113 protein-coding genes and 1 riboswitch (2 of these 114 cut by a window edge) are annotated in these 110537 nt (G+C 72.3%); of the genes, 58 read left to right on the top strand and 55 right to left on the bottom strand.

Annotated elements, in window-relative coordinates:
* Positions 1-740 carry the 5' portion of an alpha/beta hydrolase gene (locus tag AB0J76_RS26785; RefSeq protein WP_352329481.1) on the bottom strand. Its footprint begins 109 nt before the window's first position, so 740 of the gene's 849 nt are visible here — the first part of the coding sequence; its start codon is at positions 738-740; its stop codon lies off the left edge, out of view.
* Positions 741-854: 114 nt separating this feature from the next.
* Between AB0J76_RS26785 and AB0J76_RS26780 the strand changes: the two genes are divergently transcribed.
* A complete protein-coding gene (locus tag AB0J76_RS26780; protein ID WP_352329483.1) occupies positions 855-1541 on the top strand; it encodes a type 1 glutamine amidotransferase in 687 nt (228 codons plus the stop codon).
* 34 nt (positions 1542-1575) lie between these two features.
* Here AB0J76_RS26780 and AB0J76_RS26775 read toward each other — a convergent pair whose 3' ends face one another.
* Positions 1576-2154, bottom strand: coding sequence for an HXXEE domain-containing protein (locus AB0J76_RS26775; RefSeq protein ID WP_352329484.1), 579 nt, complete (start codon positions 2152-2154; stop codon positions 1576-1578).
* Positions 2155-2237: 83 nt separating this feature from the next.
* Between AB0J76_RS26775 and AB0J76_RS26770 the strand changes: the two genes are divergently transcribed.
* Together AB0J76_RS26770 and AB0J76_RS26765 are read left to right on the top strand one after the other, a co-directional pair.
* Positions 2238-5159 carry a bifunctional [glutamine synthetase] adenylyltransferase/[glutamine synthetase]-adenylyl-L-tyrosine phosphorylase gene (locus tag AB0J76_RS26770; protein ID WP_352329486.1) on the top strand — a complete coding sequence of 974 codons (2922 nt, stop codon included), beginning with the start codon at positions 2238-2240 and terminating at the stop codon, positions 5157-5159.
* A 33-nt stretch (positions 5160-5192) separates the two neighbouring features.
* Positions 5193-6236, top strand: coding sequence for a hypothetical protein (locus tag AB0J76_RS26765; RefSeq protein WP_352329488.1), 1044 nt, complete (start codon positions 5193-5195; stop codon positions 6234-6236).
* 13 nt (positions 6237-6249) lie between these two features.
* On the opposite strand, the gene AB0J76_RS26760 is transcribed toward AB0J76_RS26765, so the two are convergent.
* Positions 6250-7077, bottom strand: coding sequence for a LysR family transcriptional regulator (locus AB0J76_RS26760; RefSeq protein ID WP_364390742.1), 828 nt, complete (start codon positions 7075-7077; stop codon positions 6250-6252).
* 83 nt (positions 7078-7160) lie between these two features.
* On the opposite strand from AB0J76_RS26760, the gene AB0J76_RS26755 reads away from it, so the two are divergent.
* Both AB0J76_RS26755 and AB0J76_RS26750 read left to right on the top strand, forming a co-directional pair.
* Positions 7161-8435, top strand: coding sequence for an MFS transporter (locus AB0J76_RS26755; protein ID WP_352330721.1), 1275 nt, complete (start codon positions 7161-7163; stop codon positions 8433-8435).
* Positions 8432-9154, top strand: a complete 723-nt coding sequence (locus tag AB0J76_RS26750) for a phenylalanine--tRNA ligase beta subunit-related protein (protein ID WP_364390740.1) — start codon at positions 8432-8434, stop codon at positions 9152-9154. The genes AB0J76_RS26755 and AB0J76_RS26750 overlap by 4 nt, the downstream gene beginning before the upstream one ends.
* Positions 9155-9179: 25 nt before the next feature.
* On the opposite strand, the gene AB0J76_RS26745 is transcribed toward AB0J76_RS26750, so the two are convergent.
* The 6 genes from AB0J76_RS26745 to AB0J76_RS26720 all read right to left on the bottom strand — a co-directional run bounded on the left by AB0J76_RS26745 (position 9180) and on the right by AB0J76_RS26720 (position 11907).
* On the bottom strand, positions 9180-9413 hold the full coding sequence (locus tag AB0J76_RS26745) for a hypothetical protein (protein ID WP_352330718.1): 234 nt from the start codon (positions 9411-9413) through the stop codon (positions 9180-9182).
* Between the two features lie 160 nt (positions 9414-9573).
* Positions 9574-10350: a hypothetical protein gene (locus AB0J76_RS26740; RefSeq protein WP_364390738.1), complete on the bottom strand. Its 777-nt coding sequence runs from the start codon at positions 10348-10350 to the stop codon at positions 9574-9576.
* A 43-nt stretch (positions 10351-10393) separates the two neighbouring features.
* Positions 10394-10732: a hypothetical protein gene (locus tag AB0J76_RS26735; RefSeq protein ID WP_364390736.1), complete on the bottom strand. Its 339-nt coding sequence runs from the start codon at positions 10730-10732 to the stop codon at positions 10394-10396.
* Positions 10733-10948: 216 nt separating this feature from the next.
* Positions 10949-11347, bottom strand: coding sequence for a hypothetical protein (locus AB0J76_RS26730; protein WP_352331370.1), 399 nt, complete (start codon positions 11345-11347; stop codon positions 10949-10951).
* Positions 11348-11426: 79 nt separating this feature from the next.
* Entirely contained in the window at positions 11427-11639 is a 213-nt protein-coding gene (locus tag AB0J76_RS26725) for a DUF397 domain-containing protein (protein ID WP_352331368.1), read from the bottom strand.
* 70 nt (positions 11640-11709) lie between these two features.
* Positions 11710-11907, bottom strand: a complete 198-nt coding sequence (locus AB0J76_RS26720; protein ID WP_352331366.1) for a hypothetical protein — start codon at positions 11905-11907, stop codon at positions 11710-11712.
* A 749-nt stretch (positions 11908-12656) separates the two neighbouring features.
* Here AB0J76_RS26720 and AB0J76_RS26715 point away from each other — a divergent pair.
* Entirely contained in the window at positions 12657-13841 is a 1185-nt protein-coding gene (locus tag AB0J76_RS26715; RefSeq protein ID WP_352323042.1) for a helix-turn-helix transcriptional regulator, read from the top strand.
* 7 nt (positions 13842-13848) lie between these two features.
* Positions 13849-14574, top strand: coding sequence for a 5-formyltetrahydrofolate cyclo-ligase (locus tag AB0J76_RS26710; RefSeq protein WP_352323043.1), 726 nt, complete (start codon positions 13849-13851; stop codon positions 14572-14574).
* Between the two features lie 206 nt (positions 14575-14780).
* On the opposite strand, the gene glnA is transcribed toward AB0J76_RS26710, so the two are convergent.
* Positions 14781-16205 carry a type I glutamate--ammonia ligase gene (glnA, locus tag AB0J76_RS26705; RefSeq protein ID WP_352323044.1) on the bottom strand — a complete coding sequence of 475 codons (1425 nt, stop codon included), beginning with the start codon at positions 16203-16205 and terminating at the stop codon, positions 14781-14783.
* A gap of 95 nt (positions 16206-16300) precedes the next feature.
* Positions 16301-17323 (bottom strand): hypothetical protein, encoded by a 1023-nt coding sequence (locus tag AB0J76_RS26700; protein WP_352323045.1) that lies wholly within the window; start codon positions 17321-17323, stop codon positions 16301-16303.
* A 77-nt stretch (positions 17324-17400) separates the two neighbouring features.
* Between AB0J76_RS26700 and AB0J76_RS26695 the strand changes: the two genes are divergently transcribed.
* The 4 genes from AB0J76_RS26695 to AB0J76_RS26680 are packed head-to-tail and all read left to right on the top strand — an operon-like array spanning position 17401 to position 20669.
* On the top strand, positions 17401-17862 hold the full coding sequence (locus tag AB0J76_RS26695; RefSeq protein ID WP_352323046.1) for an RDD family protein: 462 nt from the start codon (positions 17401-17403) through the stop codon (positions 17860-17862).
* The gene (locus tag AB0J76_RS26690) at positions 17859-19055 is read left to right on the top strand and encodes an MFS transporter (protein WP_352323047.1); all 1197 of its coding nucleotides are present in this window, start codon (positions 17859-17861) and stop codon (positions 19053-19055) included. The genes AB0J76_RS26695 and AB0J76_RS26690 overlap by 4 nt, the downstream gene beginning before the upstream one ends.
* Before the next feature lie 50 nt (positions 19056-19105).
* Positions 19106-19744 (top strand): TetR family transcriptional regulator, encoded by a 639-nt coding sequence (locus tag AB0J76_RS26685; RefSeq protein WP_352323048.1) that lies wholly within the window; start codon positions 19106-19108, stop codon positions 19742-19744.
* On the top strand, positions 19728-20669 hold the full coding sequence (locus AB0J76_RS26680; RefSeq protein WP_352323049.1) for a hypothetical protein: 942 nt from the start codon (positions 19728-19730) through the stop codon (positions 20667-20669). Before AB0J76_RS26685 ends, AB0J76_RS26680 begins: the two co-directional genes overlap by 17 nt.
* Here AB0J76_RS26680 and AB0J76_RS26675 read toward each other — a convergent pair.
* From AB0J76_RS26675 to AB0J76_RS26610, 14 genes are all read right to left on the bottom strand, one after another.
* On the bottom strand, positions 20650-21414 hold the full coding sequence (locus AB0J76_RS26675) for a methyltransferase domain-containing protein (protein ID WP_352323050.1): 765 nt from the start codon (positions 21412-21414) through the stop codon (positions 20650-20652). The genes AB0J76_RS26680 and AB0J76_RS26675 overlap by 20 nt on opposite strands.
* A complete protein-coding gene (locus AB0J76_RS26670; protein WP_352323051.1) occupies positions 21414-22094 on the bottom strand; it encodes a DUF4191 domain-containing protein in 681 nt (226 codons plus the stop codon). Before AB0J76_RS26670 ends, AB0J76_RS26675 begins: the two co-directional genes overlap by 1 nt.
* Positions 22095-22151: 57 nt before the next feature.
* Positions 22152-24506 carry a glycoside hydrolase family 3 C-terminal domain-containing protein gene (locus tag AB0J76_RS26665; protein WP_352323052.1) on the bottom strand — a complete coding sequence of 785 codons (2355 nt, stop codon included), beginning with the start codon at positions 24504-24506 and terminating at the stop codon, positions 22152-22154.
* Positions 24507-24573: 67 nt separating this feature from the next.
* Entirely contained in the window at positions 24574-25386 is an 813-nt protein-coding gene (locus AB0J76_RS26660; RefSeq protein ID WP_352323053.1) for an alpha/beta hydrolase, read from the bottom strand.
* The gene (locus AB0J76_RS26655) at positions 25383-25766 is read right to left on the bottom strand and encodes a VOC family protein (protein WP_352323054.1); all 384 of its coding nucleotides are present in this window, start codon (positions 25764-25766) and stop codon (positions 25383-25385) included. The genes AB0J76_RS26660 and AB0J76_RS26655 overlap by 4 nt, the downstream gene beginning before the upstream one ends.
* Before the next feature lie 96 nt (positions 25767-25862).
* Positions 25863-26819, bottom strand: a complete 957-nt coding sequence (locus AB0J76_RS26650) for a helix-turn-helix domain-containing protein (RefSeq protein ID WP_352323055.1) — start codon at positions 26817-26819, stop codon at positions 25863-25865.
* 122 nt (positions 26820-26941) lie between these two features.
* Positions 26942-27871, bottom strand: a complete 930-nt coding sequence (gene lipA, locus AB0J76_RS26645; RefSeq protein WP_352323056.1) for a lipoyl synthase — start codon at positions 27869-27871, stop codon at positions 26942-26944.
* A gap of 42 nt (positions 27872-27913) precedes the next feature.
* Entirely contained in the window at positions 27914-28897 is a 984-nt protein-coding gene (locus AB0J76_RS26640) for a M48 family metallopeptidase (RefSeq protein ID WP_352323057.1), read from the bottom strand.
* 56 nt (positions 28898-28953) lie between these two features.
* Positions 28954-29646, bottom strand: coding sequence for a lipoyl(octanoyl) transferase LipB (gene lipB, locus AB0J76_RS26635; RefSeq protein ID WP_352323058.1), 693 nt, complete (start codon positions 29644-29646; stop codon positions 28954-28956).
* Between the two features lie 37 nt (positions 29647-29683).
* Positions 29684-30421 (bottom strand): peptidase E, encoded by a 738-nt coding sequence (locus AB0J76_RS26630; RefSeq protein WP_352323059.1) that lies wholly within the window; start codon positions 30419-30421, stop codon positions 29684-29686.
* Between the two features lie 36 nt (positions 30422-30457).
* Positions 30458-31351, bottom strand: coding sequence for a TIGR01777 family oxidoreductase (locus AB0J76_RS26625; protein ID WP_352323060.1), 894 nt, complete (start codon positions 31349-31351; stop codon positions 30458-30460).
* A 66-nt stretch (positions 31352-31417) separates the two neighbouring features.
* On the bottom strand, positions 31418-32890 hold the full coding sequence (sucB, locus tag AB0J76_RS26620; RefSeq protein WP_352323061.1) for a 2-oxoglutarate dehydrogenase, E2 component, dihydrolipoamide succinyltransferase: 1473 nt from the start codon (positions 32888-32890) through the stop codon (positions 31418-31420).
* Positions 32891-32928: 38 nt separating this feature from the next.
* Complete coding sequence (gene lpdA / locus AB0J76_RS26615; protein WP_352323062.1) at positions 32929-34293, bottom strand: dihydrolipoyl dehydrogenase; 1365 nt, start codon at positions 34291-34293, stop codon at positions 32929-32931.
* 51 nt (positions 34294-34344) lie between these two features.
* Entirely contained in the window at positions 34345-35814 is a 1470-nt protein-coding gene (locus AB0J76_RS26610; RefSeq protein WP_352323063.1) for a leucyl aminopeptidase, read from the bottom strand.
* A gap of 105 nt (positions 35815-35919) precedes the next feature.
* Between AB0J76_RS26610 and AB0J76_RS26605 the strand changes: the two genes are divergently transcribed.
* The 3 genes from AB0J76_RS26605 to AB0J76_RS26595 are packed head-to-tail and all read left to right on the top strand — an operon-like array spanning position 35920 to position 38113.
* A complete protein-coding gene (locus AB0J76_RS26605) occupies positions 35920-36267 on the top strand; it encodes a GntR family transcriptional regulator (protein WP_352323064.1) in 348 nt (115 codons plus the stop codon).
* Positions 36264-37229, top strand: coding sequence for a hypothetical protein (locus tag AB0J76_RS26600; protein ID WP_352323065.1), 966 nt, complete (start codon positions 36264-36266; stop codon positions 37227-37229). Before AB0J76_RS26605 ends, AB0J76_RS26600 begins: the two co-directional genes overlap by 4 nt.
* Positions 37226-38113, top strand: a complete 888-nt coding sequence (locus tag AB0J76_RS26595) for a CPBP family intramembrane glutamic endopeptidase (protein ID WP_352323066.1) — start codon at positions 37226-37228, stop codon at positions 38111-38113. Before AB0J76_RS26600 ends, AB0J76_RS26595 begins: the two co-directional genes overlap by 4 nt.
* A 63-nt stretch (positions 38114-38176) precedes the next feature.
* On the opposite strand, the gene AB0J76_RS26590 is transcribed toward AB0J76_RS26595, so the two are convergent.
* Entirely contained in the window at positions 38177-38920 is a 744-nt protein-coding gene (locus AB0J76_RS26590; RefSeq protein WP_352323067.1) for an adenosylcobinamide-GDP ribazoletransferase, read from the bottom strand.
* Between the two features lie 35 nt (positions 38921-38955).
* On the opposite strand from AB0J76_RS26590, the gene AB0J76_RS26585 reads away from it, so the two are divergent.
* Positions 38956-39756, top strand: coding sequence for an ATP-binding cassette domain-containing protein (locus AB0J76_RS26585; protein ID WP_352323068.1), 801 nt, complete (start codon positions 38956-38958; stop codon positions 39754-39756).
* 22 nt (positions 39757-39778) lie between these two features.
* Here the strand turns inward: AB0J76_RS26585 and AB0J76_RS26580 are convergent, their stop codons facing one another.
* Both AB0J76_RS26580 and AB0J76_RS26575 read right to left on the bottom strand, forming a co-directional pair.
* Entirely contained in the window at positions 39779-40762 is a 984-nt protein-coding gene (locus AB0J76_RS26580) for a bifunctional adenosylcobinamide kinase/adenosylcobinamide-phosphate guanylyltransferase (protein ID WP_352323069.1), read from the bottom strand.
* A gap of 10 nt (positions 40763-40772) precedes the next feature.
* On the bottom strand, positions 40773-41495 hold the full coding sequence (locus tag AB0J76_RS26575; RefSeq protein ID WP_352323070.1) for an SCO2322 family protein: 723 nt from the start codon (positions 41493-41495) through the stop codon (positions 40773-40775).
* An 84-nt stretch (positions 41496-41579) separates the two neighbouring features.
* Here AB0J76_RS26575 and AB0J76_RS26570 point away from each other — a divergent pair, with 84 nt between their 5' ends.
* Entirely contained in the window at positions 41580-41786 is a 207-nt protein-coding gene (locus AB0J76_RS26570; RefSeq protein WP_352323071.1) for a hypothetical protein, read from the top strand.
* A 62-nt stretch (positions 41787-41848) separates the two neighbouring features.
* Here the strand turns inward: AB0J76_RS26570 and AB0J76_RS26565 are convergent, their stop codons facing one another.
* The gene (locus AB0J76_RS26565; protein WP_352323072.1) at positions 41849-42847 is read right to left on the bottom strand and encodes an aldo/keto reductase family protein; all 999 of its coding nucleotides are present in this window, start codon (positions 42845-42847) and stop codon (positions 41849-41851) included.
* A 56-nt stretch (positions 42848-42903) separates the two neighbouring features.
* On the opposite strand from AB0J76_RS26565, the gene AB0J76_RS26560 reads away from it, so the two are divergent.
* Positions 42904-43860, top strand: coding sequence for a hypothetical protein (locus AB0J76_RS26560; RefSeq protein ID WP_352323073.1), 957 nt, complete (start codon positions 42904-42906; stop codon positions 43858-43860).
* A gap of 108 nt (positions 43861-43968) precedes the next feature.
* Here the strand turns inward: AB0J76_RS26560 and AB0J76_RS26555 are convergent, their stop codons facing one another.
* Complete coding sequence (locus tag AB0J76_RS26555; protein ID WP_352323074.1) at positions 43969-44553, bottom strand: DUF3043 domain-containing protein; 585 nt, start codon at positions 44551-44553, stop codon at positions 43969-43971.
* 151 nt (positions 44554-44704) lie between these two features.
* Between AB0J76_RS26555 and AB0J76_RS26550 the strand changes: the two genes are divergently transcribed.
* The 6 genes from AB0J76_RS26550 (at position 44705) to AB0J76_RS26525 (ending at position 49282) form a co-directional block, all read left to right on the top strand.
* A complete protein-coding gene (locus tag AB0J76_RS26550; RefSeq protein ID WP_352323075.1) occupies positions 44705-45508 on the top strand; it encodes a PspA/IM30 family protein in 804 nt (267 codons plus the stop codon).
* Positions 45505-45783, top strand: a complete 279-nt coding sequence (locus AB0J76_RS26545; protein ID WP_352323076.1) for a hypothetical protein — start codon at positions 45505-45507, stop codon at positions 45781-45783. Before AB0J76_RS26550 ends, AB0J76_RS26545 begins: the two co-directional genes overlap by 4 nt.
* 5 nt (positions 45784-45788) lie before the next feature.
* A complete protein-coding gene (gene htpX, locus AB0J76_RS26540) occupies positions 45789-46688 on the top strand; it encodes a zinc metalloprotease HtpX (RefSeq protein WP_352323077.1) in 900 nt (299 codons plus the stop codon).
* Positions 46689-46694: 6 nt separating this feature from the next.
* Positions 46695-47252 (top strand): hypothetical protein, encoded by a 558-nt coding sequence (locus AB0J76_RS26535; RefSeq protein WP_352323078.1) that lies wholly within the window; start codon positions 46695-46697, stop codon positions 47250-47252.
* A gap of 25 nt (positions 47253-47277) precedes the next feature.
* Positions 47278-48621, top strand: a complete 1344-nt coding sequence (locus AB0J76_RS26530) for an alpha/beta fold hydrolase (RefSeq protein WP_352323079.1) — start codon at positions 47278-47280, stop codon at positions 48619-48621.
* Positions 48622-48682: 61 nt separating this feature from the next.
* Positions 48683-49282 (top strand): SIMPL domain-containing protein, encoded by a 600-nt coding sequence (locus tag AB0J76_RS26525; protein ID WP_364390723.1) that lies wholly within the window; start codon positions 48683-48685, stop codon positions 49280-49282.
* A gap of 118 nt (positions 49283-49400) precedes the next feature.
* On the opposite strand, the gene nadA is transcribed toward AB0J76_RS26525, so the two are convergent.
* Positions 49401-50558 carry a quinolinate synthase NadA gene (gene nadA / locus AB0J76_RS26520; RefSeq protein WP_352326609.1) on the bottom strand — a complete coding sequence of 386 codons (1158 nt, stop codon included), beginning with the start codon at positions 50556-50558 and terminating at the stop codon, positions 49401-49403.
* Between the two features lie 157 nt (positions 50559-50715).
* Between nadA and erpA the strand changes: the two genes are divergently transcribed.
* Both erpA and AB0J76_RS26510 read left to right on the top strand, forming a co-directional pair.
* Positions 50716-51069 (top strand): iron-sulfur cluster insertion protein ErpA, encoded by a 354-nt coding sequence (gene erpA / locus AB0J76_RS26515; protein ID WP_049566397.1) that lies wholly within the window; start codon positions 50716-50718, stop codon positions 51067-51069.
* A 108-nt stretch (positions 51070-51177) separates the two neighbouring features.
* Positions 51178-52164: a carbohydrate kinase family protein gene (locus tag AB0J76_RS26510; RefSeq protein ID WP_352326608.1), complete on the top strand. Its 987-nt coding sequence runs from the start codon at positions 51178-51180 to the stop codon at positions 52162-52164.
* A 53-nt stretch (positions 52165-52217) separates the two neighbouring features.
* Here AB0J76_RS26510 and AB0J76_RS26505 read toward each other — a convergent pair whose 3' ends face one another.
* From AB0J76_RS26505 to AB0J76_RS26495, 3 genes are read right to left on the bottom strand one after another with little or no spacing between them, the layout of a single operon-like run.
* The gene (locus AB0J76_RS26505; protein WP_352326606.1) at positions 52218-52646 is read right to left on the bottom strand and encodes a CBS domain-containing protein; all 429 of its coding nucleotides are present in this window, start codon (positions 52644-52646) and stop codon (positions 52218-52220) included.
* A gap of 54 nt (positions 52647-52700) precedes the next feature.
* Positions 52701-52946 (bottom strand): sulfurtransferase TusA family protein, encoded by a 246-nt coding sequence (locus AB0J76_RS26500; RefSeq protein WP_352326605.1) that lies wholly within the window; start codon positions 52944-52946, stop codon positions 52701-52703.
* Positions 52943-54085: an aminotransferase class V-fold PLP-dependent enzyme gene (locus AB0J76_RS26495; protein ID WP_352326603.1), complete on the bottom strand. Its 1143-nt coding sequence runs from the start codon at positions 54083-54085 to the stop codon at positions 52943-52945. The genes AB0J76_RS26500 and AB0J76_RS26495 overlap by 4 nt, the downstream gene beginning before the upstream one ends.
* Before the next feature lie 142 nt (positions 54086-54227).
* Here AB0J76_RS26495 and AB0J76_RS26490 point away from each other — a divergent pair, with 142 nt between their 5' ends.
* The 4 genes from AB0J76_RS26490 to AB0J76_RS26475 all read left to right on the top strand — a co-directional run bounded on the left by AB0J76_RS26490 (position 54228) and on the right by AB0J76_RS26475 (position 58473).
* Positions 54228-55061, top strand: a complete 834-nt coding sequence (locus AB0J76_RS26490; protein ID WP_352326601.1) for a cytochrome c oxidase subunit II — start codon at positions 54228-54230, stop codon at positions 55059-55061.
* Positions 55058-56719 carry a cytochrome c oxidase subunit I gene (ctaD, locus tag AB0J76_RS26485; protein ID WP_352326600.1) on the top strand — a complete coding sequence of 554 codons (1662 nt, stop codon included), beginning with the start codon at positions 55058-55060 and terminating at the stop codon, positions 56717-56719. The genes AB0J76_RS26490 and ctaD overlap by 4 nt, the downstream gene beginning before the upstream one ends.
* Entirely contained in the window at positions 56719-57132 is a 414-nt protein-coding gene (locus AB0J76_RS26480) for a cytochrome c oxidase subunit 4 (RefSeq protein ID WP_352326599.1), read from the top strand. Before ctaD ends, AB0J76_RS26480 begins: the two co-directional genes overlap by 1 nt.
* A gap of 141 nt (positions 57133-57273) precedes the next feature.
* Entirely contained in the window at positions 57274-58473 is a 1200-nt protein-coding gene (locus AB0J76_RS26475) for an Ig-like domain-containing protein (RefSeq protein ID WP_352326598.1), read from the top strand.
* Positions 58474-58580: 107 nt separating this feature from the next.
* Here the strand turns inward: AB0J76_RS26475 and trpD are convergent, their stop codons facing one another.
* Positions 58581-59627, bottom strand: a complete 1047-nt coding sequence (trpD, locus tag AB0J76_RS26470) for an anthranilate phosphoribosyltransferase (protein WP_352326597.1) — start codon at positions 59625-59627, stop codon at positions 58581-58583.
* A gap of 6 nt (positions 59628-59633) precedes the next feature.
* A complete protein-coding gene (locus AB0J76_RS26465) occupies positions 59634-60032 on the bottom strand; it encodes a hypothetical protein (RefSeq protein ID WP_352326611.1) in 399 nt (132 codons plus the stop codon).
* Positions 60033-60239: 207 nt separating this feature from the next.
* On the opposite strand from AB0J76_RS26465, the gene AB0J76_RS26460 reads away from it, so the two are divergent.
* The 4 genes from AB0J76_RS26460 to AB0J76_RS26445 are packed head-to-tail and all read left to right on the top strand — an operon-like array spanning position 60240 to position 64484.
* Positions 60240-60890 carry a heme-copper oxidase subunit III gene (locus AB0J76_RS26460; RefSeq protein WP_125630774.1) on the top strand — a complete coding sequence of 217 codons (651 nt, stop codon included), beginning with the start codon at positions 60240-60242 and terminating at the stop codon, positions 60888-60890.
* A gap of 14 nt (positions 60891-60904) precedes the next feature.
* Positions 60905-61714, top strand: coding sequence for a c-type cytochrome (locus AB0J76_RS26455; protein WP_352326595.1), 810 nt, complete (start codon positions 60905-60907; stop codon positions 61712-61714).
* The gene (locus tag AB0J76_RS26450) at positions 61711-62829 is read left to right on the top strand and encodes a Rieske 2Fe-2S domain-containing protein (protein WP_352326594.1); all 1119 of its coding nucleotides are present in this window, start codon (positions 61711-61713) and stop codon (positions 62827-62829) included. Before AB0J76_RS26455 ends, AB0J76_RS26450 begins: the two co-directional genes overlap by 4 nt.
* Entirely contained in the window at positions 62826-64484 is a 1659-nt protein-coding gene (locus tag AB0J76_RS26445; RefSeq protein WP_352326593.1) for a ubiquinol-cytochrome c reductase cytochrome b subunit, read from the top strand. Before AB0J76_RS26450 ends, AB0J76_RS26445 begins: the two co-directional genes overlap by 4 nt.
* Before the next feature lie 322 nt (positions 64485-64806).
* Here the strand turns inward: AB0J76_RS26445 and AB0J76_RS26440 are convergent, their stop codons facing one another.
* Positions 64807-65094, bottom strand: a complete 288-nt coding sequence (locus AB0J76_RS26440; RefSeq protein WP_125630767.1) for an Lrp/AsnC ligand binding domain-containing protein — start codon at positions 65092-65094, stop codon at positions 64807-64809.
* Between the two features lie 17 nt (positions 65095-65111).
* Positions 65112-66836, bottom strand: coding sequence for a DEDD exonuclease domain-containing protein (locus AB0J76_RS26435; protein ID WP_352329827.1), 1725 nt, complete (start codon positions 66834-66836; stop codon positions 65112-65114).
* 147 nt (positions 66837-66983) lie between these two features.
* Between AB0J76_RS26435 and AB0J76_RS26430 the strand changes: the two genes are divergently transcribed.
* The 3 genes from AB0J76_RS26430 to AB0J76_RS26420 all read left to right on the top strand — a co-directional run bounded on the left by AB0J76_RS26430 (position 66984) and on the right by AB0J76_RS26420 (position 71607).
* Positions 66984-68486, top strand: coding sequence for a serine/threonine-protein kinase (locus tag AB0J76_RS26430; RefSeq protein ID WP_352329828.1), 1503 nt, complete (start codon positions 66984-66986; stop codon positions 68484-68486).
* Entirely contained in the window at positions 68476-69915 is a 1440-nt protein-coding gene (locus AB0J76_RS26425; protein ID WP_352329830.1) for a serine/threonine-protein kinase, read from the top strand. Before AB0J76_RS26430 ends, AB0J76_RS26425 begins: the two co-directional genes overlap by 11 nt.
* Positions 69916-69981: 66 nt before the next feature.
* Positions 69982-71607: a hypothetical protein gene (locus tag AB0J76_RS26420; protein ID WP_364390716.1), complete on the top strand. Its 1626-nt coding sequence runs from the start codon at positions 69982-69984 to the stop codon at positions 71605-71607.
* Between the two features lie 201 nt (positions 71608-71808).
* Here AB0J76_RS26420 and AB0J76_RS26415 read toward each other — a convergent pair whose 3' ends face one another.
* Genes AB0J76_RS26415 through AB0J76_RS26405 form a run of 3 tightly spaced genes read right to left on the bottom strand, consistent with a single transcriptional unit; the run spans position 71809 to position 74074 of the window.
* Entirely contained in the window at positions 71809-73350 is a 1542-nt protein-coding gene (locus AB0J76_RS26415) for a PH domain-containing protein (protein WP_352330120.1), read from the bottom strand.
* Positions 73347-73838, bottom strand: a complete 492-nt coding sequence (locus AB0J76_RS26410; RefSeq protein WP_352330118.1) for a PH domain-containing protein — start codon at positions 73836-73838, stop codon at positions 73347-73349. Before AB0J76_RS26410 ends, AB0J76_RS26415 begins: the two co-directional genes overlap by 4 nt.
* A complete protein-coding gene (locus AB0J76_RS26405) occupies positions 73835-74074 on the bottom strand; it encodes a hypothetical protein (RefSeq protein WP_352330117.1) in 240 nt (79 codons plus the stop codon). The genes AB0J76_RS26410 and AB0J76_RS26405 overlap by 4 nt, the downstream gene beginning before the upstream one ends.
* A 111-nt stretch (positions 74075-74185) precedes the next feature.
* Between AB0J76_RS26405 and AB0J76_RS26400 the strand changes: the two genes are divergently transcribed.
* Together AB0J76_RS26400 and AB0J76_RS26395 are read left to right on the top strand one after the other, a co-directional pair.
* On the top strand, positions 74186-75409 hold the full coding sequence (locus AB0J76_RS26400; protein ID WP_364390713.1) for a histidine kinase: 1224 nt from the start codon (positions 74186-74188) through the stop codon (positions 75407-75409).
* A 14-nt stretch (positions 75410-75423) separates the two neighbouring features.
* Positions 75424-76080: a response regulator transcription factor gene (locus tag AB0J76_RS26395; protein WP_352322936.1), complete on the top strand. Its 657-nt coding sequence runs from the start codon at positions 75424-75426 to the stop codon at positions 76078-76080.
* On the opposite strand, the gene AB0J76_RS26390 is transcribed toward AB0J76_RS26395, so the two are convergent.
* Positions 76070-77149, bottom strand: a complete 1080-nt coding sequence (locus AB0J76_RS26390) for a phosphotransferase family protein (protein WP_352322935.1) — start codon at positions 77147-77149, stop codon at positions 76070-76072. The two genes, AB0J76_RS26395 and AB0J76_RS26390, sit on opposite strands and share 11 nt — an antisense overlap.
* 144 nt (positions 77150-77293) lie before the next feature.
* Between AB0J76_RS26390 and AB0J76_RS26385 the strand changes: the two genes are divergently transcribed.
* From AB0J76_RS26385 to AB0J76_RS26360, 6 genes are all read left to right on the top strand, one after another.
* A complete protein-coding gene (locus AB0J76_RS26385; RefSeq protein ID WP_352322934.1) occupies positions 77294-78616 on the top strand; it encodes an NYN domain-containing protein in 1323 nt (440 codons plus the stop codon).
* Positions 78617-78748: 132 nt separating this feature from the next.
* Entirely contained in the window at positions 78749-79675 is a 927-nt protein-coding gene (locus AB0J76_RS26380; protein ID WP_352322933.1) for an NlpC/P60 family protein, read from the top strand.
* 333 nt (positions 79676-80008) lie between these two features.
* Positions 80009-80172, top strand: a riboswitch (cyclic di-AMP (ydaO/yuaA leader).
* A gap of 130 nt (positions 80173-80302) precedes the next feature.
* The gene (locus AB0J76_RS26375) at positions 80303-80785 is read left to right on the top strand and encodes a C40 family peptidase (protein WP_352322932.1); all 483 of its coding nucleotides are present in this window, start codon (positions 80303-80305) and stop codon (positions 80783-80785) included.
* Positions 80786-80919: 134 nt separating this feature from the next.
* A complete protein-coding gene (locus AB0J76_RS26370) occupies positions 80920-81750 on the top strand; it encodes a hypothetical protein (protein WP_352322931.1) in 831 nt (276 codons plus the stop codon).
* Positions 81751-81761: 11 nt separating this feature from the next.
* On the top strand, positions 81762-83489 hold the full coding sequence (locus AB0J76_RS26365; protein ID WP_352322930.1) for a M48 family metallopeptidase: 1728 nt from the start codon (positions 81762-81764) through the stop codon (positions 83487-83489).
* Positions 83486-84580: a glycosyltransferase family 4 protein gene (locus tag AB0J76_RS26360; RefSeq protein ID WP_352322929.1), complete on the top strand. Its 1095-nt coding sequence runs from the start codon at positions 83486-83488 to the stop codon at positions 84578-84580. Before AB0J76_RS26365 ends, AB0J76_RS26360 begins: the two co-directional genes overlap by 4 nt.
* A 23-nt stretch (positions 84581-84603) precedes the next feature.
* Here AB0J76_RS26360 and AB0J76_RS26355 read toward each other — a convergent pair whose 3' ends face one another.
* From AB0J76_RS26355 to AB0J76_RS26345, 3 genes are read right to left on the bottom strand one after another with little or no spacing between them, the layout of a single operon-like run.
* Complete coding sequence (locus AB0J76_RS26355) at positions 84604-85521, bottom strand: carbohydrate ABC transporter permease (protein WP_352322928.1); 918 nt, start codon at positions 85519-85521, stop codon at positions 84604-84606.
* Complete coding sequence (locus tag AB0J76_RS26350; protein WP_352322927.1) at positions 85518-86390, bottom strand: sugar ABC transporter permease; 873 nt, start codon at positions 86388-86390, stop codon at positions 85518-85520. The genes AB0J76_RS26355 and AB0J76_RS26350 overlap by 4 nt, the downstream gene beginning before the upstream one ends.
* Positions 86390-87676, bottom strand: a complete 1287-nt coding sequence (locus AB0J76_RS26345) for an ABC transporter substrate-binding protein (protein WP_352322926.1) — start codon at positions 87674-87676, stop codon at positions 86390-86392. The genes AB0J76_RS26350 and AB0J76_RS26345 overlap by 1 nt, the downstream gene beginning before the upstream one ends.
* A 182-nt stretch (positions 87677-87858) precedes the next feature.
* Between AB0J76_RS26345 and AB0J76_RS26340 the strand changes: the two genes are divergently transcribed.
* A complete protein-coding gene (locus AB0J76_RS26340) occupies positions 87859-88641 on the top strand; it encodes a DeoR/GlpR family DNA-binding transcription regulator (protein ID WP_352322925.1) in 783 nt (260 codons plus the stop codon).
* Between the two features lie 53 nt (positions 88642-88694).
* On the opposite strand, the gene AB0J76_RS26335 is transcribed toward AB0J76_RS26340, so the two are convergent.
* Positions 88695-89588: an aldo/keto reductase gene (locus AB0J76_RS26335; RefSeq protein ID WP_352322924.1), complete on the bottom strand. Its 894-nt coding sequence runs from the start codon at positions 89586-89588 to the stop codon at positions 88695-88697.
* 59 nt (positions 89589-89647) lie between these two features.
* On the opposite strand from AB0J76_RS26335, the gene AB0J76_RS26330 reads away from it, so the two are divergent.
* Entirely contained in the window at positions 89648-90040 is a 393-nt protein-coding gene (locus AB0J76_RS26330; RefSeq protein WP_352322923.1) for a MerR family transcriptional regulator, read from the top strand.
* A gap of 3 nt (positions 90041-90043) precedes the next feature.
* On the opposite strand, the gene AB0J76_RS26325 is transcribed toward AB0J76_RS26330, so the two are convergent.
* The gene (locus tag AB0J76_RS26325; protein ID WP_352322922.1) at positions 90044-91789 is read right to left on the bottom strand and encodes an AMP-dependent synthetase/ligase; all 1746 of its coding nucleotides are present in this window, start codon (positions 91787-91789) and stop codon (positions 90044-90046) included.
* A 128-nt stretch (positions 91790-91917) separates the two neighbouring features.
* Between AB0J76_RS26325 and AB0J76_RS26320 the strand changes: the two genes are divergently transcribed.
* The 7 genes from AB0J76_RS26320 to AB0J76_RS26290 all read left to right on the top strand — a co-directional run bounded on the left by AB0J76_RS26320 (position 91918) and on the right by AB0J76_RS26290 (position 97622).
* Complete coding sequence (locus AB0J76_RS26320; RefSeq protein WP_352322921.1) at positions 91918-92685, top strand: metallophosphoesterase; 768 nt, start codon at positions 91918-91920, stop codon at positions 92683-92685.
* 61 nt (positions 92686-92746) lie between these two features.
* Positions 92747-93190: an SRPBCC family protein gene (locus AB0J76_RS26315; protein ID WP_352322920.1), complete on the top strand. Its 444-nt coding sequence runs from the start codon at positions 92747-92749 to the stop codon at positions 93188-93190.
* On the top strand, positions 93187-94350 hold the full coding sequence (locus AB0J76_RS26310) for an ArsA family ATPase (RefSeq protein WP_352322919.1): 1164 nt from the start codon (positions 93187-93189) through the stop codon (positions 94348-94350). Before AB0J76_RS26315 ends, AB0J76_RS26310 begins: the two co-directional genes overlap by 4 nt.
* Positions 94351-94389: 39 nt before the next feature.
* A complete protein-coding gene (locus tag AB0J76_RS26305; protein WP_352322918.1) occupies positions 94390-94785 on the top strand; it encodes a hypothetical protein in 396 nt (131 codons plus the stop codon).
* A gap of 13 nt (positions 94786-94798) precedes the next feature.
* Positions 94799-95731: an ROK family glucokinase gene (locus tag AB0J76_RS26300; RefSeq protein WP_352322917.1), complete on the top strand. Its 933-nt coding sequence runs from the start codon at positions 94799-94801 to the stop codon at positions 95729-95731.
* Between the two features lie 12 nt (positions 95732-95743).
* A complete protein-coding gene (locus tag AB0J76_RS26295; RefSeq protein WP_352322916.1) occupies positions 95744-96478 on the top strand; it encodes an endonuclease/exonuclease/phosphatase family protein in 735 nt (244 codons plus the stop codon).
* A gap of 37 nt (positions 96479-96515) precedes the next feature.
* Positions 96516-97622, top strand: a complete 1107-nt coding sequence (locus AB0J76_RS26290; protein ID WP_352322915.1) for a hypothetical protein — start codon at positions 96516-96518, stop codon at positions 97620-97622.
* 9 nt (positions 97623-97631) lie between these two features.
* On the opposite strand, the gene AB0J76_RS26285 is transcribed toward AB0J76_RS26290, so the two are convergent.
* Positions 97632-98108 (bottom strand): hypothetical protein, encoded by a 477-nt coding sequence (locus tag AB0J76_RS26285; protein WP_352322914.1) that lies wholly within the window; start codon positions 98106-98108, stop codon positions 97632-97634.
* 46 nt (positions 98109-98154) lie between these two features.
* Positions 98155-98913 (bottom strand): alpha/beta fold hydrolase, encoded by a 759-nt coding sequence (locus AB0J76_RS26280; protein WP_352322913.1) that lies wholly within the window; start codon positions 98911-98913, stop codon positions 98155-98157.
* A gap of 147 nt (positions 98914-99060) precedes the next feature.
* Between AB0J76_RS26280 and AB0J76_RS26275 the strand changes: the two genes are divergently transcribed.
* On the top strand, positions 99061-99768 hold the full coding sequence (locus AB0J76_RS26275) for a lysophospholipid acyltransferase family protein (protein ID WP_352322912.1): 708 nt from the start codon (positions 99061-99063) through the stop codon (positions 99766-99768).
* Here AB0J76_RS26275 and AB0J76_RS26270 read toward each other — a convergent pair.
* Entirely contained in the window at positions 99758-100213 is a 456-nt protein-coding gene (locus tag AB0J76_RS26270) for a MarR family transcriptional regulator (RefSeq protein WP_352322911.1), read from the bottom strand. The genes AB0J76_RS26275 and AB0J76_RS26270 overlap by 11 nt on opposite strands.
* Positions 100214-100293: 80 nt before the next feature.
* Between AB0J76_RS26270 and AB0J76_RS26265 the strand changes: the two genes are divergently transcribed.
* Positions 100294-100722, top strand: coding sequence for a DoxX family protein (locus AB0J76_RS26265; protein ID WP_352322910.1), 429 nt, complete (start codon positions 100294-100296; stop codon positions 100720-100722).
* Positions 100723-100919: 197 nt separating this feature from the next.
* Here the strand turns inward: AB0J76_RS26265 and mmuM are convergent, their stop codons facing one another.
* The 3 genes from mmuM to AB0J76_RS26250 form a co-directional block, all read right to left on the bottom strand.
* Positions 100920-101786 carry a homocysteine S-methyltransferase gene (gene mmuM, locus AB0J76_RS26260; protein WP_352322909.1) on the bottom strand — a complete coding sequence of 289 codons (867 nt, stop codon included), beginning with the start codon at positions 101784-101786 and terminating at the stop codon, positions 100920-100922.
* 396 nt (positions 101787-102182) lie between these two features.
* Positions 102183-104696, bottom strand: coding sequence for a VIT domain-containing protein (locus tag AB0J76_RS26255; protein ID WP_352322908.1), 2514 nt, complete (start codon positions 104694-104696; stop codon positions 102183-102185).
* Entirely contained in the window at positions 104693-105358 is a 666-nt protein-coding gene (locus AB0J76_RS26250) for a helix-turn-helix domain-containing protein (RefSeq protein ID WP_352322907.1), read from the bottom strand. The genes AB0J76_RS26255 and AB0J76_RS26250 overlap by 4 nt, the downstream gene beginning before the upstream one ends.
* 116 nt (positions 105359-105474) lie before the next feature.
* Here AB0J76_RS26250 and AB0J76_RS26245 point away from each other — a divergent pair, with 116 nt between their 5' ends.
* Entirely contained in the window at positions 105475-105942 is a 468-nt protein-coding gene (locus AB0J76_RS26245; RefSeq protein ID WP_352322906.1) for a DNA starvation/stationary phase protection protein, read from the top strand.
* 250 nt (positions 105943-106192) lie between these two features.
* Positions 106193-107215, top strand: a complete 1023-nt coding sequence (locus tag AB0J76_RS26240) for an alkaline phosphatase PhoX (RefSeq protein ID WP_352322905.1) — start codon at positions 106193-106195, stop codon at positions 107213-107215.
* A gap of 48 nt (positions 107216-107263) precedes the next feature.
* Here AB0J76_RS26240 and AB0J76_RS26235 read toward each other — a convergent pair whose 3' ends face one another.
* Positions 107264-107857 carry a TetR/AcrR family transcriptional regulator gene (locus tag AB0J76_RS26235; RefSeq protein ID WP_352322904.1) on the bottom strand — a complete coding sequence of 198 codons (594 nt, stop codon included), beginning with the start codon at positions 107855-107857 and terminating at the stop codon, positions 107264-107266.
* 132 nt (positions 107858-107989) lie between these two features.
* Here AB0J76_RS26235 and AB0J76_RS26230 point away from each other — a divergent pair, with 132 nt between their 5' ends.
* Positions 107990-110182, top strand: a complete 2193-nt coding sequence (locus tag AB0J76_RS26230; RefSeq protein ID WP_352322903.1) for an MMPL family transporter — start codon at positions 107990-107992, stop codon at positions 110180-110182.
* Here AB0J76_RS26230 and AB0J76_RS26225 read toward each other — a convergent pair.
* A protein-coding gene (locus AB0J76_RS26225; RefSeq protein WP_352322902.1) for a helix-turn-helix domain-containing GNAT family N-acetyltransferase crosses the window boundary here: on the bottom strand, positions 110139-110537 show its end. 459 nt of this gene lie beyond the right edge of the window; only the last 399 of its 858 coding nucleotides appear in the window; the start codon falls outside the window, past its right edge — the gene reads right to left on this strand; its stop codon occupies positions 110139-110141. The genes AB0J76_RS26230 and AB0J76_RS26225 overlap by 44 nt on opposite strands.

Below are 110537 nucleotides of genomic sequence, written 5' to 3'. Positions count from 1 at the left end.
GCGGTCCAGGTGCGGGCGACCTCGTCGGGGAGCATGCCGGTGTCCTGGTTCAGCAGGCCGCGCGGGGCCCTGAGCAGATAGGCCGGCGCCTTGATCGCGGCCAGCGCGGCGCCGATCTCGTCGGTCTCGGTACGCATCCAGCGCCCGTCCGCCATCACGGCCTCACCCACCGCCCGCGAGCGCAGCGCGCCCTCGGGGCCGGCGAGGTCGTAGCGCACGTACGCCTCCACGTCGGGGCTCCAGTGGCCGGCGAAGGCCGGGTGGGCCCTGAAGAAGTCCACGTACTCCTCCGCGGAGGCGAACGTCCGGCGCAACCGGTCCAGCGCGGGGCCGAGCGTGGCCGCCAGCGCGGCGTCGGGGTCCGCGCCCTCGGGCAGGGGCAGCGGGAGGCCGCCGTCCACCAGGACGACCCGGTCGAAGTCGCGCCGGGCCCCGGCCAGCACGGCCACGTACGCGCCCATCGAATGGCCGGCCAGCACCGCGTCCGGGCCCGCGCCGACGTGCTCGGCGACGCGCAGGACGTCCTCGGCGTGCCGGGGCAGCCCGTACGGGCCGGGCAGGGAGGCGCTGTGACCGCGTCCGCGCAGGTCCATCGCGATCAGCGACCATTCCTCGGGCAGCCGTCGCCCGACCGCGCCCCAGGCCATCAGCGAGGCGCTGATGCCGTGGACCGCGATGACCTTGCGGGGGCCGGTGCCGAACGTGGCGACGCGGAGCCCGTCCACTTCGTCGAATCTCATAGCCGGATCCTAGGGAGGCCGTCCGGGGCCGGGAATCACCGCCCGTCGGCGCAGGCACGTCGCACGACGGGCGTAAGAGCGTTTTCACCGAAAAATGCGGATAAATTACCCGATATGCGCATCACCGTGATCGAGCACGAGGCCGGCGCCGGGCTCGGCTACCTGGCGGACTGGCTGGGCCTGACCTGCGACGTCGTCCGGCCGTACCGGGGCGAGCCGGTGCCGGAGCGGGCCGCCGACGGCCTGATCGTGCTCGGCGGCGCCGCGGCCGCCTGGGAGGACGAGCGCAGCCCCTGGCAACCCGCCACCCGCGCCCTGCTGCGCCGCGCCGTGGCCGAGGGCACGCCCACGCTCGGCATCTGCCTCGGCGCCCAGCTTCTCACCATGGCGCTCGGCGGCACGGTCGAGCGCGGCGGGAACGGCCTGGAGGTGGGGGCGTGCGAGGTGGTCGCGCTGCCCGCCGCCGCCTCCGACCGGCTGCTGGCCGGCGTCCCGGCCCGGGCCACCGCCGTCCAGTACCACCAGGACGCCATGACGCGGCTGCCGCAGGGCGCGGTGCCGCTGATGACCGGCGCCCAGTACCCGAACCAGGCCTACCGCATCGGCGAGCGCGCCTGGGCGGTGCAGTTCCACCCCGAGGCCACCCCGGAGATCTTCACCTCCTGGACGGCGGAGTCGGACCTGGAGGCGGCCGAGGACCTGAACGCCGCCGTCAAGGCCGCCGAGCCCGCCCTGGTCGCGACCTGGCGCCCGGTCGCGCAGGCCTTCGCCCAGGTGATCGAAGCCTCCCGCCCAGCCTGACGGCCCACCTCGGGAGGCGAGGTGCCGACGCGGGTCAGAACCAGCGGTCGCGGCCGAGGCCGTCCGTGGCCGATGACGCGGCCGGCGCGGACCCGGCGGACCGGTCGTGGCGGCGGGTGAGCAGATGGGCGGCCGCGTGCACGGCCCCCACCGTCAGCGGCAGCGCCGCGAGCCCGAACGCGGCCGACCGCCCCGGCGCCGCCACCACCCCCGCCCGCCGCAACCGCCGCCACGCCCACGCCGAGAACGGGATCACCACCAGCGGCGCCGTCGCCACCCCGGGCGTGTACCCCCGCGTGGCGGCCGCCTGCGCCAGGTGGACGACCCCGTGCAGCCCGAACCCGGCCAGCACCGCCTGGAACACCGGACTGCGCCCGCCGCTGCGCGCCCCCAGCGCCGAGGCCCCCGCCACCACGCCGCCCATCAGCCCGATCGCCACGTTCACCCGCGCCTGCGACACCTCCAGCCGCTCCCACGGCACCCCCGGGTACAGCCGCTCCAGCCGGGGACGGGCCCGCCGCGCCCATCCCGCCATGGTCGCCAGTTCCTCGGCGTCGTGCATGGCCCAGACCGCCAGCAGTCCCCAGGTCACCGCCGCGGGCATCCGGCTCATGTCGTCCCCTCCTGAAGCAAAACGCAACGCTACGTTGCGTTGTACTCTACGGCTTTCCCGAAGCCACCTGTCAAGATGGGCAGGTGCCCAGGATCGAATCGACCGCCGCACGCCTCGCCAAGCTCGGCTTCGCCGACGGGGCCAGAGCCGCGCAGCTGCTCGACCGCACCCCGGCCGACCTCGACGACCTCCTGGAGTTCCTGGTCGCCGTGGCCGATCCCGACCTGGCCCTGGTCTCGCTGACCCGCCTGGCCGAGCGCGAGCCGGCCGTCCTGACCGCCGTGCGCGAGGACGAGCGGCTCAGGACGCGCCTGTTCGCCGTGCTCGGCGTCAGCGCCGCGCTCGGCGAGCACCTGGTCCGCCACCCCGGGCAGACGGCCCTGCTGGCCGAGCCCCAGCTGGGCGAGGCGCGCGCCGCGCTGCTGCGCGCCGTCGGCGCCGAGCCCGGCGAGCCCGAGCCGCGCGCCGGCGCCCCCGACCCGCTGGTGGCGCTGCGGGTGGCCTACCGGGGCCGGCTCATGCACCTGGCCGCCCGCGACCTGACCGGGCAGGCCACGCTCACGGAGGTCATGGCCGAGCTGTCCGACCTGGCCGGTGCGGCGCTGGAGGCCGCCCTCGCGATCGCCCGCGCCGAGGTCGACGACTCCGAGGCACGCCTGGCGGTCATCGGCATGGGGAAGTGCGGCGCGCGCGAGCTCAACTACATCAGCGACGTAGATGTGATCTTCGTCGCCGAGCCGCGCGAGGGCGCCGACGAGACCAAGGCGCTGCGGTCGGCGACCCGGCTGGCCCAGGCCATGATGCGGGCCTGCACGGCGGCCACCCAGGAGGGCTCGCTGTGGGAGGTCGACGCCGGCCTGCGGCCGGAGGGGCGGTCCGGCCCGCTGGTCCGCACCCTGGCCAGCCACCTGGCCTACTACCGCCGCTGGGCCAAGACCTGGGAGTTCCAGGCGCTGCTCAAGGCCCGTCCGGTGGCGGGCGACCAAGAGCTCGGCGAGTCCTACGTCCAGGCGGTCAACGACCTGGTCTGGACGGCCGCCACCCGCGAGCACTTCGTGGAGGACGTGCAGGCCATGCGCCGCCGCGTCGAGTCGCACGTGCGCGCCGAGGGGGAGCGGCAGCTCAAGCTGGGGCCCGGCGGGCTGCGCGACATCGAGTTCGCCGTCCAGCTCCTGCAGCTCGTGCACGGCAGGCTCGACCCGCTGCTGCGCCGCCGGGCCACCCTCCCGGCCCTGGCCGCCCTCTCCCGCGGCGGCTACGTCGGCCGCGACGACTCGCGCGGGCTCGCCGAGGCGTATTCGTTCCTGCGCCAGGTCGAGCACCTGCTGCAGCTGCACCGGCTGCGGCGGACGCACCTGCTGCCCACCGACGAGGCCGACCTGCGCAGGCTCGGCCGCGCCCTCGGCATGCAGGCCGACCCGGTGGGGGAGTTCACCGCCCGGTGGCGGCGGCACGCCATGGAGGCGCGGCGGCTGCACGAGAAGCTGTTCTACCGGCCGCTGCTCCAGGCGGTGGCCCGGCTGCCGGAGTCGGAGGCGCGGCTGTCCACAGCCGCGGCGGCGGCCCGGCTGGAGGCGCTCGGCTACGTCGATCCCAACGGCGCCCTGCGGCACATCGCCGCGCTGTCCACGGGCGTGTCCAGGCGCGCGGCCATCCAGCGCACGCTGCTGCCCGTCATGCTCGGCTGGTTCGCCGACACGCCCGACCCCGACGCGGCGCTGCTCGGCTTCCGCCAGGTCAGCGACAAGCTCGGCAGCACCCCCTGGTACCTGCGGCTGCTGCGCGACGAGACGGCCGTGGCCGCCCGCATGGCCCGGGTGCTCGGCACCGGCCGCTACGCCACCGGCCTGCTCATGCACGCCCCCGACGCGGTCGCGATGCTCGGCTCCGACGCGGAGCTTGCCGTGCGCCCGCCCGAGTCGCTGCGCGGCGAGGCGTCGGCCGCGGTGTCCCGGCACGCCGGCGATCCGGAGACCGCGGTGGCGGCCGTGCGCGGGCTGCGCCGCAGGGAGCTGTTCCGCACGGCCGTCGCCGACATCTCGGGCCTCCTCGACATCGAGACCGTCGGCACGGCCCTGTCGTCGCTCACCGACGTGACCCTCCAGGCCGCGCTCGACGCCGCGCTGGCCAAGGCCCCCGACGTGACCAGGTTCGCGGTCATCGCCATGGGCCGGCTCGGCGGCATGGAGTGCTCGTACGCCAGCGACGCCGACGTGATGTTCGTGCACGCGCCGCTGCCCGGCGTCGAGGAGCGGGAGGCCACCGACGCCGCCTTCGCCGTGGCCAACGAGCTGCGCCGGCTGCTGTCGCTGCCCGCGCCCGACCCGCCGCTGCTCATCGACCCCGACCTGCGCCCCGAGGGCCGCCAGGGCCCGCTGGTGCGCACGCTGGCCTCCTACCGCGCCTACTACGCCCGCTGGTCGTCGCCGTGGGAGGCGCAGGCGCTGCTGCGCGCCCGCTTCTCGGCCGGTGACGCCGCGCTCGGCGACGCGTTCACCGCCGTCATCGACGAGCTGCGCTACCCGGCCGGCGGGCTGCGCGAGGACGCCGTCAGGGAGATCAGGCGGCTGAAGGCGCGCATGGAGGCCGAGCGGCTGCCGCGCGGCGCCGACCCCGCCCTGCACACCAAGCTCGGCCCCGGCGGCCTGTCGGACGTGGAGTGGGTGGCCCAGCTCCTCCAGCTCTGCCACGCGGGCGAGGTGCCGGCCCTGCGCACCACCCGTACCATCGGGGCGCTGCGCGCGGCGGCGGCCGAGGGGCTGCTCGACCCGGCCGACGAGCGCGTGCTGGCCGAGGCGTGGCGGTTCGCCTCCCGGGTCCGCGACGCGATCATGCTGGTCCGGGGCAGGCCCGGGGACAGCGTGCCGGCCGAGGCGGGGGAGCGCCGGCTCATCGCCCGCACGCTCGGCTACCCGCCGGACGGCTCGGAGGACTTCCTCGACGACTACCGCCGCGTCACCCGCCGCGCCCGCCAGGTCGTCGAGCGCGTCTTCTACGGGGGTTGATCCCGGTCCGCCGCCGGGTGTATCAAGGCGCAGGTGTTATCCGTTTACGTGGACCTGGCCCTCGGCCTGGTGGTGTCGTTCCTGCTGCTCTCACTGCTGGTGAGCGGGGTCAACGAGGCGTTCGTGCGCCTGCTCGCCATCCGCAGCAAGTTCCTGTGGGCCTACCTCAGGGACACCCTCGACGGCGCCGACGCGCAGGGCAGGTCATGGCTGCCCGCCAAGGTGCGCGACGTGTTCGCCGCGCTGCCGTTCTCCCGCGACCCCCGGCCCGTCCACAGCGACCAGCCCTCGCCCGCCGAGCCCGGCACGCTGCCGGCCGCCGAGCCCAAGGCGCAGGACGCCATGGTCAAGCTGCTGTACGAACGCGTCCAGGAGATCGACCACCCGACGAAGGGCCGGACGAGCATCGCGAACATCCCGCCGGGGCGCTTCGCCGTCGCCCTGATGGAGATGGCGGCCGCCGAGCCCGAGGGCGTCGAGGGCTTCCTGGCCAAGCTCAAGGAGATGGGCAGCCCCCTGTACGGCCACCTGCGCGGCGTCTGGGAGACCGCGCAGCGCGACCTCGACCGGTTCAGGCAGGGCGTCGAGACCTGGTTCGACGGCGAGATGGAACGCCTGTCGATGTTGTACAGGCGCTACGTCAAGTGGGTGGTGGCCGTCCTCGGCCTCCTGGTCACGCTGCTGTTCACCATGGACGGCCTGGAGTACGGCAAGACGCTGCTGCGCGACAACGCCTTCCGCGCCTCGGTGACCGCCGTGGCCGAGGCGGGCCCGGCGGCCTACGACGAGCTCAAGGCCCGATGCGGCCAGTCTGACCCGGTGCCGTGCATCACCGAGACGCTCAGCGAGCCCGCGATGGTCCAGATGCTCCAGCACGCGCTGGTCAGCATCGCCATCCCGGCCGAGGGCGACCCCACGCTGCACTGGAACGGCGCCACCTGGTGGAGCCGGCTCACCACCCCCAGCCACTGGCCCGGCTACCTGCTGACGTACGTGGCCCTGCTGTTCGGCGCCCCCTTCTGGTGGGACGTGTTCCGCCGCATCACCGGCATCAAGGCCCGGCGCAAGGACCAGTGAGCAGGCCGCCGGGTCAGGCGCTCATGGCGTACAGCACGTCCCGCAGCGATTCCTCGCGCCCGCGCAGCCAGACCAGGCGCAGGGCCAGCGCGGGCGCCCGGCAGTCGAGCGCGACCAGCGCGCCGGAGGCGAGGTCGGCGCCCAGCGCGAAGTCCGGCAGCAGGGCCTGCCCGAAGCCCTGCCTGGCCCACTCGCGGGCGGTGGCGATGCTGGTCAGCTCCCGGCGCGGCACGTCCGGGCCGAACGCCTGGTCGGCCGCGAGCCGGATCGAGCAGCCGGGCGGGCTCACCAGCAGCGGCTCCCGCTCGCCGTCCGGCGCGGCGACCAGCGACAGCGCGACCTCGCCGACGTCGAGGAAGTCCATGCCGGGCGGCGGGGTGAACCCGAGGCCGCCGATCCGCGGGCCGAGGTCGAGCAGGAGCGCCGCGTCCAGGTCGCCGGAGGCCACCTGGGCCAGCAGGTCCTGCCGCATCAGGGAGCGTACGTCCACGTCCAGGTCGGGACGGCGTTCGGACAGGCGGCGCAGCACGGCGGGCAGCCGGGCGGCGGCCAGCATCTCCAGCGCGCCGACGCGCACCCGGCGGCGCCGGCCGGTGACCGCGCGGCGCACCTCCTCGGCGTGGTCGAGCAGGCCCTGCGCGCGGCCGAGCAGCGCGGCGCCGGCCTCGGTCAGGCGCATGCCCTGGGGCGTGCGCTCGAACAGCGGCACGCCGAGGCTGCCTTCCAGCCTGCGCACCTGCTCCGACACCGACGCCGGGGCCAGGCCGAGCGCGTTCGCCGCGCCGGTGACGGTGCCCGCCCCCGCGACGGCGACGAAGCCCCTCAACTGCCGCAAGTCCATATAAAGCAGCATAAGGTTTTCCCGAATGCCCCGTACGGCGGCGCCTGTTGAGGGGAAAAGCGGCGTTTCAGCAGGCTGTGGGCATGCGAATGTTCGGTTTCTCCCTCGCCTACTTCCTGGTGATCCTCGACACGACCGTGCTGACGATCGCGCTGCCGGACCTGCGCGCCTCCCTCGGCGGCTCGCTGGCCGGGCAGCAGTGGGCGGTCAACGCCTACACCGTCGCCTTCGCCGCGTCGCTGCTCACCGCCGGCGCCGTGGCCGACCGGTTCGGCGCGGCCCGCGTCTTCAAGGCCGGGGTGGCGTTGTTCGGCGCGCTGTCGCTGCTCAGCGCGGCGGCGCCGGACCTCGGGGTGCTGGTCGTGTTGCGCGCGCTGCTCGGCGTGGCCGCGGCGCTGTGCACCGGCGGCTCGCTCGGGCTGCTCGCCGAGCTGTTCCCGGCGCCCGCCGCCCGCGCCCGCGCCACCGGCCTGTGGGCGGCGCTCACCGGCTCGGCGCTCGCCGCCGGCCCCCTGCTCGGCGGCGTCCTGGTCGGGCTGTCCGGCTGGCGCGCGGTGTTCCTGGTCAACGTGCCCTTCGCCGTGGCCAGCCTGCTGATCATGCGGACCGTCGTCTCGCCGCGCGGGTCCCGCCGCATCGACTGGCAGGTCCAGGCCCTGGCCTGCGTGCTGCTCGGCCTGGTCGCCGAGGCCCTCATCGACTCCTCCGCGCCCGCCGCCGGGCTGGCCGTGGCCGTCCTGGTGGCGCTGGTGCTGGTGGAGCGCCGCAGCCATGCCCCCGCCCTGCCCGGCGGCCTGCTCGCCGCCACCTGGCCGGAGCTGCTGGCCGGGACGGTCGCCAACTTCGCCTTCTCCGGCGCGCTGTTCGTGCTCACCCTCCTCCTCCAGGACACCCGCCACCTGACCCCGGTCGCCGCCGGGCTCGCCTTCCTGCCGCTCACCCTGCCCATGACGGTGAACCCGCTGCTCACCGGCCGTCTGGTGGCCCGCTACGGCCCCCGTCCGCCGATCCTGGGCGGTCTCGCCCTCCTCGCGACCGGCCTGGCGGGGGTGGCCTTCACCGACGTGCTCGCGCCCTGGCTGGTGGTCATGGGGTTCGGGTTGTCGTTCGTGTTCCCGGCGCTGATGGCGGGCATGGTGAACGCCGCCCCCGCGGGCACGGCGGGCACCGCGGGCGGCGTGCTGAACGCCTCCCGCCAGGTCGGCGCCACCCTCGGCGTCGCGGTGCTGGGCGTCGTCGGGCGGCCCCTGGTCGCGGCGGCCGTCCTTACGGCGGCGACGTTCGGCTGCTACGCCCTGGCCGCCGCCCGCGCCCGGCACGCCGCGCGGGGACGCCGGGAGCCCGCCGCAGTATCGTGAGGCGCACGAGTCAGACGACCGGCGAGGTGACAGTGCGTTTCCAGCATTCCGCGGACATCTGGCGGGACTTCCCCGACCTGGTGCCCTTCGCGCTCCACGTGACGGGCGTCGACGCCGCCGCCCGCGTCGACGACCAGGTGGCCCGCTACTGCGACCTGGCCGCCCGGCGGGCCGCCCCCGAGAGCGAGCTGCCCGAGATCCAGGCGTGGCGGCGGGCGTTCACGCGGATGGGGCTCAAGCCGACGCAGTACCGGTGCGCGTCGGAGTCGTTGCTGCGCCGCTTCAGGAAGGAGGGCGCGCTGCCGCGCCTGCATCCCCTGATCGACCTGTGCAACGCGGTCTCGATCGCCTTCGCCGTGCCGGTGGCGGTGTTCGACGTCTCCCGCGTCTCCGGCTTCGTCGAGGTGCGGTACGCCTCGGGCGCGGAGACGTACCTGACCTTCTCCGGCGAGACGGAGCACCCGGCCGCCGGAGAAGTGATCTTCGCCGACGCCGGCGACCAGGCGCACGCGCGCCGCTGGACCAACCGGCAGAGCGGCCTGTCGGCGGTCCGCGACACCACCACCGACGTGCTCATCCTGGCCGAGGCCCTGCACGAGACGGCCCGCGCCGACGTCGAACGCCTGGCCACGGCCCTCTACGACGAGCTGACCGCCCTGTGGCCGGTGTCGCCGAAGTCGGAGATCCTCACCGCGTCGTCGCCCCGCTTCGACTTCTGACCACGGGGCGGTCCTCGCTCACGGCTCAGCAGGGCGTGAAGTAGACCTTCTGGGTGCCCGACAGGACGCCCCACTCGCCGGCGGGCTGGCCGCAGCCGAACCAGCGCTGGCCGACGAGCTGGTCGCCGTTGAAGTAGGCGAAGACGATGAGGAGGTCGCCGCCGGGCGGCGGCGGGGGGATGGCGTGAGCCGGAGTCGAGACGAGACACAGAGCGCCCGCGGTCAGTACCGCGGCTAACACCCCTCGCCTGAGCTTCATGAAGGTCCTCCAGATCCCTCGGGCGCGATCGGCGGGACGCCGGCCGCGCGATCTGGGATCACCGTAACCGCGTTCCGCCCCACCCGCCAGATCATTCCTCTGGTGCTTCACGACCCCATCCGCGTCCGGCGAGAACGCCTGACGGCGCGGCAGGCCCGGCTCACTTCCTGGTCCAGCCGCCCATGATCTTGCCCACGGCCGCCACGACCATTCCTGCGGCGAGAACCGCGAATCCCTGCATGGCCATCGGCGGCGGCCATCCTTTGGCGGCCAGTTCGGTGATGGTCATCTCCCCGCTCGACAGGGGAAAGGCGGGGGAGACGAACAGATAGATGCCGATGAAGCAGATGACCACTCCCGCTATCTCCACCAGCTTCGACAGCCCTCCGGCGAAGGACCCGCCGGATCCGCGGGCGGGCCCGGTCCGGCGGGCGGCGGCGCTGCCGCCGCCGTTTCTCCGCCGCGCGCGGTCGCGGCGTTTCTCGGACTCCTTGACGAGCTGGCCGACCACCGTGACGATCGCGCCGACGAAAAGCCCGATGAACGCGTTGGGAAAGACGTCATGGGACGAACGGCCGCCGCCGAGGGCGCTATTGATCATGCTGAATCCGACGCTGCCGACGCCGATCAGCAAGCCGGCGCCGTAGATGAAGCCGCCGACGCTGCGCAGCGAGCCACGGGGGATGTCCTCGTCGTGCTCGTCCAGCAGGTCCCGTACGACGTCGCCGATGGCGTCGGCGTCCGCGCCGCGGACCACCGTCGAGTTGATGACCACCTCCCCGCCCTGCTCCAGGTACACGGTGGTGTCTCCGAAGAGGACGACGTTCCTGTCGGACGAGCGCATCGACTTCTTCAAATAGTCGATGTCCCGGTCGTCGTGGGTCCCGTCGGCGATCTTGCGGAGAATGGCAACAATGACATCGTCGCTATGTGACACAGATCCTCGCAGCGAACTCCATCGTCTTTCGCGTCGTTCCTGATTACTTCTTGTAGTTCTCGATGTGAATCCGGGACGGCGCTTCGTTGTAGATGTTGTTCGGGCCGTTCAGGTTCACCGTGCGATTCCCGGGCGAGGAGCGTTCCTTCGTTTTCCCGGCAGGCGGGGGCGGGTCGAGTTCGCCGGGAGGCGCCGAATCCCGGCGCATTTCCAGAAGGCCCGGAACGGCCAGCGCCAGGCCGGCCAGGGCGATGAACAGCGCCAGCACAGTGGCGATCTTCTCGGCCCGCTCAAGGCCGACCACGGCGAAGTAGACGGCCAGAGCGGCCATCGCGCCGACGGTGACGACGCCCCCCGCCCACATAAGCTTCCGTCGTGACATGGCGACAGTATCCAGGCATCGCATGATCATTGATAGGCGGGAGGGGAAAGGTAGCATTTGTCTCCCGCCCGAGCGGCCCGACTTTGTCAGGAAATGTCGTGAGGTGAGCATTTTGCGTTTATCGCCGCGCGAAACGCGGACGGCCCCTTCGCCTTAGGGCCGCCGCAGCGCTTCTGCGGCACGGAGAAGCGCTGCGGATACGCCGTGTGGCAGTCGTCACCGGGCGCGGGTCGGGCAGGGGTGGGGGACGTGGCGGTTGGGGCAGCAGATCATGCCGACCGTGGCGAACCGGCCGCCGTGCAGCCATTCGCCCCACTGCACGTCCACCCCTCGGGAGATGGCGTCGCGGGCGGTGCCGAGCCGGTCGTCCAGCGGGACGCGATCGGGGTGGAGGAGCAGGCCGGAGACGACGTGGTACTGGTCGGCCAGCCATTTGACGGCGGCGGTGACGTCGTCGAACGTGCCCGCGACGCGAGCGGACGGCTTGGCCAGCCAGTCGCCGGTGCGCATGGGCGGCAGCGGCGAGGTGGGGAAATCGGGGGAGGAGGGCCGCCGCCCGGCCTCGTCGCCGCGTTCGACCCCAGAGCCGGTCCACTGGTAGGCGTGCCAATGCATGCTGCTCCGTAGAGTGGTCTTCAGGGGGTGGCCCCTGCTTGTTTCGGTCAGGCAGGGACCACCCCTGTCATCGGATGGTTCAGATGGTGGTCATGCCGGCGGCGTGAAGCTCGTTCCGGGTGAAGCGGAGCGTCCCGGCGTTCGGGTTCTTCGAGTCACGCAGGGCGAACACGTCCTCGACGCCCGGGATCGGGGCGATCTCGACGCACGACTCACCGTCCTCGTTCTGCTGGTTGCCGCCGCACCGGCGGCTGAACTCCAGCTCGCCGAGCGGGAGCGCGTACAAATCCATGTGTGTTTCTCCTTTCGGCCCCGGCAGGTACCGGGGCGTCGGTGGCCCGTGCGCCGGTTCGGCGCTACGGTCACCCGGCCCGCCGCTCGATCGACGGCCGGCCGGGCTGCTCGGGGACTTCCAGGAGAGGGCCGGGTTCGGCGGGCTCTCCTCTCCGCCCGTGGGGGTGGCGGTGTTCGGTCACGAGCTCGATGTAGGCCGCCAGGGCGTGAGCGTGGACGCCGCGCGCGGTCTCCTCGTAGCCACCGCGGCCGTCCTGACGGAGCACGAAGTATTGGCCCCCGAGGCTGGCCAATTCGTAGGCGCCACAGCATGACGTGTGCCAGATACGGACCGTTCCGCCTCCGGCGGCCCGCTGCGGTTCCCACACCCGGGACGAAGCGATATGTTTACTCGGCCGTGGCGCTCGGCCGATTCGTTCCGTCACCTGCTCTCTCCCCGCGACCGTTCACCGGAGCGGGCCGAGCAGGATCAGGACGGTGTGCGGGGCCGGCAGGGACGTGGAAACGCTGGTCCATCTGGACGTGAGCAAGCACGCGTCCTGTGTCGATCGGATGCGACCTTTGCCCGAGCAGGCCGCAGTGGGACCTCGATGGGCTCGCGGCCTGCCGGCCGCGAGTGGACGTGCCTGCGTTCGCGGATGACGACGTGCGCAGGGCGGCGGATGCCGGCGCGTTGCCCGCGCTGGTCCGGCCATATCTCGTCTGGTCACCGGAACCTGTTGAAGGCAGCCGAGCGGGTGGGGGCGCCGGGAGGGCCTCGGCCACCGCCACCGGACGGCTCTACGCTTCCGCATGGGGCAGAACCTCTATTCCTGATCAAGGCCCTGGAACTTCCGCCGGAGTTCGCGAGCGGTGGGCCGGGGCCGCCTTTTGTCGTGAGGGCGCTGGTAGAAGCAGCTCACAGGAGTAGCGTTGTCAGGACCGTCAGTAATGGCTAGGGGTTGCTTGTCCGCCGGGTGTCCGGAGCAGTTCCGGACACCCGGCGGACACTCGGCGATGCGATGGGGAGCACCTCATGGACGCAGAACTGTTCGACGGGGCACTTCGGCGTCTACGCCTGGACGCGGGCATGTCCGTCCGTGATCTTGCCCGGCTGTCCAACTGCAGCAAGAGCTACATCTCCGATCTCGAACACGGACGGAGCACACCCAGCCTGGCGGTCGCCACCGCACTGGACAAAGCACTCGCGGCAGGCGGCGAACTGGTGGCCCTCGCACCGCCCGCCGCGATGTGGCGCCTGCCCCAGGGCGCGACTGACGACCAGGAGCGCTTCGTACTGACCGCCCACCTCCCCGCTCGCCTCGACCTGGTCGCTGTGGCCCACCTACGGCTCCAGGTCCACCAGCTCGATGACCGGTACGTCTGCGAACCATCGACCGCGCTCTTGGCCGATGCTGGGCAGTACCTCGCCCAGGTTCGCTTCCTGAGCGCGCACAGCCTCAATGGGCGCGTCCGGCGCGAACTGTCCGTCGTGGAAGCTGAAGCCGCCACTCTCATGGGCCAACTCGTCTGGGACGCCTCTCAGCGACGTGACCATGCGACGGCCCACCTATACCTCGACCAGGCGCTGCGAGCCGCACGTCAGTGCTGTGATCCGGTAGCAGAAGGGCTCGCCTTGCTGCGCAAGACGATCGTGGTCCTGTACGGCGAGCAAAGCCCGCGTACCGCGCTCACTCTTGCCCAGCAGACTGCGGAGATCACCATGCACGCCAGTGAGGTACTGCGCGGCTTGGCCCTGCTGCATTTGGCTGAGGCACATGCCATGTTGAGCGCACGAGCCGCATGTGAAGCGGCGCTCGCCGAAGCCGATACCTGCTTCGGCCGGGTAGATGACGCCGATGCTGCGATCGACCTCTTCTCGTCCAGTCAGTTCAGTCGAATGGCCGGCTCGTGCTATCTGTTCTTGAAGGATCACCGGCGTGCACGGTCATTGCTCGAACGTACGGCGCTGGCATTGGATGACCAGTCCAAGGCGCGCGCGATTGTGCTGGGCAATCTGGCGTTGGCCGCGATTCGGCAAGGCGACCTGGATGTTGCGGCGGCAAGGTTGCACCAAGCCATAGACGTGATCGAGGTCAATTGGGGCGGCGGTGGCCTGAACATCGTTTTCAGGGCCAGTCGCGATTTGCGTTCCTGGCCGGACGTTCCAGCGGTGCAGGACGTGCAGGACAGGCTCTTGAGTCTCATGACCATGGGGTAGGGACGACGTGGCTGGCATTGACCAGGCGAAGCAGGCTGTACGCGAACGGGTGTGGGCGCTCCTTGAGCAGTATGGAGCGGCCGGGGCTGGAGCACGCGGCTACATCCCGAACTTCAGGGGTGCTGACGAGGCCGCCGAGCGGTTGACGGCGCTTTCGTCATGGCAGCGTGGCCGGGTTGTGAAGGCTGTACCAGACCGAGCGCAGCTTCCCGTGAGGGTGCGTGCCCTCAAAGCAGGCAAGATCGTTTACATGGCTGTGCCGAGACTGGCCACGGTGCCGCCGTTCTACCTCCTCGACCCGCACGATCTATCCATGCCGGCCGAGGAGGCCGCTGACCGAGCTGTCGCAGCCCGTGTAGCCCGAAAGGTCGGTGTGGAGGAGATGAGACCAGTCGACCTCGTGGTGTGCGGCAGCGTGGCCGTGAACCGGGCCGGAGTACGCCTGGGTAAGGGTGCGGGTTACTCCGATATCGAGGTCGCATTGCTGGCCGAGGCGGGCCTGCTGACGAGCAAGACCACCATCGTGACCACTGTTCACGAGCTCCAAGTGCTCGAAGAGGACTTGCCTGAGGATGAGCATGATTTTCGTGCGGATTTCATCGTCACGCCTGAGCGGGTCATCGAATGCGGCTCACCGAAGCGACCAACGGGCCTGTCATGGGAACGCTTGAGCCCTGAGAAGATCGCCGCTATTCCTTTTTTGGCGGAGCGAGTGTGGCGTCGTAATGGCTAGGGGTTAGCGGGACGGTCGCGGAACCCTTGGTCGCAGCTGATCGACCGTACATCGTGTGCCGTGATTCTCGCGGCACATCGGGAACGGCCCGGCATCGTCACTCGATGCCGGGCCGTTCCCGTTCGGTCTCGCGTAAGGACGAGAACGTTTTCCCCCGGGTCAACGCCCGTCCTCAGAAAGATTGTCGAGGCCGGAGAAACCCGTCTTTAGACGTCGTAATACAACTCGAACTCGTGCGGGTGCGGCCGCAGGCGGATCGGGTCTACCTCGTTCTCCCGCTTGTACGACACCCACGTCTCGATCAGGTCGGGCGTGAACACGCCGCCTTCGAGCAGGTAGTCGTGGTCGGCCTCCAGCGCGTCGAGCACCTCGGGCAGCGAGCCGGGCACCTGCGGCACCTGGCGGGCCTCCTCCGGCGGCAGCTCGTAGAGGTCCTTGTCGACCGGCTCCGGCGGCTCGATCTTGTTGCGGATGCCGTCGATCCCCGCCATCAGCATCGCCGAGAAGGCGAAGTACGGGTTGCACGACGGGTCGGGCACGCGGAACTCGATGCGCTTGGCCTTCGGGTTGGACCCCGTGATCGGGATGCGCACGCAGGCCGAGCGGTTGCGCTGCGAGTAGACCAGGTTGACCGGGGCCTCGTAGCCCGGGACCAGGCGGTGGTAGGAGTTGACCGTCGGGTTGGTGAAGGCCAGCAGCGACGGCGCGTGCCGCAGCAGGCCGCCGATGTAGTAGCGGGCGGTGTCGGACAGGCCCGCGTAGCCGACCTCGTCGTAGAACAGCGGCGAGCCGTCCTTCCACAACGACTGGTGGCAGTGCATGCCGGAGCCGTTGTCACCGAAGATCGGCTTGGGCATGAACGTGACGGTGTGGCCGTACTCCAGAGCGGTGCTCTTGATGACGTACTTGTAGAGCATCAGGTTGTCGGCCGTCTTGAGCAGCGTGCCGAACCTGAAGTCGATCTCCGCCTGGCCCGCCGTGCCGACCTCGTGGTGCTGCATCTCGACGTCGATGCCGCACTCGATGAGATTGCGCACCATCTCCGAGCGCAGGTCGGTGAAGTGGTCCATCGGCGGGACCGGGAAGTAGCCGCCCTTGTAGCGCGGCTTGTAGCCCAGGTTGCCGCCCTCGGCCCGCTTGCCGGTGTTCCAGGCGCCCTCGATGGAGTCGATGTAGTAGTAGCCGGCGTTGGCCTTCGTCTCGAAGCGCACGTCGTCGAAGATGTAGAACTCGGCCTCGGGGCCGAAGTAGGCCGTGTCGGCGATGCCGGTGCCCTTGAGGTACTCCTCGGCCTTGCGCGCCACGTTGCGCGGGTCGCGGCTGTAGGCCTCGCCGGTCAGCGGGTCGTGCACGAAGAAGTTCAGGTTGAGCGTCTTGTGCTGGCGGAACGGGTCGAGCACCGCGCTGGACGGGTCGGGCAGCAGCAGCATGTCCGACTCGTGGATCGCCTGGAAGCCGCGGATGGACGAGCCGTCGAACATGAGCCCGTCGGTGAAGACGTTCGCGCCGAAGTTCTCGACCGGGAAGGTGAAGTGGTGCGTCGTCCCCGGCAGGTCGGTGAACCTGACATCGACGAACTGCACCCCTTCGTCACTGATGAACTTCAGGACGTCGTCGGCGGAGTTGAACACTCTCGAACCTCCCTGAGGGACTGGCCATCGTGCCGACGCTAAGTCGCGGCCGTTTCCGTACGGTGTCTCGATTGTTTCGCATGTGTTACGCAGGGTCACGTCCCTTGGGACGTGTCGCAGCCTCCGTCGAAATCCGGCCGGACGTCCAGGTCGTAGGGGTCGGTGGCCGGGCCCGTCGGCGCGACGGAACCGGGCGGGTCGTCCTCGTAGACGGGGTGGACGAACCCGTCGTCGATGTCGCAGTCGGCCGGGGTGCTGCTCATGCCCCAGTCCACGTACACGGCGGGCTTGCCGTCCGAGCGGTAGAGCTGCACCTCGCCGGTGAGCTGCGAGACCAGCCGCATGGTGGTGGCCGGCACGCCGGGGCGGCGCACGGCGTAGACGGCCAGGTAGTTCACCTCGACCTTGACGCCGTGCAGCCCGTCCTCCCGGAAGGTGCCGAGGCGGGCGGTGCCGTTGATCTTGACCACGTCGGTGGCGAGCTCGGCGCTGCCGGGGGCGAAGCTGTTGACCATCTGGCGGCTGTCGTACTTCTTGCCGCCCAGCTCTTTGTAGAACTCCTCGCGCTGGTCGGCGTCGAGCAGCCCGGCGAACGCCTTGGGCCTGCCGCCCAGCAGCGTCTCGCGGTCGAGCAGGGCCGCCGCCAGCAGGGCGCGGGTGCGCTCCAGGCCCTTGGCCACCTCCGCCTTCGACAGGCCGCCCAGCGCCTTCGCCGCCGGCATCACGAGGCCCGCGGCGCCGTCGGCGTAGTGCTCGGCGGGCGAGCCGGCGAAGGGGTCGTCCGCGTCGACGCGATTCGCGGGCAGGGACAGGGCCTCCAGGCCGGGGTTCCCGCCGAGCAGGTCGGGGCGGTAGGTGACCACGACCCCGGCGGCGCCCACGATCGCGCACAGCGCGATCAGCGCCACCGACATGCGCCCGAGCCGGCGCGAGCCGCGCTCGGCCGGCACGTGGCCGGCGGGTAAGCGGTCCCGCCGCGGCGGGCGAGGCGCGCGTTGCCGCGTGACGCCTTCCCTGGCCCCCTTGGCGGCGGACGAGCGCATCCTGCGGCGCTCGCCCTCGTCGAACTGCGCGATCACCTCGTTGAAGCGCGCGTCAAGGTCATCCCCGTGTGGCATGGCGACCATGATGGCGACGGCAGAGCGCGGTTGGGTCACGATGCCGACCGCCCAGGGGGCCGGATACCGTTGACGGCATGAGCAGCAACGAGCCTCGGTGGACGCAGACCTGGCTGGGCGGCATCCGGTCGGCCGGGATCGACCTCGGATACCCGGGTGAGCGTCTCGGGCTGCCCGAGGAGGGCAGCGGATCGGTCGCCGGGTGGGGGCGCAGGATCGCCGCGCTCGTGATCGACTGGATGATCTGCACCTGGGTCGTCGTGCAGCTGCTGCTCAGGATGAACCCGGCCGAGTCCCCGTGGGCGCCGGTGCTGGTGTTCGCGCTCCAGTACCTGCTGCTCGTCGGCTTCATGGGCCAGACGTTCGGCCACCGGCTGGCCGGCGTCCGCGTCGCCGCCATGGACGGCGGCGCCCCGCGCCTGCTGCCCGTGCTGGTGCGCACCGTCCTGCTCGGCCTGGCCCTGCCGGCCCTGATCTGGGACCGTGACCACCGCGGGGTGCACGACCGGGTGTCCAACACCGTGGTCGTCCGGATGTGACGACCGGCCGGGCCGGGGCGGGCCGGTGGTTCGGCCCGCTCATGGTGGCGGCGGTGTGCGTGCAGGCGGCGACGTTCGCGGCCCGTCCTATGGTCAGCTACCGGGCCATCGAGATCGGCGCGGGCAACCTCGGCATCGGGCTCATCACCGCCGGGTTCTCGGTGCTCCCGCTCTTCGCGGCCGTCTCCGTGGGCCGCTGGGTGGACGCCTCCGGCGAGCGCGGCGCGGCTCTGCTGGGCGCCGCGCTGATCACCGGCAGCGCCCTGGCCCTGGCCGTGGCCCGCTCGTTGTGGGCGCTGGTGCTGCTCAACGCGCTGTTCGGGCTCGGGCATCTGCTGTCCGTCGTCGCCCAGCAGGCCGTCATCGCCAACCGGGTGGCCGCCGGGGGCCACGACCGGGCCTACGCGCGCTTCACCGTGTTCACCTCGCTCGGCCAGCTCGCCGGGCCGTCCGCCGCGGCCCTCGTCGCGGGCGGCACGATCGCCGCCGGCGGCGGCCCCGGCAGTGCGACCGGCGTCGGGCCCGCCCTCGTCGTGGCGGCCGGGTTCGGGCTGGTGGCGGGGCTGGCGAGCCTGTGGGCCGACGGGCCGGGCCCGGCGCGCGAGCGGGCCGCCGTCCGGCGTTTTCCGCTGCGCGGCACGCTCGGCCAGGAGGGCATGTGGCAGGCCCTCGTCACCAGCCTGGCCACCGTGTCCACGATCGACCTGGTGCTGGCGTACCTGCCGGCCTGGGGGCAGAGCCGCGGCGCAGGGGTGGTCGCGGTCGGCGCGCTGCTGGCGCTGCGGGCCGCCACCACCATGGCGAGCAGGCTCGCCATGGAACGCCTGGTCCTGCGGTACGGCCGCCGCGCCGTCCTGGTGACCAGCACCGTCGCCGCCGCGGTCACCGTCGCCGCGCTGCCGCTGTGCGGGACGGCCGCCGCGGTGCCGGTCGTCGCGCTGATGGGGTTCGCGCTGGGGCTGGGCCAGCCGCTGACGCTGTCCTGGGTGGCCGGTCGCGCGCGGGCCGGCGAGCGCGGCACGGCGCTCGCGCTGCGCCTGACCGGCAACCGGCTGGGTCAGGTGCTGGTGCCGGCCCTGGCGGGCGTGGTGGCGGGCGCGACCGGCGTGCTCGGCGTCTTCGCGCTCAGCGCCGCCATGCTGGCCGCCACCGCCGGCCTGGCGGCCCGCGCGCCGATGAGCACTGCGGAGTAAAGAAACCGTACCGGGTTTGAATTCTTACCCGGTACGGTTATCGTTGAGCCATGATGGCGGGGCTCAGGGAGCGCAAGAAGGAGCAGACGCGGCGGCGCATCGCGGAGACGGCTCTGCGGTTGTTCGCCGAGCGCGGCTTCGACGCGGTGACGGTCAACGAGATCGCCGAGGCGGCCGGGGTCGCCAAGGTCACGCTGTTCGCGTACTTCCCCAGCAAGGAGTGCCTGGCTCTCGACGGCGTCACGGAGGACACGGCCGCGATCGTGGCGGGCCGGGCGCCGGGCCGCTCGCCGCTCGGCGCGCTGCGCGAGCACTACCGGACGATGGCCGCCCAGGGCGCGCGGGAGGTGGACGTGGAGGGGCTGCTGACCCGCGTCCGGGTGATCGCGGCCACCCCGGCGCTGCTGGCGGCCGTCCAGCAGACCCACGCGGGGGAGCGGCACGCGCTGGCCGCGGCGCTGGCCGAGGACCTGGGCGCGCCCGCGGGCGACCTGACCGCCCAGCTCATGGCGGCCCAGATCACCGCCGCGGTCACCACGCTGCAGGAGACGTTCTTCCACCGGCTCGCCTCGGGGGCCGCGCTGGAGGAGGCGGGCCGGCTGCTGGCGGACGACGTCGAGACGGCCTTCGATCTCCTCGAAAACGGCTTTTCATCCATAAAAGGGGAAAAGAGTGAAAAAAGGGATTAACTACGACACGGGGTTTCTGAACGGCCCTCAGCTCAGCCGCCGGACCTTCGATCCCGACGTCGTCGCCCGCGAGATGCGGGTGATCGCCGACGAGCTCCACTGCACGGCCGTCCGCGTCTCCGGCGGCGATCCCGACCGGCTCTCCGTCGCGGCCGAGCGGGCCGCCGCGGCCGGTCTGGAGGTGTGGTTCGCGCCCTTCCCCGTGGACGCCACCCCCGAGCAGGCCGTCGCCCTCTACGCCGACTGCGCCGCCCGCGCCGAGTCCCTGCGCCGCACCGGCGCCGAGGTGGTGCTGGTCGCCGGGTGCGAGACCAGCGCGTTCTGCCACGGCTTCATCCCCGGCGCCAGCTACGGCGAGCGCCTGGCGGCCATGACGACGGCCGACCTCGCCTGGTGGCAGACGACGGCCGCCGACGTCGCGCCCCGCTTCAACGCCTTCCTGGCCGAGGCCGCCGCGGCGGTCCGGACCCGGTTCGGCGGACGGCTCACGTACGCGTCGGGCCCCTGGGAGTTCGTCGACTGGACGCCCTTCGACATCGTCGGCGTCGACGCCTACCGCGCCGCCTACAACGCCGCGGACTTCCCGGCGGAGCTGCGCGCCCACTTCGCCCACGGCAAGCCGGTGGCCGCCACCGAGTTCGGCACCTGCGCCTACAAGGGCGCGGGGGAGCGGGGCGGCTCGGCGTACCTGGTGCCCGAGGGGGCCGTGCCCGACGAGGGGGAGCAGGTCCGCTACTTCGAGGAGCTGCTCGACGTCTTCGAGGCCGAGGGCCTGGCGGCCGCGTTCTGGTTCACCTTCGCCGCCTACAACCGGCGCGGCGCCGACGACCTCGGCTCCTACGGCGTGGTCAGGATGCTCGACGAGACCCGCTGGGAGCCCAAGGAGGTCTTCGCCGCGCTGGCGGCTAGGTATTCGCGCAGGTGAAGATGGCCGTGCCGGGGATGTGCCGGCCGCGCAGCGGGCTCCAGCCGCCCCAGGCCCGCTCGTGCCCCCGCGGCCACTCCGGCTCCAGCAGGCCGGTGAGGGTCAGCCCGGAGGCGGCCAGCAGGCCGATCCAGTCGCCCATCGTGCGGTGGTGCTCGACGTAGGTGGGGGTGCCGTCGTCGTCCCGCTCGACGTAGGGCGAGCGGTCGAAGTAGGAGCGGTCGGAGGTGAGCCCGCGCGGGCCGGGATCGTCGGGGAAGGCCCACCGGATCGGGTGGCTCACCGAGAACACGAACCGGCCGCCCGGCCGCAGCACCCTGCGCACCTCGCGGAAGACCGCCAGCGGGTCGGCCACGAACGGCAGCGCCCCGTACGCCGAGCACGCCAGGTCGAAGGCGCCGGAGGCGAACGGCAGCGACTCGGCGTCGGCCTGCGCCACGGGCACGCGCAGGCCGGTGTCGAGGTCGATGCGCTGGGAGTGGCGCAACTGCCGGTGGGAGATGTCGAAGGCGGCCACCCGCGCCCCCTGCGTCACCAGCCACCGCGCGCACTGCGCCGCGCCGCAGCCGATCTCCAGCACGCGCCGGCCGCGCACCTCGCCCAGCAGGTGCGCCTCGGCCTCGTCGACGCCCTCAGGGCACCAGACGAAACCGGTGTCCCCCAGGAAGCCGCCGTGCTCGACCTGGTAGTCGTCGGCGTTGCCGTCCCACCAGTGGCGGTTGGCCCGCGAGGAGACCGACAGCACTAGCGCATCTTCGGGCCGCGCGGCATGCGGGCCCCCTTGGGCATCGGGCCCTTCGGCATCGGCAGGTTCTTCGGCAGCGAGCGCAGCCGGTCCTTGACCTCGTTGACCGAGGGCTTCTTCAGGTTGCGCGGCAGCTTCATGATGTGCCGCTGCAGCTTGGCGATCGGCACCTGGCCCTCGCCGTCGCCGCACTGGATGTCGTAGATCTCGACGCCCAGCACCACGCGCGCGACCCGCTTCTTCTCGGCGGCGAGCATCTTGGCCACCCGGTTGCCCGGCCCCTCCGAGACCAGCACGACCCCCGGGAAGCCGACGACGAGGTGGACCAGGTCCTGGTCACGGTTGACGGCGATGGCCGGGGTGACCTGCCAGTTGCCCCGCATGCCCTGCAGGACCGCGGCGGCGGCGCCGGTCTGGCCGTGCAGGATCGAGTACTGGGCCTTCTGGGCGAGCTGGCCGAAGACGACCAGCCCGACGGTGAGCGCGGCCAGGACGCCGATGAACACCGAATACCACAGGTAGTCCGTGACCAGGCCGATCACGACGACCACAGCCAGCGTGCCCACCGCCGAGAGGAAGACGATCGGCATCCCCTTGGGGTTGGCCTGCTTGATGATCTGCGCGATCATGCGGAGCTGCTTGATGCGCCCCGGCTTCTCTGGATCCTCGGACTTTGCCATGCTCAGAAGGATACAAACCAACTGGTGCACTATGGAAAACGCGACCGGCCTTTGTCGCTAGATCTTCACCGTGATCGACAGCCTCGGGTCCGCGACGTGGTGCGACGCCTGGAGCGTGTACTCGCCCTCGACCGTGCGCCAGCCGTCCTCCCACACCTGGAAGGCGCTGTCGGGCAGGAAGACGGTCGTGATCACGGTCTCGCCCGGCCCGGCCTCGACCACGTCGAACCCGGCCAGGCGGCGGTCGGCGCCCCGGCAGAGGTAGATCTGCACGACCTCGCGGCCGAAGCGGTCGCCGGTGTTGGTCAGCGCGACGGTCACGGTGGAGCCCTCGGCGGCGATGGAGTCGTAGCTCCACGTCGTGTAGCCGAGGCCGTGGCCGAACCAGAAGGCCGGAACCCGCCCCGACCGCTCCCAGGCCCGGTACCCGATGTACGGGCCCTCGTCGTAGGCCACAGCGCCGTCCACGGGGGTGACGTCCGTGACGGGGGCGTCCGCGAGCGTGGCGGGCCAGGTGGTGGGCAGGCGGCCGCCCGGCTCGGCGCGGCCCGACAGCACGTCGGCCAGCGCGGCCCCGGCCTCCTGCCCGGGGAACCAGGTCAGCAGCACGGCCGCGACCTCGTCCGCCCACGGCATCTCCACCGGCGAGCCCGCGTTGACCACCACCACCGTGCGCGGGTTGGCGGCGGCCACGGCGCGGATCAGCTCGTCCTGGCGGCCGGGGAGCGCGAGGGTCTCGCGGTCGAAGCCCTCGCTCTCCACCTCCGGCGTGGTCGAGGCCACGACCACCGCCACGTCGCTGTCCGCGGCCACCCGCACGGCCTCGGCGATCAGCTCGTCCGGCGCCGGCGCCGGGTCGGCGTGGCCCAGCGTGTACGCCACGAACGCCATGCCCCCGAAGGCCCCCGCCGGATGCGTCACGCTCAGCTCGTACGGCTCGCCCGCGGTCATCTCGACGGCGAAGCGCCGCTCCGGCGGCGACAGGAACGCGGCCGCCGGATCGCCCCCTTCCGGCTCGATCGCCGCGTCGAGCACGGTCTCGCCGTTCACCGTGACGGTGAAGGCGCCCACGCCCGCCACCGACAGCTCGTGCCGTCCCGACGTGGCCGGCGTGTACGCCGCCCGCAGCCGCACGGCCCCGAGCCGCTCGCCGTCCACGTCCGGCGGCAACTGGCCGACCCAGCGCGCCTCGGCCGCCGCCAGCGGGTGCTCGGCCAGCAGGCCGCCCGCCGCGTCGAGGAACTGCGCCACGACCGGGCAGGCCAGCGGCGCCAGGCGGATCCGCGGGTCGGTCCCGACGGCGTGCCGGACCTCGACGCCCTCCAGCGCGCCCAGCCCGGCCAGCGGCGAGACGATCCGGTCGGGGAAGACCTGGGCGCTGCCGCCGCCCATGACCCGGGCCTCGCTGGCGGCCGAGCCGATGAGCGCGAGCGTGCGCACGTCCCGCAGCGGCAGCACGCCGTCGTTGGTGAGCAGGGTGAACCCGCGCGCGGCCACCTCGCGGGCCAGCGCGGGTCCGTCGATGGGGCCGTCGACGACGCCGGGTGAGGGCCGGTCGCCGCCGCCCAGCGCGCCCGTACGCCGGGCCAGCCGCAGGACGCGCCGGACCTTGTCGTCGATCACCGACTCGGGCACCCGCCCCTCCCGGACGGCGGCCTCCAGCCTGTCCCCCCACGGGCCGAACGGGCCGGGCATGGCCACGTCGGTGCCGCCGAGGGCGGCGGCCTCGGTGCTGCGCACGGCCGTCCAGTCGGACACGACGAGCCCGTCGAACCCCCACTCGTCCTTCAGCACGCCGTTGACCAGGGCGGAGTGCTCGGTCATGGTCGTGCCGTTCACCGAGTTGTAGGCCGTCATCAGCCCCCACGCGCCGGCCCGCACCACCCGCTCGAACGGCCGCAGGTACACCTCGCGCAGCGTCTTCTCGTCGACCCGCACGTCCACGGTGAAGCGGTCGGTCTCGAAGTCGTTGGCCACGAAGTGCTTGGGCGTGGTGGCCACGCCGCCCTCCTGCACGCCCTCGACGTAGGCCGCGCCGATCTCGCCGGTCAGGTACGGGTCCTCCGAGAAGCACTCGAAGTGCCGGCCGCCGAGCGGGGAGCGGTGCAGGTTGATCGTGGGCGCGAGCAGCACGTGCACGCCCTTGCGCCGGGCCTCCTGGGCCAGCAGCGCGCCGGCCCGCCGGACGAGCTCCACGTCCCAGGTGGCCGCGAGCGCGGTCGGGCTGGGCAGCGCGATCGACGGGTCGGCGGAGGTCCACTGCTCGCCGCGGACGCCGATCGGGCCGTCGCTCATCACGAGCCGGTCGAGCCCGATCTCGGGGATCGGCGGAAGGGACCACATGCCGGCCCCGGTGAGCAGGCGGATCTTGGTGGCGAGGTCGAGCCGGGCGATCAGTTCGTCGAGTTCCACGGCATCAGTGTTCACCAGAAAACCGAGCACTCGATAGGTTTGTGACCTTTACGTTACGCAAAGCCTCTCACCGGGCGAAGAACTCCAGCAACTCGGGCACCAGCGCCTCCGGCGTCACGGCGTGGGACTGCTCCTCCAGCACCCGGTGCCGCGCCCCCGGCACGCCCGCCGCGACCGCCCGCGCCGCGCCCGCCATCCACCGGGGGCTCCGCTCCCCGCTCAGCACCAGCAGCGGCTGTGCGATCGCGGCCAGCGTGGCGGCCGGCAGCCGGTTGCCCGGCCCGAGGACGGCGGCCTCGTAGGCCAGCGTGCGGGCCACGCCCTTCAGGTGCGCCCACGACGCGTCGGCCCGCATCGCGGCCACGGCCTCGGCCGGCACCTCGGCCGCCTCCACCATGAACCGCTCGACCGCCTCCTCCCAGCGGCCGGCGTCGACCAGCGCGTCGAGCTGCGCGGCGAAGTCGTCCGGCAGCGGGGGAGCGTCGGCGTCCACGTGGTACGGCGGCTCCCACACCGCCACCCTGGTGATGCCGAGGCCCCGGGCGGCGGCCTCCAGCACGAGCGCCGCGCCGGACGAGCCCCCGAACACCATGGCCGTCCCGCCCGCCGCCCCGATCACCGCCGCCAGGTCCTCGATCTCCCGTTCGACCGCGTACGGCCGGGTGTCGCCGCTGCCGCCCCGGCCCCTTCGGTCGTAGTTGACGACCGTGAACCAGGGCGCCAGCCCGGCGGCCACACCCGCCGGCGTGGGGTGCGCCCGGTCGCCGAACGCGCCGTTGACCAGCACGACCGCCGGCCCGTCGCCGTAGCTGTCGTAGGCCAGCACGGTGCCGTCCGCCGAGGTCACGGTGCCGTCCGCCGAGGTGGCGTGGCCGTTCACGCGGGCTGGACCAGGCAGAGGGCCTCCCAGTGGTGCCCGTCGAGGTCGGCGAAGCCGCGCTGGTAGCGGACGCCGGCCTCCTGCGGCACGCCGGCCGGGGTGGCGCCGAGCGCGAGCGCCTTGTCCACCAGCTCGTCCACCTGGGCCGGGTTCTCCATGCCGAGCACCAGGATGGCCTCGGTGCTGGTGGTGGCGTCGGCGATCTCCTTGGTGACGTAGGCGGAGAACGTCGGCTCGGTGAGCAGCATGACCTGGGTCTGCTCGTTGACGAGCATCGAGGCCATGCCCTCGGCCATGCCGTACATGGTGAAGCCGAGCTCGGTGAAGAACTTCTGCGACCGGTCCAGGTCCTTGACCGGGAGGTTCAGGAAGAGCTGCATGTCGTGCTCCTAGGCATCTGAGGTGTTCTGTGACACCTTCAGTCTGCTCACCACGACCCCGCGCGTCTTGGATCCCCGTGCCAGGACGGTTGACGATCAGCGCACGGGGTTGGCGCGCCGGAACTCGGCCGGCGGCAACCCGTACGCCCGCTTGAACAGCCTGCTGAAGTGCGCCGAGTCGGGCAGCCCCCACCGCGCCCCGACCTCGCCGACCGGCAGGTGGCGGGCGCCCAGCAGGTCGGCGCGGCAGCGCTCCAGCCGCCGGTGCCTGATCCAGGCGGCCACCGTCGTGTTCTCGGACTCGAACAGCCGGTGCAGGTAACGCACCGAGACGTGGTGCGCCTCGGCCACCATCGCCGGGTCGAGGTCGGCCCAGCCCAGCCGCTGGTCGATGAAGGCGCGCACGCGCAGCAGCAGGGCGCGGCGGCGGGCGTCCTCGGGCACCGCGGCGGCCTGCTCGGCCCGTTCGGCCAGGGCCGTGGTGACCAGGTCCATCACCACCGTCGCCAGCCTGGCCGCGCTGGCCGGGGTGTAGTCGTCGTAGTCCTGGGTGACCCGGCGCAGCAGCGGCACGGCCAGCGCGCCGGTGCCCTCGCGCGCCGAGACGGGCACCGCGGTCAGCCTGGCCACGTCGTCGTAGGGCAGCGGCAGCAGCTCGTGCGGGAAGCTGAACACCGCCAGCTGCACGGCCGAGTCGTAGGCCAACTCGTAGGGGCGGGTGAAGTCGTAGATGGCGAACTCGCCCTTGTCCAGGCGGATCTCGCGGCCGTCCTGGCGCAGCACCGGGTTGCCCGAGACGGCCAGCACGGCCCGGTAGAGCTCGGGGTTGTCGCGGTGGATCAACTTCGCCGTGCGGTGGACGCTGTGCGGCGTGGACGTGCGCACCCGGCCCACGCCCACGGGGCCTAATTGCCCCAGCTCGATCTCGCCCCGCAGCGGCGCGCCGGAATCGATGCGCAGGTCGAGCGGCCCGAGCGTGTCGCAGACGATGCCGCGCCAGGCCTCGTGACGACTGCGCGCGGGCAGGTCGCTGGTGCGGATCACGGTCGCCATGGCCTCGCCCCTCCCTCGGCCCTGCCATGCTAGGGACGCGAAAAGCCCCGGGCAAACGGCCCGGGGCTCCGCTCAAGCGGGATCAAGCGGGATCAATCGGGATCAGCTGGGACCAGCCTGGATCAGGTGGTCTGGCGGGCCGCGATGGCCTGCTGGTAGAGCCTGCCCGCGCGGTAGGACGAGCGCACCAGCGGCCCGGACAGCACCCCGGCGAACCCGATCGCCTCGGCCTCGGCCTGCAGCTCGACGAACTCCTCCGGCTTGACCCAGCGCTCCACCGGGTGATGGCGCGGCGTCGGCCGCAGGTACTGGGTGATCGTCAGCAGGTCGGTGCCGGCGGCGTGCAGGTCGCGCATCGCCTCGACGACCTCTTCGCGGGTCTCGCCCATGCCCAGGATCAGGTTGGACTTGGTGACCAGCCCGGCCTCGCGGGCCGTCGTGATCACCCCGAGCGAACGCTCGTAGCGGAAGGCCGGACGGATGCGCTTGAAGATGCGCGGCACCGTCTCGACGTTGTGGGCGAACACCTCGGGTTTGCTGGAGAAGACCTCCTCCAGCTGGTCGCGGTTGCCGTTGAAGTCGGGCACCAGCAGCTCGACGCCGCAGCCGGGCAGCAGCGAGTGGATCTGCCGGGCGGTCTCGGCGTAGAGCCAGGCGCCGCCGTCGGGCAGGTCGTCGCGGGCCACGCCGGTCACGGTCGCGTAGCGCAGGCCCATCTGCTGGACGGACTCGGCGACCCGGCGCGGCTCGTCGCGGTCGTATTCCTTGGGCTTGCCCGTGTCGATCTGGCAGAAGTCGCACCGGCGGGTGCACTGGTCGCCGCCGATGAGGAAGGTCGCCTCGCGGTCTTCCCAGCACTCGTAGATGTTGGGACAGCCCGCCTCTTCACAGACCGTGTGCAGGCCCTCCCGGCGCACGAGCGATTTCAGCTCGGTGTATTCGGGGCCCGTCTTCAGCTTGGTCTTGATCCACGGGGGCTTGCGCTCGATAGGGGTCTCGGCGTTGCGCACCTCCAGGCGGAGGAGCTTTCGGCCATCAGGAGCAACGGTCACCCGTCCAGCTTACGTCCGCCGTCGAACCGGACCGGTCGAGGGTCAGGTGATGAGCCCGAAGCCGCGGATCGCCCTGGTGTAGTGGCGCAGCAGCTCCTCGTCGATCAGCGCGGACCCGGCGGTGTCCAGCAGCTCCGAGTGCGGCGCCGAGGTCAGCACGCCGTCGTCGGTGAGCCGGTGGCGGGCCAGCGCGCCCTGCCTGATGGCCGTGACGCTCTCGCCGCGCAGGGCCGCGGCCTGGATGGGCGCCAGGTAGCCGCCGGCGGCCAGGTCGCGCAGCTCGTCCAGCTCGGCCTCGGACACCACCCGCCGGGCGATCGCCGCCCGCCGTTCCTCGGTACGAGGCCGCCCGGCGCGGGCCAGCGCCGTCAGCGCGTACTCCGCCAGCAGCACCGGGCCGCCCAGCACTTGCCCGATCAGCCGGCCGAAGAACCCCGCCGCCTCGTACGTCGTGCCGGGCTGGTCGATCGCGCCCAGCGACGAAGCGGCGATCTTGGCCTGGGCCTCCTCCCTGATCTTCAGCGGAGCGCTCGACCCGAGCAGCGCGTCGTGCCAGGAGGCCAGCGTGAACAGGGCGCCGTCCACGATCAGCTCCTCGGCGGCGGGGGTGCGCGCGTACGCGGTGGCCAGCAGCGCCACCCGCTGCCGCGGCGTCAGGGCCAGCCACAACGGCAGCCCGATGACCAGCACCGGCGTGCGCGGCACGCCCACATGGTCATAGACGGTCTCGGTGGCCAGATCCCGGACCGCGACCTTGCGCGGCCTCTTGACGCGGGCCCGGTCGGCCACCCGGTCGGCCAGCGCGTACAGCTCGCCGGCCGCGGCGCGGTCGAGCACCTCTGCGTCGGCCGGCAGGCGGGGAAGGCGGGGCCGCAGCGCCCAGCCCACGGCCAGGCTCACGCCGCCGGCCAGCCACGCGACGAGGGAGCCGAGGTGCGCCAGCACGGCCCACGCGCCCAGCGCGAGGAAGGCCAGCGTGAGCAGGTGGACCAGGAGCGCAAGGACGAGAGCGGCGGAACGCTTCACACGGCGATGTTAAGCCGGAAAGATCCGGATTCAACCGCTGTTCGATGCCGGTTCGGTCACCTGCGCAGCAGATCCTCCTCGTGCAGGTCGAACGGCTCCCTGCCGAGCGCCTCGGCCAGCCGCTTCTCGGCGATCGGGATGACCTCCTCGACCACGATCCGGCGGCCGGTCTCGGCCGAGAGCGAGGAGACCCCCGCATCGGGCAGCCCGCACGGCGCGATCCGGTTGAACCACCGCGGGTCGTTGGCGCAGTTGAGCGCGAAGCCGTGCATCGTCACGCCGCGCGCGACGCGGATGCCGACCGCGCCGAGCTGCCGGTCGGGCAGCCCCAGCGCGACGTCGCCGGCCGCCCACACGCCCGGACGCCCCGGCACCCGCCGGCCGGTGACGCCGAAGTCGGCGCACACCTGGATCATCGTCTCCTCAAGGGCGCAGACGTAACGGGTGACGTCGGCGACGGCGACGATGGGGTAGGCGACGAGCTGGCCGGGGCCGTGCCAGGTGACCCGGCCGCCCCGGTCGGCGTCGACGACGGGGGTGCCGTCGGCGGGACGGTCGCCGGGCAGGGTGCGCCTGCCCGCGGTGTAGACGGGGGCGTGCTCCAGGATCAGGACCGCGTCGCCCAGCTCGCCGGCGACCCGCTTGCCGTGCATCCAGCGCTGCAACGACCAGGCTTGCTCGTAGGGGACGTCCACACCGAGGCGGACGACGGCCAGCGCGTGGGGATCGTCCCCGTGGGTGGGGCGCATGAGCCTATTGTGCCGTTCCCTCACCCTGTCCGGGTAATCAGGGGGTCAACAGGCGTGGCTCGATCCTGAACTCCTTGACGCCGTTGGCGCCGTCGTACTCCAGCCGGTAGGCGTACGCCCGCGGGTCGACGGTGACCGCCTGGATGAACTCGGTGCCCACGTAGTGCAGGGCGACGCCCTCGTCGGCGGCGTACCCGCCGGGCAGCTCGCCGGAGGCGACCGACTCCTGCAGCAGCGGGCGGCGCTGCGGCTCGGCGTTGTAGTGCACCCCGCACGAGTACGGCAGCAGCGCCATCCCGTCGGCCCACGGGCGCAGCGCCGGGCCGAAGGAGTCGGTGTTGCCGCCCACGTGCCAGCACAGGGCGCCCGCGCTCTGCCCGGACAGCACCACGCCGGCCCGCCAGGCCTCCTCGAAGACCTCGTCGAGGCCGTGCAGCCGCCACAACGCCATCAGGTTGGCCACGCTGCCGCCGCTGACGTAGATCATGTCCTGTTCGAGCGCCCAGGCCCGCGCGTCCTCGACGTTGGGCATGGGGAAGACCGTCAGGTGGCTCAGCTCGACGTCCCAGCCGGAGAAGGCGCCGTACATCTTCAGCAGCCAGTCGGCGGAGTCGCCGAGGGCGGTGGCGACCAGACCGAGCTTGGGGCGGTCCTGGCCGGTCAGGTCGAGGCCGTACCGCAGCAACCCGCTCGCCTCGATGAAGTTGTGGCGCTCGCTCGGGCGGAACGACCCGCCCCCGATGGCCAGAATGTGCGACTGCCCGGACCTGCTCATGTCGGATCTCCCGCGTGCTGAAGGACGAACGGCACCCTACAGTACGGCGCGCAGCGCCTCGTCGAGACGGGTATGCGTGAAGCCGTAGCCGCTGTCAAGCAGTTTCCGCGGGATCATGCGATGGCTCGGCAGCAGCCCCGCGCGGGCGAATTCGCCCACCCCGATGGACAGGGCGAACGCCGGTACCGGCATGGGCACTGTGCCTTTACGCAGGCATTTACCCAGAGTCCGGGTGAATTCTTCGTTGGTGACCGGAGAAGGGGACCCGAGATTGACCGGACCTTCGATTTCCCGATTTTTCAGGATATGTAGTGCGGCGGCCACCCAATCGTCCAAGGAGATCCACGACCAGTACTGCCGGCCCGTCCCCAGCGGCGCGCCCAGCCCCATGCGGAAGATCGGCAACATGCGCCCGAGCGCCCCGCCGTGCCGGCTCAGCACCATCGCCGTGCGCAGCCGCGCGACCCGGCACCCGGCCTCGGCGGCCCGCTCGGCCTCCCGCTCCCAGCGCTCGCACAGCTCGGCCAGGAACCCCCGGCCCTTGCCCTGGCTCTCGTCGATCTCCCGGCTGCCCGTGTCGCCGTAGAAGTCGACCCCGGAGGCCGACAGCAGCACCTCGGGCGGCCTGCCGAGCGCGCGCAGGGCGTCGACCAGCAGCCGGGTGCCCTCGACGCGGCTGCGCACCAGCTCGCGCTTGTAGCCAGTGGTCCAGCGCCGGTCGCCGACCGAGGCCCCGGCCAGGTGCACCACGGCCTCGGCCCCTTCGAGCGCGGCCCGGTCGAGCACGCCCGCCGAGGGGTCCCAGAAGGCCTCTCCCGGCCCCGCGGGCTCCCGCCGGACCAGGCGGACGACCTCCCGCCCCTCGTCGCGCAGCGCCCCGACCAGCGCCGTACCGATCAGGCCCGACGCCCCGGTCACGATGATCGCCATGGCCCCCACAGTACGCCAGAGGCCGGGCGGCCCCCCGAAGGAGCCACCCGGCCTCAAGAGCGATGACTACGCGAGCCCGAGCTGGGCCTCGAAGCGGCCCTCCTCCAGGCGACGCTTGATCGTCGTCAGGAAGCGGGCGGCGTCGGCGCCGTCGACCAGGCGGTGGTCGTAGGTCAGCGCCAGGTAGACCATCGACCGCACCGCGATGACCTCGCCCTCGGGCGTGTCGAGCACGACGGGCCGCTTGACGACCGCGCCGGTGCCGAGCATGCCCACCTGCGGCTGGTTGAGGATCGGCGTGTCGAACAGCGCGCCGCGGCTGCCGGTGTTGGTCAGCGTGAACGTGCCGCCGGTGACCTCGTCGGGCGTCACCTGGTTGTTGCGGGTGCGCTCGGCCAGGTCGGTGACCTTGCGGGCCAGGCCGGCCAGGTTGAGGTCGCCGGCGTTCTTGACGACCGCCGCGAGCAGGCCGCGCTCGGTGTCGACCGCGACGCCCAGGTTCTCCACGTCGAAGTACGTGACCTCGTTGGTCTCGTTGTTGATCGTGGCGTTGAGCTTCGGGTGCTGCTTGAGCGCCTCGACGGTGGCCATCGCGAAGAACGGGGTGAAGGTCAGCTTCACGCCCTCGCGGCGGAAGAAGTCGTCCTTCGCCCGCGCCCGGAGCTGGGCGATCTTCGTGACGTCGACCTCGACGACCGACGTGAGCTGCGCCGCGGTCTGCAGCGACTCGACCATGCGCTTGGCGATGGTCTGACGCAGCCGCGTCATCTTCTCCGTACGGCCGCGCAGCGTGGTGTCGACCTCGACCGGCTCGGGCGCCGCGGCGACCGGGGCCTGGGCGGCGGCGGGGGCCGGCGCGGCGGCGGCCGGCTGGGCCGCCGGAGCCGCGGCCGGGGCGGCGGCCTGCTCGCGCTGGGACTTGGCGGCCTCCAGCACGTCCTGCTTGCGGATGCGGCCGCCGACGCCGGTGCCGTTGATCGAGTCGAGGTCGACGCCGTGCTCGTTGGCGAGCTTGCGCACCAGCGGCGTCACGTAGGGGCTGTCGCCCGCGGGTGCCGGCGCGGCCGGCTCGGCGGCGGGCTGCTGCTGCGGAGCCGGAGCCTGCGGGGCCGGAGCCGGAGCCGGAGCGGCCTGCTGCGGGGTCGGGGCCTGCGGGGCCGGAGCCGGGGCGGCCTGCTGGGGAGCGGGCTGGGCCGGGGCCGGCTGCGGGATGGAGGAGGCCGGGGGAGCCGGGGCGGGCTCGGGCTCCGGCTCGGGCTCGGGAGCGGCCTGCGGGGCCGGGGCGGCGGCGCCCGGCTGGGCGTTCTCGTCGATGATGGCGAGCTCGGCGCCGACCTCGACCGTCTCGTCCTCAGCCACGACGATCTTGGTCAGGACACCCGCGGAAGGCGACGGGATCTCGGTGTCGACCTTGTCGGTCGAGACCTCGAGGAGCGGCTCGTCGGCCTCGACGCGCTCGCCCTCCTTCTTCAGCCAACGGGTTACCGTGCCCTCGGTCACGCTCTCGCCGAGCTGGGGCATCTGTACGGAGACCGGCATCGTTATTCTTCTCTCGCGTTCTGATCTCGAGGGCTGGACTAGTTGTGTACGTGCAACGGCTTGCCGGCCAGGGCCAGCATCGCCTCACCGACTGCCTCGGACTGGGTCGGATGTGCGTGGATGAGCTGGGCGACCTCTGCGGGCAGCGCCTCCCAGTTGTAGATCAGCTGGCCTTCCGTGACGAGCTCGCCGATGCGCCGGCCCACCATGTGGACGCCGACGACCGGGCCGTCCTTCTGGGCGATGACCTTCACCGCTCCGGAGGTGCCGAGGATCTGGCTCTTGGGGTTGCCGGCCAGGTCGTAGACCTGCTCGACGATCTCGATGCCGCGCTCGGCGGCCTGCGCCGACGTGATGCCGACCGAGGCGACCTCGGGGTCGGAGTAGGTGATGCGGGGCACGCCGGCGTAGTCGATCGGCGGCGGGTTGAGGCCGGCGATGTGCTCGGCCACCATGATGCCCTCGGCGAACCCGGCGTGCGCCAGCTGCAGCGTGGGGATCAGGTCGCCGATGGCGTAGACGCCGGGGACCGAGGTCTGGCAGTGCTCGTCGACCACGACGGCGCCGCGCTCGACCGTGACGCCCTGCTCCTCGAAGCCCATGCCGGACGACACCGCGCCGCGGCCGACCGCGACGAGCAGGATCTCGGCGTCGAGGGTCTTGCCGTTGGCCAGGGTGACGACGACGCCCGTCTCGGTGGTCTTGGCCGAGTCGAAGAAGACGCCCAGCTCGTACTTGATGCCGCGGCGGCGGAAGGCCCGCTCCAGCAGCTTGGAGCTGGACTCCTCCTCGGTGGGCAGCAGGTGCGGCAGCGCCTCGACGATCGTGACCTCGGCGCCGAAGGAGCGGTAGACGCTGGCCAGCTCGACGCCGATCACGCCGCCGCCCAGGACGATCACCGACGACGGCACGCGGTCCATCTTCAGGGTGTGCTCGCTGGTGATGACCCGCTCGCCGTCGATCTCCAGGCCGGGCAGCGTGCGGGGGGCCGAGCCGGTGGCCAGCACGAGGTTGGCGCCCTCGTAGACCTCCGAGCCCACCTGCACGCTGCGCGGGCCCACCAGCCGGCCCTCGCCCTCGACGACCGTCACGCCCGCGCCCTTGAGCAGGCCCTGGACGCCCTTCCAGGCCCGCGTGACGATCTTGTCCTTGAACGCGTGCACGCCCTGGACGTCGATGCCCTCGAAGCTCGCCTTGACGCCGAAGGACGCGCTCTCGCGGGTCTCGTCGGCGACCTCGGCCGAGTGCAGCAGGGCCTTCGTGGGGATGCATCCCCTGTGGAGGCAGGTGCCGCCGATCTTGTCCTTTTCGATGAGGACGACCGACTTGCCCAGCTCGGCCGCCCGGAGCGCGCAGGCGTAACCGCCGCTGCCGCCACCTAGGACGACGATGTCATAGGCCACAGGAAGGCTCCTTGTCGGGGTGTTCGTGATGCCGTCATCTTTTCATTTGTTTCAGATGCTCGCGTGCCGCTCTGCGAGTCCGATGAGGGTGCGGGTGATGGCGCCGGTGCCGCCCTTGGGGGTGTAGCCGTACGGCTCGCCCTTGTTGTAGGCCGGTCCGGCCATGTCGATGTGCGCCCAGCGCACCCCGTCGGGGACGAACTCCTTGAGGAAGATGGCGGCGGTGAGCATGCCGCCGAAGCGCTCGGGGTGGAGGTTGGCGATGTCGGCGACCGGCGAGTCGAGGCCCTTGCGCAGTTCCTCCGGCAGCGGCATGCCCCAGGCGCCCTCGCCCGCGGCGGTGGCGGCCTCGACGACCAGCTCGCGGACGGCGTCGTCGTTGGCCATGACGCCCGCGGTGCGCCAGCCGAGCGCGACGATCTGCGCGCCGGTCAGCGTGGCGATGTCGACGATCAGGTCGGGGTCGTCCTCGGCGGCGCGCGCGATGCCGTCCATGAGCACCAGGCGGCCCTCGGCGTCGGTGTCGAGCACCTCGACGGTCTTGCCGCTGTAGCTGTGGATGACGTCGGAGGGGCGCTGGGCGGTGCCGCTCGGCAGGTTCTCGGCCAGGCAGAGGTAGCCCACGACGTTGACCGGCAGGCCGAGCCGGGCGATGCCGACCAGCGCGCCGAGCACGGCGCCCGCGCCGCCCATGTCGGACTTCATCCAGTCCATGGCGGCCGACGGCTTGAGCGACAGGCCGCCGGAGTCGAACGTGATGCCCTTGCCCACGAACGCCAGCGTCTTGCCCGCCTCGGGGTGGCTGTAGGCGAGGCGGACCAGGCGCGGCGGGTTGACCGAGCCCTGGCCGACGCCGACCAGGCCGCCGTAGCCGCCGTCCTTGAGCTGCTTCTCGTCGAGGACCTCGACGGTGAGCCCGTGCTTGGCGCCCTCCTGCTCGGCGATCTCGGCGAACTTGGCCGGCCACAGGTCGGACGGTGGCGTGTTGACCAGGTCGCGGACGAGCGAGACCGACTCGGCCAGCACGCCGGCCCGCTCGGCGGCGGACTCGCCCCGGCCGGACAGGACGGTGATCTCGGAGACGGGCGCCTTCGGCGGCTCGCCCGTGCGGTAGCGGTCGAAGCCGTACGCGCCGAGCAGCGCGCCCAGGGCGACGGCCTCGGCCTGGGCGTCGTCGTCGGCAGGCAGGGCCAGCGCGGCGCGCGCGGTGCCGGCCAGCGACCGCACGGCGGCGCCGGCGGCGCGGCGAAGGGACTCGTGGTCGGAGGAGTCGCCCAGGCCGACGGCGACGAGCACCGGGGCCTGGACGGCGCCGAACGTGGGCAGCTTGGCCAGCTCTCCGGGTTTGCCGGAGAAGCCGAGCGAGCTGAGGGAGGTGGCGAGGTTGCCGCCGAAAGCCGCGTCGAGGGACTCAGCGCCCGTGGCCGGGCGGGGGCCGTCCTGGCCGGGCCGGAAGCCGACGATCAGGGCGTCGGTGTCGACAGAGACTGGGTCTGCTGAGTTCAGCCGCACAGTGGTCACGTAAACCGATGCTATCCACGGTTTCTGCGTACTCACAAACAGGGGTTCATCCTACAAATGCTGGTCGGGCGCATTCCGTTTCATGGTGCTAGTGTCATTAGCATCATGTTGCTAGCGCTCGATCTCAACGACGCACGGCCCCTCCATGAACAGGTGGCCGGCGCCATCCGCCGCGCCATCGGCGAGGGCTCCTACGCGCCCGGCGACCGCCTTCCACCGGCCCGCGACCTCGCCAGGGCGCTCGGCATCAACCCCAACACCGTGCTGCGCGCGCTGCGCGACCTGCGCGACGAAGGGCTGCTGGAGTTCAGGCGGGGCCGCGGGGTCAGCGTCGCGGGCCAGGCCGACGGGCGCGCGCTGCTCGTGCAGCGCGCCCGGGAGCTGCTGGAGGAGGCCAAGAGGCACGGCTACCGCCGTGAGGACCTCATCACCATCCTGGAGGATCTGCCATGAACCCCCGAATCCCGGCGGCCGCGTGGGGCGCGGCCGTCACGGCGGCCCTGGTCCTGGCCCCCTTGGGGCTGCGCGACCGGCTGCCCGACCCGCTGGCCACCCACTGGGGCGCATCGGGCGTCGACGGCTCGGCCTCCTTCCAGGCCCACGTGCTGACCGTGGCGGCGGTGTGGACCGTGGTGTGGATCGCGTTCCTGGCCGTCGCCGCGCGGGGCTGGGCGCTGCGGCACCGCAACGGGCGGGCGCTGTGGTGGGGCGGGCTGTTCGGCGGCGGCGTCCTGGTGCTCGGCACGCAGGCCGCCACGCTGGCGGCCAACCTCGACGTGCCCGACTGGACGGCCGCGAGCCTTCCCGGCTGGCACGTCCCGCTGGTCGTCGTCGGCTCGCTCGGCGTGGGCGTGCTCGCCGGGTCCCTCGGCAGGGGCGGGCCCGACCCGGTCGAGGGCGTCGCGCCGCCCCCGGCCATGAAGCTGCGGCCCGGCCGCCGTACGGTCTGGGTCAGCCGGCTGGTCAACCCCTGGCTGGTCGCGCTGACGCTGGTGGCCGCGGCGGCGGTCGTCGTGCTCTGCGGGCTGCGCCTGGCCGGCGTCCTGTCGCCGGCGACCTTGGCCTCCGCCCTGCCCGGGGCGGTGATCGTGCTGGTCGCGGGGCTGGCGACGGCGTCGCTGTCCGTACGGGTCGGCGACGACGCGCTCGTCATCGGCTTCGGGCCGTTCGGCGTCCCGGCGCGCAGGATCCCGCTGTCGCGGATCGACCGGGCCTGGACCGAGGACCGCAGGCCGAGCGAGGTCGGCGGCTGGGGCTTCCGCGGCCTGCCCGGCGCGGCCACCATCATGCTGCGCGGCGGCGAGTGCCTGGTCGTCGGCTACCGCTCCGGGGGGCGGCTGGCGATCAGCATCGACGACGCCGAGCGCGGCGCCTCCCTCATCAACGCCCTCGTCTCGGAGCGTGCACGGTCATGAGAAAACAGCTTCCCGTCTTCCTCGCCCTCGCCTTCGGGCTGTCCTGGCTGGTGGCGCTGCCCATCTGGCTCGGCGCGGGGCTGGGCTCGCCGGCGGCCAAGGGGCTGGCCGCGGTCATGATGTTCACGCCGACCGCCGGGGTGCTCGGGGTGTGGGCGCTGTCGCGCGCGCCCTGGCGGCGCTGGGCCGCCGAGACCGGCCTGACCCTGGGCGACAGCAAGGGCCGCACCGGCCGGTACGTGCTGGCCGCCTGGCTGGGCGTGCCGCTGCTGATCGCCGTCTGCGCCGGGCTCAGCACCGCCGTCGGGCTGTTCCCGCTCGACCTCGACCGGTTCAGCCTGTTCCGGGCCCAGCTCGCGGCCGCGGGCGTGCAGCCGCCGGCCGACCCGGGCCCGGCGCTCTACCTGCAGATCGCCATCGGCGTGCTGGCGGGCCCGGTGCTGAACGCGGTCCCGGCGCTGGGCGAGGAGTGGGGCTGGCGCGGCTGGCTGCTGCCCAGGCTGTCCGCCACCTACGGCCCGATCGGCGGCCTGGCGCTGTCCGGGGCGATCTGGGGGCTGTGGCACGCCCCGCTCACCCTGCTCGGCTACAACTACCCGAGCCTCGGGTCGTGGGCGGCGCTGCAGTTCACCGGCTTCTGCGTGCTGGCCGGCATCGCGATCGGCTGGCTGCGGCTGCGTACGGGCAGCGTGTGGCCCTGCGTGGTCGCGCACGGCTCGCTGAACGCGGTGTTGCCCGCCGTGTTGCTGCTCGGGGACGCCGCGGCTCCGCCCGACACGGCGGTGTCCGGGCTCACCGGGCTGGTCGGCTGGGTCCCGCTCGCCCTGCTCTGCGTGGTGCTCCTGCGCCGCCTGCGCGCCCGCGCCCCGCAGCCGGCCGCCTGACCCCGCCTGCGCCGGTCCGCCGGTCTGGCGGTCTGGCGGTCTGGCGGTCAGGCGGTCAGGCGGTCAGGCCAGGATCGCGTACACCACCAGCGCGGCCGCCGTCCCGGTCTCCACCAGCGCGCCGAACACGTCACCCGTGACGCCGCCGAGCCGCCGCCGGGCGTGCCGGAGCAGCAGCAGCGCCGCCCCGAGCCCGGCCGCCAGGGCGACCGGCGGCGCCCACGTCCCGGCCGCCAGCCCCAGCCCGCCGGTCACGGCCAGGGCGGCGACCGTGGCCAGCCACGCCGCCGGATCGCCGACGGTGCCCGCCACCATCGCCCCGAGCCCGCCGGGCCGCGCGGCGGGCACGCTCGCCCGGCACGCCCAGGTGAGCGCCAGCCGCCCGGCCACGCAGGCGGTCACCAGGGCGGGGTAACCGGCCCCGGTCAGCGCCGCCGCCTGGACGAGCAGTGTGAGGACCAGCGTCATCACCCCGAACGGCCCGATGTCCGACTTTTTCATGATGTCGAGGGCGTCTTTGGCGGGCCGGCCGCTGCCCAGGCCGTCGGCCAGGTCGGCCAGCCCGTCCAGGTGCAGCCCCCGGGTGAGCGCGGCCAGCAGCCCGAGCGCGAGCGCCGCGCCCAGCAGCGGCGGCCCCGGCAGCAGCAGCGCCAGGCCGGCGACCGCGCCGAGCCCCAGCCCGACCGCGGGGGCGGCCACCATGGCCGGCCCGGCGACCTCCCGATCGATCCTGTCGACCGGCACGGGAACGGCGCTGAGCATGCCGATGGCGAAGCGCAGCCCATGGGTCAGCTCAGCAAGCGGCATAACGACCGATCCTAGGGCCGACTAATGTGGCGGGAATGCACGTGCTTGAACTCGAAGGTGTAGCTGTCCGGGTTGTCGGCAAAACGCTGCTCGACGGCATCGACTGGCAGGTGGCGTACGGCGACCACTGGGTGATCCTCGGCCCCAACGGCGCGGGCAAGACCACTCTGCTCTCACTGGCCGGGGCGGTGCGCCACCCGAGCGAGGGCGCGGTCAGCGTGCTCGGCCACCGGCTCGGCCGGGTCGACCTGCGAGAGCTGCGCCGCCACATCGGCCTGGTCGCGGCCAGCCAGCGGCTGATCGACGAAGACCTGCTGGAGGAGGAGGGCGCCACCGCCCACACGGTGGTCCTGACCGGCCACACCGGCACGAGCGTCCCGCTGTGGGACAAGTACGGCGACAACGAGCGCGAGCGCGCCACCCGACTGCTGGCCGACCTGGGCTGCAAGGACCTGGTCGAGCGCCCGTTCCGGGTGTGCTCGCAAGGGGAGCGGGCCCGGGTCAGGGTGGCCAGGGCGCTCATGGCCGAGCCCGCCGTGCTGCTGCTCGACGAGCCGTTCGCCGGGCTCGACCTGCCGGCCCGCGAGGACCTCATCACCGCCGTCGAGCAGCTGGCCGCCACCCGTCCGGTGCTGACCACGGTCACCGTGACCCACCACCTGGAGGAGGTGCCCGCGACCACCACGCACGCGCTGCTCATGCGCGACTCGCGGCTGCTGGCCGCCGGGCCGGTGTCGGAGGTGCTCACCCCCGGCCTGCTGTCCGAGTGCTTCGGCCGCCCGCTGCACGTCGACCGCCTCGACGGCCGCTGGTACGCCAGAGCCGTACGCCCGTAGCCCCTGCTCCGGGGGCCCGGGGTCACAGTTCCAGAAGGCGTCCCGCGACCACCAGGGCGACGTACTCGGACTCGGCGGCGAGCCGTTCGTTGAGCTTGCCGAGCGCGTCCCTGAAGGCCCGGCCGGCGGACGTGGCGGGCACCACGCCCATTCCCACCTCGTCCGAGACCGCCACGAGCGGCACCGGCGTGCCGCGCCACGCCTCGACCAGCTCCGCGCAGCGCCGGGCGACCGGCGTGCGGTCGCCGTCCCATGCCCCGTGCTCGTCGAACACCGCCGCCAGCCACGTGCCCAGCCCGTCGATCAGCAGGGGCGTGCGCGCCGCCGCGATGACCGCCACCAGGTCCGTCGTCTCGGCCGTGTCCCAGTGAGCGGGCCGCCGTTCCCGGTGCGCCCGTACCCGCGCCGCCCATTCGCCGTCCGCCGCGCCGTCGCCGCCGGTGGCGACATAGGTGACGTACGGCTCGGCCGCCAGCCGCAGCTCGGCCTCGGCCGACTTGCCCGACCTGGACCCGCCGAGCAGCAGCGCCCGCCGCGGCGGCGTCTCGCGTACCGTTCCGCCGCACTCCAGGACCGTCCCGTCCGGCACGGCCACCGCCCCCCACAACCGCAGCCGCCTGGCCAGCTCCTCCTCCGACCTGATCCGGTGGTCCAGCCACGCGGCCACCACCGTGGTCCGCTCGTCGGCCAGCCCCGCGCGGCGCAGCTCGCCGAGCCGCTCCGGGCGGTCCAGCAGGTCCAGCACGACGATGTCGTAGCGGGCGGGACCGTCGGAGGGGGCCTCCCGGCCCGGCGGCAGGCACAACACCGCCGCGCCGTCGGCCGCCACCAGGCCGAGCCCGCCGCCGAACGCGCCGCCGCCGGTGAAGGGGAACCGCGCCGCGTCGTCCACGACCAGCTCGAAGGGGCGGCGACGGCCTTGGGGGAGCCGGGCGCACGAGGCGCACGAGCACCCGTCCACGGGCCAGCCCGCCGCACCCCCGGTCCCGGAGAGAAGAAGCTTCACCGCCCAGAGGCTACCGACCGGCCCGACCCGCCCGACCGGGGCGGCGGCGGGCGGCCAGGGCCGTGCCCGCGCCGACCAGCAACAGCACCCCGGCGGCGGCCGCGATCAGCGGCGCCGGAATGCCGCCGGGCGCGCTGGCGGGCTCGGCGGCCCGCTCGGCGACGTCCGGCTCCCCGGACGGAGCGCTCTCCGCACTCCCGGACGGGACGGTCCCCGCGCCCCGGGACGGGTAGCCGCTGACCGACACGACCTCGCCGCGCCCGTTCACGCCGACCCTGGCCGCGGCGGCCAGGAGCTGGGCGGCGGTCGCGTCCTCGGCGCCGGTCACGCAGCGCAGCAGCGGGTGCGCCGGCGGCCGGTCACCGGGCGGGACGTCGCCCTCCCCGTCCCCGAAGTCCACCGCGACCACCACCCGCTTGTGCCCCGAACCGGCCGCGTCCTGGACGCACACCGCCGGGAACGACGGCAGCTCACCCCCCGGCGGCTCGCCCACCGCCCCGTCGGCCGAGACCGCGAAGCGCCACCCCACGACCGAGCCGTCCGCCGGCTCGTACGCGGCCGTGGACGCCAGCCACGCCGTGCCGTCGCTGCGCCAGACCCCCCACAGCCGCACGACCTCCGGGGCGGGACCAGCGGGCCGCGAGGAGGGTGAGCCGAGCGCGGAGGAGGGGAGAAGGAGTACGGCGGCCGCCCCCAGGACGACCGCCGCGGCAACACGGCCCGCGCGCAGCATCGATGGACCTCCGAGCTCGGGAGTAGGGTTCCAGTGCCGTCGGAGGGAAGGCGCCGGCGAACCCGCGGAGAAGGAGCGTATGGCATGACATGGCGGTGGCGTTATGAAAATGCAAATGGTGGTGAGGTGACGGACCGCCCTTTGCCGCGAGAGGTTTTCCCGAGTCAGGCCGATGCGGAGTCCTGGCTCGGGGAGAATTGGCGTGAGCTGCTCGAATCCGGCGTCGAGCAGGTGGCGCTGCTCGACGAGGACCGCGTCGAATACACGGGATTGTCATTGCGTCCGGAGTGATCCGCGAAAAAACGGAAACCCCTTGAGCGCATTGTGGCTCAAGGGGTTTTCCGTTTTCCGGGTCACGGACGGGTGGCGGGGCTCACCGTCTTGGCCGGGTCGCGCTCCACGACCGTGCCGAGCACGTCGTCGATGCGCTTGAGCACGTCGTCCTCCAGCTTGACGCCGGCCGCCTTGACGTTGTCGCGCACCTGCTCGGGGCGGGTGGCGCCGACGATGGCGCTGGAGACGTTCGGGTTCTGCAGCACCCAGGCCACGGCGAGCTGGGCCATGGTCAGGCCGAGGTCGTCGGCGATCGGCCGCAGCTCCTGCACGCGGGTGAGCACGTCGTCGTTCATGTACCGCGCGATCATGGCGCTGCCGCTCGCGTCGGTCGCCCGCGAGCCCTGCGGAGGCTGCTGACCGGGCAGGTACTTGCCGGTGAGCACGCCCTGCGCGATCGGCGACCAGACGATCTGGCCGATGCCCTCGCGCTCGCTCAGCGGCACGACCTCAGCCTCGATGACCCGCCACAACATCGAGTACTGCGGCTGGTTCGACACGATCCGGTCGAAGCCCATCTCGTCGGCGATCTTCAGCGCGCGGCCGATCTGCTCGGCCGTCCACTCGCTGACGCCGACGTAGAGCACCTTGCCCTGGCGCACGAGGTCGTCGAACGTCTTGAGGGTCTCCTCGAGGGGGGTCTCGTTGTCGAAGCGGTGGGCCTGGTACAGGTCGACGTAGTCGGTCTGGAGGCGGCGCAGCGAGGCGTGGATCGACTCGGTGATGTGCTTGCGGGACAGCCCGCGGTCGTTCTTGCCGGGGCCCGTGGGCCAGTAGACCTTGGTGAAGATCTCCAGCGACTCCCTGCGGACGCCCTTGAGCGCCCGGCCGAGCACCTCCTCGGCTTTCGTCCCCGCGTAGACGTCGGCGGTGTCGAAGGTGGTGATGCCCTCGTCGAGCGCCGCCTGCACGCACAGCTTGGCGGCGTCCTCCTCGACCTGGGAGCCGTGGGTGAGCCAGTTGCCGTAGCTGATCTCGCTGACCAGGAGACCGCTGCGGCCGAGGTGTCGGAATTCCATACGTTCGACCTTAGAGCGTCACATGAGCCGATTCGATTCGGGATAGGGTGCGCGACGTGCTCAAGCTCGTCCGCCAGGCTCTCACCGCGGCCGTCCTGATCGCCCTCGCGGTGCGGTTGCGCCGCCGGGCCCGCCTGCCGCGGGCCGAGCCGCCGCCGTCCGTCCCGGCTCCCGCGCCGCGGCGCCGAGGTGCGGGGACGGTCCTGTCGTGGCTGGTCATCGGGGTCGTCGTGACCCTGACGCTGGGGTTCGCCCTGATGGGGACGTCGGTGCAGCGCGGCGCCCTGGCCCTCGTGCGCGCCGTCACCGAGCAGGAGGAACCGCCCCCGGCGGGCCGCGAGGCCCTGACACCCGTGACGCCCCTGACGCCCGTGGAGCCGCCGGCCGACCCCGCGGCGACTGCGCAGCCCACGCCCGCCGCCTCCGCCGCCCAGGCGCCCAACTGCGCGCCCCGGCGCCGCCCGATCGACCCCCGCAGGGTCGCGCCCGACGTCAAGCGGGCCGTGGACGCCCAGTGGCGGCGCATCGAACGCTGGCTCAGGAGCAACGCCCCCCGCACCTACCGCACGCTCGGCGGCCCGGTCAGGGCGCGCACGATCGCCGTGGCGGAGTCGCAGATGGGCGTGGACTTCCCCGACGCCCTGCGCGCCTCCCTGCTGCGCCACAACGGCGCGCGCGGCGCCGGGATCCTCGGCTTCCGCCCCGGGGCGGGTGACCACCTCACCGTCCGCGGCATCAGGGACGCCTGGCGCGAGATGTGCGCCCGCCGCCCGGCCGGCTCCTGGGACGGCCTGCTGATCCCGATCCTGTCCTACACGACCGCCGACGGCGCCACGGCGTACGCCACCGTGAGCTCGGCCGACGGGACGGTGGCCGGGGTCACGGCCAGGCGGCTGCGGTCGTCGTACACGCTGCTGCGGACCGTCGCCGACGCCCTCGAACGGGGCGGCACGATCGACGGACGCCGCCCCGTGGTCACCGGCGGCCTCCTGCGCTGGAAACCCGCCCGCTGAGCGGGCGGGACGCGGGGAGGCGGGAAGCACGAGTGCCCACCACCGGACGGTGATGGGCACGCGGGCGTCGCCGATAAGCCGTTTTCCCGAAAAATCGGGAAAACGGGGCTACTTCTTGGGCGGCGCGGGCCTCCCGCCCGGCAGCACCGTGGGCGGCGGGAAGCGCAGCTTGCGGATCTGCAAAGCGCGCATCGCCGCGTAGAAGCCGACGCCCTTCACGCTCTCGTTGGGGAGCTTGGCCGCGACCTCCTTCTTCACCTTCCACGCCACGTAGAGGGAGGTGGCCAGGACGCCGACCATCATGATCGGCCAGCCGACCGCGATCACGATGTTGAGCACCTTGGCGCGGATCTCGATCGGCCACGGGATCCAGGTGGCCAGCAGGATCAGTAGCGAGAACGGCAGGAAGTACTGGCTGGGCAGGCGTCGCGAGTCGACCCAGTCGCGCGCGAACTTGCGCGCCGGGCCCTTGTCGCGAACCGGAAGATAACGCTCGTCACCTGCGAGCATGCCCTTGCGGGCCCGGTCGCGCTCGGCGGCCTGCTTGGCGCGCATCTGCCGATAGGCCTCCTTGCGGTCCTTCGGCGCGGAGACCGGCTGGCGTCGTCTGCCCTCGGCATCCCGGCGCTTGGGTGTGGGACGACCTTTACCCTGGGGCTTAGGATCGTCAACGGGGACGGGGGTGTCGTCCACGGAGGTTTGGGATCGGCGTCGCAACACACGTCAACCCTACCTGGACTGCAACTTAGTGACGCCCCCGTGCGTTATGCGTAGGGTAATCCCAAGGCGGCTGCGCTGCATTGGGTGAACACCAGCACGACCTAGAAGGGGACGGCCGACGCGCATGAGCGTGATGAAGAGACTTTCGATGATCTTCAAGTCCAAGGCCAACAAGGCCCTGGACAAGATGGAGGATCCGCGCGAGACGCTTGACTACTCCTATCAGCGGCAGCTCGAGTTGCTGCAGAAGGTGCGTCGAGGGGTGGCCGACGTGGCCACCTCGCGCAAGCGGGTAGAACTGCAGATCAACGGCCTGGAGGCGCAGGCCAGGCGCTACGAGGACCAGGGCCGCAAGGCGCTGTCCGTCGGGCGCGAGGACCTCGCCCGCGAGGCCCTGCAGCGGCGGTCCAATCTGCAGGGGCAGATGGCCGACCTCAAGGTCCAGCACGACAACCTGCAGGCCGAGGAGGAGAAGCTGACCACGGCTTCCCAGCGGCTGCAGGCCAAGGTCGACTCCTTCCGCACGAAGAAGGAGACGATCAAGGCGACCTACACCGCCGCCGAGGCCCAGACGCGCATCAACGAGGCGTTCTCCGGCATCTCCGAGGAGATGGGCGACGTCGGCCTGGCGATCCAGCGCGCCGAGGACAAGACGGCGCAGATGCAGGCCCGCGCCGGCGCGATCGACGAGCTGCTGGCCAGTGGCGCGCTCGACGACTTCAGCGGCACCCGCGGCGACGACATCCAGGCCGAGCTCGACCGCATGGGCGGCGGCATGGACGTCGAGCTGGAGCTGGCCCGGATGAAGGCCGAGCTGGGCCAGGGCCCGGCGCCCAAGAGCGCCATCGAGCAGGGCCAGCCGCAGCAGCAGGCCCAGCCGCAGCAGGGTCACACCCAGCAGCTGCGTCAGCCCGGGGAGAACGCATGATCGTCAGAATCATGGGCGAGGGCCAGGTCGAGATCTCGCCGGACGACATCGCGGTGCTCAACGAGCTCGACAGCGAGCTGGAGGCCGCCATCGAGACCGGTGACGAAGGGGCCTTCCGCGTCAAGCTGCACGCGTTGCTCGACAAGGTGCGCCATGTGGGCAAGGCGCTTCCCGACGACAGCCTTGAGCCGTCAGAGCTGATCCTTCCCCCCGCGGACGCCTCGATCGAGGAGGTCCGGGAGATGCTGGGCGACCAAGGCCTCATCCCGGGCTGAGCCCCGTGGGCACGCGGTTCGCGTCCGACAGCGGCCTGACCCGCCGCATGGTCGTGACGATGTTCCTGCTGGGGCTGCTCTACGTGGCGTTCGTCGGCGTGCTGATCGCCCTCGGCGTGCGCGCGCTGACCGTGCTGGTGCTCGCCGGGGGGCTGCTGCTGGTGCAGTACTTCCTGTCCGACCGCATCGCCCTGTTCGCGATGCACGGACGGGAGGTCTCCCCACAGGAGGCCCCCGAGCTCCACGGCCTCATCGACCGGCTGTGCGCGCTGGCGGACATGCCCAAGCCGCGGGTGGCGATCGCCGACTCCGACGTCCCCAACGCCTTCGCCACCGGCCGTAACCAGAAGCGGGCCGTCGTCTGCGTGACGACGGGCATCCTGCGCCGCCTGAAGCCTCAGGAGCTCGAAGGCGTGCTGGCGCACGAGTTGTCGCACGTCGCCCATCGCGACGTCGCCGTCATGACGATCGCCTCGTTCCTCGGCATCGTCGCCGGGCTGATGACGAGGTTCGCCCTGTACGCCGGCTTCGGCGGGCGCCGGGACAACGGCCAGGGCGGCGTGCCGGTCGGGCTGATCATCATGTTCGTCTCGCTGGTCGTGTACGCCGTCAGCTTCCTGCTCACCAGAGCCCTGTCGCGTTACCGCGAGCTGGCCGCCGACCGGGCCGGAGCGCTGCTCACGCAGCGTCCGTCGGCCCTGGCCAGCGCGCTGACCAAGGTCACCGGCGACATGGCCCGGATCCCGACCACCGACCTGCGCGAGGCGGCGCCGTTCAACGCCTTCTACTTCGCGCCCGCCCTGGCCAGGGGGGAGACGCTGGCGAACCTGTTCTCCACGCATCCGCCGCTGGAGCGCCGGCTCGAACTGCTCGCGTCCATCTCCAAGCAGCTCGGAAGGGGCTGAGGCCGTATGGGCTGGCTCGACTCGCTGCTGGGCCGGTCCAAGCCGGTCAAGCCCAACCTCGACGCGCTGTTCGCGCTGCCGTCCGCCGCCGTGACGCTCCAGGCCGCGACCGGTCTCGTCCCCACCGGTCTCGGCTCGGTGTCGTTCAGGGCCGCGGAGGGCGGCGCGTTCGCCACGCTGGAGAGCGACGTCAAGGCGCTGCTCGGCGGGCGCGTCGAGGAGTCCGACGACGGCTACGGCTACACCTGGCTGCTGGTCCGCCGCGCGCCGGACGACGTCAGCGACCTGGTCACCGAGCTGCACGCGGTCAACTCCTCGCTGGAGTCGGCCGGGTTCGGGCCCTCGCTGCTGTGCTCGCTGGTGTCGTTCGCCGATCCGGCGGGCAGACGGCTGGCGGTCGTGTACCTGTACAAGCGCGGCACGTTCTACCCGTTCGCGCCGCTGCCCGGGAACAGGCGCGACAACGCCCTCGAACTGCAGGCCAGAGGCGTCCTGGACGGCGAGCTGCCGCTGGAGGCCGACCTCGGCCGATGGTTCCCGGTATGGGGTGCCCCGGGCCTTTGACCACGGATGGTGTTCTAATCATCACGTGGAGCGAAGGTTGTTCGTCGCCGCGGCCGCGGCGCTCATCGTGGCGGCCGTGCTGTACAGCGCCTGGATCACCGGCCAGTTCACCACGCCCGCCGTGGACAGGACCGACGGCTACGTGAGCGAGCTGGCCGCCCGCGACCAGCCGTGGACGCGCCTGTTCCGGGTCAGCGACGTGCTGGCCGGGCTGGCCTGCCTGGCCGCCGTCGCGACGCTGCCCAGGGTGGCGCGCGAGTGGGCCGGCTGGCTGGCGCTGGCCGCCTTCGGGCTGCTGACGGTCGTCTCCGGCCTGGTCCCGCTCGACTGCGCCGCGCTGAGCGACCCCACCTGCCGCGGCGTGGGGGTCTCGCACCGGCTCCACATGGTGGCCGGCGCGCTGGCCACGACGGCCGTGCTGACCGCCATGGCGGTGCTCTCCGCGCGCTGGCGCTCGTGGGTGTCGTGGTTGTTCACCGGCCTGAACGTGGGCGCCACCGCTCTCATGCTGGCCGCCCTGGCCGCCGGACGGCTGGCCGGCGTCGCCCACCGGATCCAGCTCACCATGGTCGCCGTCTGGGTCGTGTACGTGGCGCTGCGGCTGCTCGTCCACGACGACGACGAGGCCCCCGCCGGGCCTCCGCACGTCCTCGACCAGGGCGCGGGCCCCGGCGTGCTCATCACGGCCGGTCTCGGCGGCGCCTGGTTCCACTGGGACGCCGTGGCCGCCGGACTGGCCGCCTGCCACCGGGTCGTCCGCTTCGACCGTCCGGGGCTCGGCCTCAGCCCGCCCGCGACCGACCGGCCCACCCTGTACGGCGAGGTGGCCCGGCTGGCCGCGCTGGCGCCCGCGCAGCCGTCCCAGGTGACCCTGGTCGCGCACGGCCTGTCCTGCTGGCACGCCGAGGCGTTCGCCCGGTTGCACCCGCTCTGCGTGGCCAAGCTCGTCCTGGTGGACCCCAGCCCGCCGCCCGTGGGCCGGCCGCTCGCGCTCGCCGCCGCCCTGGGGGCGTGGCTGCCCGCGCTCGGCGGCACGTGGGGCGCGAACGTGCTGGCCCGCCTGACCGGGCCGCCGGCGCATCGCCTGGTCACCGGCATGGGCGACCCCTTCGGGGTGTACCGGATGGGCAAGGTGCCCGCGGCCGTGGCGGGGGAGTGGCTGGCCCGCCGCGACATGGCCGCCGACCTCCGCGACATCCGCGCCGGCCATCCCTTTCCCGACATCCCGGTCACCGTGCTCGGCGCGGGCGGCCGGGACGCCCGCAGGCAGAGCCTGGCGGCCCGCCTCGACGCCAAGCTGGTGCTGCTGCCCCGCTCGGGGCACCAGGTCGAGCTGGACGATCCGGACGCGATCGTCGACGCCGTGTGAACCGCCCGCGGGTGGGGGCAGGCTCGTAGGATCGAGGCGTACCCAGTCGAGGGGGGCAGGCGTGGACATCTCCGTCGTCGGTGAGGGCAGCGTGCAGGCCGCGCCCGACGTCCTGCGGTTGACGGCGGGCGTCGAGGTGCGCAGGGCGTCGGCGTCCGAGGCGTTCACGGCCGTCAGGGCCGCCGCGGCCCGGCTGGCCGACGCGCTGGCCGGGGCCGGGGTCGCGGCCCACGACGTGCGCACGGTCGAGCTCTCGCTCGGCCCCGAGTACGAGGTCTACCCGAAGGTCTCGGCCTACCGGGCGGCCCAGGGCGTCGAGGTGGTCGTCAGGGACCTGTCGCGGGCCGACGCCGTCATCGACACGGTCGCCGGCGTGGGCGAGGAGGCCCGGCTCAACGGCGTGGCCTTCGAGCTGTCCGACCCGGCGTCGGTGCTCGGCGAGGCCAGGACGAGGGCGTTCAGGGACGCCGCGGCCAAGGCTGCCCACTACGCCGAGCTGGCCGGCCGCCCGCTCGGCCCGGTGGTGTCGATCTCCGAGGACGTCAGGGGCGGCCCCCAGCCGCTGGTCACGATGGCCGCGGCGGCCGACAGCGCGTCCTCGGTCAGCCCCGGCCGCCAGACGCTGACGGTCGGCGTCCGCGTCGGCTACGACTTCGCCTGAAGCCGGGACCCGCGCCGCGACCGAGCCGGGACCCGCGTCGGGCCCGTCCGGAACGCGGCCGGGCCCGTGGCGAGGGCGGGCGCTCCTCGCCACGGGCCCGGCCCGCCGGGGGAGGGCGTTACGGGAGCGCCAGCATGCGGTCCAGCGCGACCCTGGCCCAGTGGGCGGTGTCCTCGTCCACCGTGATCCGGTTGACGACGTCGCCCAGCACGAGCGACTCCAGCGCCCACACCAGGTGCGGCAGGTCGATCCGGTTCATCGTGGAGCAGTAGCAGACCGTCCGGTCCAGGAACGACACGTTCTTGTCGGGGAACATCGCGGCCAGCCGCTTGACCAGGTTCAGCTCCGTGCCGACGGCCCAGCTCGACCCGGCGGGCGCGGCCTGCAGGGTCTTGATGATGTGCTCGGTCGAGCCCACGTGGTCGGCCTTGAGCACCACCTCGTGCCGGCACTCGGGGTGCACCAGCACGTTCACGCCGGGGATGCGCGCGCGCACGTCGTCGACGGACTCGGCCGTGAAGCGGCCGTGCACCGAGCAGTGGCCCTTCCACAGGATCATCCGCGCCCGGTCGAGCTGCTCGCGGGTCAGCCCGCCGTCGGGCCGGTGCGGGTTCCAGACCACGCAGTCCTCCAGCGACATGCCCATCTCCAGCACCGCCGTGTTGCGCCCGAGGTGCTGGTCGGGCAGGAACAGCACCTTGCGGCCCTGCTCGAAGGCCCAGTCGAGCGCCCTCCTGGCGTTGGAGGAGGTGCACACCACGCCGCCGTTGCGCCCGCAGAACGCCTTGATGTCGGCGCTGGAGTTCATGTACGTGACGGGGACCACCTCGCCGGCCAGACCGGCGTCCTCAAGGGCCTCCCAGCACTCCTCCACCTGGTCGAACGTGGCCATGTCGGCCATGGAGCACCCGGCGGCGAGGTCGGGCAGCACCACCTTCTGGGCCTCGCCGGTGAGGATGTCGGCGGACTCGGCCATGAAGTGCACGCCGCAGAAGACGACGAACTCCGCCTCGGGCCGCGCGGCGGCCTGCTGGGCGAGCTTGAAGGAGTCGCCGGTCACGTCGGCGAACTGGATGACCTCGTCGCGCTGGTAGTGGTGGCCCAGCACGAACAGGCGGTCGCCCAGCGCCTCCTTGGCCTTGCGGGCGCGTTCGACCAGGTCAGGGTCGGACGCGGGCGGCAGCTCGCCGGGGCAGTCGACGCCCTTCTCGCTGTGCGGATCGGCGCCCTGCCCGAGGACGAAGAGCGGCAGCCCAGTCTGGGTGGCCATCGCCATACCCCCTTATCGTCGTTTTGACGATACTCACTATGACACATGGACGAACGTGGTTATTCCGGGGGTAGGGGACCCGGGAATGTGTGGCATGGGCGAGGTGTTGGTAGCGTCATCAGTAGGACGTCGGAAACAGACAGCCGGGTTAGGGAGTCAGCAGATGACGGTTGAGAGCAGCGAGACCACGACGCAGGGCCTGATCCTGACTGACGCGGCCGCCGCGAAGGTCAAGAGCCTGCTGGAGCAGCAGGGTGAGGAAGGTCTGCAGCTGAGGGTCGCCGTGCAGCCGGGTGGTTGCTCCGGCCTGCGCTACCAGCTCTTCTTCGACGACCGTTCCATGGACGGTGACGTGGTGACGGACTTCGGCGGGGTCAGCGTGGTCACCGACCGCATGAGCGCCCCCTACCTGATGGGCGCCAGCATCGACTTCGTCGACACGATCGAGAAGCAGGGCTTCACCATCGACAACCCCAACGCCACCGGCTCCTGCGCCTGTGGCGACTCGTTCAACTAAGGGGTCACGGCTTCGGCCTGTGGGGTCCCGCCCGCCTTTGTGCGAGCGGGACCTTCGCGTATTCTCGTGGGGCTCATTGGCCTGCTGACAACGAGGAAGAAGAATCCCGTGCGCATCGCCGTAACCGGCTCCATCGCGACAGACCACCTGATGACGTTCCCAGGAAGCTTCGGCGATCAGCTCATCGCCGAGCAGCTCGACCGGGTGTCGCTCTCGTTCCTGGTCGACGACCTTCAGATCCGTCGCGGCGGCTGCGCGGCCAACATCGCCTTCGGCATGGGCTGTCTCGGCCTCAAGCCGATCCTGGTGGGCGCCGTCGGCAACGACTTCGCCGACTACCGCTCCTGGCTGGAGCGCCACGGCGTCGACTGCGAGTCCGTGCACATCTCCGAGACGCAGCACACCGCGCGCTTCCTGTGCACCACCGACGAGCACCACAACCAGATCGCCTCCTTCTACACCGGGGCGATGGCCGAGGCGCGGCTGATCGAGCTGCAGCCGGTCGCCACCCGGCTCGGCGGGCTCGACCTGGTGCTGATCAGCCCCAACGACCCCGACGCGATGCTGCGGCACACCGACGAGTGCCGCCAGCGCGGCATCCCCTTCGCCGCCGACATCTCCCAGCAGCTCGCCCGCATGGCCGACGAGCAGATCAGGCAGCTCGTCGACGGCGCCGCCTACCTGTTCTCCAACGACTACGAGAAGGGGCTCATCGAGCAGAAGACCGGCTGGTCCGACGAGGAGATCCTCGACCGGGTCGGCGTCCGCGTCACCACGCTCGGCCCCAAGGGCGCCGTCATCGACCGCAAGGGCGAGCCGTCCATCCAGGTCGCCCCGGCCCCCGAGCGCGGCAAGGCCGACCCCACGGGCGTCGGCGACGCCTTCCGCGCCGGCTTCCTGTCCGGCCTGGCCTGGGGGCTGCCGCTGGAGCGCTGCGGCCAGATCGGCAACCTGACGGCCACGCACGTGCTGGAGCGCGTCGGCGGCCAGGAGTACGAGCTGGGCCAGAAGGTCTTCCTGGAGCGCTTCACGGCCGCCTACGGCGCCGAGGCCGCGGCCGACATCGCCGGCCACGTGCGCTGCTACCACCCCTGACACGCGTACGCCCCGCCCGCCGCAGGCGTGGCGGGGCGGTCCCCGTACGGGTGTCAGCGCTTGGCGTACACCCGGTGCACGAACTCGGCGAGCTGGTCGTCCGGCAGGCACCGGGCCAGGTCGGCCTCGCTGATCATGCCGACGATGCGGTCGTTCTCCAGCACCGGCAGCCGCTTGATCTGGTTCTGCTCCATGCGCGACAGCGCCTCCTGCACGGTGGCGTCCGCCGTCACCCAGACCAGGCCGGTCGCCAGCTCGCCCGCCGTCACCTGCGCGGGGTCGTGACCGGCCGCGACGCACTTGATCACGATGTCGCGGTCGGTGATGATGCCGGTCACCCGGTCGTCGGGGCCGCACACGGGCAGCGCGCCCACGTCGTTGTTGCGCATCATCTGAGCCGCCCGGTCGAGCGTCTCGTGCGCGGCGATGCACTCCGCGCCCGTGCTCATCACGTCGCGGGCGGTCTCGTTCCCCTTGGCCATGGTCTCCCCCGAATGGTCGATGTGCCGTCAGGGGAGGGCCCTACCCACAAACCGTCAGTAGTTGCGCATCACGTGGATGGCCCAGCCGCCCTGGGGCAGCTCGTACGAGGCCACGTGGCGGTGGGACTTCAGCCGGCACCACGCCGGCACGTCGGTGTAGGCCGCCGGATCGTCGGCCAGCACCGCCACCACGGCGTTGAGCGGCACGTGGTTGATCTGCTCGGCGAGCATGATGATCGGGATCGGGCACTTCTTCCCGAGCGCGTCGATCGTCAATGACGGCTGAGTTACCTCGGTCATGCGACTCCTGCGTCGTGCCGGATGCGGCGCACCAGATCGGGCAGCACGGCCAGGAACCGGTCGACCTCGGCCGCGGACGTGCCCCTGGGCAGCGACACCCGGACATTCCCATGCGTCAGCACGCCCATCGCTTCGAGGACGTGCGATGGACGAAGCGTACTAGCGGTGCACGAACTTCCGGACGATACGGCGAATCCCGCCTTGTCCAGCTCGGTGAGCAGCGCCTCGCCGTCGACGTAGAGACACGAGAAGGTCACGATGTGGGGCGCCCGGCCGACCGGGTCGCCGATCACCTCGACGTCCGGCACGACCTTCGGCACGGTCTCCCTGATCCGGGCCACGAGCGTGGACAGCCGCGCCTGCTCCTGCGCCGCCTCGGCGCTCATCGCGCGCAGCGCCGCCGCCGCGGCCACGATGCCCGGCACGTTCTCGAAGCCGGGGACGCGCCGCCGCTCGCGTTCGTCCTCGGGCAGGAACGAGCGGAACCGGGTGCCCTTGCGCACCGCCAGCACGCCCACCCCGGCCGGGCCGCCCCACTTGTGCGCGCTCGCGGTCAGCACCGACCAGCCGGGCGGTATCGGCATGCGGCCGGCCGTCTGGGCGGCGTCGACCAGCAGCGGCACCCCGTTGGCCCGGCACGCGGCGGCGGCCTCGGCGACCGGCTGCACCGTGCCCACCTCGTGGTTGGCCGTCTGCAGGCAGGCCAGCGCCGTGCCCGGACGCGCGACCGCCTCGGCGAACGCGTCGAGGTCGACCCGCCCCTCCAGGCTCACGCCGACGGTCTCGACCGTGCCGCCGTCGCGTTCGTGCACGCCGGCCGCGTGCAGCACGCTGGAGTGCTCGACCGCGCTGGTGACCAGATGACGCCCGACCCTGCGCCTGCCGTGTAGGGTGCCGAGCACGCCGAGATGCGCGGCCTGCGTGCCGGACGAGGTGAACGACACCTCGTCGGGGCGCGCGCCGAGCGCCTCGGCCACCTCCGTGCGGGCCTGCTCCAGCAGCAGGTGAGCGCGGCGGGCCTGGGTGTACAGTCTCGCGGGGTCGGCCCAGCCGACGTCGATCGCCGCCAGCAGCGCCTCGCGTGCCTGAGGGTGGAGCGGCTCGCTCGAGGCCGCGTCGAAATACGCCACGAGACTCATCGTCCCACTTGCGGCACCATCGAGGGGTCGCGCGGTAGGGCGGGACACCTGCACGCTAATGTGTCTGCAATCAGCTGTGCATTTGGAAATACGAGCACCCAAGGGAAAGACTCTTGGGCTTCATCTGTGGGGTAGGCGATCCGTGAGTCCGACTCGCCGTACGACGCGGCGTTCGTTGGCCCGGCGCAGGGTGCCGCGCGCCGCCGCTTTGGCGTTGCTGCTGGCCACTGCTACGGCGTGTGCTAATGACGTTCCCAAGTTCGACTGGTCCAACGGCCTGCTGCCCGAGGGCGTGACCGAGCAGGCCGAGGTCGTTCAGCATCTGTGGAACGGGGCCTGGATCGCCGCACTCGCCACGGGCGCCGTCGTCATCGTCCTGATCGTCTGGGCCGCGATCTTCCACCGCAAGCGCAGGGGGAAGGCCGAACTGCCGCCCCAGGTGCGCTACAACCTGCCGATCGAGATCCTCTACACGGTGGTCCCGCTCGTCATGGTCTCGGTGTTCTTCTTCTTCACCGCCCGCGACAGCAAGGCCCTCACGGACGTCGCGGGCGACGCGCCCGTCAAGGTCAAGGTCGAGGCGTACCAGTGGAGCTGGCGCTTCACCACGACCTACAACGGCAAGACGACGAAGCCCGTGTCCGGCATGCCGGTGCACGACTACCACCAGGGCCCTCAGCTGGTCCTGCCGACGAACACCAAGGTCGAGTTCGACCTCTCGACCGACGACGTGATCCACTCGTTCTGGGTGCCCGAGTTCCTGTTCAAGCGGGACATCATCCCCGGCATCCCGGAGGGCAACCCGGGGCGCAAGTTCGAGATCAAGACGCTCGGCGACAACCGCGTGGGCGTCTACGCCGGCCGGTGCGCCGAGCTGTGCGGCGTCGACCACAGCCGGATGCTGTTCTCGGTGAAGCTCGTCAAGCAGGCTGAGTTCGACCAGTACATCGCGACCCAGGCTGGGAGTGCCCAGTGACCGCCATCCAAGAACCGCTTCGGGCGCCGGTCCGGCCCGTCACCAAGGGCCAGATCATCGCCAAGTGGATGTCCTCGACTGATCACAAGATCATCGGGCACATGTACCTGATCACGTCGTTCGCCTTCTTCCTGATCGGCGGCGTCATGGCGCTGATCATGCGGGCCGAGCTGGCGCAGCCGGGGCTGCAGATCACCAGCAACGAGCAGTTCAACCAGCTGTTCACCATGCACGGCACGATCATGCTGCTGATGTTCGCGACGCCGCTGTTCGCCGGTTTCGCCAACGAGCTGATGCCGCTCCAGATCGGCGCCCCCGACGTGGCGTTCCCGCGCCTGAACATGGTCAGCTACTGGCTCTACCTGTTCGGCAGCATCATCGCCGTGTCCGGCTTCCTCACCCCGGGCGGCGCCGCCTCCTTCGGCTGGTTCGCCTACACGCCGCTGTCGAACGCGATCCACTCGCCCGGCATCGGCGGCGACCTGTGGATCATGGGCCTGGCCCTGTCGGGCCTCGGCACGATCCTCGGCGCGGTGAACTTCATCACCACGATCATCTGCATGCGCGCCCCCGGCATGACCATGTTCCGCATGCCGATCTTCACCTGGAACGTCCTGCTGACCAGCATGCTCGTGCTGATGGCCTTCCCCGTGCTGGCCGCCGCGCTGCTGGCTCTGGAGGCCGACCGCAAGCTCGGCACCCACATCTTCGACCCGGCCAACGGCGGGCCGATCCTGTGGCAGCACCTGTTCTGGTTCTTCGGCCATCCCGAGGTGTACATCATCGCGTTGCCGTTCTTCGGCATCGTGACCGAGATCCTGCCGGTCTTCAGCCGTAAGCCGATCTTCGGCTACATCGGCCTGGTCGGCGCCACCATCGCGATCGCCGGTCTGTCCATCACGGTCTGGGCGCACCACATGTTCCCGACCGGGCAGGTCCTGCTGCCGTTCTTCTCGTTCATGACGTTCCTCATCGCGGTGCCGACGGGCGTGAAGTTCTTCAACTGGATCGGCACGATGTGGCGGGGTCACCTGTCGTTCGAGTCGCCGATGTTGTTCTCCGTCGGATTCCTGATCACCTTCCTGCTCGGTGGCCTGACCGGCGTCATCCTGGCCTCGCCGCCGCTGGACTTCCAGATCAGCGACACCTACTTCGTCGTCGCCCACTTCCACTACGTGGTCTTCGGCACGGTCGTGTTCGCCATGTTCGCCGGCTTCTACTTCTGGTGGCCCAAGTTCACCGGCAAGATGCTCGACGACAAGCTGGGCAAGGTGCACTTCTGGCTGCTGTTCATCGGCTTCCACACCACCTTCCTCGTCCAGCACTGGCTGGGCATGGTCGGCTTCCCCCGCCGGTACGCCGACTACAGCGCGGCCGACGGCTTCACCGACCTGAACATGATCTCGTCGGTCGGCGCGTTCATCCTGGGCGCCTCGACGCTGCCGTTCTTCTACAACGTCTGGAAGACCTGGCGTTCCGGGACCAAGGTCACCGTCGACGACCCCTGGGGCTACGGCGGCTCGCTCGAATGGGCGACCTCCTGCCCGCCGCCGCGGCACAACTTCACCTCGCTGCCGCGCATCCGGTCCGAGCGCCCGGCGTTCGACCTGCACTACCCGCACATGTCCGCCAAGTCCGCCCAGGAGGTTGAGGCCTGATGAAGGTCCAGGGTTGGCTGTTCCTGCTGTGCGGCCTGTTCTTCGCCGGTGTCGACGTCGGCTACTGGTTCTGGACCAAGGCCGCGACCGGTCACGGTGAGCCCGTGGGCACCACCGCCATGGCGATCTCGGTCGGGTTCGCGTTCATGGTCGGCTACTACCTGATGTTCACCGCGCGGCGCATCGGCGCCCAGCCGGAGGACAACAAGCAGGCCGACATCAGCGACGGCGCCGGCGAGATCGGCTTCTTCAGCCCGAGCAGCTGGTGGCCGCTGTTCCTGTGCCTGGCGGCGGCCTTCGCCTTCGCCGGGTTCGTGATCGGCTTCTGGATGTTCCTGATCGGCGTGTTCCTGATCATCATGGCCATGATCGGGTTCGTGTTCCAGTACTACCGGGGCAACTTCTCGCACTGACAAGCGGCTCGAAGCGGGCGTCCTTCCCATAGGGGAGGACGCCCGCTTTTTCGTGTTCTTTACCAGGTCACGGATGTCGTGAATAGATCACTCAGGGTAATAAGGGAGGAGAAGGTTGGATCTTGGGCGAGGGGGTCACTCGTGAGACGCGTGGCGAATGGATCGGCCGGCCTGCTGGCCCTGGCGCTGCTCACGGCGTGCTCGCTGAGCGGCGCGGCGAACGAGACGAAGGAGCTGACCGCGGTCGCCCGGCAGCCCGCGGTGGGCGTCACGCCGCAGGACAAGGCCGTGAACGTGGCCACCGACCAGCCCGTGGTGGTGTCCGCGCACGGCGGCACGATCAAGAGCGTCCGGGTGGACGGCGGCAAGGCGGGCCGGCTGAGGGGCGTCCTGAGCGGCGACGGCACCCGCTGGCGCAGCACGACCACCGCCCGGCCGAGCACCGGCTACACGGTCACCGTCGTCAGCGTGGACGCCTCGGGCAAGCAGAGCGAGACCTCCAGCACGTTCAGCACGGTCAAGGGCGACAAGACATTCGACATCCAGACGATCACTCCCAACAAGGACGACACCGGGCTGACGGTGGGCATCGGCATGCCCGTCATGATCGCCTTCGACAAGCCGGTGAGCGACCGGGTGGCCGTCGAGCGCAACCTGACCATCCGCAGCTCCAAGCCGGTGGAGGGGGCCTGGCACTGGTTCGACGACAGCCATGTGGACTTCCGGCCGCAGGACTACTGGCCGGCGTACACGAAGGTGCGGCTGGAGGCGAAGCTGGCCGGCGTGCGCGGCGGCCCCGGCCTGTACGGCAAGCGCGACGTCACCCTCGACTTCAAGATCGGCCGCTCCCAGATCACCCGGGGCAGCACCGACGAGCACGTGCTGACGGTCCGCCGGGACGGCAAGCGCATCCGCACCATGCCGATGAGCGCCGGGCAGGGCGGCCAGTGGAAGTACTACACCACCTCGGGCGTGCACCTGGCGATGTCACGGGAGCCGGTGACCGTCATGACCTCGCCCGGCATCGGCCCGGGACAGTCGGGCTACTACCAGCTCACCGTCTACAACACCGTGCGCATCTCCAACAGCGGCGAGTACGTGCACAGCGCGCCCTGGTCGGTGGGCTCCCAGGGCAACTCCAACGTCAGCCACGGCTGCGTGAACGTCAGCCCGGAGAACGCGGCCTGGTTCATCAAGAACACCCTGATCGGGGACCCGATCATCATCACCGGCTCGCCGCGCAAGCTGGAGCCCACCAACGGGTGGGGCCACTGGCAGGAGAACTGGAAGGACTGGCTCAAGTGGAGCACGCTCAAGGACGGTCCGAGCATCACCTTCTGAGCGACTGACCGCCATCCGGCCCTGAGCAGGCCCTGGAGGCTCTGCCGGAGCCCTCGGGCACACGTGCCGCCGAAGGACGTGAGCGCGCCTCAGGGGCGCGCTCACGGTCACGACGGGCGGTAGGAGCTGCTGACCTCGACCCAGCGGCGCAGCGTGTCGGCGGCCAGGCCGGAGTCGACCGCCTGCGTGGCGCGCTCGTAGCCCTTGATCATCGCCGTGTCGAGGTCGTCGCCGGCGCCCTCGTGGGCGACCAGCGCGGCCGCGGTGTTGAGCAGGACGGCGTCGCGCACCGGCCCCTTCTTGCCGCCCAGCACGTCGTGCACGGCCTGGGCGTTGAACTGCACGTCGCCACCGCGCAGCGCGCCAGCGTCGGCCCGGGGGATGCCCAGGATCGCGGGGTCGAACCTGGCCTCGGTGGCCGTGCCGTCGCGCACCACCCACACCGTGGAGGTGCCGGTGATGGTCAGCTCGTCGAGCCCGTCGTCGCCGCGGAAGACCAGGGCCGACACGCCGCGCTCGGCGAAGACGCCGGCGATGACGGGCAGCATGCGGGCGTCGTAGACGCCGATGGCCTGGGCGCTGGGCCGGGCCGGGTTGGTCAGCGGGCCCAGGAAGTTGAAGACCGTCGGGACGCCGATCTCCTTGCGCGCCGGGCCGGCGAAACGCAGCGCCGGGTGGTAGACGGGCGCGAAGCAGAAGGCGATGCCCGCCTCGCGCGCCACCCGCGCGGTCTGCTCGGGCGTCAGGTCGAGCCTGATGCCCATGTGCTCCAGGACGTCGGCGGCCCCGCACAGCGAGGAGGCCGAGCGATTGCCGTGCTTGACGACCCTGGCCCCCGCCGCGGCGGCCACGATGGCGGCCATGGTGGAGACGTTGACGGTGTGGGCGCGGTCGCCGCCCGTGCCGACGACGTCGAGGACGGGCCCCTCGACGTTCAGCGGCGTGGAGAACTCCAGCATCGTCCGGGCCAGGCCCACCACCTCGGCCACCGTCTCGCCCTTGGCCCGCAGGGCCAGCGCGAAGCCCGCGATCTGGGCGGAGGTGGCGTTGCCCGAGAAGATCTCCCGCATCGCCCAGGCCGTCTCGTCGGCCGACAGGTGCTCGCCGGAAAGGAGCGCGGAGAACAGGGCAGGCCAGGTCGTCCGGGAGTCCATGGGCACCTACTTCGCGTTGAGTCGGGTGGCGGATCGGCGGCGCATCAGGTCGGCGACGGTGTCGGCCAGGACCATGGGCTCGATGGGCTGCGGGACGACGGCGTCGGCCTTGGACCACTCGGCCAGCCAGCGGTCGTCGCGCCTGGCGATGATCAGGCAGACGGGCGGGCAGTCGTAGACCTCGTCCTTGGCCTGACGGGAGACGCCCATGCCGCCGGCGGGCTGGGTCTCGCCGTCGAGGACCGCCACGTCGATCTCGCCGGAGCCGAGCCACTGGTGGACCTTGGGCTCGGTGGCGCACTCGATGATCTCGACGAAGGGCACGTCGGCCGCCGGCCGCCGGCCGATCGCCTGCCGGACCTCGGCCCGGGTGGTGGCGTCGTCGCTGTAGACGAGGACCTTCATCGTGTCGTCGGTGCTCCCAGAGGACGTCACTGTCGCGCTCACTATCGGTCGAAGCTGTATGGTCACCTGGATCGTACCGTTGCGCCGGGATGCAATCCCAGGCCACCGGGCCTGACAGGCGTTTTGTCCCAATTATCCCAGGTTGATGGCCGGTTTGTTCCTCCTAACGGGGGGTCGTTGGCCGGACCGAACACCGGAGCCGCAATAATGCTGCCCGTGGCGACAGCATCCGCAATAACTTCGACGACGACAGCACAGTCGTACCGGCGGCCGAACCTGGTCAGTGTCGGGACGATCGTCTGGCTGTCCTCTGAGCTCATGTTCTTCGCGGCGCTGTTCGCGATGTACTTCACCATCCGGTCGGTGAGCGAGGGGAAGGGCATCGAGTGGGGCCCTGCCTTCCTTCCTGCAGGCGTTGAGGCAGAAGGCGCTCACCTGAACATCCCGTTCGCGACGGTCAACACGATCATCCTGGTCCTGTCGAGTGTGACGTGCCAGCTGGGCGTGTGGGCCGCGGAGAAGGGGCAGGTCGGCAAGCTCCGCTTCTGGTACATCGTCAGCTTCCTGATGGGCGCGATCTTCGTCGCCGGTCAGCTGTACGAGTACGGCGAGCTGGCGTCAGAGGGCGCGACCCTGTCCGCCAACGCTTACACCTCGGTGTTCTACCTGACGACGGGCTTCCACGGCCTGCACGTGACCGGTGGCCTGATCGCGTTCCTGTTCATGCTGGGACGCACGTACGCCGCGAAGCGCTTTACGCATGAGCAGGCCACCAGCGCGATCGTCGTGTCCTACTACTGGCACTTCGTAGACGTCGTCTGGATCGGTCTTTTCGCGACCATCTACATCATTCGTTAAGGAACGGGATCTCTGTGACTAGGATCACCGCTTGGCGGCGGCATCCCCTCGCGAGATACGCCGTCCTGATTTTGGCGTTGGCGCTGGTCGGGATGGTATACGCCGCCTTTGTCCAGGCGGGTAAGCCTGCCGACGCGGCGCTGGCGGCAGGCAAGGTCGACGACGTGGCCGAGGGCAAGAGCCTGTTCGTGGCCCACTGCTCGAGCTGCCACGGCATGAACGCGGAGGGCACCAATACCGCCCCCACGCTCGTCGGCGTCGGCGCCGCGGCGGTCGACTTCCAGATGAGCACCGGCCGCATGCCCGCCGGCAACCCCGGCCCGCAGGCGCCGCGCAAGCCCCTGGCCCACTGGGTCAACGAGGACACGACCCGTCAGGTCGCCGCGTACGTGCAGTCGCTCGGCGGCGGTCCGCAGGTCCCCGGCAAGGAGCAGGTCGACCCGAAGCTCGGTGACGCCGGCAAGGGCGGCGAGCTGTTCCGGGCCAACTGCATCCAGTGCCACAACTGGGCGGGCGCCGGCGGTGCCCTGACGCAGGGCAAGTACGCGCCCAACCTCAACGAGTCCTCACCGACGCAGATCTACGAGGCGATGGTCACCGGCCCCCAGGCGATGCCGGTCTTCAACGACTCGACGATCACGCCTGAGGAGAAGCGCAGCATGATCGCGTACATCACCCAGGTCCGTGAGCAGAAGGACCCCGGAGGGTTCGGCCTCGGGCGCATCGGCCCGGTCACCGAAGGTCTCGTAGCGTTCGTGGTAGGCATCGCCGCCCTAGCCCTCGCCGCCATCTGGATCACCGCGAAGAAGCGACAGAAGTCATGACAGACAACGAGCACGAGATCGAGCAGCCGGACGAACGCGTGCCCAAGCGCGTCATCGGCACTCCCGCGCCGGGCACGTCGATGCTGGGCGCCGCGGAGAAGGAAGCGGACGCCGCCGACCGCGACGTCCCCGGCGTGACGCTGCAGGACGAGAGCAAGGCCCGCAAGGCCGAGAAGATCGTGGCGCTCTGCTTCGCGATCACCTTCCTGGCCGGCATCGCCTTCCTCATCTCCTACGTGGTGTTCCAGGTCGGCAGCCCCGAGGCGACGGGGGTCTCCAACCTCGCCCTCGGCGGCACGCTGACCCTGGCCGTCCTCGGCCTCGCGGTCGGCATCGTGGTCTGGGTCCGCCAGATCATGCCGAAGTACGCGCTGGTCCAGGAGCGCCACACGATGGCCTCCGACGAGGACGACCGCGAGGTCGTCTCCGAGACCTTCCTGCAGGGCGCCAACGAGAGCGGCTTCGTCAAGCGCAAGCTGATGCGCCGCACGCTGCTGCTGGCCGCCGCGCCGCTCGGCCTGGTGCCGCTGGTGCTGCTGCGCGACCTCGACAACTCCAAGATGCCCGGCGCGAAGTTCAACAAGCTGCTGCGCCACACGGTCTGGGGTGAGAAGACCAAGGAGGGCAAGCCGCTGCGCCTGGTCGTCGAGGGCACCGGCCAGCCGATCCGCGCGGCCGACTTCAACTCGCCCGGCGGCATCCTGTCGGTGGTGCCCGAGGGGTACGAGCACGACCTCAACGCGCTCGCCAAGGCCACGCTGATCCTGATCAAGTTCCGTCCGGAGGAGCTCAAGAGCGGCGTCAAGCAGAACTGGACGCACGACGGCATCGTCGCCTACTCCAAGATCTGCACGCACGTCGGCTGCCCGGCGGCGCTCTACGAGCAGACCACCCACCACATCCTGTGCCCGTGCCACCAGTCGACCTTCGACGCGGCCGACGGCGCCAAGGTCATCTTCGGCCCGGCCGCCCGGCCGCTGCCGCAGCTGCCCATCACCGTCGACAGCGAGGGCTATCTGATCGCCCAGGGTGACTTCAACGTGCCCGTCGGCCCCAGCTACTGGGAGCGCGGCGACGCCGAGGCCGAGGCCAGGGAGAAGGGAGGCCAGGCATGAGCGACCTGAACGCCGTACCGAAGGCCATCGCCGGGCCGTCGACCTTCCTGGACGACCGTCTGGGCGGGGCGAACTTCCTCAAGCGCAACCTGCGCAAGATCTTCCCTGACCACTGGTCGTTCCTGCTGGGTGAGATCGCGCTCTACTCGTTCATCATCCTGCTGCTCACCGGCACGTTCCTGACGCTGTGGTTCAAGCCGAGCATGGGTGAGATCGCCTACGACGGCTCGTACGCGCCGCTCAAGGGCGTCATGATGTCGGAGGCCTACGCGTCGTCGCTGGAGATCAGCTTCGACGTCCGGGGTGGTCTGCTGATGAGGCAGATGCACCACTGGGCGGCCCTCCTCTTCGTGGCCGGCATGACGGTGCACATGCTGCGGGTGTTCTTCACCGGCGCCTACCGCAAGCCGCGCGAGCTCAACTGGATCATCGGCGTGCTGCTGCTGACCCTGGCGCTGGCCGAGGGCCTGACCGGCTACTCCCTCCCCGACGACCTGCTCTCCGGCGCCGGTCTGCGGATCACCGAGGGTGTGGCGATCTCGCTGCCGCTGGTGGGCACGTATGTCACGTTCTTCCTGTTCGGCGGGGAGTATCCGGGCGAGGACGTCATCTCCCGGTTCTACTCGCTGCACATCCTGCTCATCCCGGGCATCCTGCTGGCGCTGGTCTCGGCTCACATGGTGCTCATGTGGGTGCAGAAGCACACGCAGATGCCGGGCAAGGGGCGCAACAACCAGAACGTGGTGGGCGCGCCGTTCTACCCGGCCTTCATGGCCAAGGCGGGCGCCTACTTCCTGTTCACGCTCGCCGTGGTGTCGGGACTGGCGACGTTCGCCCAGATCAACCCGATCTGGCTGTTCGGGCCGTACACGCCGGCGGACATCTCCGCCGGTTCGCAGCCCGACTGGTACATGGGCTTCCTCGAAGGCTCGCTGCGGCTCATGCCGCCGTGGGAGTGGAACCTGTTCGGCACGGCCCACGCGGGCACGTTGCCGATGAGCGTGATCATCCCGGCGCTGGTGCCGATGGGCATCATCATGACCGGTCTCGCGCTCTACCCGTTCATCGAACGGTGGGTCACCGGGGACAACCGGGAGCACCACGTCGCCGACCGCCCGCGCAACAACCCCCACCGCACCTCGATCGGCATCGCGGCGATGACGTTCTACGGTGTGCTGTGGCTGCTCGGCGCCAACGACGAGATCTCGGCGAACTTCCACGTCAGCCTCAACTGGACGACGTACATCGGCCGGGTGCTGGTCTTCGTCGCGCCGGCGCTGGCCTACCTGATCACCTACCGCATGTGCCTCGGCCTGCAGCGCAGCGACGCCGCGGTCATCGGGCACGGCGTGGAGTCGGGTGTCATCAAGCGCCTGCCGCACGGTGAGTTCATCGAGGTGCACACGCCGGCGTCCGACGACCTCGAGGCCCACATGCGGGGCAAGGAGGCGGTGCCGGCCCTGCCCGTGGAGGAGGACGCCGCCGGCATCCCGCCCAAGGGCATGCGCGGCCCGCTCGGCAAGCTCCGCGGCCGGATGTCCAAGGCGTACGGCGGGGAGAAGATCCCGCTCGACGACGGGCACCACGGCGAGCACGGGGAGCACGGCGAGCACGCCGCGATCGGTTCCGGCGACGACCGGAGCCTCACCCACTAGGGTTTCGCCTGATCGAGATCGGCCCGGACGGGGTTCCCCGTCCGGGCCGTTCCGCGTTCCGGGCCCGCCAGCCTGCGGTTGGCCTGTAGAGGATGGTTCGTCGGGACGGTTCGGGCCCGGAAACGCGTCAGGCCCGGCCGGAGAACGGCCGGGCCCGGAATCGCACGCGAAAAGCGAACGCAGAGCCGGACCCGGAGGAGTGCAGGAGCGGCGCGGGCGCGGATGCGGGAACCAGCGCGGGTGCGTTGTGGGCGCAGGGGCTTACGCGGGGACTTGCCAGGGGCTTACGCGGGGACTTGCGTCAGGGCCGCGGGGGAGGGGATCAGTCGGATTCGGGGAAGCCGATCGAGAAGGCCGCGTCGAGGTCGTGCCGGGAGTAGGTGCGGAAGGCGATGTGCGTCTCGGTGTGCTCGACGCCGTCGACCTTGTTGACCCGCCCGGGGATGACCTCGGCCACCTCCTCGTAGCGGGCGACCCGGACCATGGCGAGCAGATCCCATTCGCCGGTGATGGAGTAGACCTCGCTGACCCCGTCGATCTCGGCGATCGTCTGGGCGACCTCCGGGATCCGGTCTACCTCGGCCTTGATGTGGACGATTGCCGTGACCATGTATTAACTGTATCCGGTCATCGCAAAGGACGTCCCTCTCGGTCGCGTCGCTGATCAAGCCCGCGGTAGGCCAGGTCGATGCGGGCCTTGTGGCGGGCGGCGCCCCGGGCGGGCATCGACCACACGCCGTCGACCTCGACCAGCCGCACGCCCGGCGACTCCAGCCAGCGCAGGATGCACTCGGTCTCCTCGGCGCTGGCCGCGTGGACCGGGCCGGGGCCCGGGATGACGGCCTCGGCCATGGCCTTGAGCGAGGCGACGAACGGCGTGGGGTGGGCGCCCTTGGGCATCACGCCCGCCGCGGCCAGCCGGCCGTAGCGGACGACGTGGATGTCCCAGCCGCCGTCGAAGGCCGGGCTGGCGGCCACGAGCTCGGGGATGCGGGTGATGGCGCTCAGGCGCTGCATGCGGGCCGCCGCCCGGACGAACGCGGCCAGCCGGTCGCGGTCGACGGACGCCTCCTCGTAGCGCTGCTCGACCGACAGGCGTTCCATGCGGGCCGAGACGGCGGTGTAGACGAGCGAGGCGTCGGAGGTCATGGCCCGGCGGGCGCTCGCGACGTGCGCGGCGTACTCCTCCGGGCTCTCCTTGCCCGCGCAGGGCGCGCCGCAGCGGCCCATCTCGTGCAGGACGCAGGCCGCCCGGCGGGTGCGCAGGCTGATCGGCTGGGTGCACTGGCGCAGCGGCACGGCCTCGTGCAGGGCGATGCGGGCCTCGTCGGCCAGGCGGGAGCTGCTGAACGGGCCGAGGTAGGTGGCGTCGTCGTCCTTCAGCTCGCGCACGATCGACAGGCGGGGGAAGGGGCCGGTGGTGAGCTTGAGCCAGACCACCTTCTCCGGGAAGCGGGAGCGGCGGTTGTAGCGCGGCTTGGCGCCGCCGATCAGCCGCAGCTCCCTGACCTCGGCCTCCAGCCCGGTGGCGCAGACGACGTGGCGCACGCGCTCGGCGATGCCGATCATCTCGCGGATGCGCGGACGGGTCTCGGCGGCCGTGAAGTAGGAGCGCACGCGGTTGCGCAGGTTGGTGCTCTTGCCGATGTAGAGCACCTCGCCGCGGTCGTCCTCGAAGAAGTAGACGCCCGGGGCGTGCGGGACGGACTCGGCCAGGTGGCGCTTGCGCTGCTGCTCCGGCGTGGGCGCGCGGACGAACGACTTCAGCTCCTCCAGCGTGTGGACCTGGAAGGAGCCGGCCCGCTCGATCAGCCCGTGGAGCACGTGGACGGTGGCCCTGGCGTCCTGCAGGGCGCGGTGGCACGGATCGGTGGGGCTGCGGAAGAACCGGGCGAGCGTGGACAGCTTGGCGTTGGGCGTCTCGTCGCGGGTCAGCACCCGCCGGGCCAGGTCGACGGTGTCGACGACCGGGTTGGCGGGCGGGGGATAGCCGTGGGCGGCGCAGGCGGCCTTGACGAAGCGGGTGTCGAAGCCCGCGTTGTGGGCCACCAGCGTGGCGCCCCTGATGAACTCCAGGAAGCTCGGCAGCACCGCCTCGATGCGCGGGGCGGCCACCACCATGGCGTCGGTGATGCCGGTCAGCACCGAGATGAACGGCGGGATCGGCCCGCCGGGGTCGACCAGGGTGGAGAACTCGCCCAGCACCTCACCCGCCCGCACCTTGACCGCGCCGATCTCGGTGATCGAGTCTTCGGCCGGCGAGCCGCCGGTGGTCTCCAGGTCGAACACGACGAACGTGACGTCGCTCAGCGGGGTGCCGAGCTCGTCGAGGGTGCCTTGAACCGCGTCCACGTTCCAAGACCATAGAGAGGGGGACCGACAGTTACTCCGCCGGACCACGCCGGAGCGCGCGGAAGGGGGGCCGGGACGGCATAAGGGGATGAACGGGAAACGTGCTCGAATAACCATCCTTCTTGATCCTTAGTTACCCTTCCCTCTATGTCCGCGGGAAGACTTGCCGGCCGCTACGCCCTGCTGCGCCCACTCGGCGCCGGCGGCATGGGGAAGGTATGGCTGGCCAAGGACGAGATGCTCGACCGCGAGGTGGCGGTCAAGGAGCTCACCCTGCCCGAGGGCATGCCGGCCAAGGATCGCGCCGACGCGGTCACCAGGGCCGTGCGCGAGGCGCAGGTCACCGCCCGGCTGCGCCATCCCGGCATCGTGGCGCTGCACGACGTCATCGTCGAGCACGAGCGGCCGTGGCTGGTCATGGAGCTGCTGCGGGGCCGTACGCTGGCCGACACCGTGCGCGAGTTCGGTCCCATGCCCCCCGAGTACGCCGCCCGCGTCGGCGCCGACGTGCTGGAGGCGTTGCAGGCCGCCCACGCCCAGGGGCTGCAGCACCGCGACGTCAAGCCGGGCAACGTGTTCCTGACCGACAACGGCAGGGTGGTGCTGACCGACTTCGGCATCGCCCGGCAGGAGGGGCAGGCCGCGCTCACCGAGCAGGGGCTCATGATCGGCTCGCCCGGGTTCATCGCGCCCGAGCGGCTGGAGGGCGAGCCCGGCGGCCCGTCCAGCGACCTGTGGTCGCTCGGCGCGACCCTGTTCGTCGCCGTGACCGGCGCGAACGCCTACCAGGGCTCGATCGCCGAGCGGGTCAGGGCGACCGTGACGCAGCCGGTGCCGCTCGCGCCGGGGCAGCTCGGGCCGCTGCTGGCCGCCATGATGGCGCGCCGTCCCGACGCCCGTCCCGATCCGCGCCACGTCGTGCACGCGCTCAGGCAGGTGGCCGCGGGCGGCCCGCCGCCGGTCCTGGCGGCCGGCGAGCAGGCGACCGCGCCCCGCCGGGTGCGGCGGCGCGGGCGGCCGCTGCTGCTGTGGGGGGCGGTCGGGGCCGTGCTCGTGGTCGCCGCCGGGGCCACCGGCTTCGTCGTGCTGCGCGAGGACGACGGGCCGCCGGCCGCGTTCACCGTGCCGATGGACGTGTGCACCCTGCTCACCCCGCAGGACGTCGGCGGCCTGCTGCGCACCCAGAGCCCGCCCAAGGCCCAGCCGGACAGCGACGAGGTGGGCCCCGAATGCGGCTGGCCGGTCGCCGGCACCGGCATCGGGCTGCAGGTGCAGAAGGACTCCGACACCGTCGATCCCTGGTCGATGACCGCCGCCACGGCCCGCACCCTGTTCCAGAACCAGAAGCGCTACTGGGCCAAGTACGACCAGATCGACTGGACCTGGCCCGAGATCGGCGTCAAGTCCGACATGCGCTCCACGCGCACCCCCGTGCACGACCTGGCGGGCCTCGGCGAGGAGGCGTTCGGGTTCGAGCTGAAGGGCAGGACCGGGCGCGTCCACTCGGCCCACGTCTACTACCGGATCGCCAACCTGGTGGTGGCCGTCGAGTACGCCACCCTGGCCGACAAGCCGACCGACGAGGACGTCCGGCAGGCGGCGATCAAGGCGGCCCGGGCGAGCGAGCAGGCGTTGCGCCGTGCGAAGTGACCACTACCTGCTGGCCGGCCGCTACCGGCTGGTCGAGCGGCTCGGGCAGGGCGGCGCGGGCACGGTGTGGCGGGCGCTGGACGAGACGCTCGACCGCGAGGTCGCCGTCAAGCAGGTGCGGGTGCCGCCGGGGCTGAGCCCCCACCAGCGGGCCGAGTTCGCCGGCCGCGCCATCCACGAGGCCAGGTCGGCCGGACGCCTGCGCGACCCGGCCATCGTGCTCGTGCACGACGTGGTGCTCGACGGCGACCAGCCGTGGATCATCATGGACCTGGTCACCGGCCGGTCCCTGGACAAGGTGATCAGGGAGAACGGGCCGCTGCCGCCCCCGTACGCGGCGCGCATCGGGCTGCAGGTGCTGTCGGCGCTGGAGGTCGCGCACTCCCACGGCATCCTCCACCACGACGTCAAGCCGGCCAACATCCTGCTCGACGCCGACGGCTCGGCCATGCTGACCGACTTCGGCATCGCCGTCCCCATGGGCGGTCAGGGCGATGGCGGCAGCGGCGGCTCGCCTGGCTACATGGCGCCCGAGCGGCTCAACGAGCAGGCGCCGGGCCCGGCGTCCGACCTGTGGTCGCTGGGCGCGAGCCTGTACACCGCCGTGGAGGGGCGGGCGCCGTTCGAGCGGCAGCTTCCCGCGGCGGTCGCGGCGGCGGTGCTGCTGCACGACCCGCCCTTCCCCGCGCGGGCGGGCCGGGAGTTCGGCGGGCTGCTCATGGCGATGCTGGCCAAGGACCCCGCCGCCCGTCCCACGGCGGCCCAGGTCCGCCAGGTGCTCAGCGGCGCGCCGGTGCGCTCGGGGCCGGTCCCCGGGCGTCGCCGGCGGTGGTTGCTGCCGGTGGCCGTCGCGTGCGGCGTCGCGGTGCTCGGCGCCGGCTGGTACGCCGTGGACGCTCTGGCCGGTCAGCCGGAGACCGGCCGGTACGCCGCCGCCCCCGACCCCTGCCGCCTGCTGACCGACGCCCAGGCCGCCGAGCTGGTCAAGGGCGCCGTCCGGCGCAGCGCCACGCGGGACGGCGAGTGCCAGTGGGTCGCGGGGCTGGAGGAGCGGCGGGCCCGGCGGATCACCGTACGGACCTGGATCGAGAAGCCCGACGGCGACCTCGGCGGGCCGCAGGTGGCCGCGCGCCGGTTCGCCAGCGAGAAGGGCACCAGGAACGCGGCGCAGGGCACCCGGGCGCGGATGGCCGCCGGCGAGGTCGTGGACGTCGCGGGGGTGGGGGAGGCGGCGTTCGTGCAGAACCGGTTCGAGCTGTTGATGTCCTCCAGCACGGTCGGCCGGTCCGACAGCGTCGTGCTCTTCCGGTCCAGCAACCTGCTCGGCGAGGTGGTCTGGCACCGGGACGAGGTGTCGGTCAAGACGCCGGTCGACAAGGAGACGGCCCTGCGGATCGCCCGGCTGGTGTCCGGGGCGCTGCCGGGATGACCGTCATGCGTGCAAGGGGCGTTTCGCCATGTCTCACCGCAAGTCACGGCAATCTCAGGAGTCGCAGTGAACCCCGGTAGCGAGTACGAGCCGCCGACCACCCCTCATCCGGTGCCGGGCAGGCGGTTCGAGCCGCAGGGAAGGCCGCCGACGCCGCCCCCCGGCCCGCCCCTCGCGCCGCAACCGGGCCCCCCGCCTCGCCCGCAGTGGGGGCCGCCGTCGTTGCCGCCCACGGGGCCGATGGGCGGGCCGCCGGGGCCGCCCGCCGGTCGGCCCGGACGCCGCCCGGCGTGGTTGTTGCCCACCCTCGCCGCGGCCCTCGTGGTGGCCGTGGCCGGCGGCGGCGTGGGGGCCTACCTGCTGCTGTCCGGCAAGGGCGGCGCCGGGACGGCCGCCGGGCCGTCGTCGTCGGCGGCGCGGTCCGTGGCGCCGGCCGCCGCCGCGCCCGGCCCGGACGCCTGCTCGATGCTGCCCGCGGACGAGGCCGAACGGCTGGCGCCCGGCGCGACGGTGACCAAGTCCTCCAGGGACTCCGACTACACCGTCGCCTTCACCTGCAACTGGCAGAACCAGCGCATCTCGTTCGGCGAGTTCTGGCGCAGCAGGGAGATCGACGTCAGGATCGAGCAGCACAAGGGCGACGGCGCCAAGACCGGCCGCTCGATGGCCCAGAACTCCTACGAGATGGAGTACCGCGGCGCCAACTACGGCGCCACCGCCAAGCCCTCGCTCGACCCCGACGAGAAGGAGTACGTCTCGCCGGTCAAGGACGTCCCCGGCGTCGGCGAGGGGGCGTTCGCCCAGTACACCTGGCGGCGCGACGGCAAGCTGCTGTGGTACTCCTTCGGCCAGGCCCACGCCCGGGTCGGGGACATGACGATCCGGGTCAAGTTCCAGGCCGGGCAGCAGCGCAAGGACGCGCAGATCCTGTCCAACGAGAGCACCAGGTCCATCACCGAGGAGAACGCGATCCGCGAGGTCGGCGGCCTGATCGCGTACTTCGCCAAGGGCGTGGCCGCCTGGCAGGCGCAACATCCCGGCGTGCTGGCCAAGCCCGACCAGGCCACGGCCACCCAGAGCCCGGCCGCCCGCCCGACGCCCTCGCCCACGGAGCTGGCCGCCTTCCCGCCCGCCTGCCAGGCCGTCACGGAGGCCGCCACCCGTCTGGTGCCGAAGCCCGCCACCAGGGCGCGCGCCACCGAGTCGGGCAACGACGACGAGACCGAGTGCCGCTGGCTCAACCTCGACCTGCCGGGCACGGCCGGGAACGTCAGGATCCGCAGCGTGCTGATCACCACCCACCGCTTCACCAACCGGGCGGGCGCGATCGACCCGGGCGCCGCCAAGGCGTACTACGCCGGCGAGTACGGCGGCGACAAGAACACCGCCGGATCGTCCATCGGCGGCATCACGTGGGGCGAGCTGGGCGACATCGAGGGGCTCGGCGAGCAGGCCTACGGTCAGTACGTGCAGACCAGGCAGGGCGAGGTGTCGGCCGCCAGCGGCACGGTGATCGCGCGTACCGGCGCGCTGGTGGTCAGGGTCGACTACTCCGGCGCCGAGCGGCCGAAGGGCGAGCCGGCGAACTCGCCCAAGGCCCGGCTCATGCCGCGCAAGGAGGCCCAGGACGGCGCGCTCGCCCTGGCCAGGGCGTACCTGGCCGAGCTGGCCAAGCAGCCGTCGGGAAGCTGAGCCCGCGCGGTTCCTCCGCGGGCGGCAGGCGACGCCGGTCCCGGCATCGCGCAGGGCTCATCCTCTCGGCGGGCGATTGACGCCAACGGTTAACAAGGCTGCAACTCCGTTGCAAGCGCGACAAATAGCGTAGTGACCAGCAAGCCGCCGGGCCGCGCGATCACGCTTGTCCACTACAGGGGCATGGGCAACCGTGGTGGATCACGCGGCCGGCCGCCCGCCGCCCTGTCCGCCGCTCTGTCCGCCGGTCAGGAACGGCTCCAGCAGCCCCGGCACCGCCCGTGCCGCCAGGTCGAGCCCGTCGCCGCGGCCCACGTCCAGCACCTCGTAGTGGCCGCCGCCCGCCGCCGTGCAGGCCGAGACGGTCAGCAGGCCCGAGCGCCGCTGGAAGAACGACTGCCGGAACGTCCAGCCGGTGATGCCGGCCCGGTCCAGCGCCACCGTCCGGCGGACGAGCGCGCCGCGGCGCATGACCAGGTGCCGGGGGCCCAGCGCGTGCCCGAGAGCGCGCCGGCTCTCGGCGGCCAGCCACAACCCCGCCGGGAGCGCCAGGACGGGCGCCGCCCACACCCACGCGCGCGGCCACGACGCGGGCAGCAGCCACCAGGCGAGCCCAGCGCCCGCCGCCAGCACGACCGTGACCGCCAGCGCCCGCACGACCCGCCGCCGCCCGGCCGCCGCCGGATGTCCGCTCAACGACACGCCCCCCGCGCCGTCGCCCAGGCCGGCTCCGGCGCCCGCTGTCGTGTCGGCGATCGCGGCGGCGACGCGGGCGGCCTCGGCTCGGGGGAGCGGCGGGGTGAGGGCGGCCACGTCCTCGGTCTCGTCGTCCGACTTGGCCAGGCCGGTGGCGACGGCCTTGACCCGGGCGCCGCCGCCCAGCCGCAGCAGCAGCGGCTCGCTGATCTCGACGCCGCGCAGCCGCCGTTCCTCCAGAGTCAGCGAACGGGTGGTCAGCAGCCCGCGGCGCAGCCTGAGCCGGCCGGGCTCGCGTTCCAGGCGGTAGCGCCCCCAGGACTCGGCGTACAGCAGGAACGCGCCGAGCGCTCCGACGGCCGCGTTGAGCGCCAGCACCAGCGGGACCGCGAGCCACGGCTGCGCGCTCACCCAGCCCCACAGGCCGCTCGCCGCCCGGTCGGTGAAGTCCTTGAGCCCGACGGCGCCGAGCCCCTTGTAGGCCGCGCCCAGGACCACCGCCGCCCCGGTGAACGTCCAGACCGACAGGGGCGCGTACCGGATCCACGACCAGCGCAGCTCGGCGAGGGGGCCGTCCTCGGGGACGGGCGCGTCCTGACGCAGCAGCGTGCGGCGCAGCATCTCGGCCGAGTGCCGGTCGAGGGCGTCCAGCACCAGCTCCGAGCCCTCGGCCGCGCGTTCGCCCGTGCCGACCTTGACCACGGTCAGGCCGAACGCCCGGCGCACCGGGTCGGCGCGCAGGTCCACGCTGCGCACGCGGTCCAGCGGGACCGCGCGGTGCTGCCGGACGGTCACGCCCGAACGCAGTTCGAGCCGGTCGGCGGTGAGCCGCCAGGCGGTCGTGCGCAGCCGGGTCTCCTCGTAGGCCACCGCCCCCGCCACGATCAGCACGGCGGCCCCCGCGCACGCGGCGACCACGCCGCCCGTCTCCCAGTCCTGGCCCACCAGGAAGCGCGCCAGCGCGGCCACGGCCCCGGCCGCGAACGCCAGCGACCTGGCGGCCGCGTTCCACCGCCCCCGGCCCGACAGCCGCTGCCACCCCGTCACGTCGCGTCCCCGGGCGTGGCCTGGGTGCGCGCGGTGAGCCGCTCGGCCAGGTCCGCGGCGAGCCGGTGGTCCAGCGCCGTGATCTTGACGGCCCCCGCGGACGAGGCGGTGGTCACGGTGACGTCGGCCAGCCCGAACAGCCGCTGCACCGGCCCCCGCTCGGTGTCGACCCGCTGGATCCGCGACATCGGCGCCACCTTCCACGTGTGCGTCAGCCACCCCTGGCGGACGTAGACGGCCTCCTCGGTGACCTCCCACCGCTGCACCCGGTAGGCCGCCCGCGGCTCGGCCAGCGCCACCAGCAGGCAGGCCGCCGCGAACGCACCCGCCGCCACCCCGAGCCCCGGCGTACGCGGCGTGAACACCAGGTACGCGCCCACGGCCGCCACCGCCACGGGGACCATGAGGACGAGCCACTGCACCGTCCACCACGCCACCGCCCGGCGGTCGGGCCGGTGTCGCGGCGGACGCAGCGCCGTCCCGCTCATCGGCCCTCCTCCGCCCCGCCGGCCCTCCGCCCGGCCGCGTCCGCCACCGCGAGCAGCGCGAAGCCGAGCACGCCGATCACGACGGCCGCGAAGACCTCGTAACCGTCGAGGAAGGACAGCACGTTGACCACGAGCAGGCCGTGCGCCCACGCCCACCAGCCGAACAGCGTGTTGAGCAGCCCGCCGGCCCCTTGCAGGACCAGCAGCCAGCCGAACGCCTCCACCACCGCTTTCATGCCCTCCACACTCGCCGCCGCGGCGGCCCGCCCGCCTCGGCCATCGGTCTGCGGCGACACCGACTTTGGTCGCTGTCGCCGGCTCCCGCGCAGGGCATAACCTCGACGAATGTGAGGGAACTGCGGGGGGAGGGCGATCCGGCCCTGGAATACCGGTGGGCGTTGCCGTCCACGCTGCTCGGCGACGGGCGCGGCGGCCGGGTGCGGCGCTCGACCCTCGACTGGGTCTCCGACATCGCGCTGTTCCTGCTGGCCTGCGGCGTGACGTTCATCGGCCTGGAGGAGATCAGGCACGAGCCGGAGCCGCTTTTGGCCGTCGAGCAGATCGTGGGGGCGCTGGCGTGCGCGGGGGTGTGGCTGCGGCGCCGCTGGCCGGTGGGCTTCGCGCTGGTGACGATCCTGCTGTCGTCCTACCTGGAGCTGGTCGGCGGGGCCTCGCTGGTGGCGCTGTTCACCGTGGCGGTGCACCGGCCGTTCAAGGTGTCGGGGCCGGTCACGCTGCTGGCGCTGGTCACCCTGGCCCCGTACGTGCTGCTGCGGCCCCAGCCGGACCTGACGCCGCTGTGGGGCGCGGCGTTCGGGGTGACGATCGTGCTGACCGTCTACGCCTGGGGCATCGTCATCCGGGCCAGGCGGCAGCTCGTCTGGTCGCTCAGGCAACGGGCCGAGACCGCCGCCGAGGACGCCAAGCGGCTCGAACGCGAGCGCATCGCCCGCGAGATGCACGACGTGCTGGCCCACCGCATCTCGATGCTCAGCCTGCACGCCGGGGCGCTGGAGTTCCGTCCCGACGCGCCCGCCGAGGACGTCGCCAGGGCCGCCGGGGCGATCAGGAGCAACGCCCACCTGGCGCTCCAGGACCTGCGCGAGGTGATCGGCGTGCTCCGCCACACCCCGCCGGGGGCCGCCGACCCGGTGCCCGACCGGCCGCAGCCGACCCTCGCCGACCTGCCCGCACTGGTCGAGGAGTGCCGCCAGGCCGGCATGGACGTACGCCTCGACCTGGGCGCCGCCGACGGCGTCCCGGCCGGGGTGGGCCGCAACGTCTACCGCATCGTGCAGGAGGCGCTCACCAACGCGCGCAAGCACGCGGGCGGCGCGCCGGTGGCCGTCGCCGTGGCGGGCGAGCCGGGCGACGGCGTCTCGGCCGAGGTGCGCAACCCGGTGTGGTCGCGGCACGGGCCGCGCATGCCGGGGGCGGGCGCCGGGCTCATCGGGCTGACCGAACGCGCCGAGCTGGCCGGCGGCCGGCTGGAGCACGGCGTGACCGGCGGCGAGTTCCGGGTGCGCGCCTGGCTGCCGTGGCCGCCGGAGAAGGACGAGGACGGACGTTGACCGACGGAGGGCCGATGGACGCGCCGATCAGGGTGCTGATCGTGGACGACGACGCGATGGTGCGGGCCGGGCTGTCGATGATCCTCGGCGGGGCCGCGGACATCGAGATCGTGGGCGAGGCGGCCGACGGGGCCGAGGTGCCGTCGCGGGTGGCCGAGCACCGGCCGCACATCGTCCTGATGGACATCCGCATGCCGGGCGTCGACGGGCTCACCGCGACCGAGGCGCTGCGCCGCACCGCCGCGCCGCCCGAGGTCGTGGTGCTGACCACGTTCCACGCCGACGCCCAGGTCGTGCGGGCGCTGCGCGCGGGGGCGGCCGGGTTCCTGCTGAAGGACATCCCGCCCGGCGACCTGGTCGACGCCGTCAGGCGGGTGGCCGCGGGGGAGCCGATCCTGTCGCCCGCGGTGACCCGGCAGCTCATCTCGCACGTGTCCGACGGCGGCGGCCGCGACCGCACCGAGCGGGCGCGGGGGCTGCTCGGCCGGCTGAGCGAGCGGGAGCGCGAGGTCGCGCTGGCCGTGGGGCAGGGCAGGTCGAACGCCGAGATCGGGCGGGAGCTGTTCATGAGCGTGCCCACGGTCAAGGCGCACGTCTCGCGCATCCTGACCAAGCTCGACCTGAACAACCGGGTGCAGATCGCGCTGCTGGTGTACGACGCTAGCGGGTGAGCAGCTCCTCGATGGCGGCCCGGTGGAGCACCAGGTCGTCGGGGTCGTCCGGCATGGGCTGCTCGCCGAAGTGGATCCTGCGCTGCCACACCCGGGCCATGATGATGCCGTGGCGGAGGGCGGCGTACATCTCGTAGAAGTCGAGGTCGCGGGGCTCGTAGCCAGTCATTTCGCGATATTTCTGGCATACGTCGTCGCGGCGCATGAAGTCCGGCATGCCGGGCAGGCCCATCGCCACCGCGAGGTCCTGGAAGAAGCGGTGCAGGAAGATCATCCAGGAGACGTCCAGCTCGCGCGGGCCCACGGCGGCCATCTCCCAGTCCAGCACCGCCACCGGCGTGAAGTCGCGGTACATCACGTTGCCGATCCTGGCGTCGCCCCAGGTCAGGACGTCGGGGCCGGGGTCGTCCGGCCAGTGTGAGCCGAGCCAGTCGAAGGCCCGCTCCAGCACGGGGATCGGCCGTGCGCCGTGCGCCCACCGGTAGTAGGCGCGCTGGGCCTCGACGTGCGCGCGCAGGCCGTCCGTGCCGCCGGGGGCGAGCGGGCCGAGCACCGCGACGTCCGGTCCGGTGTACGGCGTCCCGTGCAGCGCCGCCATCAGCCCGACGCTCGCGTCCTGCAGCCGCCGCCGGTCGCCGGGGGAGGCGTCGTGCAGCCAGCCCCCGAACGTGTACGGCATGACGTCCGGCGGCACGTCGCCCTCGGCCCGCTCCATGACGAAGAACGGCGTCCCGAGCGGCGCGGGGTCGGGCTCGAACCAGAGCGGCCTGGGCGCTGGGATCCCAGCTTTCTCCCTGGCCAGCCGCATGACCTCGAACTGGGCCCGCAGATCGTAGGAGGGGAACACCGGGACGGCTTCCGCCGCAGGTGCGAGCCTGGCCACGCACCGCCGGGTCCCGGCGGCCCAGGTGGCGGTGAAGAACAGCGTCTCGCTCGACATGCCGTTGCCGGAGGGCCGCGACAGCTCCGACACCGTGGCGTCCCCGCCGACCCGGCCGCGCAGCCAGCGGGACGCCCGCTCGCGCAGTTCCTCCAGGTCACGCGTGGACGTGCGCATCTGTTCCGTCACCGCTCACCTCCGCGCCGGACCGCTGCCCCGGCTCAGTCGTATACCCCCTACCAAGCGCTTGTCTAGGTTCAAGGGACCGTTACGGTCAGGTACGCAAGAGCCGTACCCTTGTCTGAAAGGGCATGTCACGAAGGGACAAGTGGGATGAGTTCAGCGGGTGAAGGCCTGTCTCGCCCGCTTCCCGAGCAGGTGCGCCTCAACGTCGTCGACCTGGCCGCGCAGGTCCTCGGCACGATGCCCGCCGTCTCCGTGCCGCCGCCGCTGCGCGGCATCGCCAAGTTCGACCCGCGCAAGCGCGCCAAGCTGGGCAGCGCGCCGATCGCCGCGCAGCTGGAGAACGACAAGAAGTTCCGCGAACTGGTCGCCGAGTCCGTCGCCGCCGGGTGGCCCGAGCTGGTCGCCGCGCTGGCCGAGGGCAGTGTGCCGCCCGCCGCCGACCCCGTGCTGGTGGCTGCCGCAGCCTATCTCACCAGACCGCCCGGCTGGGCGGAGATGATCGAAACCGCCCGCGCCGACCTGGAGCAGTCCGCCGTGGCGGCCGAGGGGTCCGAGCGCGAGGAGGCCGTGACGCGGCTGCGCGAGCAGCTCGCCGCCCAGAAGAGCGCCGCCAAGGAGGAGGCCGACCGGCTGCGCGAGCAGATCAAGGCGGCCCGCGCCGAGAACTCCGACCTGCGGCGCAAGCTCCACGACGCCCGCGAGCGGGCCAAGGCCGCCACCCGCAGGGCCGAGGAGATGGAACAGGCCGCCGACGACGCCCGGCACGCCGCCTCCACCGCCGGCAACGCGGGCGAGGCCGAGCTGCGCCGCCTGCGCGAGCGCCTGGCCGACGTGGAGAGGCAGCTCGAAGCCTCCCGCCGGGCCGCCCGCGAGGGCCGCAGCATCGAGGACGCCCGCATCAGGGTGCTGCTCGACGCCCTCCAGGACGCCTCGGCCGGGCTGCGCAGGGAGCTGGCGCTGCCCACCACGATCAGCAGGCCCGCCGACTCGGTCGCGGCCAGCACCGGCGAGCGTCCCGGGGTGCGCGGCGTGCCCGCGCGGGCCCTGGCCGACGACGACCCGCAGCTCCTCGACCAGCTCCTGGCGCTGCCGCAGGTGCACCTGATCATCGACGGCTACAACGTCACGAAGACCGGCTACGGCACGCTCACCCTCGCCGACCAGCGCAACCGGCTGATGACCGGCCTCGGCGGGCTGGTCGCCCAGACCCGCGTCGAGGTGACGGTGGTCTTCGACGGCGCCGAGCTCAACGCGCCGGTGCAGGTGGTGGCGCCGCGCGGGGTGCGGGTGCTCTTCAGCGCGCCGGGGGAGATCGCCGACGACCTCATCCGCCAGCTCGTCCGGGCCGAGCCGCCCGGCCGGGCCATCGCCGTCGTCTCCTCCGACCGCGAGGTGGCCGAGTCCGTACGCCGGATGGGTGCCAGACCGGTTCCGTCCGGTCTGCTGCTGCGCCGGTTGGGCCGCGCATAAGTTACGAATTAGCACTATTGGCGAGACGCCACCCGCCACTTCTGTACTATTTCGCCCCAGGTGTAATCCCTGGGAGGCGACGCTGTGAGGTTTGGCCGGGTGGCGGTGGCCGCGGGTCTCGCGATCGGACTGATGACGGTTCCGATGGGTGCGGCGCTCGCTGATCCCAAGCCCACTCTCAAACAGGCCAAGGCCAAGCTGGACAAGCTCAACGACAAGGCCGACAAGGTCGTCGACCGGTACAACACGGCGACCGAGAACTACAAGAAGGCCAAGGACGCCTACACCAGGCTGAACGACCGCTACAAGCAGAAGCTGCAGACGGTCGCCGACCTCCGCGCCGAGATCATCAAGGTGGCGGTGGACTCGTACAAGCTGGGCGGGGACGTCACCTCCCTGCCCGGCATGGTCGGCGTCAACGACCCCGAGAACCTGCTGGCCGGGCTGGCCATGGCCGGGCAGCTCTCGCGCGAGCGGCTGGAGAAGCTGGCCGCGTTCGACCGGGAGAACAAGGGTCTCAAGGCCGAGCGCGACAACGCCGAGACCGCGCTGGCCGACGCCGACAAGGAGCGGGACGCCGTCCAGAAGGAGCGGGCCGAGGTGCTGAAGCTGGTCGGCCAGCAGAAGAAGCTCCTGGACAAGCTGGGGGCCTACAACCCGGGCAACCCCAACAGCACCGGCATCAAGTACACCGGTCCCGCCTCGGGCAGCGCGGCCGCCGTACTCAACTTCGCCTTCGCCCAGGTCGGCAAGCCGTACATCTTCGGCGGCACGGGCCCGCGCGGCTACGACTGCTCAGGGCTGACCCAGGCCGCCTGGCGCGCCGCCGGCGTCTCGCTGCCGCGTACGACCTGGCAGCAGTGGGCCTGGGGCGCCAGCCGCAAGGTGGACCTCAAAGACCTCCAGCCGGGGGACCTGATCTTCAGCGAGGGGCTCGGGCACGTCAGCATCTACGCGGGCGGCGGCAAGATCGTCCACGCGCCGCAGACGGGTGACGTCGTCAAGGTCGTCCGCCTCGCCGACTACGGCCGCCCCCTCGTCGGAGCCATCCGCCCCTGACTCGGCCCCGCCCGACCGGTGTGCGTGACCCCTGGGGCGAATGGGACAAAGGGGGCGAAAGCGCCCTGACAATCAGGTGTGCCGGGAAGTGTGAGAAGGGTCACAAAACTGTAACGGAACCCTCGGTTCCAGCAGCGGTTTCACCCTTGACTCCCACCCTTATCTGATCTTTACAGGCTGTGTCTCCCTTTGCCAAATCTTGACCCCTCGGCGTAGTTTCTGGCGTCGCGGTCAGCAAGCCATGCGCACCGCGGATCGACATCGGAACCCCCGATGCGGACCAGAGAGAAATCCAGCGGTCGCCGCCGATATCCCCGTTCAGGCACAACATCGGGTGGCGACCTGCCGAGTCCGTGCAGCCAGGAGGCACGGAGCCGGGGACCCAAAGATCCCGTAATCCCCCGGGATCAGGGGTGAATCGGCGCGCCATCGCGCCGTAGGGCGACTTCCAGGCCCGAATCCGTCAGCTAACCCGGTAGGCGTTCGTGGAAGACACAAGGAGAAATCCTGTCTACCTCCCTGCATAACCCCCGTCTGTCCCGTCTCGCCCTGAGGGGCGTCGCACTCACGATGACCGTGACGGCCGGAGGTGCGGTTCTCCATGCCGTACCGGCCGGGGCGCAGACGGTGAGCGAATCGGCCGTCAGGCTCACCGCGGTGTCCAGCACCGCCAAGGCGGCCACTGCGAAGTCGGCCAAGTCGGCGAAGACCGTCAGGTCCGCGAAGTCGGCGAAGGCCGCGCGGCAGGCGTCGAGGGCCCGCAGGGCCGTCGCCGTCGCCAAGCATCAGGTCGGCGACCCGTACCGGTACGGGGCCACGGGCCCTGGTGCGTTCGACTGCTCCGGACTCGTCCAGTACGCCTGGAAGAAGGCCGGAGTACGACTCCCGCGCGTGACGAACAGCCAGTTCGCCCGCATCAAGCGGAAGGTCTCCTGGCGCAATCTCAAGCCGGGTGACCTGATGTTCTTCAACGGGCTGGGCCACGTCGGCATGTACGTCGGCCACGGCAAGATGGTCCATTCGCCGCGGACCGGCGAACGGGTGCGCATCGACAAACTGGGCGGATGGCGGAAGTCGTCGTTCGTCGGCGCGGTGCGTCCCGGCGCGTGACAACGGGCCCCGCCCGGACCCTCCCCGGTCCGGGCCGGGGCCTGTCGCATGCCCGGGCCCGTGAAGGGCTGGTCTCGTAAGGGGCCGGTCTCGTGAAGGGGCCGGGAGGGGCGTGGGCCTACTAGCATCGGGCCGTGTCCTCGCAGGTGCGTCCGTCCCTCCGCGGTCCGCGCCTGCTCCTCTCGGTCCTGCTGCTGGCGGCGGTTCTCGTGGTCGCCGACGCGCCGCCCGCCGCCGTCCTGCCCGCCGGGGCGCGCGGTCTGTGGAGCGACGGCGGTCAGGTGGCCCGCGGCGCACGGTCCGTGGTGGTGGGGCATCGCGCCGACCCCGGCGTGCTCGCCGATCTGGCCCGCCGCGCGGACCTCGCCGGAGCGCGGGTGTCCGCGGTGCTCGGCCGGCCGGTACGCGCGCTGGTCGTCGTGCCGGACTCCGACGCGGAGGCGGCCGGGCTGGCGGGCACGGGCCCGCTGGACGGGCTGGCCGCGGTGGCCGACGGCGCCAGGGTGATCGTCGTGCCCGGCTCCTTCGCCCGGCTCACCCCCACGGGACGCGACGTCGTCCTCACCCATGAGCTCACCCACGTCGCCGCGGGCACCGACCGGCTGCCCGTCTGGCTCTACGAGGGGTTCGCCGACTACGTGGCCTACCGCGACGCCGGGCTACCCGTCGGGACGGCCGCCGCCGAACTGGCCGCCGACGTACGGGCCGGCCGGCTGCCGAGCGAGTTGCCCGGACCTGCGACTTTCGCCCCCACGGCGGCCGACCCCGGACGGCTCGCGCGGGCGTACCAGGAGGCCTGGATGGCGTGTCGCTTCCTCGCAGACCGGTTCGGTGACGGGACCCTGGTACGGCTCTACCGTGATGCCCGCGTGGCCGGCGTCGATCAGGCGCTCGCCTCCGTGGGGCTCACCGCCGAGACGCTGGCGGCACGGTGGCGCGAGTACGTACGAGAGCAGCTCGCGTGAAGGGGAGGCAGATGAGCGAGCGGAACGACCCGCCCCGGGAAGGGGACGAGCCCGCCGGAGCGGTCGCCGGAGTGGCCGACGAGCCCGGCACGGCGGCGCACGGCGGAGGTGTGGCCATCAGGGACGACGGCGGAGACCGGCCCGGCGACGGTGCGCCGCAGGAGCCGTCCGGCACCAACGAGCCCCCCGAATCCCCGGGACACCCCGACGACCCGGACGATCCGGACGCCCGCCCGGACGCCCGCCCCGACGCGGACGCCGACCCCGACACCGAGGACCCCCGTCACCCCCAGCCCCCCACCCCCGACGACCGCCCCCACGCGACCCGCGCCGGCGCCCCCGCCGCCGACGCCTCGGCCCCCGCGCAGGCCGCCGAGGGCACGGACGACCCCGCCGTCCCCCTCACCGAGGACGCCGACCCCCGTCCGGGAACCGGCAAGCTGACGGGAACGGCGGAGCACCTGATCGCCCGCGAACGCCAACGCGCGGAATCCCGCTCCAGGCGCGCGGCCGGCGCCGCCCTGGTCCTGGTCGGCGGCGTGATCCTGGCGGTGGCCGCGTTCACCACCCCCTGGCGGGTCCTGGCGGCGGGCGCGCCCGCCGTCGCCCCCGACCCCGCCCGCGACTTCAGCGCCGCCCAGATCGCCAGGGCGCAGGCGTTCGACGCGGCCACGACCCTGCCCGGCTACATCTCGCTCGGCCTCACGGTCCTGTTCGCCGGGCTGCTGGTCCTGACACCGTTCGCGGCCAAGGTGCTCGGCGTGCTCAGGGGCCCGTGGTGGGTGCGGGTGCTCCTCGGTGTGGTGGTGCTCACCGCGATCACCGAGGTGCTGAGGTGGCCGCTCGGCATGTGGTTCGAGACGATCCTGCGCGACTACGGCCTGTCCACCCAGGACTGGGCGGGCTGGACCGCCGACCGGCTCAAGAACACCGGCGTCAGCGTGCTGCTGACGGCCGTCATGCTGCTGGCCCTCGTGGCGCTGGCGCGCAGGGTGCGCCGCTGGTGGATCCCGGCCGCCGTGGGCGCCTTCGCGCTCACCCTGGGCGTGTCGTACGTCTATCCGGTGGTGTTCGAGCCGCTGTTCAACGACTTCACCTCCATGCCGCAGGGCTCGTTGCGGTCGGAGCTGCTGGCCATGGCCGAGCGGGACGGCGTCCCGGTCGAGGACGTGCTGGTCGCCGACGCCTCGCGGCGCACCACGGCGCTCAACGCGTACGTGTCGGGCTTCGGGGCCACCCGCCGGATCGTCGTGTACGACACGCTGCTCAAGGCGCCGGAGTCGGAGGTCGAGCTGGTGGTCGCGCACGAGCTGGGCCACGCCAAGCACGCCGACGTGCTCGGCGGCACGCTGCTCGGCGGCCTGCTGGCCGCCTTCGGCGCGATCGGCCTGTTCCTGCTGGTCGGGCCGCTGCGGCGGCGTACGGGGATCGCCTCGGTGGCCGACCCGCGCGCCATCGGCGTGCTCATGGGGCTGATGACGCTGGCCTCGCTGGTCTCCGACCCGGCCCAGAACCTGATCACGCGGCACGTGGAGGCGCGGGCCGACGTGCACGCCCTCGACCTCACCAGGGATCCGGCCACGTTCGTCGCGATGCAGAAACGCCTCGCCATAACCAACATTTCCGACTTGTCGCCGGATGCGGTGGAATATGTGCTCTATGCCTCCCATCCCTCCAGCCCCGAGCGCATCGCCCTGGCCCGCTCGTGGGCGAGACTGAACGGCGTCCCCGAACCGTGACCGACGTGGTCTTCGTGACGAACGACTTCCCGCCCAGGCCGGGCGGCATCCAGTCGTTCGTGCACGGACTCGCGCTCCGCACGCCGGGCGTGGCCGTCTACGCCCCCGCCTGGCCGGGATGCGAGGAGTTCGACCGGCGTCAGCCGTACCGGGTCGTCCGGCACCCGACGCGGCTGATGCTGCCCACTCCGGCCGTCGCGCGCAGGGCGGCCGGGCTGGTGGCCGAGCACCGCGCCGAGACCGTCGTCTTCGGCGCGGCCGCGCCGCTCGGCCTGCTCGCCCCCCGCCTGCGCGCGGCGGGCGCGCGGCGGGTGGTGATGCTCACCCACGGCCACGAGGCGTCGTGGGCGGGCGCGCCGGGCTTCCGCTCGGTGCTGCGCAGGATCGGCGCGCACGCCGACGTGGTGACCTACCTGGGCGACTACACGCGGCAGCGCCTGGCCGCGGCGATCCCCCCGCACAAGCTCGTACGCCTCGCGCCCGGCGTGGACGTCGAGCAGTTCCACCCGGGGGCCGCCAAGGCGGAGCTGGGCCTCGACGGCCGGTCGGTGGTGGCCTGCGTGTCCCGGCTGGTCCCGCGCAAGGGCCAGGACCAGCTCATCCGGGCCTGGCCCAGGGTGCTGCGCGCGGTGCCGGACGCGGTGCTGCTGCTGGTGGGCGGCGGCCCGTACCGGTCGCGGCTGGAGCGCCTGGCGGGCGGGCACGAGTCGATCAGGTTCACCGGCACGGTCCCCGCCGCGAGCCTGCCCGGCTACTACGCGGCGGCCGACGTCTTCGCGATGCCCTGCCGCACCCGCTTCAACGGCGTGGACGTCGAGGGCCTCGGGATCGTCTTCCTGGAGGCTTCGGCGACCGGCCTGCCGGTGGTCGCGGGCGACTCCGGCGGCGCGCCGGACGCCGTCCGGCCCGGGGAGACGGGCCTGGTCGTGGACGGCTCGGACGTCGCGGACGTCGCCCAGGCCGTCGTCGACCTGCTCTCCGACCCCGCGCGGGCGCGCAAGATGGGCGCCCGCGGCCGCGACTGGATCACCCGCGAGTGGACGTGGGAGCAGGTCGCCACCCGCTTCCACGCCCTGCTCCGCCCCTCCTGATCGACCTCATGGGACCAGAACACCTAGCCCTTGGTCGAGCCCAGCGTGAGCCCGGCGACGAACTGCTTGTGCAGGAGCTGGAAGACGACCAGCGTGGGCAGCGCCACCAGCAGGGACCCGGCCGCCAGCAGGTTGTAGTCGGTGAAGAACTGGCCGCGCAGGTTGTTCAGCGCCGAGGTCACCGGCAGTTTGTCGCCCGAGGACATCAGCACCAGCGCCCACAGGAAGTCGTTGTACATCCAGGTGAACTCCAGGGTGGCCAGCGCCGCCAGCACCGGCCTGCACAGCGGCAGGGTGAGCCGCCAGTAGCGCTTCCACACGCTCGCGCCGTCCACGAGCGCCGCCTCGGTGATCTCCTCCGGGATCGTCCGCATGAAGTTCGCGATGACGAAGACGCAGAAGCCGAACTGGAACGCCACGTGGATGAGGATCAGCCCGAGGTAGGAGTCGTAGAGCGACTGGGAGTCCGACAGCCAGGCGGGCAGCGGCACCAGCGTGTAGAGGGTGTAGAGCGGGGTGATGAGCACCTGCGGCGGCATCAGGTTCCCGGCGGTGAACACGATCAGCAGCGCCTTGCGCCCCGGGACGCGCACCCGCGCGACGGCGAACGCCGTGAACGAGGCCAGCAACAGCGTGACCAGCACCCCGGGGACGACGATGATCAGCGTGTTCAGGTAGTAGCGGGGCAGCTCGGCCTGGCTCCACGCCTCGGCGTAGTAGCCGAGCGTGAGGTGCTCGGGCACCGACAGGTAGCCCAGCCGGGCCGTCTCCTCGTACGGCCGCAGCGAGGCGTAGACCGACAGGGCCAGCGGCAGCACCCAGCCCAGCGCGACCAGCGCGAGGAAGGCGTGCAGCAGGACGCGCAGCGGCCGCACGGGCCGGCGCGCGGGCGGCCGCCGGCCTTGCGCCGGGGGAGCGGCGGCGGGCGCGGTGAGCGTCATCGCTCCTCCTTGAACAACTGCGACAGGTACGTGACGATGAACCCCAGCGAGATGACCAGCAGGATCACGGCGATGGCCGAGCCGAAGCCGATGCGGCCGGCCTCGCCCACGATGTTCTCGGTGACCAGCACCGACAGCAGCTCCAGGCCGTTCCTGCCCTTGTTGACGGCGTAGACGACGTCGAACGCGCGCAGCGCCTCGATCACGGTGATGACCAGCACGATCACGTTGACCGGCCGCAGCGTCGGGAACACCACGCGGAAGAAGGCCTGCGCCTCGGTGGCGCCGTCGATGGCGGCGGCCTCCTTCAGCGCCGGGTCCACGGCCTTGAGCCCGGCCAGGTAGATGATCATGACGTAGCCGACGTGCCGCCAGCCGGCCGCGACCATCACGACCCAGATGTTGATCGACCGGTCGCCCAGCCAGTCCACGGTCAGGCCGGTGACCGCGTTCAGCACGCCGTAGTCGGAGGAGTAGACGAGCTGGGCGATGAAGCCCACCACGGCCAGCGACAACACGACCGGCAGGTAGAGCGCGCTCTGGTAGACCCGCGACCAGCGCAGCCGCCGGTCCAGCAGCACCGCGCAGAACAGCCCGAACGGCGTCGCGACCAGCCCCAGGAAGCCCAGCCACAACACGTTGTTGCGCACCGCCGACCAGAACGGCGGGTACGCGGTGGCCAGGTCGTGGTAGTTGCGCCCGCCCACCCACTCGATCGGCCCGATGCCGTTCCAGTCGGTGCCGGACAGCGCGACGGAGGCCAGCGCGGGCCCCCAGATGAGGCCCACGTTGACGATGACGGCCATCCCCAGCCCGATGACCAGCACGGTCACGTCCCGGGCGGAGTAGCGACGGGTTTTGACGGTCATCAGCGGAAGATGTTGGCCTTCTGCTTCTCGATGCCCGCCAGCAGGGAGTCGATCTCGTCCGGCGCGCCGACGAACGCCTGCAGGGACGGGATCATCACGGTGGAGGCGAAGTCCGGCCGGGTGTCGCGGTCGAGGAACTGCGCCAGGTGGGTGGCCTGGGAGACCAGTTCGGCGCCGCGCTTCTGCAGGGCGCTGTAGCCGCTGGTGTCGGCCTTGGAGCTGGAGGCCAGCGTGCCCGGGTCCAGCCTGGTCGCCTCGTTCTGGGACGAGCCCTTGGCCAGGTGCTTCAGCAGCGCCTTGGCGCCGTCCACGTTCCTGGCCTTGGCCGAGATCATGTAGCCGTCGATGGGGGCGTCGATCGAGTCGGTGCCGTGGGCGGGGTCGATCTCGGGGAAGGTGAAGAAGTCGAGGTCGTCGCGGTCGGCCTCGGGGAACTGCTGGGCGACGAACATGCCGAGCAGGATCATGCCGGTCTTCTTCTGCGCGAGCGACTGCCCGGCCTCCTGCCAGGTACGCCCGAGCGCGGCCGGCTGGTGGTACTCCATCAGCCCCCGCCAGGTGTCGAAGACCTGCCTGACCCTGGGGTCGGTCCACGACTCCTTGCCGGCCATGAGCGAGATGTGGAAGTCGTAGCCGTTCGTGCGCATGTTCAGGATGTCGAACGTGCCCATCGCCGGCCAGCCGTCCTTGTCGGCGAACGCGATCGGGACCAGCCCGTCGGCCTTCATCCTCCTGGCCAGGGCGGTGAACTCGTCCAGGGTCCGCGGGGGCTCGTACCCCTTGGCCCGCCACAGGCTCTTGCGGTAGAAGACGGCCCACGGGTAGTAGGTGAACGGCACGAAGTACTGCTTGCCGTCGGTGCCGGTCGACTGGTCCTTGAACGCCTGCGTGTAGTCGCCGCCGATCTCCCGCCACACGTCCGAGATGTCGGTCGCCAGGCCCTGCTCGGCGAAGAAGCGCATCCGGTAACCGGCGAACCAGGTGAACACGTCGTCGGGCGTGCCCTTGAGATAGCGGTTGATGTTCTCCTGGAACGTGTTGTGGTCGACCGTGTTGACCTTCGGGACGGCCTGGGTGAAGCCCTTGAGCACGGTCTCCAGGGCCTTCTTGGGGACCTCGTCGGAGGCGTTCGAGCCGATCGTGACCGTGCCCGTCCCAGCGCCGGACGACCTGCCGGGCCCGGTGGAGGGGCTGCCGGATCCGCACCCGACGAGGACGGCGGGCACGCCGAACGCGGCGGCTCCGAGCAGTAGACGGCGGCGGGAGATCGGCATGTGTCGGTCCATGGTGGTTCCTCCTTGCCGGACCCTTCAGATTCCCCCGAGTTCGCTCACACCCATTCATCGAAAGACGAAGCCCTACCGCTGTCAACGCACTGTTTCATGACGTTTTCGACGCATTCACCAGGTCGGTGTCATGTCATGATGCGGACGGGATGTGTCGGAACCTGTTGGGATCTGGTGATGCGATGCTCGCCCCGCAGCGTCAGCAGGCGATCCTGGACCTCGTCCGGCAGAACGGCGGCGTCCGGGTCGTGGACCTGGTGCGCACGTTCGGCGTCTCCGACATCACGATCCGGCGTGACCTGGAGCTGCTGGCCGAGCGCGGCCTGCTGGCCAAGGTGCACGGCGGCGCGACCACGATCGGCGCCACGAACGAGCCCGGCTTCGCCGCCAAGTCCGTGCAGCAGGAGGCGGAGAAGCAGGCCATCGCCGGGCACGCCGTCGCGCTCGTCCGCCCCGGCACGGCCGTGGCCCTGTCGGCCGGCACGACGACCTGGACGCTCGCCCACCACCTGGGCCAGGTCCCCGGCCTGACCGTCGTGACGAACTCCGTCCGCGTCGCCGACGTCTTCCAGCACGCCGGCCGCCCCGACCAGACGGTCGTGCTCACCGGCGGCGTGCGCACCCCCTCCGACGCCCTGGTCGGCCCGGTCGCGGTCGCCGCGATCCGCCGGCTCAACGTGGACCTGCTCTTCCTCGGCGTGCACGGCATGACCGCGCGGACGGGCTTCACCACCCCCAACATGATGGAGGCCGAGACCGACCGCGCGCTGGTCGAGGCGGCCTCCCGGCTCGTCGTGCTGGCCGACCACACCAAGTGGGGGACCGTCGGCATCAGCACGATCGCCGAGCTCGGCGAGGCCGACGTGGTCGTCTCCGACACCGGCCTGCCGGAGGCGGCCAGGCAGGCGCTGTCGGAACGGGCGGGCCGGCTCGTCCTGGCGGAGGCACGGCCCGTCCCGAGATGAGGCCCGTCACCGGTCGAGGGGCCGCGCCGCGCCCCCGCTCGCGGGCGGCGGCCTCAAGCGACCGCCGCCGACAGCCGGTCGTACTGCTCGTCGGAGAGCTCGACCGACAACGCCGCCACGTTCTCCTCCAGGTGCCCGATCGAGGAGGTGCCCGGGATCGGGATCACCGCGGGGGAGCGGCGCAGCAGCCAGGCCAGCGACGCCTGGGCCGGGGTGACGCCGATCTCGGCCGCCACCGCCGCCAGCGGCGTGCCGGGCCCGGCGTGCGAGCCCGCCGCGATCGGGAAGAAGGGCAGGAACGCGATGCCGTGCGCGGCGGCGTGGTCCACGACGTCCTCGTGCTGCCGGGTGGCCAGGTTGTACATGTTCTGCACGGCCGCGATCGGCGTGATCTCCGCCGCCCGGCGCAGCTCCTCGACGCTCACCTCCGACAGGCCGATGTGCCGGACCTTGCCCTCGTCCCTGAGCTGCTTGAGCGCGCCGATCTGGTCGGCGAGCGGGTAGGCCGGGTCCAGGCGGTGCAGCTGGAGCAGGTCGATGCGCTCCACCCGCAGCCGGCGCAGGCTCAGCTCGGCCTGCTGGCGCAGGTAGGCCGGATGGCCGAGCGGCACCCACTCGGCGGGGGAGGGCCGCAGCACGCCGATCTTGGTGGCCACCGCCACGCCGTCCCCGTACGGGTGCAGCGCCTCGGCGATCAGCTCCTCGTTGGCGCCGAGCGCGTAGGAGTCGGCGGTGTCGAAGAGGTTCACGCCCAGCTCGGCCGCCCGGCGCAACACGGCCACGGCGCCCGCCCGGTCCGCCGGCGCCTCCCAGATGGGCGCTTCCATCGCTGGGCGCGCGGGGTCGGGGGCGTCGGCCAGCCGCATCGACCCGTAGCCGATCCGGCGCACCTCCAGGTCTCCGCCAATGGTGAACGTCTGTACAGTTTCGCGAGGAATTTCTCTCATGGACGTCACGCTAGAAGCTCACATCGATGTGAGATGCAAGCGGGTGTGAGGAGCATCACGTGAAGATCGGCGCGCTCTCCGCGGAGACCGGGGTCAGCCCCCGGCTGCTGCGCTACTACGAGGAGCAGGGGCTGCTGACGTCGTACCGGGCCGACGGCGGTCACCGGCGCTACGGAACGGACGCGCCCGTCGTGGTCCGGCGCATCCGCACGCTGCTCGCCGCGGGCCTGCCGACCAAAGTGATCAAGGACGTGCTCCCGTGCGCCTCCGGCTCCGGCGAGGTGCTGGACGCGTGCACCCTCGACGCCCTCCGCGGCCGGCTCACCGGCCTGGACGAGCAGCTGGCCGAGCTCCAGGCCACCCGCCAGGCCCTGGCCGCGATCCTGGTTGCGACCGAGCGGGCCGGCGACCCGGCCGATGAGCCGGCCGGTGAGCTGGTGGGGGCCGCCTGACGGCTAGTGGCGGTAGAGCTCGTCGATCTCCTTGGCGTAGTCGCGCATCACCAGGTTGCGCTTGACCTTCAGCGTCGGCGTCAGGTGGCCGCTCTCCTCGGTGAGGTCGGCGTCGAGGATCGTGAACTTCTTGATCTGCTCGGCCTTCGACACCATGCCGTTGGCCCGGTCGACGGCCTCCTGGACCTGCGCCAGGATCGCCGGGTCGGTGCGCAGCTCGGCCGCGCCGCGCCCGGCGGGCGTCGCCTCGGGGTCGAGCGTGACCAGCGCGGCGACGAACGGGCGGCCTTCGCCGACGATCATCGCCTGGGACACCAGCGGGTGGGCGCGCAGCGCGTCCTCCAGCGGGCCAGGGGCGACGTTCTTGCCCGCGGCCGTCACCAGGATCTCCTTCTTGCGGCCGGTGATGCGCAGGTAGCCGTCGGCGTCGAGCTCGCCCACGTCGCCCGTGTGGTACCAGCCGTCGGCGTCGACCGCCTCGGCGGTGGCGGCGTCGTTCTTCCAGTAGCCGTGGAAGACGTTGCGGCCCTTGGCCAGGATCTCGCCGTCGTCGCCGATGCGGACCGCGACGCCGGGCAGCGGCTTGCCGACCGTGCCGATCTTGTTGGCGCCCGGCATGTTGACCGAGATGGGGGCGGAGGTCTCGGTCAGGCCGTAGCCCTCGAAGACCTCGATGCCGACGCCCCGGAAGAAGTGGCCGAGCCGGTCGCCGAGCGCCGAGCCGCCGGAGACGGCGGCCGACAGCCGGCCGCCGGTGGCCGCCCGCAGCTTGGCGTAGACCAGCCGGTCGAACAGCAGGTGGCGCAGCCGCAGGCCGAGCGGCGCGCCGCCGGACGCCTCGGCCTTGCTCCAGGCCACCGCCACGTCGACGGCGCGGGCGAAGATCTTGCCCTTGCCGCCCGCGGCGGCCTTCTGCTCGGCGCCGTTGTAGACCTTCTCGAACACGCGCGGCACGCCCAGCAGGAACGTCGGCTTGAAGTCCTGGAGATCGGGGGCGACGTTCTTCATGTTCGGGGTGTGTGCCATGATCGCGCCGGCCTCGACCAGCACCACCTGGATCATCCGCGCGAAGATGTGCGCGAGCGGCAGGAACAGCAGCGCCGCCGGGGCGTTCGAGCTGAACAGCGGGTCGAGCGGCCCGCGCAGCACGTTGAGCGCGGTGAACAGCAGGTTGTCGTGGGTGATCCGGCAGCCCTTGGGACGGCCGGTGGTGCCCGAGGTGTAGACGATCGTGGCCAGGTCGGCGGCGACGACCTTCTTCCTGCGCTCCTCGACGGCCGAGTCGGGCACGCCCTCCGCGTCGAGCCGCCCCTCGACCCGCCACACGGCCTTGAGCTCGGGCGCGGCCTCGCGCACGGTCTCCTCGTGCGCGTCGAGCTCGACGAAGGCCGCCTTGGCCTCGCTGTCGGCCAGGATCCACCGGACCTGCTCCACCGACGACGTCTCGTAGATCGGGACGGTGACCGCGCCGACGGACCACAGGGCGTAGTCGACCAGCGTCCACTCGTAACGCGTGCGCGACATCAGCGCGACCCGGTCGCCGTGCTCGATCCCGGCCGCGATGAGCCCCCTGGCCACCTCGACCACCTGGTCGCGGAACTCGCCCGCGGTCACGACGGGCCAGCCGTCCTCGGTCTTGCGGCGCATGATCACGGTGCCGGGCTCCCGCTCGGCCCGGTCGAAGACCGTGTCGGGCAGGCTTGCTGAGGCAGGCACATCGACCAGGACGGGGACGCTGTACTCGCGCACGAACTTTCAACTCCTCTACGGGGACCGCCTGGACGTTACCGCCTTAAGTTACGCGCCGGTAGCATCGTCATGGGAGCGTTATGAAGGGCGTTCATCACGCTAGCAGCCGTCCCACCTAGGATTTCCCCATGAGGGTCCACGTGGTGAGTGACGTGCACGGCAGGGCCGACGCGCTGGCCCGCGCGGGCGAGGGCGCCGACGCGCTGGTGTGCCTGGGCGACCTGATCCTCTTCATCGACTACGACGACCACGCCAACGGCATCTTCGCCGACCTGTTCGGCGCGGAGCGGGCCGCCGAGTTCATCGCCCTGCGCACGGCCAAGCGCTTCGACGAGGCCAGGGCCATGTCGGCGCGCCTGTGGGCCACCCTCGACGGCGACCCGCGCGAGCACATCGAGCGCAACGTGCGCGCCCAGTACGCCACCCTCTTCGCGGCCATGCCCACCCCCGCCTACCTCACCTACGGCAACGTGGACATTCCCCGCCTGTGGCCCGACTACCTCAAACCGGGCCATCAGGTGCTCGACGGCGAGGTGGTGGAGATCGGCGGCCTGCGCTTCGGCTTCGTCGGCGGCGGCCTCAAGACCCCCTACCGCACCCCGTACGAGATCGGCGACGAGGAGTACGCCGCCAAGGTGGAGGCGATCGGCGAGGTCGACGTGCTGTGCTGCCACATCCCGCCCGCCCTGCCCGAGCTGCTCTACGACGTCGTGGCCAGGCGCTTCGAGCGCGGCAGCGAGGCCACGCTGGCCGCCATCCGGCGCACCCAGCCGCGTTACGCCCTGTTCGGCCACGTCCACCAGCCCCTCCACCGCCGCGCCCGCGTGGGCCGCACCGAGTGCGTGAACGTCGGCCACTTCCGCGGGAGAGGAGAGCCGTTCGTCCTGGAATGGTGAGCCGGGCGGCCCGTGACCGGCGCTCCGCCGCAACGGGCGGATTCTGCATTACGGTGGTCGCATGGCTGATCGCACCACTTCGAGCACCACCATCGGCGCCGGCCGCGCAGAGGTCATGGCGGTCATCGCCGACTTCCCCGCCTATCCCGAATGGGCCGGATCGATCAAGCGCGCCGAGGTCGTCAGCACGGGCGCCGACGGGCGGCCCGAGCAGGTGCGGTTCGTCCTCGACGCGGGCGTGATCAACGACACCTACACCCTGGCCTACGCCTGGGACGGCGACGACGGCGTGCGCTGGCAGGTGGTCGAGCCGGGCAAGATGGTCGGCGACCTGCGCGGAAGTTACCAGCTCACCGAGACGGGCAGTGGCACCGACGTGACGTACGAGCTCACCGTCGACCTCACGGTGCCCATGATCGGGATGATCAAGCGCAAGGCCGAGAAGGTGATCGTGGACACCGCGCTCAAGGGCCTGAAGAAGCGCGTCGAGGGCCGTACCCGGTGAGCCCCCGCGTCCTGCTCTTCACCGGCAAGGGCGGCGTGGGCAAGACCACCGCCGCCGCCGCGACCGCCACGCTGGCCGCCGAGCGCGGGCTCAAGACGCTCATCGTCTCCACCGACACCGCGCACTCGCTGGCCGACGCGCTCGCCGTCGAGCCCGGCGAGATCGCGCCCGGCCTCCACCTGCACCAGGTCGACACGCAGAAGACCCTGGAGCGCCACTGGGGCGACCTGCAGCACTACGCCAGGGGCGTGCTCACCGAGCTGGGCCTCGACGAGATCACCTCCGAGGAGATCACCGTGCTGCCCGGCGCCGAGGAGGTCATCGCCCTGCTCGAACTGCGCGAGCACGCCCGCCAGGGCGCCTGGGACGTCATCGTCATCGACTGCGCACCCACCGCCGAGACGCTGCGGCTGCTGGCGCTGCCCGAGGCGCTCGACTGGCACGTCACCAGGCTCATGCCGGTCGGCCGCAAGCTCGTCAAGGTCGTCTCGCCGTTCATGCGCAGCGTGGCCCGGATCAGCGCGCCGGACGACGACGTCATGAACGCCGCCGAGCGGTTCCACCGCGGGCTGATGGAGGTGCGCGAGCTGCTCACCGGCGACAGCGCGTCCGTGCGGCTGGTGCTCACCCCCGAGGCCGTGGTGCTCGCCGAGGCCAGGCGCACCCTCACCTCGCTCAACCTGTACGGCTACCGCGTCGACGCCGTCATCGCCAACCGGGTCTTCCCGGCCGGCGGCGCCGACGAGTGGCGGGCCAACTGGGTGAGCGCCCAGGCCAGGTTGCTGGCCGAGGCCGAGGAGTCGTTCGCGCCGCTGCCCGTCCACACCGTGCCGTACCTGCCGGCCGAGCCGGTCGGCCGGCGCGCGCTGGCCGAGGTGGGCGCCTCCGTCTACGGGGACACCGACCCGTTCGCCGCGCCCGCCGTCGAGCCGCCGCTGCGGCTCAGCGCCGACGAGCTGACGCTCGCCCTGCCCGGCGCCGACCACGACGACGTCGACCTGGCCCGCAAGGGCGACGAGCTCATCATCACCGCCGGCCCGTACCGCCGGATCCTCGCGCTGCCCGCGGCGCTGGCCCGCAGGAAGATCGGCTCCGCCGTGCTCCGCGACGGCGCGCTGAGAATACGGTTCAGTGTGGGGAGCGAATCCGGCTCCGAATGAGTTGAGCAGGATGAGCGAACCATACGCAGGGAGGGCCAGATGACCGACAACAACGACAGAGACCCCATCGGCACCGTGGCCGACGAGGCGCGCAAGCTGTTCGAGACGATCCAGGGGCGCGCCACGCGCCAGGTCGGCAGGACCGTCTACAACTCCTTCACGGGCGGCGGCGCCCGCAAGGAGCGGGACGTGTGGAGCGAGGCGGTGTCCGAGCCCCACGACGAGTACATCTGCCGCGCCTGCCCGGTGTGCCGGGCGATCGCGGCGCAGCGGGAGTCGGGCTCCGACGTGACCGGTCACCTGGTGGCCGCGGGCGGCGAGCTGTTCGCCGCGGTGCGCGGCGCCTTCGACGCGCTGAGCAGGCCCGCCCCCCGCGGGCCGCGCGACACCCGTGACCGCGACCGCGGCGACGTGGAACACATAGATCTGGGATAGGGAGACACGCGGCATGCTCACGATCGGTGTCGACATCGGCGGTACCAAGGTCGCCGCGGGCGTGGTCGACGACAACGGCGAGATCGTCGAACACACGCTCAGGCCGACCGCGGCCGACCGGCCCGACGTGGTCGCCGACACGGTCGCGGACGTCGTCCGCGAGCTGTCGCAGGGCAGGGACGTCGAGGCGGTCGGCGTCGGCGCGGCCGGGTTCGTCGACGAGACCCGCTCGATCGTGCGCTTCGCCCCCAACCTCGCCTGGCGCGAGGAGCCGCTGCAGAAGAAGATCAGCGACCTGGTCGGCCTGCCCGTCGTGATCGAGAACGACGCCAACGCCATGGCCTGGGGCGAGACCAGGTTCGGCGCCGGGCGCGGCCAGTCCCACGTCGTCTGCCTGACGCTCGGCACCGGCATCGGCGGCGGCATCGTCATCGACGGCGCCCTCTACCGCGGCCGCTGGGGCATGGGCGCCGAGCTCGGCCACATGCAGGTCGTGCCCGACGGACGGGTGTGCGGCTGCGGCAACATCGGCTGCTGGGAGCAGTACGCCAGCGGCCAGGCCCTGGTCAAGGAGGCCAGGGAGATCGCCGCCCGGCAGCCCGACCGCGCCGAGATCCTGCTCGGCCTGGCCGGCGGCCGGATCGAGGGCGAAGAGGTGACCGAGGCCGCCCGGCTGGGCGACAAGGCCGCGCTGGCCGCCTTCCGCAGCCTGGCCGACTGGCTCGGGCAGGGCATGGCCGACCTGGCCGCCGTGCTCGACCCCGGCTGCTTCATCGTCGGCGGCGGCGTCTCCCGGGCCGCCGACCTGTTCCTCGACGAGGCCCGCGAGGTGTTCGCCAGGCAGCTCACCGGCCACGGCCACCGGCCGCTCGCCGAGATCCGGCTGGCCGAGCTGGGCGCGTCCGCCGGGGTGGTCGGGGCCGCCGACCTGGCCAGGCGGCGCTAGCGCGTGCCGGCCGTGGCTCCCTCGTCCGGCACGCCGGGCATGCGCGACGGCGTGCTGGTCAGGGTCGCCTCGTACAACGTGCGCAGCATGCGCGACGACGTGCCCGCGCTGCGCCGGGTGCTCGCCGCCATGCGGGCCGACCTGGTGTGCGTCCAGGAGGCGCCGAGGTTCGCCCGGTGGCGGGCCAGGCGCCGGGCCCTGGCCGAGGCCGGCGGGCTGCGGGTGGCCACGCCCGGACGCGCCGGTGGCGTGTGCGTGCTGGCCGGTCCGCGGGCCCGGGTGCTGGAGGCGCGGCTGCACCGGCTCAAGGCGTTCCCCGGCCTGGAACGCCGGGTGCTGGCCGTCGCCGTCGTCGAGATCGGCGGCGCGCGGCTGGCCGTCGGCTCGCTCCACCTCGACCTGCACCTCGCCGCCCGGCTGCGGCACGCGGGCGAGGCCATGTCCCTCATGGAACGGGCGGCCGCCGCGCACGACGCCGCCGTCGTGGTCGGCGCCGACGTCAACGAGCGGGGACACCAGCCGGCCTGGCGTTTCCTGGCCGCCCGGCTGTCCGACTGCCACGCCGTCGCGCCCGCGGGCGACGGGCTGACCTTCCCCGCCGCACGGCCCGCCGAGCGCATCGACGCGGTGTTCGCCGCGCGCGAGGCACGCGTCCTGTCCTGCGGGGGAGTGGCGGCCGGGAACGCCGATCTGGCCGGGGCCAGCGACCATCTGCCGGTGCTCGCCGAGTTGCAGGTTGGACTCTGACGGGCGAGCCGCCCGGGCCAGCCCGTAGCATTTGTTCATGACCCGTCGCTCTCAGCGGCGTGCGCTCTCCGTCCTTCTGGCGACGTCCGTGGCCTTGCCGCAGGTCACGCCCGCCGCGCATGCCGAGCCCCGCCCCGCCGCCGAGGCGTGGCAGAAGTCGACGAGCGCGCGCCTCGACGCGGACGGCTCGCTCTCCGACGTGCTCGCCGTCTCGCCGGGCGACGTGTGGGCGGTCGGCCAGCAGGAGATCTGGGACGTCTGGAAGAACCGCGGCACGATCCGCCACTGGAACGGCGCCTCCTGGAACGAGGTGGCCGTGCGCGACGCCACCGCCGCGGGCAACCTGCGCGGCCTGGCCGCCGCCGGGGCCTCCGACGTGTGGGCGGTCGGCGACGGCCACGACGGCCTGCCCTACCTGGCCCACGGCGACGTCACGGGCTTCGACCGGGTCCGGCCGCAGGGGCTGCACGCCGGCGACTGGCTGGGCGGCATCGACGCCAAGGCGGGCCGGGTGGTCGCGGTCGGCAGCCGGGAGAAGTACGGGCTCATCCTCACCGGCCAGGGCAACACCTGGACCGTCCAGGAGACCAAGGAGAAGGGCGCGCTCTACGCGGTCGCCTCGGGCTTCGCCGTCGGCGACACCGGCGGCGCGCCGCTGATCATGCACTACACGTCGGGGGCCTGGAAGTCGATGTCCGTGCCCGCCGTCCCCGGCGGTTACCTGCGTGACATCCAGGTCGACAGCTCCAAGCGGGCGGTGGCCGTCGGCGGGATCTACCACGGTCCCGGCGAGATCTCGCCGCTCGTGCTCACCTGGAACGGCAAGCGCTGGCAGCGCCTGGCGATCCCGGCCACCGGCGCCCGCCTCTACGGCGTCACCGGCGACGGCAAGGGCCGCTACTGGATGACCGGCTACGACCCGGAGCAGGCGGCCCAGCCGTTCGTGATGCGCTGCGAGAAGGACGCCTGCCAGATCATCCGCGGCGCCGCCGAGAAGGGCCGCAGCAGCGTACGCCTCCAGGCGGTGGCCTACCTGGCCGGCAAGGGGGCGCTGTGGGCGGTCGGCCACGCCGTCGACGCGGCCGACCGCTACACCGACGTGGTGGAGTCCTTCGCCCCCCGCACCACCACGGCCAAGTCGTAGCGGGCCGGCCTACAGCACGGCGCCGTCGTCCCAGCCCGAGTCGTTGGGCGGCCCGTCGCCCATGCGCACGACCAACGCCACGAACCCGCCGATGAACGCCGCCACCGCGGTGAACAGCGCCCACCCCTCCATCTGCCAGCTGGCCATCGCCGCCACCAGCAGGTAGGCGGGCCCGCCGAACAGCGCCACCCAGGCGAGCTTGGTGGGCAGGTCGAGCTTGGGCAGCGGCGGCGGGGGAGGCGGCTCGAAGTGCCCCTCGTCCTCGTCGTCGCGGGCGGGTTCGTCGCGGTCGTCGCGGTCGTCGCGGTCGGGCGCGGACTGGCCGAGCTCGGGCTCCTCGGACGGTTTGACCACCCTGCGGGTGGGCTCGGCGGGCACGTTCTCGCTGTCCGGCCATGGCTGGTCGGCCGAGTCGCGCTCGGCTGTGTCGTTGAAGGACGCGACGATCTGCCGCCAGACCTCGTCCTCGTCACTCTGGGGCGTCACCTAGATGGGCCTCTCCGCAGCGATCGCGACTTCCCCCTGGGTGCGATCAGTCCCTCTGCAAGGGTACCGAGGCATGTGTCCGGATGAAGTCGAGGCTACCGGCAAAGATCCTGTCGGCATCGTTGTCAAGCGTCGCAACATGGTAGCTGTCCGTGAGCTCCTCGATCGTGGCCTGCGGGACCTTCTGGCGAATGATCGCCACACTCGTCGGTTTCACCACGTGGTCGTCACGGCTGTGGAAGACCAGCAGCGGCTGGGTGACCTTCGCCAGGTCGGCCTGCACCAGCGACCACAGCCCCGGCAGCGACGCGGCCGCCTTGACCGGCGTACGGGCGTAGGCCAGCTCGGTCACGCCGGGCTTCTTGACGTCGTTGGCGACGCCGGGCACCGACGGCAGGAACCACTTCAGCAGCGGCGCCAGCCTCAGCAGCGGCACGTCACTGGCGATGGACGGGTTGACCACCACCACGCCCCTGATCGCGTCCCCGTGCACCTCGGCCAGCCGCAGCGCCAGGCAGCCGCCCAGTGACAGGCCCGCCACGAACATCTCCGAGCAGCGCCCCTGGAGGTCGGCGAACGCCTTCTCCACCTCGGCGTACCAGTCTTCCCAGCGGGTGCGGTTCATCTCCTGCCACGTGGTGCCGTGCCCCGGCTGGCGGGGCAGCGAGACGCTGACCCCATGGCCCGCCAGGTACTCGGCCCAGGGCCGCAGCGACTGCGGCGTGCCGGTGAACCCGTGGCACAGCAGCACACCGACCTGACCCGCTCGGTGGTGGTAGGGCTCCGCGCCTGGCATGAGCGGCATAACAGCTCCTTGACGCAATTTCATCCCGGAACTGCCCGATCGTCGCACGTTCAGGGGTGATTGTGCGAGAGCTGGTGTAGTTGCATCTCGCCAGGGATGGGAAGATGACTCTGCTCAATCACGATGTCCTGGGGAAGAGGTGGCCGGGTGTTCTACTGGGTGGTCAAGGCCATCTTGAAGCCGATCCTCATGCTCTTCCGCCCGTGGACGGAGGGCGGCGACAACGTACCCAAGCAGGGGCCCGCGATCCTGGCCGGAAACCACCTCTCCTTCGCCGACCACTTCTTCGGCCCGCTGCAGATCCGCCGCAAGGTGATCTCGCTCGGCAAGGCCGACTACTTCACCGGCACCGGCATCAAGGGCTTCTTCACCCGGCTGTTCTTCAGCGGCGTCGGCACCGTGCCGATCGACCGCTCCGGCGGCAAGGCCAGCGAGGCCGCGCTCCGCACCGGCCTGCGCATCCTGCGCGAGGGCAACGTCCTCGGCATCTACCCCGAGGGCACCCGTTCGCCCGACGGCCGCCTCTACAAGGGCAAGACCGGCGTGGCCCGGCTGGCGCTGGAGTCGCGGGCGCCGGTCATCCCGTGGGCGATGGTCAACACGTACGAGATGATGCCGCCCGGGCGGCTGTTCCCCAAGCTCGGCATCCGGCCGGGCGTCCGGTTCGGCAAGCCGCTCGACTTCTCCCGCTACTACGGCATGGAGGACGACCGGCTGGTCCTGCGCGCGGTCACCGACGAGATCATGTACGCGCTGATGGAGCTGTCCGGCCAGGAGTACGTCGACAAGTACGCCGCCAGCGCCCGCGTCGAGATGGAACGCGCCCGCCGCGCCGCCGCCAAGGCTAGCTCCTGAGAGCTTGTTCGCTCTTCGTCATCGCGCTGGTCAGTGAGGTCAGCTCGGCGCGGCTGAGCCGGTCGATCAGGTAGTCCCGCACGACCGCCACGTGCCCGGGAGCGACGCGTTCCAGGCAGCGCTCGCCCGCGTCCGTGAGCACCGCCAGCACCCCGCGCTCGTCGGACGGGCACGTGGCGCGCTCCACCAGCCCCGCCTTCTCCAACTGGGTGATCTGGTACGTCAGCGCGCTCTTCGACACCACCACGCCCCGGGCCAGCTCGGTCATGCGCATCCGGCGCTCCGGAGCGGCCGACAACCGCACCAGGATCTCGTACTGCGGGTGCGTCAGCCCGGCCGCGGCCTTGAGCTGCTCCTCGATGCGTCGTTCGAGCAGGTGGGAGGCCGACAGGAAGGCGCGCCAGGCGGCCATCTCCGTCTCGTCGAGCCAGCGGGTGTCCGTCACGTCCCAAGTGTACTTGTTGTTCAGATTTGAACTACCGGTAGAGTGGTTGTTCAAATCTGAACGACTCCCTTGGAGGGTCCATGATCGACCGGGCGCGTCCCATCGCCCTGCTGCTGGCCAGGATCGCCGTCGGCGTGATCTTCCTGGTGCACGGCTACCAGAAGTTCGCCGACATGGGCATCGCGGGCACCACGAAGTTCTTCGAGTCCGCGGGCATCCCCCTGGCCGGGGTGGCCGCACCGGCCGTGGCGGTGCTGGAGGTGGCCGGCGGGATCGCGCTGATCCTCGGCGCCGCCCTGCCGATCGCGGGCACGCTGCTGGCCCTCGACATGATCGGGGCCATCGTGTTCGTCCACGGCTCCAGCGGCTTCGGGGCCGGTGAAGGGGGCTACGAGTTCGTCCTCGCGCTGGCGGCGGCGAGCCTGGCGGTGGGATTCACCGGCGGCGGCGCCCTGGCGCTCGACGCCTTCCTCGGCCGCCGTCGCACCACGGCTCCGGCGACCGCCTAGCGGCCCGCCCGTACCGGCCGCTCGCGACCCTCGCGCGCGCCCACGCCCGTGGCGCGGCGTGCGCGGGGGGCGTGGGGGCGGGGCTCCGTCCGTACGGCGTGCGCGGGCGGACGGCCAGGGCTTCATCCGTACGGTGTGCGGGGGAGTCCTGCGGCCGGGGGTTCCGGGGTGATGGTGACGTCTCGGCGGGCCGGGCGTCAGGTCAGGTGGGCGCGGATCTGCCTGATGTGCTCAGGGGTCGTACGGCAGCAGCCGCCGATCAGCGACGCCCCCGCGCGCTCCCACTCCTTGGCGGCCAGGCCGTACTCCACCGGGTCGGACAGGCCCAGCCACCGGCGCTGCTCGGCGTCCCACGTCTCGCCCGAGTTCGGGTAGACCACGACCGGCAGGCCGCCGGACAGGCGGGCGACCAGCCCGGGGATGTGCCGCGGCGCCGTGCAGTTGACGCCTACCGCCACCACCTGCGGGTTCCCGGAGAACAGCGCGGCGGCCCGGTCGATCGGGGTGCCGTCGTTGATGCGCTCGGCGTCGCGGCAGGAGAAGCTCACCCACGCCTTGACCCCCGGCGTGGAGGCCAGCAGCGCGGCCAGCGCCCGCGCCTCGGCGTAGGACGGGATGGTCTCGCAGGCCAGCAGGTCGGCCCCGGCGGCGGCCAGGATCTCCCAGCGCGGACGGTGCCAGGCCAGCAGGCCGTCTTCGTCGAGGTCGTAGTCGCCGGTGTACTCGGCGCCGTTGGCCAGATAGGCGCCGTAGGGGCCGACCGAGGCCGCCACCAGGCCGCGGCCGGCCTCGTCGCGGGCCTGCCCGGCCAGCTCGACCGACAACCTGATCAGCCGCTCGGCCTCGGACCGGTCGAGCCCGCGGCGCTGGAAGCCGGGGATGGTGGCCTGGTAGCTCGCCGTGGTGGCCACGTCGGCGCCCGCCGCGTAGTAGTCGGCGTGCACCCGCCTGATCAGCTCGGGCTGCTCCAGCAGCAGGCGTGCCGACCAGAGCTCGTCGCGCAGATCCGCGCCGAGCGACTCCAGATGCGTGGACAGGCCGCCGTCCAGGACGAGTGTGCTCACCCGTCCAGAATAGGAGGCCGCGGGGGATGGTGGCACATGAGAATGGCACGCCTTTTCCCGGGGACGCCTGAATATCGCGGCCGGGATATGACCGGGCGTGGAATTCATAATGGGTGCTCGCGCGTGCCGGGGATTTCCGTGCGCCGGTACGCGGATGTGCCGGGTCGTCCCCGGCGCCGGGGCTTGTCGGGTGGTCCCGCAGTCCCACGGACGCCCGCCATCGGCCCATTGCGCCGGGCCCGCAGCTCGTCGAGTTGATTAGGCGGTGAAATCGGCAAAGAATCCAGAATTCCCGCATTTGGCGGAAGCGGCGGTTCTGGAAACGGCGCCACCGCCGACCCCTGACACCCGGCAGCGCGGCGGGGTGGCGCGGCGCTGCCGGGGGTCAGGTGAGCGTCAGCCGCGTTTCCAGAAGGGGCGGTGGCGCTTGCCGGGCTCGGGGTCGCCCGGGGCGAGCGGGCCGTCCCCGGGGAGCGGGTCGCCGGGGGCGACGGGGTCCTCCGGGCGGGTGGGGTCGGCCGGGGCGCGGTCGGCGGGGGCACCGGTGAGGGCGGTTAGCGTTGCGACGGCGTGGTCGTGCAGGGCGCGGAGGTCCGTGCCGGGACGTTCGGCCGCCTCCAGGTCGCGGGCCAGCGTCGCCAGCGCCTCGTTCCCGCCCAGGTACGCCGCCAGCGCCGCGAGACGCGAGCCCAGGTCGGCCAGGTACGGCGCGTCCGGCACGCGCATCGCCCTGAGCCGGTCCAGCTCGGCCTTCAGCTGCGGCCGGACCGACTCCAGCCGGAGCGCCGGACGCGGCGACGACGGAGGCGCGAACTTCGGCGAGGCCCCGGGCCCAGGGCCGCCACCGGAACCGGGCGCGGACGGCGCCCCACCGCCGGGCGCGGACGGCGAAGGACCCACGGGGCCGCCCGCCAGGGGCGGGGCCGGGAAGGGGGCGTCGGCCGGGGCGGGGCCGCCGAGCGTAGGCGGCGCGCCGAAGCTCCGGTCGAAGCCCTGTTCGAAGCCCTGGTCGAGAGACGCCGGGGCCGGCGGCATCATCCGCGGAGCGCTCGCGGGACGCGCCATCGTCATCGCCTGCGCCACGAACCGCCCGCCCATGGACGGGTTCGGCGGCAGCTCCCACCCGCTGGGCGGCTCGACCGGCTGGATGACCCGGTGCTCGGGCGCGCCCTCCGCGACCTGCCGCGTGTCGATCGCCACGTACGCCGTGAACCTGCACAGCACGCCGTTCTCCAGCGAGACCTCGACGATCCGCGGCTCCAGGCCGTGCTCGCCCATGGCGTACCGGTCCTCCAGCTCACGCAGGTGGGCGCGGGCCCAGACGGCGCGCAGGGCGGGACTGTCGGCGGTCACCCCCGTGACCCGCTCCTCCCACGGCCCCCCGGCCGACGTGCCGCGCACGGTGACGGCCTCGGCGCCCTCGCGGCACCGTCCGTACACACGGAGCGGGACCCCCGGGAAGATCGAGCCGAGGTGGGTCACCGAGCCGGGCTCGGTCTCCAGCCCCTTCAGGGACAGGTCCGTCACCAGCGGCGCGCCGATCCTGCGGTGGATCTGCTCCATCGCCGCGTCGAGCCGGTCCTCGGACTCGACCAGCTCGCACCGGCCGGCGCCCAGCCCGGCGAGCCGGCCGAGGAAGCCGGCGTTCACCGCGCGGTCGATGCCGACCGTGTGCACCCGCATCGCCGACAGCGCGCCGCCGGCCTGCTCCAGGATCTGGTCCTCGTTGCCCACCTGGCCGTCGGTGACCAGCACCACCACCCGCTCCCTGTCGCCGGGCGCGCCGAGGAGGGCGACGGCGCGGCGCAGCGGTTCGAGCAGCTCGGTGCCGCCGCGCGCGTCGACCCGCGCCAGGTGCTCGACCGCGCGGTACCGGTTGCGGTCGGACGCCTCCACCAGCCCCTCGAACGCCGCCTCGACCACCGAGTCGAACGTCAGCACGTTGAAACGGTCGTGCGCGGTCAGCGTGTCGACGATGCGCGCCGCCGCCCGCCGCGCCGCGACCATCTTCCAGCCGCCCATGCTGCCCGAACGGTCGAGCACCAGCACCACGTCCCGCGGCGCGCGGGCGGCCTGCAGGGCGGGCGGGACGACGGTGAGCGCGAACGTCCCCCGCCCGTCGAACTGCAGGGACGTGGACGCCTCGAACGACAGCCGCAGGATGAAGTCACGGTCGAGGCGCTCGCCCGGACGCAGGCGCACGGTGTGGCCGTCCTCCTCGACCACGTGCAGGCTGGAGGCCAGCTCCCGCAGATCGAGCCCGGAGGCGTCGACGCGGGCGGTGAGCGAGAGCCGCACGGGGCTGGGGAAGCCGGGCAGCAGCACCGGCGGCGTGATCCTCGACGCGTCGGGCACGGCGTCGGTGTCCGGCGCCACCCCGGAGCCCGCCGGGTCGCCGTCGAGCGGGGTGCCCGGGACGTACCGGGGGGCTACGACGAGCGGGAACCGGAAGGTCGCCGCGCCGTCCTCGTAGGGGAGGGGCTGGCTCATGGTCAGCCGGACCGAGACGCGTTCGCCGGGCAGGATGTTGCCCACCCGGATGGTGAAGACGTCGGGCCGGTCCTCCTCGGCGATGGCCGCCCGCCTGCCCTCGCGCAGCGCCTGGTCGTAGTCGGCCCTGGCCTGGCCGCGCTCCTTCAGCACGCCCTCCACGACCCGGTCGTCGGCCTCCATCCGGAACCCCGTCACCGCCGCCCGGTCGGGCAGCGGGAAGACGTAGGTCGCCTCCAGCGTGACGTCGAACGGGTTGCGGAACCCCTGCTCGACCTCGACCCCGGCGACGAGCCCGGCGATGTCGGCGCGGACGTCCACGCTGTCCAGCGGCAGGTTGCCGCGTTCGGTCAGCAGCGCGCCGAACCCGGCGTCCGGCACCGGCAGGCACCGTGCGGGCTCCAGCGAAGTGATCTTCACAGCAGTCTCCTCTCTACGAGCACCGCGAGCAGCGGCCCAGCCGCCGCCAGCACCGCCTGAACGTCGTCCTCGGACGGAGGCCGCCCCCCGTCCCACACCACCCGCACCCCGTCCGCGAGCACGACCCCGGCGACCGGGCCGCCCCCGGCATGCGCCGCTTCCGCGTCGGCGGGGCGTTCGCTCCCGGCCTGGGCGGGGCGGACCGGCCGTTCGGCCCAGAACCTCTCACGGCCTGCCTCGCCGCCGGGCGTCCCGTTCGCCGTCGTGGCGATGACGGACGCGGGCCCCGCGAAGCGCGGGCCGTCCGGCGGGGAACCGGGGACCGCCCGCCCCTCGGCCGTGGACGGCACGTCGGCGAGACCGGCGGCCGCCGCCAGCGTGGCGTTCGTCGCGCCGGCCAGCGCCGTCTGGATCTCGGCGATCGAGCGCCCCGCCGCCTGCATGCGCTTGACCGCCACCAGTTGCAGCAGGTGCCGCCGGCCGTAGCGGGCGATCCTGCCGCGCCGGGTCAGGGGCGGGTCCACGAGGCCGATGGTGGTGTACCACCTGATCAGGCGTTCCCCGGGCACGTCGCGGACCCGGCCGTTGACCGGCTGCGCCTCGGCGCGCAGCGCCCGCGCCGCGTGCTCGGCCAGCTCGCCGATGGTCCAGGTGTCGCTCATACCTCCACAGTGACACTGTCACTATTACACTGTCAACAAGGGAAAGATCGGAAGAATCCAGCTCCGGATGACGTTCTAAATAGGCGAAAGCACCACTGAAGGGGAGGAAATACGACATGGCTACGATCACCGGTCCGCTCTCGGGCGAAGCCAAGAACGCCGTCGCCGAAGCCCTGCAGGGCGCCCTGGTCGATCTGATCGATCTGTCGCTGATCGCCAAGCAGGCGCACTGGAACCTCGTCGGCGCCCATTTCCGCCCGATTCACCTCCAGCTCGACGAGCTGACCGACCTGGCCCGTACCCACATGGACACCATCGCCGAGCGCGCGGTCGCCCTCGGCGTGAACCCCGACGGGCGTTCGGCGACCGTCGCCAGGTCGACCCAGCTCCAGCAGCCCGAGCGCGGCTGGCTGGAGGACGGCAAGGTGGTGGCGACGATCACCGACATCCTCGACGGCATCAGCAAGCGCATGTACGACCGCATCCGCGCCACCGACGAGGCCGACCCCGTCAGCCAGGACCTGCTCATCGCCGTGACGCAGGACATCGACAAGCAGCACTGGATGTTCCAGGCCCAGCGCTGACCGCGCGCGGCCGCCGGCCGCACCACCCGAAGAGCCCGGGCACGACCACCGTGCCCGGGCTTTCGCGTGTCCGCCTCCGAGGTGGGCGATCTTCCGCCCAGTGGGTACGGACTGTCCCGCATCGTCCAGGGGCCCGCGGCGATCTCACGCCACGACGGAGCGCGGGGTTTGCGCAGAGTTTGATGTCACGAGTCCTTGCCATTCATGTCGGTGCGGTCGACTAGCGTGGCACCTAGAGGGAGGCCCCACGATGTCCCACAAGACTCTCCTCCGCACGGGCCCGCTCTTGCAGGGCGGCATCAGCCCGTACGGGCCGCTCACGCCGGCGTCCGCCGACGGGCTCGCGCTGCCGCCGGGCTTCACCGGCCGGGTGGTGGCCCGGTCGGGCGACAAGGTGGCCGGGCTCACCTGGCACGCCGCGCCCGACGGCGGCGCCTGTTTCCCCGACGGCGCCGGCTGGATCTACGTCTCCAACTCCGAGCTGCCCCTGCTCGGCGGCGCCTCCGCGCTGCGCTTCCACGCCGACGGCTCGGTCGCCGACGCCTACCGCATCCTGTCCGGCACCGACCTCAACTGCGCGGGCGGCGCCACGCCGTGGCACACCTGGCTGTCGTGCGAGCTCGGCGACCGCGGCCGCGTCTTCGAGTGCGATCCCTACGGCGCCCGCGCGGCCCGCCCCCGCCTGGCCATGGGCCGCTTCCGGCACGAGGCCGCCGCCTGCGACCCCGAGCGGCGCGTCGTCTACATGACCGAGGACGAGCACGACGGCTGCTTCTACCGCTTCCGCCCCGGCGACTGGGGCGACCTGACGGAGGGCACGCTGGAGGTGTTGTGCGCGTCGGGCGGCTGGCGGCCGGTGCCGTCCCCGGCCGCGCTGCTCACCGCAGCCCGCCACCAGGTCGAGGACGCCCGCCACTTCGACGGCGGCGACGGCTGCCACTACGCGGGCGGCGTCTGCTACTTCACCACCAAGGGCGACACCGGCCTGTGGGCCTACGACGCGCAGACCTCCACCCTCGACCGGCTGTGCGAGGGCGTGCGCGCGATCACCGCCGCCCCCTCGGGCGACCTCTACGTGGCGAGGGAGACCACGGAGATCGACGTCATCGCGCCCGACCGGGCCGTCACGCCGTTCCTGCGGCTCACCGGGCACGAGGGGGCCGAGCTCACGGGGCTGGCCTTCTCGCCGAGGGGCGACCGGCTCTACTTCTCGGCCAGGCGCGGCCGCACCGAGGGCCACACCTTCGAGGTCAGCGGCCCCTTCCGCCCCTGATCGCGGGCTCAGGTCAGGTAGCGGCCCCTTCCGCCCCTGATCGTGGGCTCAGGTCAGGTAACGGACCAGCATGAGCTTGAGCTCGGCCACGAGCTCCGCGCCGCGCTCGGGCGTCGCCGGCCCCAGCATGGGCAGCACCGCCTTCACCATGGCCAGCGCCATCGTCGCGTTGAGCAGCGCCCGCTCCTGCGGCAGCTCGGGCGAACGCCGTCGCAGCAGCGCCGCGATCCGCTCCGCCAGCGAGGCGTGCATGCGCTGGGAGGCCGCCGCGAGCCGGTCGCCGGTGGCCGACCCGTACAGCAGCGACCAGTACGCCGGTGAGTCGGCCTTGAACGCCACGCTCTCGTCCACGAGCTGCCCCGCCAGTGTCTCCAGCGGGACGTCCGGGGTGATCGCCGCCAGCCGGGCCGCCCAGAACTCGTCCCGGTCGTCGGTGTAGCGGGACACCAGGCCGTCCAGGATCTCCTCCTTGTTCCGGAAGAACTGGTACAGCGACCCGGGGGAGAGCCCCGCCCGCGCGGCGACCCGGTTCGTCGTCATGTCCGGGTAGCCGACCTCGGCGATCACCGACTCCGCCGCGTCGAGGATCTCGGCCATCCGCTTCAGGCCGCGCGCCTGCCTGCGGACCGTGCGTTCAGGCATGGGTCACCTCGTTGACAAATGCGAGCATTTACTTGTATTTCTGGGTTCGACGGCGAAACACGAGCAGTTTACCGAGTTTTCGGGAGATCCCATGCGAACCTGCCCATCCGGCCCGGCGCGGGCGGTGCCCGCATGGCCGTGAACGTCGCCACCCGGGGCCCGCGCGCCGCCGCCGAGCCGCCGCTGCGCAGGCTGGGCCACCTCCTCGTCCGCCGCCGCCGGCTCGTGCTGGCCCTGTCCGCGCTCGTGCTCGTCGTCGCGGGCGTCCTGGCCGCCGGTACGGTCTCCCGCCTCTCCCTGGCCCGCTTCGAGGCGCCGGGCTCGGAGTCCGACCGCGCCCAGGCCGAGCTCGCCCGCCGGTTCGGCGCCGGCAGCCCCGACCTGGTCTTCCTGGTCACCCCCAGGTCGGGCACCGTCGACGACCCCGCGGCCGAGGCGGCGGGCTGCGCCCTCACCGACCGGATCGGCCGCTCGGACGGCGTCGCGGAGTCCTCCTCGTACTGGACCAGGGGCAGGCCCGCCACCCTGCGCAGCCGGGACGGCCGGCACGCGCTGATCGTGGTGCGCGTCCCCGGCGACGCCGACCACGTGCGGGCGCGGGTGCTGCCCGCGCTGGTGCCGCGGATCGTCGGCGAGCAGGGCCCCCTCCAGGTCCGGGCCGGTGGAGGGGAAGAGGTGTTCCGCGAGACCGTGCCGCTGGCCAGACAGGACTTCGTCCGGGCTGAGCTGGTCATCTTCCCGCTGGCGTTCGTGCTGCTCTGGCTCTACCAGCGGCGCGTGACGGCCGCCCTGGCGCCGATCCTGGCGGGGGTGCTGGCCATGGTGGTCGGCCTGGCGCTGCTGCGCGGCGTCCTGCTGTTCGCGGAGGTCTCCACCTTCGCACTCAACCTCACCCTCGCCATGGGCCTCGGGCTCGGCATCGACTACTGCCTGTTCGTCGTCCAGCGTTTCCGCGAGGAGGTGAGCGCCGGACGCGACCGCGCGGCGGCCGTCGCCGGAGCCGTCGAGCACGCCGGGCGGACTGTGCTGTTCAGCGGACTCACGGTGGCCGCCTCGCTGACCGTGCTGTTCGCGCTGCCCTTCGACTTCCTGCGCTCCTTCGCCTACGCGGGCATCGCGGTCGTGGCCGGCGGCCTGTTCGCCGCGGTGATCGTGCTGCCCGCGGTGCTGGCCGCGGCCGGCGGCGCGATGGTGCCCAGGCCCGGGCGTCCCGGGCGCGGCGGAACGGAGGCCCGGGGCGCCGGGTTCTGGCACGGCCTGGCCGTCCGGGTCATGCGCCGGCCGGTGGTGTTCGGCGGCCTGGCGGCGGCGCTGCTGCTGGTGCTCGCCTCGCCGTCCCTCGGCCTGCGCTTCGGCACGGCCGACGACCGCATCCTGCCGCCGGAGGCGTCCTCGCGGCAGACCCAGGAGGTCATCCGGCAGACCTTCCCGGCGGAGGAGACCGACGCCGTCCAGATCGTCTCGACGGGCGCGGCGCGGGCCGCCGACGTCTCGGCGTACGCGATGCGGCTCTCTCAGGTTCCCGGGGTCGCCCAGGTCGACTCCGCCGCCGGCGCCCACGCGGCCGGGCGGCGCGTCGGCGACGGCGACCCGGCCCGCTTCCGCGGGCCGGGCGCGTGGTTGTCGGTGGTGCCCTCCGCCGAGGCGCTGGCCGGTGACCCCGTCCGGCTGGTGGAGTCGGTACGGGCCGTGCCGCCGCCCTTCGAGGTCCTGGTCGGCGGCTATCCCGCCGAGCTGGCCGACTACCGCGCCTCGGTCGTCGACCGCCTGCCGCTGGTGCTGGCGCTCATGCTGGGCCTCACGTTCGCCGTGCTGTACCTGATGACCGGCAGCCTGGTGCTCCCGCTCAAGGCGACCTTGCTGAACGTCCTCAGCCTCGGCGTCATGTTCGGCGCCGTCGTCTGGGTCTTCCAGGAGGGCCACCTGGCGGGCCTGCTCGGCTTCACCCCGACCGGCACGCTCGACCCGAGCATCCCGATCCTCATGCTCTGCGTCGCCTACGGCCTGTCGATGGACTACGAGGTCTTCCTGCTGTCCAGGATCAAGGAGGAGTACGACAGGACGGGCGACACCGGGCAGGCCGTCGCCACCGGCATGCAGGGCGGCGCGCCCCTGATCACCGCGGCGGGCGGCATCCTGGCGCTCACGTTCGCCGCCTACGCGACCGCGCGGGTGGCGTTCGTGCAGATGCTCGGGGTGGGCATGGCCGTCGCGGTGCTGGCGGACGCCACCGTGATCAGGGCGGTGCTGGTGCCGAGCCTGATGCGCCTGGCCGGGCCGCTCAACTGGTGGCCGCGAGGTCGAGCGACCACATCTCCTCGGTGACCTCGGCGCCGTTCTCCACGCCCCGCTCCGCCGACTCCAGCTCGAACCCGGCCGCCTGGTAGATGCGCCGCGCGCTCACCAGGCAGTCGCGCGTCCACAGCTCGATCCGCCGGTAGCCCCGGTCCCTGGCGTGGCGCAGGCACTCGGCCACCAGCCGCCGCCCGATCCCGAGGCCCCGCGCCGACGGCTCGACCAGCAGCATGCGCAGCTTGGCCGTCGTGTCGTCCTGGTGCACGCAGAACACGCACCCGGCGCGCTCGCCGTCGACCTCGGCGATCCAGCCGGCGTCGCGGGCGGGGTCGTAGGCGCCCACGATCCTGGCCACGAGCTGCTCGAACTCGGTGCCCCAGCCGTA

The sequence above is a fragment of the Nonomuraea sp. NPDC049624 genome (assembly GCF_040675255.1).
Lineage (GTDB): Bacteria > Actinomycetota > Actinomycetes > Streptosporangiales > Streptosporangiaceae > Nonomuraea.
This window is presented reverse-complemented; position numbering and strand designations above follow the sequence as displayed.

Coding starts and splice junctions, on each gene's coding strand:
- AB0J76_RS26780 (WP_352329483.1), top strand. CDS start 855: ATGCGCATCACCGTGATCGAGCACGAGGCCGGCGCCGGGCTCGGCTAC.
- AB0J76_RS26775 (WP_352329484.1), bottom strand. CDS start 2,154: ATGAGCCGGATGCCCGCGGCGGTGACCTGGGGACTGCTGGCGGTCTGG.
- AB0J76_RS26760 (WP_364390742.1), bottom strand. CDS start 7,077: ATGGACTTGCGGCAGTTGAGGGGCTTCGTCGCCGTCGCGGGGGCGGGC.
- AB0J76_RS26755 (WP_352330721.1), top strand. CDS start 7,161: ATGCGAATGTTCGGTTTCTCCCTCGCCTACTTCCTGGTGATCCTCGAC.
- AB0J76_RS26745 (WP_352330718.1), bottom strand. CDS start 9,413: ATGAAGCTCAGGCGAGGGGTGTTAGCCGCGGTACTGACCGCGGGCGCT.
- AB0J76_RS26735 (WP_364390736.1), bottom strand. CDS start 10,732: ATGTCACGACGGAAGCTTATGTGGGCGGGGGGCGTCGTCACCGTCGGC.
- AB0J76_RS26730 (WP_352331370.1), bottom strand. CDS start 11,347: ATGCATTGGCACGCCTACCAGTGGACCGGCTCTGGGGTCGAACGCGGC.
- AB0J76_RS26725 (WP_352331368.1), bottom strand. CDS start 11,639: ATGGATTTGTACGCGCTCCCGCTCGGCGAGCTGGAGTTCAGCCGCCGG.
- AB0J76_RS26715 (WP_352323042.1), top strand. CDS start 12,657: ATGGACGCAGAACTGTTCGACGGGGCACTTCGGCGTCTACGCCTGGAC.
- AB0J76_RS26700 (WP_352323045.1), bottom strand. CDS start 17,323: ATGCCACACGGGGATGACCTTGACGCGCGCTTCAACGAGGTGATCGCG.
- AB0J76_RS26695 (WP_352323046.1), top strand. CDS start 17,401: ATGAGCAGCAACGAGCCTCGGTGGACGCAGACCTGGCTGGGCGGCATC.
- AB0J76_RS26685 (WP_352323048.1), top strand. CDS start 19,106: ATGATGGCGGGGCTCAGGGAGCGCAAGAAGGAGCAGACGCGGCGGCGC.
- AB0J76_RS26670 (WP_352323051.1), bottom strand. CDS start 22,094: ATGGCAAAGTCCGAGGATCCAGAGAAGCCGGGGCGCATCAAGCAGCTC.
- AB0J76_RS26655 (WP_352323054.1), bottom strand. CDS start 25,766: ATGCAGCTCTTCCTGAACCTCCCGGTCAAGGACCTGGACCGGTCGCAG.
- AB0J76_RS26650 (WP_352323055.1), bottom strand. CDS start 26,819: ATGGCGACCGTGATCCGCACCAGCGACCTGCCCGCGCGCAGTCGTCAC.
- lipB (WP_352323058.1), bottom strand. CDS start 29,646: ATGCGCCCCACCCACGGGGACGATCCCCACGCGCTGGCCGTCGTCCGC.
- AB0J76_RS26630 (WP_352323059.1), bottom strand. CDS start 30,421: ATGAGCAGGTCCGGGCAGTCGCACATTCTGGCCATCGGGGGCGGGTCG.
- AB0J76_RS26625 (WP_352323060.1), bottom strand. CDS start 31,351: ATGGCGATCATCGTGACCGGGGCGTCGGGCCTGATCGGTACGGCGCTG.
- sucB (WP_352323061.1), bottom strand. CDS start 32,890: ATGCCGGTCTCCGTACAGATGCCCCAGCTCGGCGAGAGCGTGACCGAG.
- AB0J76_RS26605 (WP_352323064.1), top strand. CDS start 35,920: ATGTTGCTAGCGCTCGATCTCAACGACGCACGGCCCCTCCATGAACAG.
- AB0J76_RS26600 (WP_352323065.1), top strand. CDS start 36,264: ATGAACCCCCGAATCCCGGCGGCCGCGTGGGGCGCGGCCGTCACGGCG.
- AB0J76_RS26595 (WP_352323066.1), top strand. CDS start 37,226: ATGAGAAAACAGCTTCCCGTCTTCCTCGCCCTCGCCTTCGGGCTGTCC.
- AB0J76_RS26590 (WP_352323067.1), bottom strand. CDS start 38,920: ATGCCGCTTGCTGAGCTGACCCATGGGCTGCGCTTCGCCATCGGCATG.
- AB0J76_RS26585 (WP_352323068.1), top strand. CDS start 38,956: ATGCACGTGCTTGAACTCGAAGGTGTAGCTGTCCGGGTTGTCGGCAAA.
- AB0J76_RS26575 (WP_352323070.1), bottom strand. CDS start 41,495: ATGCTGCGCGCGGGCCGTGTTGCCGCGGCGGTCGTCCTGGGGGCGGCC.
- AB0J76_RS26570 (WP_352323071.1), top strand. CDS start 41,580: ATGACATGGCGGTGGCGTTATGAAAATGCAAATGGTGGTGAGGTGACG.
- AB0J76_RS26565 (WP_352323072.1), bottom strand. CDS start 42,847: ATGGAATTCCGACACCTCGGCCGCAGCGGTCTCCTGGTCAGCGAGATC.
- AB0J76_RS26550 (WP_352323075.1), top strand. CDS start 44,705: ATGAGCGTGATGAAGAGACTTTCGATGATCTTCAAGTCCAAGGCCAAC.
- AB0J76_RS26545 (WP_352323076.1), top strand. CDS start 45,505: ATGATCGTCAGAATCATGGGCGAGGGCCAGGTCGAGATCTCGCCGGAC.
- AB0J76_RS26535 (WP_352323078.1), top strand. CDS start 46,695: ATGGGCTGGCTCGACTCGCTGCTGGGCCGGTCCAAGCCGGTCAAGCCC.
- nadA (WP_352326609.1), bottom strand. CDS start 50,558: ATGGCGATGGCCACCCAGACTGGGCTGCCGCTCTTCGTCCTCGGGCAG.
- erpA (WP_049566397.1), top strand. CDS start 50,716: ATGACGGTTGAGAGCAGCGAGACCACGACGCAGGGCCTGATCCTGACT.
- AB0J76_RS26505 (WP_352326606.1), bottom strand. CDS start 52,646: ATGGCCAAGGGGAACGAGACCGCCCGCGACGTGATGAGCACGGGCGCG.
- AB0J76_RS26500 (WP_352326605.1), bottom strand. CDS start 52,946: ATGACCGAGGTAACTCAGCCGTCATTGACGATCGACGCGCTCGGGAAG.
- AB0J76_RS26495 (WP_352326603.1), bottom strand. CDS start 54,085: ATGAGTCTCGTGGCGTATTTCGACGCGGCCTCGAGCGAGCCGCTCCAC.
- AB0J76_RS26480 (WP_352326599.1), top strand. CDS start 56,719: ATGAAGGTCCAGGGTTGGCTGTTCCTGCTGTGCGGCCTGTTCTTCGCC.
- trpD (WP_352326597.1), bottom strand. CDS start 59,627: ATGGACTCCCGGACGACCTGGCCTGCCCTGTTCTCCGCGCTCCTTTCC.
- AB0J76_RS26465 (WP_352326611.1), bottom strand. CDS start 60,032: ATGAAGGTCCTCGTCTACAGCGACGACGCCACCACCCGGGCCGAGGTC.
- AB0J76_RS26460 (WP_125630774.1), top strand. CDS start 60,240: ATGCTGCCCGTGGCGACAGCATCCGCAATAACTTCGACGACGACAGCA.
- AB0J76_RS26450 (WP_352326594.1), top strand. CDS start 61,711: ATGACAGACAACGAGCACGAGATCGAGCAGCCGGACGAACGCGTGCCC.
- AB0J76_RS26445 (WP_352326593.1), top strand. CDS start 62,826: ATGAGCGACCTGAACGCCGTACCGAAGGCCATCGCCGGGCCGTCGACC.
- AB0J76_RS26440 (WP_125630767.1), bottom strand. CDS start 65,094: ATGGTCACGGCAATCGTCCACATCAAGGCCGAGGTAGACCGGATCCCG.
- AB0J76_RS26430 (WP_352329828.1), top strand. CDS start 66,984: ATGTCCGCGGGAAGACTTGCCGGCCGCTACGCCCTGCTGCGCCCACTC.
- AB0J76_RS26410 (WP_352330118.1), bottom strand. CDS start 73,838: ATGAGCGGGACGGCGCTGCGTCCGCCGCGACACCGGCCCGACCGCCGG.
- AB0J76_RS26405 (WP_352330117.1), bottom strand. CDS start 74,074: ATGAAAGCGGTGGTGGAGGCGTTCGGCTGGCTGCTGGTCCTGCAAGGG.
- AB0J76_RS26395 (WP_352322936.1), top strand. CDS start 75,424: ATGGACGCGCCGATCAGGGTGCTGATCGTGGACGACGACGCGATGGTG.
- AB0J76_RS26385 (WP_352322934.1), top strand. CDS start 77,294: ATGAGTTCAGCGGGTGAAGGCCTGTCTCGCCCGCTTCCCGAGCAGGTG.
- AB0J76_RS26380 (WP_352322933.1), top strand. CDS start 78,749: ATGACGGTTCCGATGGGTGCGGCGCTCGCTGATCCCAAGCCCACTCTC.
- AB0J76_RS26365 (WP_352322930.1), top strand. CDS start 81,762: ATGAGCGAGCGGAACGACCCGCCCCGGGAAGGGGACGAGCCCGCCGGA.
- AB0J76_RS26355 (WP_352322928.1), bottom strand. CDS start 85,521: ATGACGCTCACCGCGCCCGCCGCCGCTCCCCCGGCGCAAGGCCGGCGG.
- AB0J76_RS26350 (WP_352322927.1), bottom strand. CDS start 86,390: ATGACCGTCAAAACCCGTCGCTACTCCGCCCGGGACGTGACCGTGCTG.
- AB0J76_RS26345 (WP_352322926.1), bottom strand. CDS start 87,676: ATGGACCGACACATGCCGATCTCCCGCCGCCGTCTACTGCTCGGAGCC.
- AB0J76_RS26340 (WP_352322925.1), top strand. CDS start 87,859: ATGCTCGCCCCGCAGCGTCAGCAGGCGATCCTGGACCTCGTCCGGCAG.
- AB0J76_RS26335 (WP_352322924.1), bottom strand. CDS start 89,588: ATGAGAGAAATTCCTCGCGAAACTGTACAGACGTTCACCATTGGCGGA.
- AB0J76_RS26320 (WP_352322921.1), top strand. CDS start 91,918: ATGAGGGTCCACGTGGTGAGTGACGTGCACGGCAGGGCCGACGCGCTG.
- AB0J76_RS26315 (WP_352322920.1), top strand. CDS start 92,747: ATGGCTGATCGCACCACTTCGAGCACCACCATCGGCGCCGGCCGCGCA.
- AB0J76_RS26305 (WP_352322918.1), top strand. CDS start 94,390: ATGACCGACAACAACGACAGAGACCCCATCGGCACCGTGGCCGACGAG.
- AB0J76_RS26300 (WP_352322917.1), top strand. CDS start 94,799: ATGCTCACGATCGGTGTCGACATCGGCGGTACCAAGGTCGCCGCGGGC.
- AB0J76_RS26290 (WP_352322915.1), top strand. CDS start 96,516: ATGACCCGTCGCTCTCAGCGGCGTGCGCTCTCCGTCCTTCTGGCGACG.
- AB0J76_RS26280 (WP_352322913.1), bottom strand. CDS start 98,913: ATGCCGCTCATGCCAGGCGCGGAGCCCTACCACCACCGAGCGGGTCAG.
- AB0J76_RS26265 (WP_352322910.1), top strand. CDS start 100,294: ATGATCGACCGGGCGCGTCCCATCGCCCTGCTGCTGGCCAGGATCGCC.
- AB0J76_RS26250 (WP_352322907.1), bottom strand. CDS start 105,358: ATGAGCGACACCTGGACCATCGGCGAGCTGGCCGAGCACGCGGCGCGG.
- AB0J76_RS26245 (WP_352322906.1), top strand. CDS start 105,475: ATGGCTACGATCACCGGTCCGCTCTCGGGCGAAGCCAAGAACGCCGTC.
- AB0J76_RS26240 (WP_352322905.1), top strand. CDS start 106,193: ATGTCCCACAAGACTCTCCTCCGCACGGGCCCGCTCTTGCAGGGCGGC.
- AB0J76_RS26235 (WP_352322904.1), bottom strand. CDS start 107,857: ATGCCTGAACGCACGGTCCGCAGGCAGGCGCGCGGCCTGAAGCGGATG.
- AB0J76_RS26230 (WP_352322903.1), top strand. CDS start 107,990: ATGGCCGTGAACGTCGCCACCCGGGGCCCGCGCGCCGCCGCCGAGCCG.